The sequence below is a fragment of the Paraburkholderia nodosa genome, assembly GCF_001718195.1.
GTDB lineage: Bacteria > Pseudomonadota > Gammaproteobacteria > Burkholderiales > Burkholderiaceae > Paraburkholderia > Paraburkholderia nodosa_A.
The window spans coordinates 113,036-227,636 of the sequence record NZ_MCNV01000007.1 but is presented as its reverse complement, the minus strand read 5'-3'; the positions used below and the strand labels follow the sequence as shown (position 1 = coordinate 227,636).

Genomic DNA, 114,601 nt, shown 5'->3' with positions numbered 1-114,601 from the left:
CAATGCGCCGCCGTCCCAGCTCGAACAGATGCTGCATGGCGAGCGCGGCGCCCGCCGCATTGTCGATGTTCACCGAGCGCAGACCAGCCGCCCACAGATCGATCAGCACGAGCGGGCGTTGCAGCGCGACGAGCGCGGCGAGCATTTCCGGTTCGACGAAGCCCGCCACGGCGATGGCGTCGGGCGCGTGCAGGCGCAACTGCTGGACGGTGTCGTCGGCGGGGCCGGCGGTGAGCAGCGCGGGCACGATGCCGTGTTCGCGGCACGCGTCTTCCACGCCGTGCAGCACGTGCGAGAAGAACGGGCTCGCCGCGAAGTTGTTGTGCTGGCGGTGGAGCAGGAAGGTGAGCCGGCGAATGCGCGGACGCAGTTGCGCGCAGTCATAGCCGAGCGTGCGCGCGACCTCGACGATGCGCTCGCGCGTGGCCTCGGAGAGGCCCGGCTGATTTTTCAACGCGCGCGACACCGTGCCGATCGACACGTTGGCGGCCTGCGCGACGTCGCGAATGGTTGTCCCCATGATTCCTGGCTAGCGGTGGCGCGGTGAGCGTTCCGGGTGTGGTCAGGTGTGCGGCGATTGTATAGTAAAAATCTGTTCGAAAAACCCGAATCGACGTCTCGAATTCCAGGTAAATACCAGTAAACAATGAAATAAACGCAAACATTAGTGTTTAGTAAAATTAGCTAAACACGTGCGGGCACGACGGTTGCGGAAAGGCGGATGCCAACATTCGACTTTCGGAGGCCTCATGCTCGGCACCCTGCTTCTGGTCATTCTGATCCTGCTGCTCATTGGCGCGTTCCCGGCGTGGCCGTATAGCCGCTCGTGGGGCTATGCGCCTTCAGGCACGCTCGGCATCATCGTCGTCGTGGTGGTCGTGCTGGTCTTGATGGGGACGATCTAGCGACTGCGCAGCAGTCAAGCAACACAAGCAAAACGAGCCGCGCGGCCGGCCCGTTGATGTTGCGGGCTGCCGCAGGGGAGGCTCAGGTCGCTATGCTGTACCGGCCGTTTCGCCTGATGCCGAACTCAGCGTGGGCACGAGGTTGGCGCTCGCGTTGCCGTCGATCACGACGAGGCCGCTCGCTTCCTGTTTCGCGCGGCGCTTGGCGAGCGCCGCGAGCGAGGCGATGGCGTCGCTGCTGTGCTGCGCACCTTCGCCCGGTGCCACGTGCACGCAGCCGATCGCCATCGTCACGAAGGTGAAGAAGGTGGCGTTGCCGTGGCGATCCTCGCCGTGAATGCCGCCCGCGAGGCGGTCGCCCGGCGCGTAGAAGCGCTGCGCGCCCTCGTTGAACGTTTCGATCGCCTGGCGCGCGCGCTCGCGCCACGTCTCGCTCTGGAACAGGATCAGGAAGTCGTCGCCGCCCACGTGGCCGAGGAAGTCGCGCGTGGGGTCGCAGGCGTCGGCGAGCACCGTCGCCGCGAACTTCAGCACCTCGTCGCCCTGCCAGTAGCCGTACTGATCGTTGAAGGGCTTGAACTGGTTCAGGTCGACGTAGCACGCGTGAAAGCCCGCGTCGTGCGACAGCAGCCGCTCGATATGCGAACTGATGGGAATATTGCCCGGCAGGAAGGTGAGCGGATTGGCGTAGCGCGCCGCCTGGATGCGCACCTCCGTCACGGCTCGCACGAGGCTCTCGCCGGTGCCGAGCCCGGCGTACCGGCCGTTATCGGTGATGACGAAACCATCGGCGAGATAGCGCTGGTCGTCGCTGACGAGCAGCGTCGCCATCTGCTCGACCGTCATCGACTGCTCGATCACCACCGGCTGCGCGTTGGCGAATTGCAGGCAGGCCTTCTTGCCGAACAGCTCGCGGTGATACGGCAGCGCATAGCGGTCCATGAACGCGCGCCGGTTGATGAGCGCGACGGGCGCCTCGTCTTCCACCACGGCCACTGCGTGCAGGTCGGGTTGACCGTTGAACAGTTCGAGCACGTCGTTGTTGGTCGCCTCGCGCGGCAGCGCGGGCGCGCGCACGAGCATCTTGCTGGCCGGCGCGCCGCCACCCGCGGGCTGCGTGGCGGCGCTGCGCGTGGCCTCGGGGAACACGGCGATATGATCCGCGCGAATCGCCTCGCGCGCTTCGCGGGCGAGCACGCGCAGCGGCTCCACGTTGGGGCGGCCGAAGAAAAAGCCCTGGCCGCAGTCGATGCCCATGTCGCGCAGCACGATCAGGTCGGCCGCGTTCTCGATGCCTTCCGCCACGAGCCGCGTGCCGCTCGCCTGCGCGAAATGCTGGACGGCGCGCACGGCTTCGAACTTGAGCGCGTCGTTGGCGATGTCGTGGATGAAGAAGCGGTCGATCTTCACGACATCGGGCTGCAGCTGCACCCAGAGGTTGAGGCTCGCGTTGGCCGTGCCGTAGTCGTCGAGCGCGAACTGGGCGCCGGCCGCGCGCAGCGTCTCGACGACGGGCGAAAAGTTGCGCAGGTCGTGGATGGCGCTTTGCTCGGTGAGCTCGATCACGACGCGCGTGGGGTCGATCGGGCCGTCGAAGAGGGCGAGTGCGGCGTCGCCGTCGGCGGTCAGCTGGCGCAGCGCGTCGGCGCTGAAATTGAGGAACAGCTTGCCGGGGCAGTCGAGTTTCGCGAACGTTTCGATGCAGGTGCGGGCGGCGGCGCGTTCGAGCGAGGCGGTGCACTGTTCGTCGCCGGCGCGCGCGAAGAGGGCGGCGGGCGTTTCGAGCGGCGAGCCGGCCGGCCCGCGAATGAGGCCTTCGTAGCCGAGGATCGCGCCACCCTCGAAATCGACGATGGGCTGGAAGACGGCGCGCAGCTGGCGCTGGGCGATCAGCGCCCCGACGCCGGGCGCCGCGTGCAGGAGTGGCGCGGGAGCAGACATGGACAGGCCGGAACGGGCGAAGACGATGAACTTAACGGCATATGATCGGATGAATTAAATGAAATTTTGGTGACAGCGCCGCGAAGCCCAATCTTTGGGCATGTGACGCGGGGAGGGGAGGCTGGCGGGGGAGGGTGAAATGCCGGGCGCTCGCCACGGCGTTTGCTGCGGCGGGGCGGCGGCTTCTCGCCGCCCCGGGTGACGTACTTGATGCCGATTAACGGCGCGCAGCAGTAGCCGTGCGCTCGTTCGCGCCGGCGCGCGATTCGTCGCCCGCGCTGGCGGCGCGCTCGGCGCTCATGTCGCGGGCGCCCCAGCGCTGGGCGAGCGCCGCGCACACCATGAGCTGGATCTGGTGGAACAGCATGAGCGGCAGCACGACCGCGCCCACGGCGTTCGAGGCGAAGATGACCTTCGCCATCGGCACGCCGGCTGCGAGGCTCTTCTTCGAGCCGCAGAAAATGATGGTGATCTGGTCCGCGCGCGAGAAGCCGAGCTTCTTGCTCGTGAACATCGTGATGCCGAGCGCGAGCGCGAGCAGCACGGCGTTCACCACGAGCAGGCCGCCGAGCGCGGTGAGCGGAAGGTGATGCCAGAGCCCTTCGTTCACGGCCTCGGAAAACGCGCCGAACACCACGAGCAGGATCGAGCCCTGATCGACGAACTTGAGCACGCCCTTGTTGCGTTCGATCCAGCGGCCGATCACCGGGCGCAGCAGTTGGCCCGCCACGAACGGCACGAGCAGTTGCAGCACGATGTTCCACACGGTGTGCCAGGCCGAGCCGCCGCTCGCGCTCTGGTTCGTGACGATCAGGCTCACGAGCGCGGGCGTGACGAAGATGCCGATCAGGCTCGACGCCGAAGCGCTGCACACGGCGGCGGGCACGTTGCCGCGCGCGATCGAGGTGAACGCGATGGACGACTGCACCGTGGAGGGCAGCGTGCAGAGGAACAGCACGCCCGCGTAGAGCGCCGGGGTGACGAGCGGCGAAAGCACGGGCTTGAGAGCCAGGCCCAGCGCCGGAAAGAGCACGAAGGTGCTGAGCAGCACGACGATGTGCAGCCGCCAGTGCGTCGCGCCGGCGATGATCGCCTCACGTGAGAGCTTGGCGCCGTGCAGGAAGAACAACAGGCCGACCGCCACATTGGTCAGCCAGTTGAAACCGGTGGCGGCCTGGCCGTGCACGGGGAACAGGCTCGCGAGAATCACCGTGCCGACGAGGCAAAGGGTGAAGTTATCGGGCAGGAATTTCGGACGTGCCATCGGACAATCTCAAGTGCGCGCCTGGGCGCCTGGCTGCGCGCAGATCGATGTGCGTGCAACGGGTGAATCGGATCGTCTATTGTCGGCGCAAGCCGATTGAAAAAGCAAATTCATTTGAAGCATCGATTAATGACGGATGCGCATGTATCGCCGGCATCGATCTCACCTTTATGCCGGATTCCTTATCGACGTGCGAGGGGCATTCCCGGGCCGCAAAAGCCGTCAGGACTCCGCGCATTCTTCAGATCTTCAGACGTCTATCAACCATAAAACGAACCGTTCCCAGACCTGCGCGGAGAGCCGTGCCTGGCGGCCTTCCCAGGGCTTGCCCGAAGGCAGAAAACCCAGCAGTAACATGGTGTTACAACCCTTCGGGCGGCATAACATCTTTTGGCTCGACACCCATACAGCACGCCCATAAATTACCGTCAATGGGACGCCGCGACCGTTGTGGCGGCAATCGTTACGCGCCAGCGCGGCGAGCGTCCCGGGACTGGCCCGCCATGGCCCGAGCGGCGGGTGCCAGGCGCGAACGTCGGGCAGGTGAAACGTCACAATGCAGGCAGGGTTGTCAAAACTCGGACAGTGGGTCTTGGGGGCCGGATTTGCGGCCTTTGTTGCGCTCGCCCATGCTCAGCCCGGTTTTCCAGGGCACGGCGGGGGCGGCGGCTTCGCGCGCGCCCCTTCCATGCCCACGAGGCCCGCCATGCAATCGATGCCCGCGCCGCGCGGCGGCGGCATGGCGTGGGGCAGCGGCTACCACGGCGCCCCTGAACGCGGCCGTGGCCCCGCCGCTTACACCGGTGCCGCTTCGCCCATGCGCGTGGCCGACCAGGGCGGCCGGTACGAGCGCGGCGGTAACCGCTCGCCGAACCAGTGGCAAGGCCAGGTTCAGCAGCCGGCCCCGCATCGCGATTACAGCTACGGCACGCCGTTCGGCGGCTACGGTGGCTATCGCGGCAATCCCATCACGCCCGTGAGCGCGGAATCGCGCCAGGTGCCGCATCCGCCGCCCGAGTCGCCGGTGCGCGCGGGCTCGATCCGCGAAGACGTCGCGCGCTACAACGAGGAGCGCGGCGGTACCTACCGGCCCTTCACGCGCAACGGCGGCGAGGTCCCGCGTCCGCCCATGCCTTCGCCCTACCGTAATTGAGCGGTGCCACGCCGCGCGCTTTCGCTTTCTTCCCTCCGCACGCTTTATCCCGCCGTCTTTGTTTGACTCTCCTCAGGATTCGCTTCAGGCATTGACCTGTTAGCGCCGCCGAAACACGTCCAAAACAAGTTGCGTTCGTCCACGCCGCGAAAACTGACGCGCGGATACCACACTTTTTTGGAAATCTCTCGTCATGCAGAACCCTTTCGTCTCAAATCTCGCTTTCGTTTTGGCGGCGCGTCATTCGCAGCCACGCGCGTGCGGCAGCGCCCCACTGGGCGCGGCGCGGCAGCCTGCGACTAACCGTGACGCAGCGCAGCGCAAAGCAAAGTCGACAGCGGCAAACCGGGTGCTATCGGCGGCAAACTAATCCGCCCGATATACCGGCAATAACACCGTTTATTTTTGACCATAAAAATGGTCCGCAAAGATGGATCCGCCCAGAACGGCCACGTCTGCGAACGACGAAAAAACAAAGCCTTGCGCGAGCGCCTCAGCCGCCCGACACCCTTTTTTGACAAAGACTGGAGAACCCATGAATACAACGGTCAGCCGCGCGCTGCGCACTACCCTGAAGGCGAGCGCGCTCGCCGCTGTTCTTGCCGCCGCGTCGTCGTCGGCGTTTGCGCAGTCGAGCGTCCAGCTCTACGGCCAGGTCGACGAGTGGGTCGGGGCGACGAAATTTCCGGGCGGCCAGACCGCCTGGAACGTGAGCGGCGGGGGCATGTCCACGTCGTACTGGGGCATGAAGGGATCGGAAGATCTGGGCGGCGGCTTCAAGGCGATCTTCACACTGGAAAGTTTCTTCCGCGCGCAGAACGGTCAGTACGGCCGCTTCGCGGGCGACACGTTCTTCGCGCGCAATGCGTACGTCGGCCTCGAATCGCCGTACGGCACGGTCACGGCGGGGCGCCTGACGACGCAGCTGTTCGTCTCGACGATTCTCTTCAACCCGTTCATCGATTCGTACACCTTCTCGCCGATGGTGTACCACGTGTACCTCGGCCTCTCGACGTTCCCGACCTACACGACCGATCAGGGCGTGGTGGGCGACTCGGGCTGGAACAACGCCGTGCAGTACTCGACGCCTAACTTCAACGGCCTTTCGGGTTCGGCCATGTATGCGTTCGGCAACCAGGCCGGCCAGAACGGCTCGAAGAAGTGGAGCGTGCAGGGTCTGTACTTCCACGGCCCGTTCGCGGCTACGGCGGTCTACCAGTACGTGAACTTCAACAACACGCCGGGCGACATCGGCAGCATCGTGAGCGGCGACACGACCATCATCGGCCTGAAGAGCCAGGGCGTGGCGCAGGTCGGCCTCTCGTACGACCTCCAGTACGTGAAGTTCTTCGGCCAGTACATGTACACGGCGAACTGGCAGCAGGTGGGCAGCTGGCACGTCAACACCGCCCAGGGCGGCGTGACGGTCCCGGCCGGCCCGGGCACGGTGATGGCGTCGTATGCGTACTCGCGCGACGGCGGCGGCCTGAACCAGACGCGCCAGACGGCGGCGATCGGCTACGACTACCCGCTTTCCAAGCGCACCGACGTCTACGCCGCGTACATGTACGACCACTTCGACAACATGTCGAGCGGCCAGACCTACGGCGTGGGCATGCGCGCGAAGTTCTAAGCGGCGCAGCCTGTCAGTTCGAAGTTCGACGCGAAAACCCCGCGCTATTTGCAGCGCGGGGTTTTTTGCTTTCTGGGCCGCCTCACATAGGAAGCGCGCCTGCGCGTTTCAACACCCGCATTTGATAAAACGAGGAAAATATCGCCGATTGATTCCCGCTCATTTATGTTCGAGTTGAAGGCCGCGCAATGGATACCCTCGTCAGCATGAAAGTGTTCCGCCAGGTGGTGGAGGCGGGCAGCTTCGTCGCGGCGGCCGAGCGCTTGAACATGTCCGCCGCGATGGCGAGCAAGCATGTGATGCACCTGGAGCAGCAGCTCGGCGCGCGGCTGTTGAACCGCACCACGCGCCGCGTCGCGCCCACCGAGGCGGGGCGCGAATACTACGAGCGCGTGGCCCAGGCGCTAACCGAACTCGACGAGGCCGGCCAGGCCGTGGGCGCGGCGAGCGTGGTGCCGCAGGGGCGGCTGCGCGTGTCGTCGCTCACGGCATTCGGGCTGCGTCATGTGATGGGCGCGGTCGCCGACTACGCCGCCGGATTTCCTCAGGTGACGGTCGACATCACGCTGTCCGACCGCGTGGTCGAGCTGATCGACGAGGGCTTCGACGTGGCGATCCGCGCCGCGCCGTCGGGGCTCAAGTCTTCTTCGCTGATCGCGCGGCCGCTCGCCACCGCGCACATCGTGCTGTGCGCCTCGCCCGAGTATCTGCGCCGCCACGGCGCGCCGAAAAGCGTGGCCGATCTCGCGCGGCACAACTTCGTCCAGTACGCGGGGGCTTCGGCCCAGGAACTCGCGCCGTTCGCGGAGGGCGCGGGCGGCGTGAAGCCCAAGCCGGGCGGCAACCTCATCGTCAATCACCTGGAAGCGCTGCGTGTGGTGGTGCTGCAAGGCGGCGGGCTGTCGATGCTCGGCACCGAGGTGGTGGGCGACGATATCGCCGAAGGGCGCCTCGTGCCGCTGCTCGTCGACGCACTGCCGCCGCGCGAGCTGCCGATCTACGCCGTGTACGCGAGCCGCCGCCATCTGTCGGCGAAGGTGCGCTCGTTCGTCGATTTCCTGGCCGCGCGCTTTTCTGAGCGCGAGCTCTGGCCGGGCGTGGAGGCGATCCGCGCGGCGGCGCTCAATGCCGACGTCGCCCGTGTTGCGTCTACCCGGCGCTGAAACCGGGCGCGCCTCGCGCTCAGCGGCCCACGCCCAGCCGCGCCTTCGTCGCCTCGTACTCGTGCTTCAGGCGTGCCACGAGATCCGCCACCGAGGGCACGTCGTCCATCAGGCCCACCGCCTGGCCCGCACCCCACACGTCTTTCCAGGCCTTTGCCTTCGAGGTGCCCGCGCCGAAATCCATCTTCGACTTGTCCGACTCGGGCAGCGCATCCGGATCGAGCCCGGCGTTCACGATGCTCTCGCGGATGTAGTTGCCGTGCACGCCCGTGAAGAGGTTCGTGTAGACGATGTCCGCGGCCTTTGCTTCGAGAATGGCGTGCTTGTAGTCGTCCACGGCGTGCGCTTCTTTGGTCGCGATGAAGCGCGTGCCCATGTACGCGAGGTCCGCGCCCATGGCCTGGGCGGCGAGGATCGATCCGCCGTTGGCGATCGCGCCCGACAGCACGATCGGGCCGTCGAAGATGCGCCGTACTTCGCCCACGAGCGCGAACGGCGAGGTCGTACCCGCATGGCCGCCCGCGCCCGCTGCCACGAGGATCAGGCCGTCTACGCCCGCTTCGAGCGCCTTGGCGGCGTGGCGCAGGTTGATGACGTCGTGCAGCACGATGCCGCCGTAGCTGTGCACGGCGTCGAGCAGCTCGCGCGGCGGCGCGCGCAGACTCGTGATGAAGATCGGCACGTGGTGCTCGACGCAGACGCGCACGTCGTGCTCGAGCCGCGCATTCGACTGATGCACGATCTGGTTGACGGCGATCGGCCCGATGACGGCCTCGGGGTTCGCGTTCTTGTAAGCGGTGAGTTCCTCCCGGATCTGCGTGAGCCAGACACCCAGCTCTTCGGCGGGGCGCGCGTTGAGCGCCGGAAACGAGCCGACGATGCCCGCCTTGCACTGCGCGAGCACGAGCTCCGGATAGCTGACGATGAACATCGGCGAGCCCACGACGGGCAGCGAGAGGTTTTGCAGGACGGCAGGCAGTGCCATGGGGAGGTCTCCTTGCGGCGCTTCGATAGACGGCGTGGCGCGAATTCGGCCGTTCGATTATAGGCGCGGGGTCGTTCGGGCATCGCGCGTGCGGATCTCTCGTGCGGTATTCGAGGGAGTGTTCGGTTTCTACCGCAATGGGCTCAAAAGCACATTTTCGAGCCGCGCTCGCCTCATACAATGACCGCAGACCAACAAACACAAGAGACTAGCCCCATGCCTTTCGACGGATTCCAGCCTTTCACCGTTCGCACTGCGGGCGGCGTAGACATCTGCGGCGTGAAGGGCGGCGATGGACCGCCGCTATTGCTGCTGCACGGCCATCCGCAGACGCACATGATCTGGCACCGGTGCGCTTCCGCGCTCGCGCAGCACTTCACCGTCATCGCGACGGATCTGCGCGGCTATGGCGCCTCCTCGAAACCGGCCAGCGACGACACGCACGCCGCCTATTCGAAACGCGCGATGGCGGCCGATCAGGTCGAAGCCATGCGCCACTTCGGCCACGAGCGTTTTCTCGTATGCGCGCACGACCGCGGCGCGCGCGTGGCGCACCGCATGGCGCTCGACCACGCCGACGCCGTCGAGCGGCTCATGCTGCTCGACATCGCGCCCACGCTCGCCATGTACGAGCAGACCGACCGCGAGTTCGCCACGCTCTACTTCCACTGGTTCTTCCTGATCCAGCCCGCGCCGCTGCCGGAAACATTGATCGAAGCGAACCCCGACGTCTATATCGAGCGCGTCATGGGCAGCCGTCACGCGGGTCTCGCGCCCTTCGCGCCGAAGGCTCTGGGCGCCTACCGCGCTGCGCTGCGCCAGCCGGGCGCCGTGCATGCGATGTGCGAGGACTACCGCGCCTCGGCCACCATCGACCTCGAGCACGACCGCGCCGACCTCGAGCGCGGCAACAAGGTGGCGTGCCCGCTGCGCGTGCTGTGGGGCGCGGAAGGCGTGATCGAGCGTTGTTTCGACCCGCTCGCCGAATGGCGCAAGGTGGCGCGCGACGTGAGCGGGCGCTCGCTGCCGTGCGGCCATTACATTCCCGAGGAGGCGAGCGAGGCGCTGGTCGAGGAGATGCTGGCCTTCTTCGAGACCACGGAGCGCTGACGGGCTGCCGCGCCTCGGCTTCAACGCAGCGGCGGCAGGCGGCGCGGCACCGGGGTGGACTTGACGATGGCCGTGCTGGTTTCGGCGCGCTCGGTGACTTTCGCGAGAATCTCGTCGAGCTGTTCGATCGAATGCAGATACAGCCGGGCAATGAAGCAGTCGTCGCCGGTGACCTTGTCGCACTCGACGAATTCGGGAATGCGCCGCAGCACCTCTTCCACCAGATGCAATTGTCCGGGCAGCGGCTTCACGCGCACGATGGCCTGCAAGGTGTAGCCGAGCGCGCGCGGATCGATCTGCACTGTATAGCCGCCAATCACGCCTTGCGCTTCGAGCCGGCGCAGCCGCTCGGACGTGCTAGGCGCCGACAGCCCCACGTGCTTGGCCAGTTCGGCGACGCTCGCGCGGGCGTCCTCGGCCAGCGCCGCGAGCAGCATGCGGTCGATGTCGTCGAGCGGGGCGGCGGCGGGCGTTGGGTTCGGGCGTCGGTTCATGATTGCGCGGGTGCTCCGCCAGGTTGGCCTTTCAATCGAAGGCAAGGGTTGCCTATCGCCTAAGTTTAGCCATGTATTCCTCGCCCTGCAGCCGATAAACTGACTTGCAGATGCGAAGGGGCCGCGCGCCTTTCGTCCGCCACAACGAGGATGCAAGCTCATGTCTTCCACCACTCCTGAAATTCGCCGCGGCGCCGCCGAGATGGTCGTCGCGATGCTGATGTCCGGCACCATCGGCTGGCTCGTGGTCGCCTCGCGCCAGGCTCCGATCAACATCGCCTTTTTGCGCTGCGTGCTGGGCGGCGCGACGCTCACGCTCGTGTGCACCGCGCTCGGCCTGTTGCGCCGCAAGCACCTGCCGCCACGCACGCTCGCGCTTGCCGTCCTGGGAGGCGCTGCTATCGTCGCGAACTGGGTGCTGCTGTTCGCCGCCTATTCGCGTGCTTCGATCTCCATGGCCACGGCCGTCTACAACACGCAGCCGTTCATGCTCGTCGGTCTCGGCGTGGTCATTCTGCGCGAGCGCGTGAGCGCTTCGACGGTGGCGTGGCTGGCGGTGGCCTTCCTCGGCCTCGTGTGCGTGGTCGAGGTGCAGCCCGCCGTGCTCGCCGTGCCCGGCGAGTATCTGCAGGGCGTGGCCTGCGCGGCGGGCGCGGCGTTTCTCTACGCGATCTCATCGATCATCACGCGCCATCTCAAGGGCACGCCGCCGCACCTCATCGCGCTCGTGCAGCTCGCGTTCGGCGCGCTCGCGCTCGCGCCGTTCATCCACTACGGCACGCTGCCGGCTACGCCGCTGCACTGGGCGCAGCTCGTCACGCTCGGCATCGTGCACACGGGCATCATGTACGTGCTGCTCTACGGCGCGATCCAGAAGCTGCCCACGGCTGTGACGGGCGCGCTCTCGTTCATCTACCCGGTGGTCGCGATCCTCGTCGACTGGTTCGCGTTCGGCCAGCGCCTCGCATGGATCCAGGTGGTGGGCGCCGCGCTCATCCTCGTCGCGGCGGCGGGCGTGAACCTCGGCTGGCGGATCGTGCCGCAACGGCGGGACACGCGTTCCGCCTGAGGCGTCGCGAGCGCGCCGCGCTGGCGCGGCGCTTCGGCATGCGGCGGTTGGCGTGTGGGCAGCATAATGTCGCGATTCGAACCCGCGACTCCCTGCTCCTCATGACGCCTTCGCACGCCCCACGGGACGAAGCCGAACTCACGCGCGCCAAGCGCCAGGCGCTGGCCTTTCTGCTGGTTGCGGCGCTCGTGTTCGCCGGCACGGCACTCTTTTTCCCGCCAGGCGTCGTGACGGATGGCGTCAAGTCCGTGAGCGAAGCGGCCATGGTCGGCGGCCTCGCCGACTGGTTCGCGGTGGTCGCGCTGTTCCGGCGCGTCCCGATTCCGTTCGTTTCGGCGCATACGGGCGTGATTCCGCGCAACAAGGAGCGCATCGCCGACGAACTCGCCGCCTTCGTGCGCGACAAGTTTCTCGACGTGGGTTCGCTCGTCGGGCTGATCCGGCGCCACGATCCCGTGGCGCGGCTCTCCAGCTGGCTCACCGCGCCGCAGAATGCGCAGCGCCTGGGCGACTACGCGGTGCGCATGATGTCGGGCGTACTCGGCCTCACCGATGACGCGCGCATCCAGAGCTTCATCCGCGACAGCCTGCACGCGGCGCTCGCGCGCGTCGACTTCTCGAAGTCGGCGGGCGCGATTCTCGACACCCTCACCCGGGATGGCCGCCACCAGGAGCTGCTCGACCAGATGCTCGAGCAGTTCGCCACCCTGTTGCGCGACGAGGGCACGCGCGCGTTCGTCGCGTCGGCCATCGTCGACTGGCTCAAGAGCGACTATCCGACGACCGAGAAGTTTCTGCCGAGCGAGTGGATCGGCGAGAGCGGCGCGCGCGTGGTGGAAAGCGCCGTGAACCGGCTGCTGCTGCAGGTGAGCGAGGATCGCGAACATCGTCTGCGCCAGAAGTTCGACGAAGTCGTGGAAAAGCTGATCGTGAAGCTCAAGAGCGATCCGGCGTTCCTGCGCAAGGGCGAGGAGCTGAAGGCGAGCCTGAGCGAGGGCGGCGCGCTCAACGATTACACGCGCGCGCTGTGGGACAGCCTGCGTGCGTGGCTGCGCGACGATCTGGAGCGCGAAGATTCGGCGCTGCACGCGAAGGTCGCCGCCACTGGCCAGTGGCTAGGCGAGACGCTCGCCGCCGACGCCGACCTGCGCGCCTCGCTCAACGGCCATCTCGAAGACGCCGCGCGCGCCATGGCGCCCGACTTTGCTCGCTACCTTACGCACCACATTCGCGACACTGTGAAGAACTGGGACACGCGCGAGACGGCGCGGCTCATCGAGTTGAAAATCGGCAAGGATCTGCAGAAAATCCGCGTGAACGGCACGGTGATCGGCGGCGCGATCGGGCTCGGACTCTACCTGTGTTCGCATCTGTTCGAGCTGGTGCGGCTCAAGCTCGGGCAGTGAGATTGATTCGGATTCCAGATGAATGAATCCTGCGAGGACGCGCCAGGCCTGCGCTCGTAGGTGATCTGTAGGGAAATCACCGATGCTTCGGGAATTCCGGCGCGAGTATGATGACCTCGACAGTTTGATCACGTCAGAGCTAATTCCAACGCTCGTCCGGAAAACGGACGAGCGTTTTTTTTTGCGCTTTCCCAGCGTTTGTCCTTCGGCGCGGCTAGACTGCTGCCGCCGGTGCTTCGAAGCGTTCGCCGTTTATGACCAGGGCGCCGCTCTTCGCCAGCTCCCCGGCCAGCTCGCGCAGCAGCCCGGGCCACGCGCTGCGCGGGCCGAGTTGTTGCGCCGCGGCGCGCAGGGAGGCGGCGTTTTCCAGCATCGCCAGTAGCGCGTCGAAGGTCATCGCGCGCACTTCCAGCAGCTTGAAGACGATCAGCACCTTGAGCGCGTTCTTCGCGTTGCGGGCAGGGTCGGCGCGCAGCCAGGCGAGGCGCGAGAACGCGCGCTCCAGCGCCGCCTCGACGTTTGTGAACGGCTTGCCATGGCCCGGAATCACCACGCGCACGTCGAGCTTCGCGATGGCTTCGAGCACCGCGTGCTGCTCGGCGAACCCGCTTTCGCCTTCGAGCTCGGGAAAGATCACACCGAAGCCATGCTCCCAGAGCGCATCGGCGCTGATGAGCAGGCGCGGTCCGGCTGCATAGAGCATCACCGAGTCGGGGTCGTGCCCCGGCGCACCGATCACTTCCCAGTCGAAGCCGCCTAGCGTGAGCCGTTCGCCTGCCGCGAGCGTGCCTGTGAACGCGAATCGGTCGCAGGTCTGCCCGGTGGCGAGAAAGCTCAAACGCGCTTCGTCCCAGTCGCGCACAATCGTCGCGCTCGGCGCGGGGATCAGCGTCGCGCAGGGCCATTGCGCCTGTAGCCGCGCGTTGCCGCCGCAATGGTCGGAGTGCAGATGCGTGTTGACGATAAGGTCGAGCGCGCGCGGGCCGAGCGCCTGGCGCACGAGCGCGAGCGTCTGTTCGGCGTGCGTGGCGTAGCCGGTATCGACGAGTGCGGCGCGCGCCTCGTCGACGAGCAGCACGTTGTTCGACGACAGCCAGCCGCGCTCGAAGACGCGGATCGATTCAGGGAGGGCGGGCGCGGCGCTCATGCCGGTGCGTGTACCGATGCGTGCTCGGCCTTGGGCATGACGAGGATCGTCGCGCGCCCTACCACGAGCGTTTCGCCCTTCTGGTTCACGGCCTCGCCCACGAGCTTCACGAGATCGCCGTGCAGGCTCGGCTTCCACCACGCTTCATCGACGCGCCACTCGAACGTGATCGTGTCGTTCGCGTGAGCGGCACGCTTGAGCTTCATGTCGAATTCGAGCCCGAGCGGCTGCGCGTACTGCGAGTAGTGCGTGGCGAGCAGCGCCATGAAATGCGCCGTGGGTTGCGTGCCCGATGCGATCAGGCCGCCAAAGCGGCTTTGCGCCGCGTAGGCTTCGTCGTGATGCAGCGGGTTCAGGTCGTTCACGAGCAGTCCGAATGATTTCACCGATTCGGGTGTGAGCTGAAGCGTCGAGCGGAACGTCTCGCCGACCGTGACGACGCGGGCGGGCGCGTTCATTGTTGTTCTCCTTGCGACGCGAAGCGCTTCGCGACCCATTGAGCGTGCCGCGTCTCGATCGCGTCCCAGACGGCGCGCTTTGCTGCGTTGTCGAGCGTGGACCAGTTCGCAATTTCGTCGATGGTGCGCAGGCAGCCCTCGCACAAGCCGCTGCGCTCATCCATACGGCAGATGTTGATGCAAGGCGAGGGCGGCGGCGTGACGGTGTCGTGTATCGCGGACATGCTCACGCGTCGCGCAGCGCGACGTCCACCACGGGCGCGCCGGTCAGCGCTTCGAGTTCCTGTGGCGAGAGGTTGAACACCGCATGCGGATGGCCGGCAGCGGCCCAGAGGCTTTCGAGCGCGAACAGATCGGCGTCGATCAGCGTGACGGGCGTCGTGGCGTGGCCGATCGGGCACACGCCGCCAATGGCGTAGCCGGTCTTCTCGCGCACGAACTTCGCGTCGGCGCGGCCGATCTCGCCCACGTGCGCGGCCACTTTCTTTTCGTCCACGCGGTTCGCGCCGCTCGCGATCACGAGCACGGGCGCGTCGTCTTCACGGCGGCGGAACAGGATCGACTTGGCGATCTGCGCGACTTCGCAGCCCAGACCCGCGGCGGCTTCGGCGGAAGTCTTGCCGGTCTCGGGCAGCATCACGACGGGTCTGGCGTGGCCGCGCTCGCGCAGCATCAGGGCGACACGGCGCGCGGACTCGGGCAGGGCGTCGAGGTTATCGAGGGTTTCCGTCATAGATTGATTTCCTTCGTACTGCGATTCGATGGGTCGCGTGTCACGAGCATGCGGCTTCGCTGCGGGCCTTCGCGAGCAGGGCCTTACCCGCGCGCGAGACGTTCGCCCGGCCGATGGCGGTCGAAATGAAGTCGCCCGCCGCGACGACCTGGTTCAGATCGATGCCGGTATGAATGCCCAGGCCGTTCATGAGGTACAGCACGTCTTCGGTCGCGACGTTGCCCGTGGCGCCCTTCGCATACGGACAGCCGCCCAGGCCCGCCACCGAGGCGTGGAAAATGGCGATGCCTTCTTCGAGCGCCGCATAGATGTTGGCGAGCGCCTGGCCGTAGGTGTCGTGGAAGTGGCCCGACAGGCGCTCGCGCGGGAACACCTTCGTCACCGCCTCGAACACTTCGTGCACGCGCTTCGCCGTACCCACGCCAATGGTGTCGGCAATGTCGATCTCGTCGCAGCCGAGCGCGGCGAAGCGCTCCACGACATCGACGACCGAAGCGACCGGCACTTCGCCCTGATACGGGCAGCCGAGCGCGCACGACACGCTGCCGCGAATGCGCACGCCGCGCTCCTTCGCGGCTTGCGCCACCGGTGCGAAGCGCTCGATGCTTTCTGCGATCGAGCAGTTGATGTTCTTCTGCGAGAACGCCTCGCTCGCCGCGCCGAAGATCACGATCTCGTCCGCGCGCGCGGCGAGCGCGCCTTCGAAGCCGCGCAGATTCGGCGTGAGGACCGAGTAGATCGCGCCGCTGCGCCGCTCGATGCCGGCCATGACTTCGGCGCCGTCGGCCATCTGCGGCACCCATTTGGGCGAGACGAACGAGGCGGCCTCGATGTTCGGAAAGCCCGCGGCCGAGAGCCGGTTGATCAGTTCGATCTTGGTTGCGGTGGGAACGAATTCCTTCTCGTTCTGCAGGCCGTCGCGCGGGCCGACTTCGACGATCTTGACTGCGGTGGGTAGTGCCATTGCCGTGTCTCCAACAATTTTTTGAAAAGGCTTCGCGATGTGCCGCCGCGATGTTCAGTAACCGCGCCCGACATGCACCACGCCGCTCACGGTCTCGCCGCGAGCCAGCGCGCCGATCTTGTCGGCGACCTGCGAGATCGCTTCGTCGCGTAATGTGAGCGCCGAACTGTGCGGCGTGATCGTGATGCGCGGCTCGCGCCAGAAGAGATGATCGGGCGGCAGCGGCTCTTCGCGGAACACGTCGAGCGTCGCCGCCGCGAGCGTGCCGTTGGCGAGTGCGTCGAGCAGATCCTGTTCGTTCAGATGCGTGCCGCGCGCCACGTTCACGAGATACGCGCCGCGCGAGAGCTTGCCGAAGGTGCGCGCGTTGAGCACGCTTTCGGTGTCGGGCGTGGCGGGCAGCAGGTTCACCAGCAGTTTGACGCCGTCGAGGAAGGCGTCGAACTGCTCGCCGTGCAACTCGCCCGAATACGTTTCGATGCCTTCTATCGTCTTCATGCCGCGCGAAAAACCGCGCACCGGCACGCCGAGCGAGGCGACCGCGTGCGCGACCTGCGCGCCCAGTACGCCGAGGCCGAGCACGCCCACCGTGAAGGTCTCGTGCGGATGCGGCGCGAGCACGTGCCATTCGCGGCGCGTCTGCGCGAGCGCGTATTCGTCGAAACGGCGCAGGTAGCGCAGTACAGCGTGCTGCACGTACTCGCTCATTTGCCGGCCCATGCCCGAGTCTTCGAGCCGCACGAGCATGGCGGTGCCGGGCAGCGTGCCCGGTCGCTCGCGTTCGTGGGCGAGGATCGCGTCGACGCCCGCGCCCAGGTTGAAGATAGCGCGAAGCCCCGGCACGCCGAAGAGTTCGCGCGGGGGGTGCCAGACGACAGCATAGTCGGCGGGATCGGTGTCGCCGGGCTGCCACTCGCGCAACTCGGCATCGGGCAGCGCGCGCGCGAGGCCGTGGAGCCACGTGGAGGCGTCGGTCTGCGGGAACCAGAAAATGATCTTCATGATGGGTGAACCTGTCCCTGGTAACGGCTGTGCGGCTCGAGCCTACGCGCGCTGTTGCGTTGCGTGCAGCCCGCGAGGGCCGCGAGAGCCGCGTGCACCGGCACCATTCTACTTTTTCAGGCCCGCGCCCGCCGCGCAAATCGCGGCGCGCCTGCCCGCGGCCTGTCTCGGGCAGGACCCGGCCGGGCGCGCCGAAAAGCTAAGCAAAAAAAATTGGTTCGGCGTGCGCGGCTCGCAGGCCACAATCGATTCACGCCGTGTTCCAGCGAGGAAAAAATCATGCTTTCGTGCGCGCAAATGCGTTGGCCGCCCCGCCTCGTCACCGTGCCGGGTCTGCACGGCAGCGACGGCGCTCACTGGCAGAGCTGGCTCGAACGCCAGTTCGCGCGCTCGCTGCGCGCGGAGCAGGACGACTGGGATGCGCCCGATCTGGCGGTGTGGGGCGCGGGGCTCGCGCGGCGGCTGGCGGGCGAGCGCGGGCCGTTCCTGCTGGCCGCGCACAGCTTCGGCTGCCTCGTGGCGGCGCATGCGCTGCACACGGGCATGCTGGGGGAAAGCGGCGCCGACATTGCCGGTGTGCTGTTCGTCGCGCCCGCGAGTCCCGAGAAGTTCCGCTTTGCCGGCGCGTTCGAGGCGCGGCAGCTTCCCGTGCCGTCCATCCTCATCGGCAGCGAAACCGATCCGTGGATGCCGCTCGAAGGCGCCCGCGCGCTCGCGCAGCAACTGGGCAGCACGTTTGTGAATCTCGGCGATGCGGGTCACATCAACACGGCGGCAGGCTTTGGGCCGTGGCCGCGCGCGAAGTATTTCGTCGATACGCTCGTTCACGGCGCGGCGCCGGGGCGCTTGCGCGACGCGGCATTCGACCGGGGCGGTCCGGCGTACGCCTGAAGTCAGGCGTAGCGAACCGCGGCGCCGTGCCCGCTCAGTGCCTGAGCGCCGCCCGCAACAGCCGCGCCGTATGGAGCGCGATCATCCCTTCTTCGTCGGTGCGGATCGCGAAAACGGGAACGCGGCTTTCGCGCGTGCTCACGCGCTCGTTGCCGTTGCTGCTGCCCACCTCGTTGACTTGCGCGTCGAGCACGGTGCCGAACACCGGCGCGAGCCGCTCGCACACCTGCGCGCGAATGGGCGCGGCATGCTCGCCGATGCCCGCCGTGAACACGAGCGCGTCGAGCCCACCCAGCACCACGGCGAGCTTGCCGACGTCCTGCGCGATGCGATACGTATAGAACTCGATCGCGAGCCTCGCCCGGTCGCTGCCGCTCGCGAGCAGTTCGCGCATGTCGCTGCTCAGGCCCGACAGGCCCTTCAGGCCCGACTCCTGATACAGCACCTTCTCGATGGCGTGGTAGTCCATGCCCTTCGCCATCATCCAGAGCACGGCGCCTGCGTCGAGCGCGCCGCAGCGCGTGCCCATGGGCAGGCCGTCGAGCGCGGTGAGGCCCATGGTGGTCTCGATGCTCTTGCCGTCCTTCATCGCGCACAGGCTCGCGCCGTTGCCCAGGTGCGCAACGACGACGCGCCCGCGCGCAATGTCGGGCGCGACCTGATGGAGGTGCCTGGCAATGTATTCGTACGAGAGACCGTGAAAGCCGTAGCGCCGGACGCCCTCGCCGTAGTAGCTGTACGGCAGCGCGAAGAGCTGCGCCATGATGTCGTTGCCCGCATGGAACGCGGTGTCGAAGCACGCCACCTGCGGCAGCTCCGGCGCGGCCTGACGCACCGCACGAATCGCGGCGAGATTGTGCGGCTGATGCAGGGGCGCGAGCGGCGTGAGCGCGTCGAGCTCCTGGATCACTTCGTCGTCGATGAGCACGGCGTCGGCGTAGCGCGCGCCGCCGTGCACCACGCGGTGGCCGATCGCGGCAGGCGGCGTGTCGCGCAGCCCCACGGCGAGCACGAGGCGCAGGAGGCGAAACGCGGCGTCGTGATCGGCGACCTGGGCAACCGGAAACTTCTCGTCGACGATCAGGCGCCCGTCGGCCATATTCGCGACCACGCGCGGCGCGACGCCGATGCCCTCGATCTGCCCGCCCGCGCCATGCAGCGCGCGCGCACCGCCTTCCACGTGGTCGTCTTCGATCACGCGAAACACCGAACACTTGATGCTCGACGACCCCGCATTCACGACGAGCACGACATGGCCTTCCACGGCCGGCTGGGCTTGGGCGCTGCTCACAGGATCTCCGTTGCTTTGCGCGCACGTCGCGCGTGCGCAAGCAGGACGGCGATCGCGCAACTGCCGATGCGCGAGCGCACGCTGTCGGCGCGGCTCGTGAGGATGATCGGCACGCGCGCGCCGAGGACGATGCCGGCCGCTTCCGCGCCGGCGAGGAAGGTGAGCTGTTTGGCGAGCATGTTGCCCGCTTCGAGGTCGGGCACGAGCAGGATGTCGGGGTCGCCTGCAACGGGCGACGTAATGCCTTTGATGCGCGCGGCTTCGGCGCTGATCGCGTTGTCGAAGGCGAGCGGGCCGTCGAGCAGGCCACCCGTGATCTGGCCGCGGTCGGCCATCTTGCACAGGGCGGCGGCGTCGATGGTGGAGGGCATCTTTTCGGACACCGTTTCCACGGCGCCGAGGATGGCGACCTTCGGCGTGCCCACGCCCAGCGACTGCACGAGGTCGATCGCGTTGCGCACGATGTCGGCCTTGTCGGCGAGCTTGGGGAAGATGTTGACGGCCGCATCGGTGATGAAAAGCGGCTTGTGGTACGACGGCACGTCCATCGCGAACACATGCGAGAGGCGCCGCTCGGTGCGCAGGCCATTGGCGCCGAGCGCGACTTCGTGGAGCAGCTCGTCGCTGTGCAGGCTGCCCTTCATGAGCAGTTCGGCCTGGCCCTCTCGCACGGCGCGCACGGCGAATTCGGCGGCGGCGTGGCTGTGCGGCGCGTCGATGATGGTGATGCCGTCGAGGCGCAGGTCGGCTTCCTCGGCCACCGCGCGGATCTTCGCTTCGGGGCCGACCAGAATCGGCACGATCAAGCCGAGGTTCGCGGCGTCGAGTGCCCCGGTGAGCGAGGACACGTCGCACGGGTGCGCCACGGCGGTGGGCACGGGCGCAAGGCCGCCACAACGGGCGAGCAGAACCGAATACTTGTCAGGCGATGAAGTCATGACGGTCTCCTCCAGGATGTGCATCTGGACCATGCTGCGGCGCGCAAAGCCGTAACAGTGTAGACCAGCGCGAACGAGGCGGTCGGCTGGATGCACGCCGGGCCGGCGCGGCATCGTGACGCGTCGCGGCGAGGTCCGGCAGTCGCGCCTGTCATGCTTCGTTCACAAGGCGTTGCGATCATGGAAGAGGCACTAGAGCCCGCCGCGAACCTTGACTTTCACAGGGCCGCCGCCTAAGTTTTTAGATGCCGCAGTGCAACATGATCTGGCTCTTTTCACGTCGCGGTCGCGAGGCGTACGAAACGCGCACGCGGCCGCGAATACCTTTTGCCGGCCCCGTTGCCCGCAATGCCGCCGCTCCGAGGGCGGCAGAACAGGGGCAGCGGCCAGGCCTCGCGTGTCGTTCGTCGTGACGGCACGCGTCCACGGCCCGCGCCGGCCTGGCGCTTGCTTGCCGCGAGGCGAGCCGGCGCTCCCTTAAAGGAGATTCGTCTCGTGGCAGTTCCCGCCTCCTCGCCGCTCGTTTCGTCGCCGTTTTCGTTTCTGCCCACGCTCGCATCGGGCACGTCTTTCTGGCCCTTCGCGCCTTTCTGGCCCCTCGCGGGCGCATCCGACGAGGAGTCATCGCCCCAGACGCCGCTGACCGAAGCGGCTTCGGCCGTCTCCTCGGCCGTGAACCAGGCAATCGAAACGGCGCAATCCGCGCCCACGGTTGCGCAGCCGCTCTATGACTACGTCTACGACGCCTGGCAGCGCAGCGTGCTGTTCCTCGACGTGCTGCGCGAGCGCGGCAACCAGACTTATGTGCACGAGCAGGCGGGCATGCCGCCGGTACTCGCGTTCGACTATGAAGTGATCGTCGATGGCCGCGAACTCGACGATCCGTGCAATTACGCGCTGCTGCGCATCAAGCCCGAAGAGGGCGTGCCGACCGATCCGCGCATGCGCCCCTTCGTCGTGATCGACCCGCGTGCGGGCCACGGCCCCGGCATTGCCGGCTTCAAGATGGACAGCGAAGTCGGCATCGCGTTGCGCAAGGGCCACCCGTGCTATTTCGTGACGTTCTTCCCGCTGCCCTGCGAAACGCAGACGATCCAGTCGGTCGCGCAGGCCGAAGCCGTTTTCATTCAACGTGTGCGCGAGCTGCATCCCGACGCGGACGGCCTGCCGTTCATCATCGGCAACTGCCAGGGCGGCTGGGCCGCGGCGCTGCTCGCGGCCTCCGCGCCCGCACTGGTCGGCCCGCTCATGCTCGCGGGCTCGCCGCTGTCCTACTGGGCCGGCGTGCGCGGCAAGAACCCCATGCGCTATTCGGGCGGCATGCTGGGTGGCTCGTGGATGTCCTCGCTCGCGGCGGACCTGGGCGACGGCCGCTTCGACGGCGCGTATCTCGTGCAGAACTTCGAGTACCTCAATCCGGCCAACACGTACTGGGGCAAGCTCTACAACCTCTATTCGAAGGTCGATTCCGAGCGCGAGCGCTTCCTCGAATTCGAGCGCTGGTGGGGCGGTCATTTCCAGCTGAACCGCGCCGAGATCGACTGGATCGTGCAGAACCTCTTCGTGGGCAACCACCTCACGCGCAATGAAGTGTTCGCGAAGAACGCTCGCTCGCCGGTGGACCTGCGCAACATCCGCACGCCGATCATCGTGCTCGCCTCCTGGGGCGACAACATCACGCCGCCGCAGCAGGCGCTCAACTGGATTCCCGACCTCTACGCGAGCGTCGACGAGATCGTCGCCAACGAGCAGGTGATCGTGTACTGCCTGCACGACAAGGTGGGGCACCTCGGCATCTTCGTTTCGGCGAGCGTGGCCAATAAGGAGCACACCGAACTATTCTCGGCGCTCGATCTGATCGACGTGCTGCCGCCGGGCCTCTACGAAGCGAAGATCACCGACTCGACGCCGGAAGCCGGGCGCCTCGAAGCGCTCGAAGGGCGCTACGAGATCCGCTTCGAGCTGCGCACGATCGAAGATATTCTCGCGCTCGACGACGGCCGCGACGACGAGCAGCCCTTCGAGGTGGTGCGCCGTCTCGCGGAAAACAACCAGCGCCTGTATGACCTGTTCGTCTCGCCGTTCGTGCGTGCGTCGAGCAACGCGTTCAGCGCGCATGCGCTGCGCGAGTCGCATCCGTCGCGCGTGGAGCGCAGCGTGCTGAGCGACGCGAATCCTACGCTGGGCGTGCTGCCCGCCATGGCGGAAGCGGTGCGCGCGCATCGCAAGCCGGCCGCGCCCGACAATCCGTTCACGCTGCTCGAAAGGCAGGCGTCGGCGACCATCGAGGCAACGCTGGATGCGTATCGCGACGCGCGCGACGCCTGGGTCGAGAGCACGTTCTACAACGTGTACACCGCGCCGTGGGTGCAGGCCTGTGTGGGCGTGGCGCCCAACCAGCCGCTCGAGCCCATCGCGCCGCCGCTCATGGCGCTGCGCAAGGAGCTTGCGCAGTACCGCCTGCGTGCGGCGCGCGCGCATCTCGCGAAGGGCTCGCTCGTCGACGCCTTCATGCGCATCGCCGCGTATATCGTCGATGAAATGCATGCCGTGCAGTACCGGCCGTTCCAGCGCATGCGCGAACTCGCGCGGGAGTATCTCGGCGATCGCCAGCCGAGCATCGCCGAGCTGAAGGAATCGGCGCGCCGCCAGGGCGCGATCGTGCAGCTCGATCCGCAGGCCGCGATCGACGCGTTGCCCGAGATCGTGCCCGACATGAAGACGCGCCGCGCGCTGCTCGCAGCCGTGTACCGCATCGCGACCGTATCCGGGCCGCTCGAAGGCGAGCGGCGCGAGCGCTATCGCCACGTGCAGCGCGCGCTGGGCGTCGAGCCGGGCAGCGAGAAGACGGGACTGCCGCCGCTCGATGGCGGCGGGTCGTCGTCGGAGGGCGGCGGTGTTTCGGGCGCAGGCGGCGGCACGGCTGGCGACGGCGGCGCCGAACAGGGTGTCCAGGCATCCTCCGCCGCGCAGGCTGAGGGACCTGAGCCTGCAACTGAAGCCCCGGCAGCTTCCGCAAAGTCCTCTCGCGCGAAGGCCGCTCTGGCGGGCGAACACGCCACGCCCACGAAACCCATGCGTGCGGCGCGCGCCGGCGTGAAGGTAAAGGCCGCGGAACCGGCCGAAGCGAAGAAGGCGCCGGCTGCCGCCAAGACGGCGGCGCGCCGCTCGCGCGCGGCATCGACGCCCACCGCCACGCGGGCTGCGGGCACGACGGCCACGCGCCGCCGCGCGACGCGCAACGCAGGCGAGTAACGAAGCCCGTTCTCGTTTCACCCTGCACGCGCCGCATCCCCACCGATGCGGCGCGTCGTTTTGAGCTCGACACACCGGCAGCCAGGTCGGCAACTGCATCCGCGGCCATCACCGGCCGTCTTCCACTGCGAGGTCAGCCATGCATAATCCATCCGAACGGCCGCTTGCCGGCATGCGCGCGCTCGTCACCGGCGTGGCGAACGCCGATTCGATCGCTTACGGCTGCGCCCGCGCGTTCGCCGATCTCGGTGCGCAACTCGCCGTCACCTATCTCAACGACAAGGCCAAGCCCTACGTCGAACCGCTCGCCAACGATCTGGGCGCGCAGTTGCTGCTGCCGTTGAACGTCGAGGAAGACGGCCAGCTCGACGCCGTGTTCGACGCCGTGCGCGAAACGTGGGGATCGCTCGACATCGTGCTGCACTCCATCGCCTATGCGCCGAAAGAGGATCTGCAAGGCGGCCTGCTCGATTCGTCCGCGAAGGGTTTCGCGTATGCGATGGACGTGTCGTGCCACTCGTTCATCCGCATGGCGAAGCGCGCCGTGCCGCTGATGCCGCACGGCGGCACGCTGTTCGCGATGAGCTACGACGGCGCGAACCGCGTCGTGCCCAGCTACAACCTGATGGGCCCCGTGAAGGCGGCGCTCGAAGCGTCGTGCCGTTATCTCGCGTACGAACTCGGGCCGATCGGCATCCGCGTGCACGCAATCTCGCCCGGGCCGCTCAAGACGCGCGCAGCCTCGGGGCTGCCCGACTTCGACCGCATGCTCGCCGAGGCCGTGGAGCGCGCGCCGCTCGGCGAACTCGTCGACATCATGGACGTGGGTTACGCCACCGCGTATCTCGCCACGCGCTACGCCCGGCGCATGAGCGGCAACACCGTGTATATCGACGGCGGCGCGCACATCATGGCTTAGCACGAAAGCCGCAAAGCAAAGCTCGCATTGGTATAAGCCGTGCGCCCCGGCTCGCTAGAATCGGGCGTTCGGCCTGCTTACGAAAATCATGCAGGCAGGCCGAAACGCCTTTCAACGACAGACGGGGATCACCATGGCAGGTTTGGGACGCACGGCGCGCTGGCTCGGCGCGGGCATCATCGCATTGAGTGCAGCGGCTGCTCATGCCGAAACGTCGCTGCTGAACGTCTCGTACGACGTGACGCGCGAGCTGTACAAGGACATCAACGCGAGCTTCATCGCCGACTATCAGAAGAAGACCGGCGAGACCCTGTCGATCAAGCAGTCGCACGGCGCGTCGAGCGCGCAGGCGCTCTCGGTGCTGCAGGGCCTGCAAGCCGACGTCGTGACGATGAACCAGCCCAACGACATCGACCTGCTCGCGCAGCAGGGGCATCTCGTGCCCGCCAACTGGCGCACGCGCTTGCCCGACGCGAGCGCGCCCTACACGACGACGATGGTGTTCCTCGTGCGCAAGGGCAACCCCAAGCACATCAAGGACTGGGACGATCTCGCCAAACCCGGCGTGCAGGTCGTGATCGCCAATCCGAAGACTTCAGGCAATGGACGTTACGCGTATCTGGCCGCATGGGGCTATCGCAAGCAGCAGGGCGCGAGCGACGCCCAGGCGCTCGACTTCGAGCGCGCACTGCTGAAGAACGTGCCGGTGCTGGACGCGGGCGGCCGGGGCGCGACGACGACCTTCACGCAGCGCGGCATCGGCGACGTGCTCGTGACCTTTGAAAACGAAGTGGCGCTCATCGATACGGGTGTGGGTGCGAAAGACTTCGAAGCGGTCTATCCCTCGGTGAGTCTGCTGGCGGAGCCGCCGGTGACGATCGTCGACAAGGTCGTGGACAAGCGCGGCACGCGCAAGAGCGCACAGGCGTATCTCGACTATCTGTATTCGCCCGCCGCGCAGGAGATCATCGCGCAGCATCATCTGCGTCCGCGCGATGCCGCAGTGCTCGCGAAGCACGCAAGCGAGTTCAAGCCGATCAAGACCTTCACGGTCGAGCAGGTGTTCGGCAGCTGGCAAAACGCGCAGGCGACGCATTTCGCCGATGGCGGCACGTTCGATCAGATCGTCGCGGACCGTAAGTGATCGGGGCGTCACGCAACGATAGTGCGTAAAACAAAAGCGCCTCGCAGTTTGCGAGGCGCTTTGCATTTCAGGCTGCGGCTTTAGTACCAGCCGCGACGGCCATGCCATTCGTTGCGGCCGTACCAGCGGCGGCCGTCCCAGTAGCGGTCGCCGTGCCAGCCGATCACGACAGCCGGCGCGTAGGCCACGCGCACGGGCGGCGCGACGTAGACGGGACGCGGCGCGACATAAACGGGCTGCGGCGCGACATACACCGGTGCGGGTGCAACATAAACCGGTGCGGGTGCAACATAAACCGGAGCGGGCACGCCGACGTTCAGGCCGACCACCACACCGGCCATGGCGGTTTGCGAGGCGGCCAGGACGAGCGCTCCAGCACCCAGCGCGGCAAAGAGTTTGGTTTTCATTTTGAGCCCCTTCGGTTGAAGATTCGATGGCTTCAATGTAGCCGGGCGCTCGTCGGCTTGAGTTACCAAACTGCAACAAACTGCGCGCGAATCTTACCGGCGGTAATGGGTGGAAAGGGCGCTCGCCCGCCTGTGGCGCGCTTCCCGCATGTCTGGCGCAAGCGGCCGTGTTTCAATTCGTGATCGTCAGGGCAGCTCTGTAATGGCGCGCCGGGCGCGAACGCCCGGCGCGGCGAGAGCCGTCACTGCACCGCGACGCTCGCGAAGTTCTGGCGTCCGAACGGGCTCACCTGATAGCCGCTCACGTTCGTGCGCGTGATGGCGGAGGCGGTCGGGTAGCCAAGCGGAATCCACAGCGCCTGGTCGTGGATGATTTGCTGGGCGGCTTCATACAGCTTCACGCGCTTGGCCTGGTCGGCGGTTGCCTTGCCTTCGGCGATCAGCTTGTCGAGCTGCGGATCGCAAAAGCGCGCGAAGTTGATGCCCGACTGCACCGCATTGCAGCTAAAGAGCGGCGAGAGATAGTTGTCGGGGTCGCCGTTGTCGCCGGCCCAGCCCATGAAGAGCGTGTCGTGCTGGCCTTGCTTCGCCTGCTTGATCAGCTCGCCCCACTCGATCACCTTGATCTCGGCTTTCACGCCGATCTTCGCGAAGTCGGCCTGCAACAGCTCCGCGCCCGCGCGCGGGTTCGGGTTCAGCACGCTGCCGTTCGGACGCACCCAGATCGTCGTCGCGAAGCCGTTGGGGAAGCCCGCGTCGGCGAGCAGCTGCTTCGCCTTCGCCGGGTCATACGGATACGGCTGGATCGACCGGTCGTAGCCCCAGGTGATGGGCGGCCAGGGGTTGGTCGCGGGCGTGGCGGTGTTGTCGAAAATCGCCTTCAGGTACGTCGTGCGGTCGAACGCCATGTTCAGCGCCTGGCGCACCTTCTGGTTGTCGAGCGGCTTCTTCTGCGTGTTGAGCGCGACGAACGCCGTCATGAACGCTGGCGTCTCCACCACCTTGAGCGACTTGTCGTCCTTCGCCGCGGCCACATCCTGGGGCTTGGGCGAGAGCGCGATCTGGCATTCGCCGGCTTTCACCTTCTGCGCGCGCACGGCGGCGTCGGGCGTGATCGCGTAGATCAGGCGGTCCACCTTCGGTTTCGGCCCCCAGTAGGTCGGGTTCACGTCGTAGCGGATCACCGCGTCCTTCGTGTAGCTCTTGAGCACGAACGGGCCCGTGCCCACCGGCTTCGCGTTGAGGTCGACCTGCTTGCCGCCCTTGAGCAACTGGTCGGCGTACTCGGCGGAATAGATCGACGCGAAGCCCATCGTGAGGATCGAGAGGAACGTTGCATTCGGCTCGTTGAGCTCGAACTTGACCGTGTTCGCGTCGACCTTCGTGACCGCCTTCACGAGCTTCACGAGGCCCATCGACTGCGCGTGCGGGAAGCCGCTCGCGCCGGCCACCTTGTGCCACGGGTTGTTGGCGTCGAGCATGCGGTCGAACGTGAAGAGCACGTCGTCGGCGTCGAGCGTACGCGTGGGCTTGAACCACTCGGTCGTCTGGAACGCCACGTCGGGCCGCAGATGGAACGTGTAGGTCAGGCCGTCGGCGCTCACTTCCCACTTGTCCGCGAGCGCGGGCACGACCTTCTTCTGCGCTTCGTCATAGGCCACGAGCGAATTGAAGATGACGTCGGCGGACGCGTTGGTCGTGACGAGCGAGTTGAACTGCACGACGTCGAAGCCGTCGGGGCTCGACTCGGTGCAGACCGTCAGCGGTTTGGCGAGCGCGGGCGTGGCCGCGAGTGCGGCGCCAAGCGCGGTCGCGAGCACGAGAGCAGGCGCAAGCGTGCGCGCGGAGGGCGAGGTGAAGCGCATGGGATCTCCGTGGTTCTTCGGTGGCGGGCGGCGCCCCGTTTTGTTCGATTCAGGAGAGGCGAGAAGGCTCGGAAGGGCGCCCGGACGAGCCAAGCTTATCGAAGGGAAATTGCCGAGACAACAATTTAATCGACATACCCATATGGCATGGGGGCGCCGTGCGGCAAGCCGAAGCGGCTTAGTGGCTCGCCGCGCGCGGCTTGCGCGGCGCCTTTTCGAACACGCGGTCGTAGACCCAGCGCGGCAGCGCGCGCAGCAGCGTGGCGGCCACGCGCATCGGCCAGGGGAACACCGCGAACGACGTGCCGCGCGCGATCGCTTGCGCGGCCTTCGCGGCGAACTGGTCCGCGTCCATCAGGAAGGGCATGCGGTAGGGATTCTTCGCCGTCATCGGCGTGCGGATGTAGCCGGGCGCGATGGTGACGACGGGCACGCCGAACGGACGCATTTCCACGCGCAGCGCTTCGAGATAGGCGAGCGCCGCGGCCTTCGAGGCGCTGTAGGCGCCCGAGCCCGGCAGCCCGCGCACGCCGGCCACGCTCGCGATGCCCACGAGTGTGCCGCGTTTGGCCTTCGCCATGGCCGACGCGAACGGCTCGAAGGTGGCGACCATGCCGAAGTAATTGGTGTCCATCACGTCGCGGAACGTGGCGAGATCGCCTTCGCCCGTCAGCACGCCGCGGCTCACGCCCGCATTGGCGATCACGATGTCGGGCATGCCGTGCTGGGCGATGAAGTCGCGCGCGGCGGCAGCGAGCGCATCGGCGTCGCGCACGTCGGCGGGATAGATGGAGATGGGGTGATCGGGGTGGGACTGCCGGAAGCCGGCAAGGGCCTCGCCGCGGCGCGCGACGAGCCCGAGGACGGCGCCCTGCCGCGCGTAAACGGCGGCGAGCGCGGCGCCAATGCCGCTCGACGCGCCGGTGATGAAGACCTTCAGTGGCGCGTCTTGCATGGCGCTAACCTCACATCTTCTTCGCGCGGATCTGCGAGATGATGAAGTCCATCACCTGGGCCGTGCCCGGCAGCGCCTTGTCTTCCGGACCCTGGACCATGGCCGGGCCGGTTTCGTATTTGCCCTGGATGGCGATGGTCGGCACGCCGTCGATCTTGTAGGCGTCGAGCAGGGCCTTGTCGCGCTGCAGCGCGCTCTGCGTCGAGAACGAGTTGTACGCTTCCATGTACTTCTTCGCATCCACGCCTTGCGTCGCGAGGAACTTCGCCTGCTCTTCCGGCGTGAGCAGGTAGTTCTTGTTCACGTGGATTTCGTGGAACACGACCGGCGTGAGCTTCTGGGCGAGGCCGAGCGCGTCGAGCGCGTAGTACATCTTCGAGTGCGGGATGAAGTCGTCACGGAATGCCACCGGCACGCGCTTGAACACGACGTCCGGGCCCTGCTTCTTGATCCACGCTTCGAGATACGGGTCGAACGCGTTGCAGTGCGGGCAGCCGTACCAGAAGAACTCGATCACTTCGATCTTGCCCGCGGGCACGTCGAGCGCCTGGGGTGCCTTCAGGACCGTGTAGTCCTTGCCGGCCACGGGTGCCGCGGCCGAGGCGTGGGCCACGCCGGCGATCAGCGAAAGCGAGAGAAAAAGCGTACCGAGAAGTCGTTTCATGGCGTAGGAATCCACTGTTCTTGGACCGGCGGCGGCCGGTTGTCTGCCGCAGGACGCCGTTGGCGCGAACCAGACGCGTGCGGGTGCTGCGCGGGTGTTGCTTGTTGACGGACTTCGCGCCGCGCGCCGCGGCCCGGCCTCACGCGAACGCCGCTGAACGGCTGCGGTTTCGGTGGGCGGGCGCGCGGTGCGCGGCGCGGACGGCGATTACTGCTTCGTGAAGCGGATGACGGCCGTATCGATACCGGCGTCGGACAGGCGCTGACGCGTCGAGTTCATGTCGTCGAACTTCGTGAACGGACCGATGCGCACGCGATAGTACGTCACACCGCCGGCGTCGCGCTGCGTGACCTTCGACTCGAACCCCTGGAACGCGAGGCGCGCGCGCTGCTGCTCGGCGTCGCCCGACGTCTTGTACGCGCCCACCTGCAGGAAGTAGCCGGTGTTGGCGTCGCCCGGTGCGGGCGCGGCGCTGCCGGGCTTGGCGCCCGGGGGCGTCGGCACCGCGTTGGCGGGCTTCTGCGGCGGGTTGTTCGCGAGGATCTGGGCCGGGTTGCTCGCCGAGTTGCTGGCCGACTGCGGCTTCTTCGCGATCGCCGTGCCGCTCGTGACGTTTTCACCCGTCGACGGTTGCGGCGCGACGGCCACGCCGTTGTTATTGGCGGCGTTGCTGTTCGAACCCGAGGGCGGCACTTCCACGATCTGCGGCTCCTCGAGCATGCCCGAGGACTGCGACTGGTTCGTGGTCTGGCCCGGCGCCGTGTTGGGCGGCGTGCTTTGGGCGGCCTGCGGCACCGGCTGGCCCGGCGACTTGCCCTGCAGCGCGCGGTTCGGGTCGATCTGCTCGTTGTTCTGGCCGACGTCGGAAGCGGCCGGCGGCGCGACCTTCGAGACGAACGGCGTGGGCGCGCGCGTGATGTAGAGCGCCACCACCACCGCGATCGCAAGGCCGACGATCAGGCCCAGCACGATGCCGAGAAAGGTTCCCCCGGACTGCTTCGACTGCTGTTTTGTAGTGCGGCGCGGTTTTGCCATCGTCTGAATCACCTGCAAACAAGAGAATCCTGGAATGGCCGTCCGCGCGAGGCGGCGGCCCCAAACAAGCTGCTGCGCGCGGGTCTCGCGCGTCTCGTTACATGCGCTCCGGCGCGGACACGCCGATCACGGCCAGGCCGTTCGCGAGCACCCGGCGCGTGGCCGCGAGCAGGGCGACGCGGGCGTCGCGTTCGGCGGCGTCATCGACGAGAACGCGTTCGGCATTGTAGAACGAGTGAAACTCAGCGGCGAGTTCGCGCAGGTAGAACGCCACCGCGTGCGGCGCGAGTTCGCTGGCGGCATGCGTGAGCATGTCGGGGAATTCGCCGAGTTTCGCGATGAGCGCGAGCGCGCGCTCGCTGGCAAGCGGCGCGAGATCGACCTTGGGCAGCGCGGCCGGATCGCCGCCGAACTTGCCCTGCCAGTCGCCGAGAATCGACGAGATGCGCGCATGCGCGTACTGCACGTAGTACACCGGGTTTTCGTCGTTTTCCTTCAGCGCGAGGTCGATGTCGAACACGAATTCGGTGTCGGCCTTGCGCGAGATGAGGAAAAAGCGCACTGCGTCGCGGCCGCGGCGGATGGTCGCCTCGTCGAGCAGGTCGGGCGAGACTTCGCTGCCCGGGTTCGCGCCGCCCGACCATTCGATCAGGTCGCGCACCGTCACGTAGCTGCCCGCGCGCTTGGAGATCTTCACCTCCTGGCCGTCGCGCATCACCGTGACCATCTTGTGCAGCACGTAGTCGGGATAGCCCTTCGGAATGCCGATGCCGAGCGCCTGCAGTCCCGCGCGCACGCGCGCGATGGTGCCGTGGTGATCGGAGCCCTGGATGTTGATGACCTTCGTGAAGCCGCGCTCCCACTTGGTGACGTGGTAGGCCACATCGGGCAGGAAGTAGGTGTAGGTGCCGTCGGACTTGCGCATCACGCGGTCCTTGTCGTCGCCGTAGTCGGTGGTCTTGAGCCACAGCGCGCCTTCCTGCTCGTAGGTCTGGCCCGAAGCGACCAGCGCCTCGACGGTCTTCTCGACGCGGCCTTCCGTGTACAGCGACGACTCGAGGTAGTAGCGGTCGAACTTCACGCCGAACGCCTGCAGGTCGAGATCCTGCTCGTGGCGCAGATAGGCGACGGCAAAGCGGCGGATCGCTTCGAGGTTCTCCGGGTCCTTCTCGCCCGTGACGGGCTCGCCGTCCTTGGCCGCGACCGTTTCGCCCGCGAGGTAGTCGCGCGCGATGTCGGCGATGTATTCGCCGTTGTAGGCCGCCTCGGGCCATTCGGCGTCGCCGGGCTTGAAGCCGCGCGCGCGCGCCTGGGTGGAGACGGCGAGGTTGCCGATCTGCACGCCCGCGTCGTTGTAGTAGAACTCGCGGTGCACGTCATAGCCCTGCGAGGCGAGCACGTTCGAGATGGCGTCGCCGAGCGCGGCCTGGCGGCCGTGGCCCACGTGCAGCGGGCCCGTGGGATTGGCGGAAACGAACTCGACGAGTACGCGTTTGCCGGCTTCGCGCTGCGAGCGGCCGAATGCCTCGCCCTGCTCGAACACGGCGCCGATCACGGCGCGCTTCGCGTTGGCGGTGAGACGCAGGTTGATGAAGCCGGGGCCGGCCACTTCGGCCGCCTCGACGAGGCCGGCGGCCTCGGGCTGGGCGAGCACGGCGTCGACAATCTGCTGGGCGAGCTGGCGCGGATTCGCGCGCATGGGCTTGGCGAGCTGCATCGCGACGTTGCAGGCGACATCGCCGTGGGCGGCGACCTTCGGGCGCTCGAGCGTGATCACGGGCACGACGAATGCGCCTTCGCTCGCGCCTTCGGTGGCCTTCGCCACCTGGGCTACGGCTTGCGCGAGCAGGGTCTCCAGGGTGTGTTTCTGTGCGGGCAGCATGCTGGTTGCAAGTCCTGTGCGGGTAATGGGATGCGGGGCCGGGGCGTCCAGGGGCATGCATGGCCTCTGGCTTTCCGGCGCTGACCGCCTGATACGGGTGAGGGCGCGCCAGCCTCGCGGTGGCCCGATTGCCATGCGCCAATGCGCGGCGGGCCTCGTTGCGGCAGGCGGCGTGGCGGCGTACCTGACGCCAGAACGTCCGGGCGCCGCGCCCTGCGGGTAATTCCGTCCTGACGGATTTTAGCAGGTGCTAATATGTGAAATGAGGTAGCGCGACATGGGTCGCCTTGGCCCGTCTGGCTTCGCAGGCCGGAACGTCACGCGCAGATCCAAAAAATCATAAAGGGAACAGACATGCTGGTTACTTTTAAATGTCACGCGGCGCCCGACGTCACGATGCTGGAGAACCTCGCACAGTACCTTCTCGGCATCATCGGCAAGCGGCTCGGCCCGCGCGGCGTGATCACCCACGACGAACTCGATACCGCCATCACCAAGCTCGAAGCAGCCATCGCCACTGACAAGAAAGAGCGCCACGAGCAGGAAGGCCACTTTCACGAAGGCGAGGATGACCACGTGCATCACGAACTGCCGGTCGGCCTCGCGCAACGCGCCTTTCCGTTCCTCGATATGCTGCGCGCCGCGAAGAAGGAAGACAACGACGTTTTGTGGGGCATTTGAGGTCCGTGCTTGACGTCCTTGCGTGACATGACTGGGGGCGAGCGCGCCATTGCGCCTGATTGACCCGCCCAATTCAACGTTCCAAAAGCAAAGAGCCCGCAATCTCGCGGGCTCTTTGCTTATGTTCACCTTCGGCTCACCTTACTGGCTGGCGGCCGCTGGTTCGGCAGCAGAAGCCTCCGACTTCATCATTTTCTTTTTCTTCGGCTTCTTCACGTGCTTTTCGGTGGGCGCCGAATACGACGTCGCCGGGCTCGCCTGCTCCGGCGCGGCCGGCTGGGCGAACGACGGCTGCGCAAGCGCCGCGACGCCGAAGGCAGTCAACATCAACATCAGCTTCTTCATACGATTTCTCCGTCGAGGTTGCTTCGATTTTGCGTTTTAAGGATTTGCTGATGAGCGAGCCGGCGCGGCCTTGCCGCATGTGGCCGGGTGTCATGCAGGTGATACCGGGTCTTGCCGGGCCATCTTACAAAGCCGAAAAATCGCGCGCGCGTAATCTTCACCTTGCCGGATGGCGTATGTCGGGCGGCGACAACAGGGGGTAGCGCAACGGGGGAAAAGCGCGCCGCGCGGGGCGGCGCGCCGTGCGGCCTAGAGTTGCGGCGCGAGCGCGCGGCGGGCGTCCTGGTCGGAGAGCGACATACGCTTTGCATAGTCGGCGAGCTGGTCCTGGCCGATCTTGCCCACCGAGAAATACGTGCTGTCCGGGTGCGCGAGATAGAAGCCCGAAACGCTCGCGGCCGGCAGCATGGCGAGCGATTCCGTCACGCTCATGCCAATCTCGCCCGCCTGCAGGAAGTCGAACATGTCGCGCTTCACGAGGTGATCCGGGCAGGCCGGGTAGCCGGGCGCCGGGCGAATGCCCGCGTACTTTTCGGCGATCAGGGCGTCGTTGTCGAGCGTTTCGCTCGCCGCATAGCCCCACAGGTCGCGGCGCACGCGTGCGTGCAGCGCTTCGGCGAACGCTTCCGCGAAGCGGTCCGCGAGCGCCTTGAGCATGATCGCGCTGTAGTCGTCGTGGTCCTTCTCGAACTGCGCTTCCTTCACGTCCACGCCAATGCCCGCCGTCACCGCGAACATGCCGATGTAGTCGGCCACGCCCGAGTCCTTCGGCGCGATGAAGTCGGCGAGCGACCGGTTCGGCCGCATCACGCCGTCCACCACCGGGCGCACCGACTGCTGGCGCAGGTTGCGCCACGTGAGCGCGACTTCGCTGCGCGACTCGTCGGTGTAGATCTCGATGTCGTCGTCGTTCACCGTGTTCGCGGGCAACAGCGCGATCACGCCGTTGGCCTGCAGCCAGCGGCCCTGAATCAGGCGCGAAAGCATCGACTTCGCGTCGGAAAACACACGGCGTGCCGACTCGCCCACGATCTCGTCGTTGAGGATCTGCGGATAGGGGCCGGCGAGATCCCACGTCTGGAAGAACGGACCCCAGTCGATGTAATTCGCGAGTTCGTTCAGGTCGAAATTCTTGAACACGCGGCGGCCGATGAACTTCGGCTTCACGGGCTGGAAGTTCGCCCAGTCGATCTTCGTCTTGTTCGCGCGCGCTTCTTCGAGCGTCACGAGCGGCGTCGCCTTCCGGTTGGCGTGCTGGTCGCGAATGCGCTCGTAGTCGGCCTTGAGCTCGTCGAGGTACTTCGCCGCGCCTTCGTCCGACAGCAGGCTCGACGCCACCGAAACCGAACGCGACGCGTCCGGCACGTACACAACCGGACCTTCGTAGTGCGGCGCGATCTTCACGGCCGTATGCACGCGCGAGGTGGTCGCGCCACCAATGAGCAGCGGAATCTTCTTGATGCGGAAGTAGTCGTCGCGCTGCATTTCGCTCGCAACGTAAGCCATTTCCTCGAGCGACGGCGTAATGAGCCCCGAGAGGCCGACGATATCCGCGCCTTCGACCTTGGCCTTCGCGAGGATCTCGTTGCACGGGACCATCACGCCCATGTTGACCACTTCGAAGTTATTGCACTGGAGCACCACTGACACGATGTTCTTGCCGATGTCGTGCACGTCGCCCTTCACGGTCGCGATGACGATCTTGCCCTTCGCGCGCACGTCGGCGCCCGACTCGGCGAGCAGGCGCTTTTCTTCCTCGATGAACGGAATGAGGTGGGCCACGGCCTGCTTCATCACGCGCGCCGACTTCACGACCTGCGGCAGGAACATCTTGCCCTGGCCGAACAGGTCGCCGACGATGTTCATGCCGTCCATGAGCGGGCCTTCGATCACGTTGATCGGGCGGCCGCCGCCGCCCATGATCTTCTCGCGCGCTTCTTCGGTGTCCTCGACAATGAAGTTCGTGATGCCGTGCACGAGTGCGTGCGCAAGACGCTTTTCGACCGCCTGGTTGCGCCACTCGAGGTTCTCTTCCTTCTTCGCGGCGCCGGTCTTGAACTTGTCGGCGATCTCGAGCAGACGGTCGGTGCCGTCGGCGCGGCGGTTGAGCACCACGTCTTCCACGCGCTCGCGCAGCTCGGCGTCGAGGTCGGCGTACACGCCGAGCTGGCCCGCGTTCACGATGCCCATGTCCATGCCGGCCTGAATGGCGTGGTAGAGGAACACGGTGTGGATCGCTTCGCGCACGGGGTCGTTGCCGCGGAACGAGAACGACACGTTCGACACGCCGCCGCTGATCTTCGCGTAGGGCAGGTTCTGCTTGATCCAGCGCGTGGCTTCGATGAAGTCCACCGCGTAGTTGTTGTGCTCCTCGATGCCCGTGGCCACCGCGAAGATGTTCGGGTCGAAGATGATGTCCTCGGGCGGGAAGCCCACTTCGTTCACGAGAATGTCGTAGGAGCGCTTGCAAATCTCGGTCTTGCGCGCGAATGTATCGGCCTGGCCCTGCTCGTCGAACGCCATCACCACGCTCGCCGCGCCATAGCGGCGAATCAGCTTCGCGTGATGCACGAACTGCTCCTTGCCTTCCTTGAGCGAGATCGAGTTGACGATGGCCTTGCCCTGCACGCATTGCAGGCCCGCCTCGATCACATCCCACTTCGACGAGTCGATCATGATCGGCACGCGCGCAATGTCGGGCTCGGAGGCAATGAGGTTCATGAAGCGCACCATGGCCGCCTTCGAGTCGAGCATGGCTTCGTCCATGTTGACGTCGATGACCTGTGCGCCGTTTTCGACCTGCTGGCGCGCCACGGCGAGCGCCTCGTCGAACTGGCCGTTGAGAATCATCCGCGCGAAAGCCTTCGAGCCGGTCACGTTGGTGCGCTCGCCCACGTTGATGAACAGCGTGCCTTCGGTCACGTTGAAGGGTTCGAGGCCGGAAAGGCGCAGGGTATGGTCAGTCATGGCGTGGGACCGGATCGTAGGGTGTGGGGGCGGGACTCGGAAGCAGCGGTCGAAATTGCCTTCAGGCGGCGTCGCGATACTGGCCGGGCCAGCGGCGCGGCTTGACCTCGGCGAGCGCTTTGGCAATGGCCGCGATGTGCTCGGGCGTCGTGCCGCAGCAGCCGCCCGCCACGTTCACGAGACCGGCGCTCGCGAATTCCTTGAGCAGTGCCGAGGTATCGGCGGGCGTTTCGTCGAAGCCCGTGTCGCTCATCGGGTTGGGCAGGCCCGCGTTCGGATAGCACGAGACGTAGGTGTCGCAGAGCTTCGCAAGCTCGGCGATGTACGGGCGCATGAGCGCCGCGCCCAGCGCGCAGTTCAGGCCGAACGTGAGCGGTCTCGCGTGGCGCAGCGAATTCCAGAACGCTTCGACGGTCTGGCCCGAGAGAATGCGGCCCGAGGCATCGGTGACGGTGCCCGAGATCATGATCGGCAGATTCTCGCCCGTGTCTTCGAAGAGCTGGTCGAGCGCGAACAGCGCGGCCTTGGCGTTGAGCGTGTCGAAGATCGTCTCGACGAGGAAGAGGTCGCAGCCGCCGTCCAGGAGCGCCTTCGCCTGCTCGTAGTACGCATTGCGCAGTTCTTCGAACGTCACGTTGCGCGCGCCCGGATCGTTCACGTCGGGCGAGATGCTTGCCGTTTTCGGCGTTGGCCCGATCGCGCCCGCGGCGAAGCGCGGCTTGTCCGGCGTCGAATACTTTGCGCACGCGGCGCGCGCGAGCTTCGCCGACTCGACGTTCATCTCGATGGCGAGATCGCCCATGCCGTAGTCGTCCTGGGCCACCGTGGTCGCGCCGAACGTGTTGGTCTCGATGATGTCCGCGCCCGCCGCGAGATACTGCTCGTGAATCTCGCTGATGATCTGCGGCTGCGTGAGCGAGAGCAGTTCATTGTTGCCCTTGATATCGCGCGGGTAGTCCTTGAAGCGTTCGCCGCGATAGGCGGCTTCGTCGAGCTTGTAGCGCTGGATCATCGTGCCCATCGCGCCGTCGAGGATCACGATACGCGAGGCGAGCAGCGCGGGAAGCGCTGCGCCGCGCGTGTATTTGGCGTCCCCGGCGGGGCGCGGGGCAAGGGCTGCGGGCTGGTTCATGGATCGCGGGCGGGCGTGGTGCCGGTTGAACTGGGAAACCCCACATTGTAGCCGCTGCGGCAACGCGCCGCTGCGGGCGGCGTCGCGCGCAGGCAACCGCTGTGGCTCGCGCCGGACGGCCAAAAGAAAACCCCGGCCGGGCAAGCCGGACGGGGTTTCGTGTGAAGGACGCTGCGCGTTGAGTGCCGCGGGGTGCGCTAGCGTCAGTGAAGCACGACGGGTTGCTGCATGAGGCTGTCGAACTGTCCGAGGAATTCGTCGACTTCGTCGAGCGACTGGTCTTCGTCCATCAGCTTTTGCACGTCTTCGCGAAAACGTGCCGCCATCACGCCGTCGATGAAGATCTCGCGGCGTGCGTTTTTGTCGACGATCTCGTAGCCTCCTGCGCGCATCGCGCTGTGGCCGTCCTGCGGTGGGAACTCGACGACGCAATAGTTGGGACTGTTGTAGATCATTTGCATGGCGACACTCCTTTTTCCTGTGCTCCCCTGACCTTCTCGGTCAATACATGGAGCGTTCGTTCTGGAATTCAAGGGGTGGGTCCCGCATCACCTCTTATGTGGACTGCTCTCCCTTTTTACTTCAATTCACAACTGTGTCTGCTGCCACTGCCATGATGCTTTTACTTCGAACTGCTTAGACCAACTGCTTGAGAAACGTTTCTAGCAAAGCAGTGAAACGGTGCGACTCCTCTACCGGGGCCAGATGCGCGGCATCGAGCACCACGAAATGCGACCCTTCTATCGCGCTTGCAAGGGCCTGCGTCATGGCCACTGGCGTGCCGCTGTCGTGGCGACCCGCGACTGCGAGCGTCGGCACGCGCAGTTGCGCGAGCCTCTTTTGCACGTCGAAATCGCGTAGCGCCTCGCATGCCATCGCATAACCTTCTGAAGGGGTCCGTAATAAAACGTCACAAATGCGCTCGACAGTCGGCGCATGCGCATGCCGGAAGTCGGCGGTGAACCAGCGTGCCATCGTTGCGTCGACGAGCGCCCCGAGGCCTTCGCTGCGTACTGTGGCGGCGCGCTCGTTCCATGTTTCGCGCGCTTGTGGCGGCGTATGACTCGCCGTGTCGCAAAGCGTGAGCGTCGTCACGCGTTCCGGGAAATCGAGCGCAAACTGCTGCGCGATCATGCCGCCCATCGACATGCCCACGAGATGCGCATGCTCGATGCCAGTGGCGTCGAAAAGCGCATCGAGGTCGGCGGCGAGTTCTGTGAAGCCGAAAGGCTCGCTCGCGACGGCGCTCGCGCCGTGGCCGCGCACGTCATAGCGCAGTACGCTGTGGCGGTGGCGGAAATGTCCGGCGAGCGTGTCCCACACGCCAAGGTCGCCGCCCAGTTGGTGAATGAACGCCAGCGCGGGCCCACCGCTCCTGTCGTCGAAGACATAGTGCGTATCGATGCCATTGACAGTCACTTGCATGGGTTCCTCCTTCGCCTTCCAGGCTGGGAGTCAAGCCGTTTGCGAGGTACTGCATGCACGCGATGCTGGTGGAGCAATCCGCGCGCCTGGCGCGCGCAGACGATGCGCGATGCGATGTTCGTTAGCTTGTGTGTCGCGTCCCTGTTTGCTGCGCTGTTTATTGCGTCGTGCCGATTTTGTCCGTCTTGTGCAGCGGTGTATCGGTTTGTTCGTGCTGGTCCGTTTGTCGGTCCGTTCACTGGTCCGTCGTTTGCGCGCGGCGTCGTGCTGCCGTGTTTCGTCTGCTTGTTCTTTGGCCCTTCGTGATGCGCGCGATGCCTTGCGATCCTTGACGCATGGCTCGATTCCAGTATGCGCTATTTCGCGAATTTGTGTTGTGAAGCGGGCCGTCCGGATCGAGTGGTGCGTGCGCTTGTGCGCTCAGGGATGCTCGGCCGCCGGGCCTGGCGAAGCGGATGAGGGTTGCGCATCGCCAGTAGACGGTTGAGGCGGTGATTCTGTTGGCTGTTCTGTCTGCAAATTGGCGGGTGGCGCCGGCTGCGCAGACGGTTGCGGTTGCGCTTGTGATGCAGCAGGCGCAGAAGCCGGCGCCGCCTCCGGTGTTGCCGATTGTGCCGATGTTGTGTCGGGTGCCGCGCTGGGCGCCGGGGCGGTTGCGGCCGCCGCAGAATCGGGCGCTGGCGCGGGCGCGTTCGATGCGCTCGGCACCGTGAGTGCGCCACGCCACACCAGTTCGAACTGGTTGCCATTCGGTTCGGTTTGCACGAGGCGCACGGGCAACCAGCCGAGCGACTGCGCGAGCCACACGTCGATGCGCCGCTTGTCGCCCTCGCGACGGGGCAGACGCATGAAGTGGCGCGCGGTGACGTAGCCATGATCCGTGCCCACGGTTTCGTCGCCGATCGTGGTGATGGGCCAGGTCTCGCCGCTGTCGTTGTCCGCGACATAGAACTCGCGCGTGACGCCGGGTTTGTACGCGTCGGGGTCGCCGCGCACGAGGCTCGCAAGCTGCATCACCATGCTGAAGCGGTCCTGCGCGCCATCGGGCAGCGCGAGCGAGTTCGGCGTGCGCGTGAACACGATCTGCTTGTCGGTGCGATTGAAAACCGTCACATCCGAAGGGCGATGGCCGCGCTTTTCGATGTACTGATCGGGTGCGAGGCCGAAGGCATCCACACGGCCCTTGCTCGTCCAGCTGAACTCGCCGACGAAGGGCAGGGGCACACGCACGACCATCTCGTAGCGCTGCCCGTCGCTCAACCAGTGGATCGTGCCGGGCTGATTGCGCACGCCGTTATAGAACGTGTCGTACTGCAGTTCGCCCGATGGGGGCACCGAAAACTTCAGTCCCTGCGAGGCCTGCGTGGCTTGCGCCGAAGGCTGCTTGCCGTTGCCGGGCGCCGTGCCAGCGGTCCCGCTGGTGCCGGCGGCGCTCGCGCTGGCTGGCGACGCGGCTGCGGGCGCGGACGCCGCCTGCGTATCCGGCGGCGCAGCCGGCGCTTTGGGGTGCGGTTTGGGCGGCGTCACCGCGTGCAGCGTGTGCGGCTCGGCAGGCTTCGGTGCGGGTTTGGGCGCGGCATGCGCGGGCGCTGCCGCGGGGCCCGCGGGCTTGGCCTCGCGCTCGATGCGTTCGGGTTTGAGGAGCGCCACTTGCACCGGCACGCGCACGTGCGCGACAGGCGGCGGCGCGCCGTGATGCCGCTCGAACCATTCGGCCGCGAGCCAATGCAGCGCCGTGACCGCGACGAACACACCGACCCAGCGCCACGCGCGCATGCGCTGCGGCGTGCGTGAGTCGGTGTCGAGGCGGCGGCGTGCCTCGCGCGGGGCGGCTGGCGTGGACATCGGCGGTTCGTGAGTCGGTATCGGTCGTACGTTAATGTGACACAACCCGCCGGGTGCTTGCAGAAACGCCGACGCGCGCGAACAGGGTCACATGTGTGCCGGCCCCGGGGACACAGCCCTCAGCGCGGCGTTGGACTGTACCCCAATTCGTACGACAGTTTTTCGGCGCACGCGCGCAGCGCGGTGTCCACGGCGCCGTTCCAGGCGATATCGAACGCGCCTTCGTGACCGAGCGCGATGAGCCCGAGCGCGAGTTCGCCGCTCGCGTCGAACACGGGCGTGCAGAACGCGTGGATGGTCGGCAGCAACATGCCTTCCACACGCGCTGCGCCATGCTCGCGCACTTCCGCGAGCGCCTGTTCGAGCGCATCGGCCGTGCGCGGCGTCGAGCCGTATGAGTACTGCTGCGCGCCCGCGAGTTCGCGCTCGATCATGGGGGCCGTCTTGCTGCGCGGCAGGTAGGCGGCGAACAGCAGGCCCGTGGCGGAACTGAGCATCGGCATCACATCGCCGAGCTTGAGCGACGCTTTCGCTGGGTGGCTCGACTCCAGCCAGTGCACGACGGTCGGCCCCTGGTTGCCCCACACGGCGATGCCCACGGTGATGTCGAGCGCGTCGCGCAATTCGGTGAGCGCGAGGCGCGCGAGCTTGACGCCGTCCACGCGCGCGAGACGCGCGAGTCCGAGCTGCAACGCGAAGCCGCCCAGTTCGTAGCGTCCCGTGAGCGGGTCCTGCGCGACCACGCCGAGGCGCATGAAGCTCACGAGATAGCGGTGCGCCTTCGCGGGGCTCATGCCCGCGCGCTGCGCGAGGTCGCGCAGCATCATCGCGCGCGGTTCGTTCGTGAGCACTTCGAGCAGGCGAAACCCCACTTCGATCGACTGGATGCCCGAGCGCAGTTTTTCTTCGCCGGCTTCGGCGCCTTCCGCAGCTTCGGCGGTGTCGAGGGGATCGGCGAGATCTTCGGCGCTCGCGCGCGGCGAGGCGGATCGGACGGTTGGCGGCATGGGATGCGTTGTGGTGTTCAAACGTACGGCGACTGTACGGCAACTGAGGGCGTACGGCACGCCCGCTTGGGGCCCGCCGATTCACCATCGTAGAATACATTTCCCTTATCGTCACTCACGTCTGATTCCATGAAACTTGCCACGCTGAAGGACGGCACCCGCGACGGCCAGCTGATCGTCGTTTCCCGCGACCTGCGCAGCGCCGCCATTGCCGATGCGATCGCACCCACGCTGCAGCGCGTGCTCGACGACTGGCGCTTTTACGCGCCGCAGCTCGCCGAGCTGTACGACGCGCTCAACTACGGACGCGCGCGCAACGCGTTCAGCTTCGACGCGCGCGATTGCATGGCGCCGCTGCCGCGTGCGTACCAATGGGCGGATGGCTCGTCGTACGTGAATCACGTCGAACTCGTGCGGCGCGCGCGGGGCGCCGAGATGCCCGCCGAATTCTGGACCGACCCGCTCATGTACCAGGGCGGCAGCGACGACTTCATCGGGCCGTGCGACGACATCGTGTGCGCGTCCGAGGCGTTCGGCATCGACTTCGAGGCCGAAGTCGCCGTCGTGACCGGCGACGTGCCGATGGGCGCGAGCCCCGACGAAGCGCTGCGGGCCGTGCGGCTCGTTGCGCTCGTCAACGACGTCTCGCTGCGCAATCTCATTCCCGCGGAACTCGCGAAGGGCTTCGGCTTTTTCCAGAGCAAGCCGGCCAGCGCGTTCGCGCCGGTGATGGTCACGCCCGACGAGCTCGGCGAGCACTGGCGCGAAGGGCGCGTGCACCTGCCGCTCATCGTGCACTGGAACGGCAGGAAGGTGGGTCAGCCCGATGCCGGCACGGACATGGTGTTCCACTTCGGCCAGCTGATCGCGCACGCTGCGAAAACGCGCAATCTGCGCGCGGGCGCCATCGTCGGTTCGGGCACGGTCTCGAACAAGGACACAAAGCGCGGCTACTGTTGCATTGCCGAGAAGCGCTGCCTCGAAACGATCGAAGGCGGACAGGCGAGCACCGAGTTCATGAAGTTCGGCGACAGCGTGAAGATCGAGATGCTCGACGAAGCGGGCAAGTCGATTTTCGGCGCGATCGATCAGGCCGTGGCGTCGCTCCACGGCGAGCATTGACACGCAAACGCTGAAGGGTTTCGCCGGATGCCGCGCGCCACGCGTGCGGCTACACTGGCGAACGCCCTTTTTCTTCGAGCGCATCGGGCAGAGCAGTCAAGGTACGAGCCGTAGAAGCACGCAGCATCCGAACGTAAAACGACAAGGAGACACCGTGAACGCTTCTCGCCCCAGCCGTCTTGCTGTACGCATCGCCCTGCTTTTTTCTGTCTGTGTGCCTACGTTCGCGCTCGCGCAGGTCAAGATCGGTCTCGTGCTTTCGCTCACGGGTCCGGCCGCCTCGCTCGGCATTCCCGCGCGCGAGACCGCCGCGATGTTCCCCACCGAGATCGCGGGTCAGAAAGTTCAGTACATCGTGCTCGACGACGCGTCCGACACGACCCAGGCCGTGCAGGACACGAAGAAGCTCATCGACGAGCAGCATGTCGATGCGATCATCGGCTCGTCGATCACACCCAACTCGCTCGCGATGCTCGACGTGATCGCGCAAGGCGAGACGCCCACGATCTCGCTCGCTTCGTCGGCGAAGATCATCGAGCCCGTCGACGACAAGCGCCACTGGATGTTCAAGACGCCGCAAACCGACGCGATGATGGCCGGCGCGATCATGGAGCACGCAGCCGCGCACAACGTGAAGACGCTCGCCTATATCGGCCAGGCCGACGCGCTCGGCGAGACGTTCTACGCCGAGATTGCGAAGGCCGCGCAGCAGCACGACATCAAGCTCGTCGCGAACGAGCGCTTCAATCGCACCGACCCGAGCGTGACGGGGCAAGTCCTCAAGATCGTCGCGGCGCACCCCGATGCCGTCGTGGTCGGGGCGGCCGGCACGCCCGCCGCGCTGCCGCCCAAGGCGCTCAAGGAGCGCGGCTACAAGGGCGTCATCTATCACAACCACGGCGTGGGCAACCGCGACTTCCTGCGCGTGTGCGGCGCCGACTGCAACGGCACCTTCCTGCCCGCAAGCCAGGTGCTGGTGGCGGCGCAACTGCCCGAGGACCAGCCCGGCCGGCGCCTCGCGCTCGACTATATTTCGCGTTACGAGGCCCGTAACGGCGCGGGCACCGTGTCGGCATTCGGCGCCTACACGTGGGACGCGGGGCTCCTGCTGCAGAACGCGATACCCGTCGCGCTCAAGTCGGCAGCGCCCGGCACGCCCGCGTTTCGCCGCGCGCTGCGCGACGCGCTCGAAGCGACGCACGGGCTGCATGACACCAATGGCGTCGTCAACATGAGCGCCACCGATCACCTCGGCCTCGACGCGCGAGCGCGCGTGATGGTCGAGATCCACGATGGCAAGTGGATGTATCAGCCGCATTGATGAGCGGCACTGCCATCGCTTTCACGTAATCAGCAATCCGAAGCAAAGGAGTCCGCCCATGAACGATCCTTTTTACGCCCAATATCATGCTCTGCGCGTGCGGCGGCACGAGCACGGCATCGTCGAGATCGTGATGAGCGGCGAGGGCACGAACAAGAGCGGCCTCGCGACCGCCGACGCCAACATGCACCGCGAACTCGCCGAAATCTGGCGCGACGTGGACCGCGATCCCGACGCGCGCGTCGCCGTGATTCGCGGCGAGGGCAAGGGCTTTTCGGCGGGCGGCGACTTGCAGCTCGTCGAGGACATGGCCACGCATTTCGACGTGCGCGCGCGCGTGTGGCGCGAGGCGCGCGACCTCGTCTACAACGTCATCAACTGCGGCAAGCCGATCGTCTCGGCCATGCACGGTCCGGCGGTGGGCGCGGGGCTCGTCGCGGGACTGCTGGCCGACATTTCCATCGCCACCAAAACGGCGCGCATCATCGATGGCCATACGCGCCTGGGCGTCGCGGCGGGCGACCACGCGGCGATCGTGTGGCCGCTGTTGTGCGGCATGGCGAAGGCGAAGTATTACCTGCTGCTGTGCGAGCCGGTGAGCGGCGAGGAGGCGGAGCGCATCGGCCTCGTCTCGCTCGCCGTGGACGAGAACGACTTGCTGCCGAAAGCGTTCGAAGTGGCGAAGCGCCTCGCCAACGGTTCGCAAACCGCGTTGCGCTGGACCAAGTACGCGCTCAACAACTGGCTGCGCATGGCGGGGCCGAACTTCGACACGTCGCTCGCGCTCGAATTCATGGGCTTCGCGGGACCCGATGTGCGCGAAGGCGTGAAGTCTCTGCGCGAGCGGCGCGCGCCGGAGTTTCCGGGCGGCGATCCATTCTGATTCGCGCTTTCTGCCGACTTCTGGTTTTACGCGCGCTATCATCGAAGAGATCGTTTCGTGCCGCCCACGCGCGCGCATTTGACCACCTATCTATGCGAGGGAGTACCGCATGACCGACTCAGCAGGCACCATGCCGCCGTTCCCGGGTTTTCCGGGCTTTCCGCCCGCCGAAATGCTCGACCAGATGTGGGGGATGATGCGCCTCACGCCGTTCGGCGGCGCGTTTCCGGGCGGCGAACCGGGCGTGGCGCAAGCCTTTGGCCCGCCGCTTTCGATGATGACCGACATGATGACGCCGCTCACCAACATCGAGGAACTCGACAAGCGGATCACCGATCTGCGCGCCGTCGAGCAGTGGCTGAAGCTCAATCTCGGTATGTTGCAGTCCGCCATCCAGGCGCTCGAGGTACAGCGCGCCACGCTCACCACGCTGCGTGCGTTCGGCGCGTTCGCGCAGGCGCAGATGACGCCGACGCACGCCGAATCCGAAGCGCCGAGAGCGGGCGTCGCGCGCGAGCGGGCCACCGAGCCCGAGGCCGCGAACGCAGGCGCTGCGTCCGAAGGTGCGGCAGCCGCGCCGCCGGGCTTCGACGCGGGTTCGTGGTGGAATCTCGTCCAGGCGCAGTTCAACCAACTTGCGCAATTCGCGATGGCGCAGCCCGCCGCCGCGGCGCAGGCCGCGCAAGCGGCGGCGCAAGCGGTGAGCGAGGCGCAGGCGAAGACCGAAGCCGCCACGGCCAAACGCAGCAGCACCGCCAAGCGGAGCAGCAACACCGGCAACGGCAATGGCAATGGCAACAGCGGCGGCGCAGGCCGCAGCGCGCCGCGCGGCGCGAAGAAGGCGCCGGCGCAGCCCGAATAAGGCGCGCCGCGGCGCTCGCCGTCACGGCGCAGCTATTCGTCGGGGCGGCACCTCACGTTCTACCAGGTGCAAGCCGATTGTCGTGGCGGCGTGTGCAACGCACCGCGCGCATCTGCTCGCTTCGGCGGCGATTCCATTCGTGTTCCCGGCCGTGCGTCTCGAACTCGACGGCCGCCACGAATATTTCGGCGACGGCTGAATTGATCGAGCTGGGTGACCACGACGCGCTCGCTCAATGCGACGTTCTTTTGACTTGGCTCAAAGCTCCGACAGACGGCGCGATCATGGATTTCGGGGCGCGGCGGAACTGAAACATCGGCATGCTATTATTGTGTAAGGTTTTTCCGGTCATTTGTGGGAGTTGCGGACGGCGTTGCGACGCTCCGCCGCGCAGGTTCCACGGCCTTGACGGGCGGGATGTCGGCCCATTGGAAAATCAGCCAGCAGGTGTGTCAAAAAGACGTCGACGTGGGGTGCGAGAATGCGGCATTGTGTCGCATAGCCGCGCGGCGATGGCTTGCATGCCTTGCCGGTATCGGTAGTGATCAGCGGTATCAGGCGGCCGGGTTCGAGGAACGGAGCAGCTACCCAGAATCCACGACGGCGCCTTCATTCCGGTTGGCTGGATTGTCGTGGGGCAACGCGTGTTGCGTTCGCCGGTCTGCGATTGCGTCCAGAGGGCCGGATACCGCGTAAAATTAAATGCTTTTTGCCTGCGCGGCCGCGTTGTATGCGGGCACGCGGCACGCTACGAATTCGTCATGCGCGCGTTTTGCGCAGATCAGGGGCGGGACTATGAACACGATGCTTTATCCGGAACTTTACAAATCGCTCGAATCGGTCCGATGGGACATGGAAAAGGACATTCCCTGGGACAAGTTCGATGCGTCGCTCCTTACCGATGAGCAGGCGGCGACCATCAAGATGAACGCGATCACCGAATGGTCGGCGCTGCCGGCCACGGAAATGTTCCTGCGCGACAACCATCACGACAGCGACTTTTCGGCGTTCATGAGCGTGTGGTTCTTCGAGGAGCAAAAGCATTCGCTCGTGCTCATGGAATACCTGCGCCGCTTCAAGCCGGAAATGGTGCCGACCGAAGAAGAGTTGCACGCCGTGCGCTTCGAGTTCGATCCGGCGCCGCCGCTCGAAACGCTCATGCTGCACTTCTGCGGCGAAATCCGCCTGAACCACTGGTATCGCCGTGCCGCCGAATGGCACACGGAGCCGGTCATCAAGGCCATCTACGAAACGATTTCGCGCGACGAAGCGCGCCACGGCGGCGCCTATCTGCGCTACATGAAGAAGGCGCTCAACAATTTCGGCGACGTCGCGCGCGCGGCGTTCGCGAAGATCGGCGTGCTGATGGCTTCGGCGCGCCGCACCGAAAAGCCGCTGCACCCGACGAATCTGCACGTGAACCAGGCGCTGTTCCCGCGCGACACCGTGCAGTCGCGCCTGCCCGACCCGGAATGGCTCGAGCGCTGGCTCGACGAGCAGATCCGTTTCGACGACGGCTGGGAAAAGAAGGTGATCGAGCGCATTCTGCACAACCTCTCGATCCTGTTCGAGCGCACGTTCACCACGGCGCAGGAACTGAACCGCTATCGCAAGGAAGTGGTGCAGCGCCTGCAGGCCGAGCAAGGCACGCAACAGCCGGCCTGACGCGCCGGGACATCTCGCGTGCGTGCTTTCGTGGCGCGCCGCGACCGGGACGGCCCGAAGCGCTTTTCGCGTGACGGGCCGTTTTCATTGGCGCGCGTCTCAATGGCTTGCTCAATGCGGCACGCCCAAATCGATCCGCGCCTATTTTTTATCCGAGCCTCATTCCATGCCCGCTACCTTCGAACGCAAGATCACGACCCGCGAGGCGCTCGCGCAACTGCGCGCCTCGCTGCCCGGCCCTGTGGTGTTCACCAATGGCGTCTTCGACATCCTGCACCGCGGACACGTCACCTATCTCGCCGATGCGAAGGCGCTGGGCGCCACGCTGATCGTCGGCGTGAACAGCGACGCTTCGGTGAAGATGCTCGGCAAGGGCGATGACCGCCCCATCAACAACGAGAACGACCGCATGGCGCTGCTGGCGGCGCTGGAGAGCGTGGACTGGGTCGTGCAGTTCGGTGAGCAAACGCCCGTCGAGCTGATCGGAGCCTTGCGCCCGGACATTCTCGTGAAGGGCGGCGACTACGACATGGACGCGCTGCCCGAGTCGGCGCTGGTGCGCGGCTGGGGCGGTCGGGCGCTCGCGATCGCCTTCGAGCACGACCGCTCCACGACGAAGCTGCTGCAGAAAGTGCGCGCGCAGGAAGGATCGAAGTAAGTCGCGACGTACGTCCGCACGATGTGGCGGACGATGCAAAACCGGCCGGAGGCCGGGCCGCCCAACGCCTGGGCGCGCCCGACTCCGGCCGGTTGCGTTTGAGCTGTCGCTTACTGCGTGAGGGTCGACGCCTGCACCGACGGTTCTGTCACCGGGCCGCCGACGGTCGGCACGTCGGCCGATTCGGACGGCCGGATCGGCTTCACCACGAGCCGCTCGGGGTGGATCTGCCGGTTCAGGTGCTGGGTTTCGCGCGAACCCGACGAGGGCGTCGGGCCGAACACGCCGCCTATGGCCGCAAAGGCCAGGCCGTTGGCGAGAATCAGAATGGCGATCAGCCAGCGCAGCATCGTGTGAAGCTCCTTCGAAAACGTTCGTTCAGTTTCAGGGCCGGATGTAAGCGGCGCGCGGGTGACGCGCGTCTCAGGACTGCGCCGCGATGAGCGCCAGGCCCGACAGCACCAGTGCATCGTGGCGAGTATGCGGCACCTTGAGCGCCGCTGTCACTTCGGCCGCTGCGCCGCCGCTCACCACGAGCCGCACTGGCATTCTCCACGCATCCTGTAGATCCGCCCAGGCGCGCTCGATGAGCGCGGCCTGCGCGAGCGCACAGCCCGCCGAAATCGAGCTTCGCGTGTCGGTGGCGAAAGCGATGCCTGGCTGGGCAGCATTCGCCATGCCGCCGGCGACCACGGGCAGCTGCGCGGTGTGCTCGCCGAGCGAGCGCATCATGAGCGTGAAGCCCGGCGCGATCATGCCGCCCACGAAGGTGCCGTCGGCGCGCAGCGCTTCGAGCGTGGTGGCCGTGCCGAATGTTGCGATCAGGAGCGGCTCGTCCGGATAGGCGGCGTGCGCGCCGATCATGCCGGCCCAGCGGTCGCTGCCGAGCGCGTCGGGCGTGGCATAGCTGTTCGTCACGCCGCACTGCTGCGCGCAGGCCCGCACGACAGTGCGCGGGAGACCGGGCCAGTGCGCCTCGACCAGCGCGCCGAGGCGTTCGCCCACCGCCGCGCCCGCGACGTTCGATATCCACGCGCCGGCGGGCCGGGGCAGCGTCGCCCATTCTTCGCTGCTACCAGCTTCATGAGCGATGGGCGCGGATCGCGCGCCGTCGTCGCGCACATGATTCATCGTTCCCGCGTGCAGGCGCGACCCATCCTGCGCGACGAGCGCCCATTTGATCCGGCTGTTGCCTGCATCGATCAGGAGGAAGGGGCCGCGGCTCATGCGCCGCTGTCCGCGAGCCGCAGCGACACGTCGCCGGCCGTGACGGTCTCGCGCCCGTTCGGCGTATCGAGGAGCAACTGGCCGCGCTCGTCCACGCCGGCCGCGGTGCCGCGCAGCAGTTCCTTGCCCTGCTCGTAGACGGCGACCTCGCGGCCCGCGTACGCGTGGCACGCGTTCCAGCGCGCCTGGAAGGGCGCAAAGCCCGCCGCGCCGAAGCGTTGCAGCGCGGCTTCGAGTGCGTTGAGTTCGGCGGCGAGCGTGTCGGTGAGATTGGCGTTCGGCCACGCGCGCGAAAGCGCCGTGGGCGTCGTGCCGGGCACGACTGCCGCGCTGCCGCCCGCGGCGTTGAGCGCCTCGACGCTGGCGGCGAGCGCATCTTCGCCGCGCACGTTCGTGCCGATGCCGATCACGACCGCTGTGGCATCGGCGGTGGTCCAGGCGGTTTCCACGAGGATGCCCACCAGCTTGTCGCCTTCGAGCAGCACGTCATTGGGCCACTTGAGCGCGATTTGTCCGGGCGCCGTGACGGGCAGCGTGCGCAGGCCGTCCACCAACGCCGAGCCGACGGCGAGGCTCAAACCCGCAAGCCCTTCGATGGGGCGCGGCAGCACGCAGCCGATCGAGAACAGCAGTGCGTCGCCGGGCTGCGCGACCCAGGTGCGGCCGCGCCGGCCCCGGCCGGCCGTCTGCAGATAGGCCACGCGCACGATCGGGCGTGCGAGGGCGTCGCGCTTTTGCGGCAGCGCCTTCAGGCGCGCCATGAGGTCGGCGTTGGTCGAGCCGGTTTCCTCGACGATCTCGATGGGCCAGTCGTGTGCGGCCGGGCCGAACAGCGTGATCGCGCGGTCGCGGTCGATGCGCCAGTCGCCGGCGCTCGGAGTCTCGGGGGTGGGGGGCGTCGCATTCATGTCTCATATTGTAGTGGCTGAGGCGCGGGTAGCAGCCCGCAACGCTGTTTCGACCCGAAATGTGGGCAATTCACATGCCACCCACAGGCAGCCCACAGGTTATCCACGGAATCGTCCACAGGCGCGAAGGTGGCAATCGCCCGTCGATTCCCCGCAATTTGCCCAATCTTTAGGCAATTCACAGGCCGCCCACAGGCAGTCCACAGGTTATCCAGAGAGTTGCCCACAGTTCGCCTCGTGTCTGAAAGTCAACCGTGCGCTTTCGGACCGACGAAACGGGGCGCGTTCGCTACAATGTTTGCTCACCCCGTCCGTCGAGTGCTTACCCTTGAATCAAGACACGCCGCCCGGCCTTGAAGTCTCGGCCGGCACCCACGGAAAGACCGTGCGCCTGTCTGGCCAGTGGACGGCGCTCGCGCTCGCGCGCGACCGCGATCAGGGCGGCGCCGCGCGCCGTCTGCGTGCGCTCGCCGAAGAGCGCGTGGGCGCTTGGGACCTCTCGGGCGTCGAGCGCATGGATCACGTCGGCGGCCAGGCGCTCTGGCGCGTCTGGGGCCACAAGCTGCCGGCCGACCTCGTCGACCTCACGCAAACGCAGCGCGATATCTTCGAGCGCATCGCCCTGCTCGACTCCGTGCGCGAGCCGGCGGAGCGCATCGTGCGCATCGATCCGGTCACGCAGCTCGGCCTCGCGATCTTCTCGTTCTTCGACCACCTGTACGGCGGCATCGCCATGTTCGGGCGCGTGATCCTCGATCTGCTGCTCGTGGTGCGCAAGCCCAAGGTCACGCCATGGATCGAGATTTCGGCAAACATCTACAACGCCGGTGCGCGCGCGCTGCCGATTACGGCGCTCGTCGCGTTTCTGATCGGCATCGTGCTGTCGTACCTCTCGGCGCAGCAATTGCGCCTGTTCGGCGCGAACCAGTTCATCGTCAATATCCTCGGCCTTGCGGTGATCCGCGAACTCGGGCCCGTGCTCTCGGCGATTCTCGTGGCGGGGCGCTCGGGCTCTGCCATCACGGCACAGATCGGCGTGATGCGCGTGACCGAAGAACTCGACGCCATGCGCGTGATGGGCATCTCGCACGGCCTGCGTCTGATCCTGCCTCGGGTGATCGCGCTCGGCATCGCAATGCCGCTGCTCGTGATCTGGACCGACATCATTGCGTTGCTAGGCGGCGCGATCGCGGCGAAGATCGTGCTGGGCATCGACATTTCGTGGTTCATGCGCTCGATGCCCAGCGTCGTGCCGATCGCCAATCTCTGGATCGGCCTCGGCAAAGGAGTGGCGTTCGGCATGCTGGTGGCGATCGTGGGCTGTCACTTCGGCTTTCGCATCAAGGCGAATTCGCAGAGCCTGGGCGAGGGCACGACCACGTCGGTCGTCACGTCGATCACGATCGTGATCCTCGCCGACGCCGTGTTCGCGATCCTGTTCCAGAACGTGGGGCTTTCATGAGCACGACTGGCACGACGGTTACGACGATCGAGACGAAAACGACCGGCACGATCACCACGCCGCTCAAGGAGGTCGCGCAGGATCTGCCGCTGCCGACCATCGGCGAGCCGGTGATCGAGGTCCACAACCTCTCGAAGCGCTATGGGCGCAACGTCGTCCATCAGCATCTGAACCTGGAAATTCGCCGTGGCGAGATCGTCACGCTGGTAGGCGGCTCGGGCTCGGGCAAGACCACGCTCGTGCGCCAGATCCTCGGGCTCGAGAAGCCGACCTCGGGCACCATCAAGATGTTCGGCGAGAACATTTCGACCATCGACGCCGAGCGTGCGCGCCTCATGCGCACGCGCACCGGCATGCTGTTCCAGCAGGGCGCGCTGTTCTCGTCGCTCACGGTGTTCGACAACATCGCGCAGCCCGTGCGCGAACTCGGCAAGGTGCCGGCCGGCCTGCTGCGCGACATCGTGATGCTCAAGCTCGAAATGGTCGGGCTGCCGTGCAAGCACGCGTCAAAAATGCCGGCCGCGCTCTCGGGCGGCATGATCAAGCGCGTGGGCCTCGCGCGCGCGATCGTGCTGGAGCCGGAGCTGCTCTTTCTCGACGAACCCACGGCCGGGCTCGACCCGCGCTCCTCCGACGAAGTGGTGGAGCTCATCAGCACGCTCCACCGGGCGTTGGGGCTCACGGTGGTGCTCGTCACGCACGACCTCGACGCCATGGTCGCGCTCTCCACGCGCGTGGCCGTGCTCGCCGAGCGCAGGGTGCTCGTGGCGGCGCCCGTGGAAGAGGCGGCGAGCGTCGATCATCCATTCATCCGCGAGTACTTTCTGGGCATGCGCGGTCGCCGCGCGCTCCAGGCGCTGCCGCCCGAGCGGCGCGCAAAGCTGCCGCCGGCGGCGCTCGCTCCCGCAGCCGTGGGGTACAAGCCGTGGTAGGGCCCGCGCGCGCCGCTATCCGGCTCGATCGGCCTGACCGGCTCAACCGGCGCGCCGCGGCCGCCAAAGAAGGAATCTGACGATGGAAAACAAACCGCATGCGTTCTGGGCGGGCATGTTCACGATAGGGCTGCTCATCGTGATCGCGCTTGTCGTCGTCTTCTTCAGCGCCGATCGGGCCGTGCGCGTGCCGTACGACCTCATTTCGCGCTCGAGCGTGACGGGCCTTTATCCGGACGCGGCGGTGCGGTTTCGCGGGATCGACGTGGGCAAGGTGCAGTCGATCAAGTTCGATACCCAGCATCCGGGCCAGATCCGCATTCGCATTCTCGTCGACCAGAAGGCGCCGATGACGCGCTCCACCTTCGGCTCGCTCGCGCTGCAGGGCGTGACGGGCATCGCGTTCGTGCAGCTCGACGACAACGGCGTGGACCTCTCGCCGTTGCATTCTTCGCCAGCGCGCGTGGCCGAGCTGCCGCTGCGCCCGGGCTTGCTCGACCAGCTCCAGCGCCGCGGCGACGCGCTCCTGCGCAAGCTCGACAACATCGCCGGTGACATCGACGAAATGCTCTCCGAGGACAACCGCAAGCAGGTGATGCAGGCCGTGAACAGCCTGCAGCAGGCCGCGAGCAGCGTGAACGTGCTCGCCGAGCAGCTCCAGCCCGCCACGAAGCAGCTACCGGGCGCGGTGACGCAGCTGCAGCACACGCTGCAGTCGACCAACACGCTGATCACGAGCATGAACCGCCCGGACGGCCCGTTCCAGACCAACCTCAACAAGGCCGGCACGGCGGCGGCCCAGGCCGGCGCGGCGCTCACCTCGATCGACACCTCGATCCAGGACCTGTCGGCGCGCGTGGGCTACGACACGCTGCCGCGCGTCGACTCGCTCACCGACGATGTGCGCTCGGCCATGCGCGCCGTGGACCGCGCGGCGGGCACCTTCAGCACGAGCCCGCGCAGCGTGCTGTTCGGCGGCGCGCCGCAGCCGGCGCCCGGGCCCGGCGAGGCGGGCTTTGCGTGGCCGGCTACTGCGGGGACGAGGTAGGCCGCGCCGCTGCCTGACGGTCCTACGCGACACCATTCGATGCACTTCGCGCGGCGCATGCGCCGCGCGCCAAAGAAGGAAACGCAATGTCACGCACATCACGCCTGCCACCATCGATGCAACGCGCTGCAGCGGCCGGCTCAGCCTGGCTGGCGGCGCTCGCGCTCGGTGCGCTCCTCGCCGCCTGTGCGAGCAATCCGGCGATCAACGAGGCTCGCTACGACCTCGGCCTGCAGTCGTCGCAGGAAGCGCCTGGCGCCCAGGCCGCCCCGGCGGCGCCCGGCGCGCCGGGTGCCAGGCCGCTCTTGAAGGTGCTGGCCGTGAGCGCGCCGCCGCCGCTCGATAACGACGGCATCCTCTACCGGATGAATTTCGACTCGCAGCGCACGGCGCGCTACGCGAACAGCCGCTGGACGATGTCGCCCGCGCGGCTGCTCACGGAACGTCTGCGCACGTCGCTCGGCGCGCACGCTACGGTGCTCGCGGGCGGTGACGCCGTGCAGGCGCCGATGCTCAAGGTCGAGCTGTACGAGTTCGAGCAGGTGTTCGAGAGCCCGACGCAAAGCGCGGGCGTGCTGGCTGCGCGCGCAACGCTCATGCAGGGCGGCAGGGTGCTGGCGCAGCGCTCGTTCGCCACGCGCGCGCCGGCGCCCACGCCCGACGCCGCGGGCGGCGTGCGTGCGCTGCAGGCGGCCAGTGACGATTTCGCCAATCAAGTGGGCGCGTGGCTGAGCACGCAGTCGTTCGCGGGCACGCCTTGAGGGATATAGAGAGGCGTCGCGCGATTGCGATGTGCGGCGTGACATCGGGGGCAAGGGCGGGATAGCGGATGATCGAAGCGGGACGGCTCCGGCTGCGCGCCCCGCACGGCGGGCGGCGCGGGATGGACGGCGACGAGGGTGGTCAAAGCGGTGGCCAAAGCAACGGCCAGGGCGCTGGCGACGAACGCGGTGCGATCGCCAGCGGCGACACGCCCGCGTCGTCAGCGTCAGCGCCAGCGCCATCGCCTGCCGCCGCACGCGAGCCGCTGCCGCGCCAGGCCTCGACGCTCTCGCGCCAGGCACTCGCGCTCTACACCGCGCTGATCGTCTACGGCTCGTGGTATCCGTTCACTGGCTGGCGCTCGCTCGGCCTCAGTCCCTTCGCCTATCTGGGCGATCCGTGGCCACGCTACTGGACGGTGTTCGACATCGTCACCAACGTGCTCGGCTACATGCCGTTCGGCGCGCTCGTCGTGCTCGCCGCGTGGCCCCGCTGGCGCGGTTGGCTCGCCGTGTTGCTCGCCGCCATTGCGGGCACGCTGCTCTCGGGCGTCATGGAGGCCGTGCAGACCTGGCTGCCCACGCGCGTGGCGTCCAATCTCGATCTCGCCTCGAACGCGCTCGGCGCATTGCTCGGCGCGCTCGTGGCGGCGCCCGCCACCGGCGCGCTGCTTGAGCGCGGCTTCCTGCGCCGCCTGCGCTTTCGCTGGTTCGAGCGCGACGCGGCCGTGCTGATGGTGCTCGCGGGGCTTTGGCCGTTCGCGACGATGTATCCCACGCCGCGCCTCTTCGGCTTGGGCGAGTGGGCGCGTGCGCTCTGGCAGCGCCTCGACGTCTCGATGCAGGACGCTGTGCTCGCCTGGACGCCTGCCGCCTGGCATCTGCGCTCGCTGCCCGACATGCTCGCCGCGCGCCTGCCCGATAGCGGCTGGGAAGCGATCGTTACGACGCTGAACCTGTTCGGCGCGGCGGCGTTCGCGACGCTCCCCATGCGCTCGCGGGCGCCGCGCGCGCGGCTCGTCATTGCGCTGATTGCGGTGACACTCGTCGTCAAGGTAGGCGCGACCTTTCTGCAGTCGCAAAGCGGCCTGATTTTCGACTGGGCGACGCCGGGGGCGCTCGCGGGCCTCGTGTGGGGCACGCTGCTCGCGTTTCTCGCCTTGCGTCTGCCGCGCGTCGTGCGCGCCGCGGCGGCGACGCTCGCACTCGCGGCGGCCCTCGTGTTCGTGAATGTGCTGCCCGTGAATCCGTATTTCGACGTCGTGCTCGCGGACTGGCGCCAGGGCCGCTACCTGCACTTCAACGGCCTCGCGCGCTGGCTCGCGTGGACGTGGCCCTGGGCCGCGCTCGCATGGACGGCGTTCTCGCTCGAACGCGCGTGGCTCGTGCGGCGAGCGCGCCGGGCCGCGAAGCGCGCTCGCCACGACCGGTGAGGGCGCGCGGCGCTCGCAAGAGCGTTCACGCCGCGCTCGCTATAATCGACCGGATCGCCGCGCAGCCACGCTCGCGCGCCACGCAATGTATTGCCGCCAAGGCGGGCCACACGCTTTCAGCAAGCCCGCGCTCACTGCGCGACACTCACCGGTGCCCCACGCCATGACCGATTCGTTCTACAAGTACCACGTCTTTTTCTGCCTGAACCAGCGCGACCCCGGCGCGGACCGCCCGAGCTGCGCGAATTGCAACGCACAGGCCATGCAGGAGTACGCGAAGAAGCGCGTGAAGCAGCTGGGCCTCGCCGGTCCCGGCCAGGTGCGCATCAACAAGGCGGGCTGTCTCGATCGCTGCGAGGAGGGCCCGGCCGTCGTCGTGTATCCGGAAGGCACGTGGTACACGTATATCGACGAGAGCGACATCGACGAAATCGTCGTCTCGCATCTGCAGAACGGCCAGGTGGTCGAGCGCCTGAAAATCGATCGCTGATTGCTCCAATGCACGGCCAAACAGTACCCGTAAGGACTGCCGCACGATGAACGCCCAGACACAAAAATTTCAGATCGACGGTCCCGTCGGCAAGATCGAGTGCGCGCTCGACGTGCCCGACGCCGGCACGACGCCGCGCGGCATTGCACTCGTCGCGCATCCGCATCCGCTCTTTGGCGGCACGATGGACAACAAGGTTGCGCAAACGCTCGCGCGCACGCTCGTGCAACTCGGCTACACGACCTATCGCTCGAACTTTCGCGGCGTGGGCGAAACGGCGGGCACGCACGACAACGGCATCGGCGAACAGGACGATCTGCTCGCACTCATCGCCTACATGCGCGCGCAACCGGGCCACGCCGACGTGCCGCTCGTGCTCGCGGGCTTTTCGTTCGGCACCTTCGTGCTCTCGCACGTCGCGAAGCGCTACCTCGAAGCGGGCGGTGCGATCGAGCGCATGGTGTTCGTCGGCACGGCTGCGAGCCGCTGGGAAGTCGCGCCCGTGCGCGACGACACGCTGGTGATCCACGGCGAGCTCGACGACACCGTGCCGATTCTCTCGGTGTATGAATGGGCGCGTCCGCAGGAATTGCCGGTCGTCGTGATTCCGGGGGCAGAACATTTCCTGCACCGCAAGCTGCATATCCTCAAGCGCATCATCGTCGAAGCGTGGCGCTGAAGCGTCGGCCCCACAGTTTCGGGGCCCGATGCTAGCCCTTCGTCACCTCGCGTATGTCGGCAGAAATGCGTGAAAAATGCACGACAGGTACGCGCAAACGTGTGACTTAGCGAAAATTCGCCACGACGTGACGCGTATAATGTTCGCCAATTTTGTGCTTGCTGCGCCGCGACCGGCGCATGCACGGCACCCGCATTCCGGCTTTCACCGACCGTGCGCCGCATGGCGCGCTACGTTCATCCCGTCCCAATTCAGCCCGACCTGAACCTATGCGTTTTCTCTCCTCCGGCCAACCGTCTTCTTTCGTTCCTTCCTCCGTCGTCCGCAATGTCACGCTCGCAACGCTGCTGCCCGCCACACTTCTCGTGAGCGCGAGCGCGTTTGCCCGCACGCCCGCACCCGCCGGCGCGAAAGTGCAGGCACAGCCGCAGGCGCAGGTGTCTGCCGGCGCGGCCGCAGACCAGGTGCTTGGCGGCCTGCCGCCGCCCGGCGTGAACGCGCGCTCGTGGGTGCTCGTCGACGCCACCGCGAACCAGGTGCTCGCCTCCGGCAACGCCGATGAGCGCGTCGAGCCCGCATCGCTCACGAAGCTCATGACCGCGTACCTCGTGTTCGAGGCGCTGCAGAGCAAGAAGATCTCGATGGACCAGATCATCGAGCCGAGCGAAGCCGTGCGCCGCGTGAAGAACGACGAGTCGCGCATGTTCATCGAAGCCAACAAGCCGGTCTCGGTGCATGACCTCGTGTACGGCATGATCGTGCAGTCGGGCAACGACGCGGCCATCGCGCTCGCCGAACTCGTGGGCGGCAGCGAGGCGAACTTCACCAACATGATGAATGCCGAGGCGCAAAAGCTCGGCATGACGCACACGCATTTCGCCGACGTGAACGGCATGCCCGACCCGAATCACTACACGACGGCCGGCGACCTCGCCAGGCTCTCCGCGCGCCTGATCCGCGACTATCCCGAGTACTACGAAATCTTCTCGGTCAAGGAATTCAAGTACAACAACATCAAGCAGCCGAACCGCAATCGCCTGCTGTGGATCGACCCGACCGTCGACGGTCTGAAGACCGGCCACACCGAAGCTGCGGGTTACTGCCTGATCGCATCGGCCAAGCGTCCGATCGCGGGCGGCGCCTCCCGCCGTCTCGTTTCGGTGATGATGGGCGAGCCGAAGGAACACGACCGCGTGCAGGACAGCCTGAAAATGCTGAACTACGGCTATAGCGCATACGACACCACGCGCATCTATCAGGCGAACCAGGCCGTGGCGACGCCGCGCATCTACAAGGGCACGCTCGACGCCGTGAAGGTCGGCGTGCAGAAGGATCAGTTCGTCACGCTGCCCAAGGGCGCCGCCGAGAAGGCCAAGCCGCAGGTCGAACTCAGCAGCCCGCTGATCGCGCCGCTCGCCGTTGGCCAGCAGGTCGGTTCGGCGAAGTTCGTGGGTGCGGACGGCAAGGTGCTGGCGCAGGTTCCGCTCGTCGCGCTCGAAGCCGTGCCGCAGGCCGGTGTCGTCGGCCGCGTGTGGGATTCGCTCATGCTCATGGTCAACAAGAAGAAGTCATGACGTCCGCTTCAGCGACGCAGGCGGCCGAGCCGCTCGTCTGGCTCAACGGCGAGATCACGCCGCTTTCCGAAGCACGCATTCCCGTGCTCGATCGCGGCTTCATCTTCGGCGACGGCATTTACGAAGTCGTGCCCGTCTATGCGCTCGCCGATGATGAAGGCACGGTGCGCGTGCCGTTTCGCATCGCGCAGCATCTCGCGCGGCTCAAGCGCTCGCTCGAGAAGGTCGGCATCGCGAATCCGTTCGACGAAGCAGGCTGGCGCGCGCTCCTCGCGCGTCTCGTCGAGGCGAACGAAGCGGCGGGTGCGCTCGCGCGCGATGCCCACGCCAACTTCTACGTGCAGGTGACGCGCGGCGTGGCGCCGCGCGGCCACGCCTTCCCGGCGGCGGCCACACCCACCGTGTTCGCGATGGTCAATCCGCTCAAGCTGCCGGGCGTTGCACAGCGCGAACAAGGCGTGCGCTGTGTGACGGCTGAAGACAAGCGCTGGCTCAATTGCGACATCAAGTCGACCTCGCTGCTCGGCAACGTGCTGATGGCGCAGCACGCGGCGGAAAACGACGCGTTCGAAACGATCCAGCTGCGCGACGGCTGGCTCACCGAAGCGTCCTCGTCGAACGTGTGGGTCGTGAAGGGCGGCGCGCTCTTTGCGCCGCCGCGCAGCAACCGCATTCTCGAAGGCATTCGCTACGGCCTGGTCGAGGAGCTGGCCGGGGAGTGCGGCGTGCGCTTCGAAGCGCGAGAGATCGCCGAAGCCGAACTGCGCGAGGCGGACGAGATTCTCGTGACCTCGGCAACGAAGGAAGTGCTGGCGGTCGTCGCGCTCGACGGCAAGCCGGTAGGCGGCGGCAAGCCGGGGCCGGTCTATGCGGCGCTTCACGCGGCGTACCAGCGCGCGAAGCAACGCGAGGCGCAGGCATTGCGTGCAGCAGTTGCCGAGCTACAGGAAGTGGAGAAATGAACGTGACACAACAGGCAACCCCCCCCGCTGCGAAAGAATCGCTGATCGAATTCCCCTGCGACTTCCCGATCAAGGTGATGGGCAAGACGCATCCGGAATTCCAGGACACCATCGTGACGGTGCTGCGCGAATTCGACGCCGGCTTCGACGCCACGACCATCGAGACGCGTCCGTCGAGCGGCGGCAACTACACGGGCCTCACCGTGACGGTGCGCGCCACGAGCCAGGCGCATCTCGACGACATCTATCGCGCCCTCACCGGGCATCCGATGGTGAAGATCGTGCTGTAAGCGAGCAGAAGGCGTTCGAACGAAAAGGGCCGCAATGTGCGGCCCTTTTTGCATCGTGCGCCGCTTCTGGCGTCCAGGTGGACGTCAGGGCATGTCGCCGATGCGCGCGCGCTGCGCCGCGGCGGCGGCCGTCATCAGCGGACCGGCTTCGCAAGCGTCCTCGTAAAGCCGTCGAAAGCGCGCGACCTCGTCGAACACCCAGTCGCGGAACGCCTGCACGCGCTCGGTCTGCATGCGTTGCGGCGGGCAGATGAAGTAGTAGCGCCACGGGCTCGGTCCGTCGATGTCCTTGAAAAGGCGCACGAGGCGCCCGCGTGTGATCTCGTGCATGGCGAGCGAGCGGCGCACGAGCGCGATGCCCTGGCCGTCCATCGCCGCCTGCAAAAGGTTCGACGAATCCTGGTAAAGCACGCCGCGCTTCGGCTCGGGCAGGTCCTGGAGGCCAGCGGCGTCGAACCACGGCCGCCACAGTTCGTCGTCCGAGCGCAGTAGCGGCAGCTTCGCGAGTTCGTGTGGATCGGTGGGCAGATTGCCGCCGTTGAATTCGGGCGAGCAGGCGGGAAAGAAGATTTCGTCGAGCAGCAGTTCGGCGTGCAGCCCCGGATAGTGCCCGTAGCCGAAGCGGATGGCGACATCGACGTCGTCGCGCGCGAAGTCGGTGAGCGAATTCGTCGATTGCAACTCGACGTCCCACTGCGGATGCGCCTCGATGAAGCGGCCGATGCGCGGCGTGACCCAGCGCGCCGCGAACGACGACAGCATCGAAACGACGAGCCGCCGGTCGCGGTCGCCGGCGCGGATTTCCTGGGTGGCGTGCGCGAGCTGGCTGAGCGCGTCGCGCACCTGGCCGGCGTAGCGGCGGCCGGTGTCGGTCACGCGCACGCGTTTGCCGTCGCGGGCGAAGAGCGCCACGCCCAGTTCCGCTTCGAGCGCGCGAATCTGGTGGCTCACGGCGCCGTGCGTGACGAAGAGTTCGTCGGCGGCGCGCGAGAAGCTTTCGTGGCGGGCGGCGGCTTCGAAGGCCTTGAGCGCATTCAGCGCGGGTAGCTGGCGCAGATCCATATCGTATTTTTTCTCACATAGGCGTGAAAATTGATCGTTTTGCTCGACCCCTTATGGTGTCTACGATTGTAGCTATCGAAGCAGGTCATTCGGAGTGGAAAATGAGAGAAATTTCTTCGGATATCACGTTTGAGGTGGCGGCCGGCCAAACGGCTTCAGTGCGCGTCGCACGCAGCACGCGGCTGAGCGTGAAGTGCGGCACCGTCTGGGTCACGCGCAGCGACGACACGGCCGACTACTGGCTCGAACCCGGCCACACGATGCGGCTGCGGCGCGGCGAGCGCCTGTGGATCGGCGCGGAAGGCGGCGCGCCCGCGTGGGTGGGGTTCGCCGCGCCGGCGCGCCTGAGTGAGCGCGTGGTCGACCTGGCCGCGCGCGCCGCACAGCGCGCAGGCGTTCACATCGGCGACGGCTGGCGCACGGTTTGACCTGACGGCTCGTCACTCGAAAGCGGCGACGATGGGAAAGCCACCCATCGCCGCCGTTGTCCGCAGCATGCCCGGCGCGCTCGCCCCGAATTCGGTAAACTCCCGAAATCATGTGCGCCACCCCGGTTTCACCCTCGCAAATTCATTCCGACCCCGGCGCGGCCGCGGTCGCGTCTCGAACGGCAAGTTCGTCCATCGTCGTGCGCTGGCGCGGCAACGAGGCTTATCAAGCAAGCTTTGACGCCATGCGCGAGTTCACGGCCGCCCGTGACGCCAATACGCCCGATGAAATCTGGCTCGTCGAGCATCCGCCCGTGTTCACGCTCGGCCAGGCCGGTAAGCCTGAGCATCTGCTGGTGGCGAACAGCGGCATCCCGCTCGTACAGATCGATCGCGGCGGGCAGATCACGTATCACGGGCCGGGCCAGGTGGTGGCCTACCTGCTGCTCGACCTGCGGCGCCGCAAGCTGATGGTGCGCGAGCTCGTCACGCTCATCGAGGACGCCGTGATCGAAACACTGGCGGCGTATAATCTCGCGGGCGAGCGCAAGGCCGGCGCGCCCGGCATTTACGTGCCAGAAGGCGCCAGCGGCGCGAGCGCCGCGCACCCGGGCGCGAAAGTCGCCGCCCTCGGCCTGAAGATCCGCAACGGCTGCAGCTATCACGGCGTGAGCCTGAACGTGTCGATGGATCTGAACCCATTTCTGGCGATCAATCCGTGTGGATACGCCGGTCTCGAAACCGTCGATATGGCCACGCTTGGCGTCCGGGCGGACTGGCGCGAAGTCGCCGCCACGCTGGCGGCGCGGCTCGAGGCGAATCTCGCGGCGCACGCAGCAACACTTCTCGCGGTAGCCGAAGCGGCTGCCACAGACCCTTCAGCCGAAGCGGCCGGAACGCACCCGGTCGCAGAGGCGGCTGAAAAGGAAGCGGCCGCTTACGCGGCCGCGATGGACCCGGCCGAAGCGGCCGTATCAGGCGGGCAACCGCCGCAACCGCAGGCTGGCGTTGCACCGGCGGCCTGACTGGATCGAAAGCATGACTGACGTAACCGCGAACCCCGCCGCAAACCCCGCTGGCACGAGCGCCGACGCCGTTGCCTACGACGCCACCGCAAAACAGAAGGCGCAGGCCAAGACCTCGCGCATTCCGATCAAGGTCATTCCCATCGAGAAGCTGAAGAAGCCCGAGTGGATCCGCGTGAAGGCGGCCACGGGCAACTCGCGCTTCTACGAAATCAAGAACATCCTGCGGGAGCACAACCTGCACACGGTGTGCGAGGAAGCGAGCTGCCCGAACATCGGCGAATGCTTCGGCAAGGGCACCGCGACCTTCATGATCATGGGCGACAAGTGCACGCGCCGCTGCCCGTTCTGCGATGTGGGCCACGGCCGCCCCGATCCGCTCGATCCGGATGAGCCGGCGAACCTCGCGCGCACGATCGGCGCGCTCAAGCTCAAGTACGTCGTGATCACGAGTGTGGACCGCGACGACCTCCGTGACGGCGGCGCCGGCCACTTCGTGGAGTGCATCCGTCAGGTGCGCGAGCAATCGCCCGAAACGCGTATCGAGATTCTCACGCCGGACTTCCGCGGCCGTCTGGATCGCGCGCTGCAGATCCTCAATGCCGCGCCGCCCGATGTGATGAACCACAATCTCGAAACGGTGCCGCGCCTCTACAAGGAAGCGCGCCCGGGTTCGGATTACGCGCACTCGCTCAAGCTGCTCAAGGACTTCAAGGCGCTGCATCCCGAAGTCGCGACGAAGTCGGGCCTGATGGTGGGCCTCGGCGAAACCGAAGAAGAAATTCTTCAGGTGATGCGCGACCTGCGCGCGCACGATGTCGACATGCTGACGATCGGCCAGTACCTGCAGCCTTCGGAGCACCATCTGCCAGTGCGTTCGTATGTGCATCCCGACACCTTCAAGATGTACGGGGAAGAGGCGTCCAAGATGGGCTTCACGCACGCGGCCGTTGGCGCGATGGTGCGTTCGAGCTATCACGCCGATCTGCAGGCGCATGGGGCAGGGGTGGTTTAAACAATTCCGCCCTTCTCGCAAGCACGCAATCGAAAAGCCCGCTGAAAAGCGGGCTTTTTGCTTTTTTGCGTCGCGCCGCGCTCGAACAGCGCGATGCATGCATCGATTCCCGCACCATCCACCTCAACGCGAAAAGCAATGCTCCAGCAGCGTCATTAGCTAACGCGGATAAGTTAGAACCGGCCGCCGCCAGACTCCCTATAGTCGGAACCTTCATTCACTCGAACGTCGTTTCGCCGGAGTCTCCCGATGAACCCTCGCGCTATCCCTGCATTCGCACGCCGCCCGCACATCGCCGCCGTCGCATTCGCCGCCGCCTGCCTCGCTAGCGCGTTCGGCGCGCCGCGCGCGCACGCCGAAACGCGCGAGGTCGTGATCGCGTATCAGGACATGGTGGTGCCGTGGCGCTACGCGCAGGCAACCGGCGAAGTCGAGAAGGAAACGGGCTACAAGGTCACCTACCGCAAGCTCGCGAGCGGCGCCGATGTGATCCGCGCGCTCGCCTCGGGCTCGGTGCAGCTCGGCGAAGCCGGTTCGAGCCCGATTGCGGCGGGCCTCTCGCAGGGCGTGGATCTCTCGCTCTTCTGGATTCTCGACAACATCAACGACGCCGAAGCGCTCGTCGCGCGCGACGGTTCGGGCGTGACGAGCATCGCGGGTCTGAAGGGCAAGACGATCGGCGTGCCGTATGTCTCGACCTCGCACTTTCACGCGCTCGTCGCGCTGCAGAACGCGGGCGTGAATCCCGCCGACGTGAAGATCGTCAACCTGCGTCCGCCCGAGGTCGCGGCCGCCTGGCAGCGCGGCAACATCGACGCGACCTACATCTGGGACCCCGTGCTCGCGCAGGTGAAGAAGAACGGCAAAGTGCTGGTGACTTCGGGCCAGGTGGCGAAGGCCACGGGCAAGGCGACCTTCGACGGCTTCGTGGTCGATCGCAAGTTCGCGAAGGACAACGGCGATTTCGTCGCCAGGTTCGTGAAGGTGCTGGCCGCCGCCGACGCCGATTACGGCGCGCATCGCACGGCATGGAACGCGGCTTCGCCGCAGGTGCTGGCGGTGGCGAAAGAGTCGGGTGCGAATGCCGCCGAAGTGCCCGCGAGCCTCGCGCTCTACGCGTTCCCCACGCCCGCCGAGCAGGCCTCGAAGACCTGGCTGGGCGGTGGCGCGCAGTCGGGGGCGGCGCAGTCGCTGCTCGCCACGGCGGCCTTCCTCAAGGAGCAAGGCACGATCCAGAACGTGCTGCCCGACTATTCGGTAGGCGTCGATCCGCAGTACGTGCAGCGCGCCGCTGCGCATTGAACGCAAGGAGCAACCCATGAGCGCGCTCGAGATCCGCGATCTCACCGTCATCTACGAAGGCGCTCGACGTGACGCTGCGCCGAACGTCGCGCTCGCGAACGTGAACCTCGACGTGGCGAGCGGCGAGTTCGTCGTGGCGCTCGGCGCTTCGGGCTGTGGCAAGACCACGTTGCTCAACTGCATCGCGGGCTTCATCGAGCCGGCGCTTGGCGAGGTGCGCGTGAACGGCGCGCGCGTGGAGGGGCCGGGCGCCGAGCGCGGCGTGGTGTTCCAGAAGCACGCGCTCCTGCCGTGGCTCGACGTGCTGGATAACGTCGCGCTCGGCTTGCGCTTTCGGCGCGTGCCGAAGGCGCAGCGCGAGCGCATCGCGCGCGAGCAGCTTGCGCTCGTGGGCCTGGAAGCCCAGGCGCGCGAACGCGTGTATGCGCTCTCGGGCGGCATGCAGCAGCGCGTGGGCATTGCGCGCGCGCTCGCGAGCGATCCGCAGATCCTGCTGATGGACGAGCCGATGGGCGCCCTCGACGCCATGACGCGCGAGCAGGTCCAGACGCTCGTGCTCGACGTCTGGGCGCGCACGCAGAAGACGGTGTTCTTCATCACGCACAGCGTGGAGGAGGCGCTCTTTCTGGCGACGCGCATCGTCGTCATGACGCCGGGCCCGGGCCGCATCGAGCGCGAGTACGAGGTGCCGTTCGCGCGCCAGTATCTCGCCACGCGTGACGCGCGCGCCGTGAAGTCGTCGCCGGAGTTCATCGCGTGGCGCGAGCGGCTGGTGGAATTGCTGCATGCAGACGCGGGCGCTCACGTACACGAGGAGCCGGTATGAGCGTGTCGCACGAATCGTTGAGAGAAGTCGCGCTTAAAGCGGCCCGCGCGCTGCCCCGCACTGACGAGGCGCACGCGGCGCAAGCGGCGCGCTCCAAAGTCTGGCGCATGCCCGGCGAAGGCCCTACGGCGGCGCTGAGCGCGGCGTCGGTGGCGGCGCTCGCGCTGCTCTGGTGGCTCGCGACGCACCTGCACTGGCTGCCGCCGCTTTTCCTGCCGACGCCGGAAGCCGTCTGGCAAGCCTTCACGGACGCGCTGCACGGCCGCATCCAGGGGGGCCTGCCGCTCTCCGAGCATCTGTTCTGGAGCGCGCTGCGCGTGTTCGGTGCGTTCTTGCTGGCGGTGGTGACGGCCGTGCCCGTCGGCATTCTGATGGGCGTCTCGCGCATCGCGCGCGGCCTGCTCGATCCGCCGCTCGAGTTCTACCGGCCGCTGCCGCCGCTTGCCTACCTGCCGCTCGTGGTGATCTGGTTCGGCATCGACGAAACGGCCAAGATCGTCGTGATCTGGCTCGCCTGTTTCGCGCCCATCGCCATGGCCGCGCGCGCCGGCGCGAAGAGCGCGAGCGTCGAGCAGATCCGCGCGGCGGCGTCGCTGGGCGGCAGCCTCGCGCAGATCGTGCGCTTCGTCGTGCTGCCCGCCGCGCTGCCGGAGATCCTCACGGGCCTGCGCATCGCCATCGGCTTCGGCTGGACTACGCTCGTGGCCGCCGAGATGGTCGCCGCGACGGCGGGCCTCGGCCAGATGGTGCTCAACGCGTCGAGCTTCCTGCGCACCGACGTCGTGGTGATGGGCATCGTGCTGATCGGGCTCATTGCCTGGGGCTTTGACCTCGCCATGCGCGCGCTCGAACGGCGCCTCGTGCCGTGGAAGGGACGCGGCTAGGGCGGCTCCTGTCTTTCTGGAAATCCGAACGCTCATAGGGCGCGATTCTGGAAAACCAGATTCGCGCCTTGGTTCGTTGGATAAAAATCCTTATAAATCAATGGCGTGAGCGGTTGCGCTAGCTGGCATTCTCCTTGCAAATAAGAACGCGCGGCCACCCCGGCCGCGACAAAAAAAACAGCAAGGAGACAGCCGATGTCCGATCCCCTCTTCCGGTTTCGCTGATCCCCAGTTTCGACCTGTCGCGGCCCGAACTCGATTCGTTCGGCCATTGGCTTAACTCATTTGCAGGAACCATCGTGAAGAAACCTCTCCACAAAGTCCTCTATTTCCAGGTGATCGTGGCGATCGTCATCGGCGTGATCCTCGGCCATTACTGGCCCGCCATCGGCATCGACATGAAGCCGCTCGGCGACGCCTTCATCAAGCTCATCAAGATGGTGATCGGGCCGATCATCTTCTGTACCGTCGTGACCGGCATCGCCGGCATGGAGGATATGAAGAAGGTGGGCCGCGTGGGCGGCAAGGCGCTGCTCTACTTCGAGATCGTCTCGACCTTCGCGCTCGTGCTCGGCCTGATCGCCACGCACGTGCTGAAGCCGGGCGCGGGCTTCAACGTCGACGTCCATTCGCTCGACGCCAAGGCCGTGGCCAGCTACGCCGAAAAGGCGCATGGCCAGAGCAGCGTCGACTTCCTGATGCGCATCATTCCGGACACGATCACCTCGGCGTTCGCGCAGGGCGAAATCCTGCAGATTCTGCTGATCGCGCTGCTGTTCGGCGCCGTGCTCACGCAACTGGGCGAGCGTGGCCGCGTGGTGACCGAGTTCATCGACAGCATCTCGGGCGTGCTGTTCGGCGTCGTGAAGATCGTCACGAAGCTCGCACCGATCGGCGCGTTCGGCGCGATGGCGTTCACCATCGGCAAGTACGGCGTGGGCTCGCTGATCCCGATGCTCAAGCTCATCGGCACGTTCTACCTCACGTCGATCGTGTTCGTGCTCGTCGTGCTCGGCGCGATCGCGCGCTTCACGGGCTTCTCGATCATCCGCTTCGTTTCCTATATCAAGGAAGAGCTGCTGATCGTGCTCGGCACCAGCTCGTCGGAATCGGCCCTGCCGCAACTGATGCAGAAGCTCGAGCGCCTTGGCTGCTCGCGCTCGGTCGTGGGCCTCGTCGTGCCGACCGGCTACTCGTTCAACCTCGACGGCACCAACATCTACATGACGATGGCGGTGCTCTTCATCGCCCAGGCGACCAACACCGATCTCACGTGGACGCAGCAGCTCACGCTGCTCGCGGTGACGATGCTCACCTCGAAGGGCGCGAGCGGCGTGACCGGCGCAGGCTTCATCACGCTGGCGGCCACGCTCGCCGTGGTGCCGACCATTCCGCTCTCGGGCATGGTGCTGATCCTCGGCATCGACCGCTTCATGAGCGAATGCCGTGCGCTGACCAACATCGTCGGCAACGGCGTGGCGACGGTCGTGGTCTCGGCATGGGAGAAGGAGCTCGACCGCAACAAGCTGCGCGCCGTGCTCTCCGGCGAGGTCGAAGAAATGAAGGAAAGCGCAGGCGCGTAAGCCGCGCTGGGCGGGCGTGTGCAGGCCGTGAGGCGCGCCGCCCGCCGATGTCTGTTCTCTCGATGTTTCGCGGCCGTAGCCGCAGGGCGGCGCGAGCGTTTCCCCTGCGCGAGCGCCGCCCGTTTTTGTTTCTCGTCTGACTTCGCCGCAGTTTGGCTGAGTGGGTCCGAAGCGCATAGTCCGACCCGGACGCCCCGGAGCGGCGCGGCCGTGTGCCACAATCTCCCTCATCCCCCTCGACCGTCTGGAAGCCGCTCACGTGACGCGCCGCCTCATCATCCTCTTCGCGCTCGCAGCCGGCCTCGTCGCGGTCTGTGCGCTGACGTGGGCGCTCACGTGGCAGACCGGGATCGACGCGCTGCGCCGCAACGCCGCCGTGCGCGGCGACCGCACCGCGGCTTCGCTCAAGAGCACGCTCGAGCGCTACGACTCGCTGCCCTATATCGTCGGCGAGCATCCGCTCGTGCAGGACGTGCTGGTCGATCCGAGACCCGAGTGGGTGGCCGCCGCGAACCGCTATCTCGAAGACGTGAACCGTCACGCGCGCGCCACGACGACCTACATCATCCGCGCCGACGGCATGAGCATCGCGGCGAGCAACTGGCGCGACCCCGATAGTTTCGTGGGCGCGGATTACCGCTTCCGGCCGTATTTCATCGACGCGATGAACGGCCGCGTGGGGCGCTTCTTCGGCATCGGCACGATCTCGCACGATCCGGGCTACTACGTGTCGCAACCCGTGCGGCGCGACGGCAAGATCGTCGGCGTGGCCGTGGTGAAGCTCAATCTCGAATGGTTTCCGGGCACCGATGCCTCGGAGCCGCTGCTCGTCACCGACGATCACGGCGTGATCTTTCTCTCTTCGGTGCCCGCGTGGAAGTACCGCACGGTACGCCCGCTGCCGCCGGCCGTGGTGGCCTCGATCGACGCCACGCGCCAGTACGCGAGCGAGCCGATCGCGCCGCTGCCGACGCGCGTCGAACGCGTGTTGCAGGGCGGCGCCGACATCGTGCGCATGGGCGCCGGCATCCGCGCACCGCGTTACCTGGAAACGCGCCGCTCGCTCGTCGAGCCCGACTGGCATCTCGTCACCATGTCGTCGATCGATCCCGTGCTCGAAGCCTCGCGCAACGCGACCATCATGACCGGTTTCGGCTACGTTTCGCTGTGCCTGTTCGGCTTCTACTGGCGCATGCGGCGCGCACGCGTGAGGGAAGTGATGCGCAGCCGCGCGATGCTGCAAAAGGCCTATGCGATGCTCAACGAGCGCGTGGCTGAGCGCACCGCCGATCTCTCGCAGGCCAACGAGCGCCTGCAGCGCGAGGTGGCGGAGCGCACGCGCGCCGAGGCGGAACTGCGCGCGACCCAGGACGAGCTGATCCAGGCGAGCAAGCTCGCCGCGCTCGGCCAGATGGCGGCGGGCATCACGCACGAACTGAACCAGCCCCTCGCGGCGTTGCGCAGCTTCTCGGACAACACGCGCGTGTTTCTGGAGCGCGGCCAGTACGCGGCGGCCACCGAAAACCTCGAGGCGATCGGCTCGCTCACCGAGCGCATGGGCAAGATCGTCAATCAGCTCAAGCTGTTCGTCGGGCGCGCGCGGCCGAGAGGCGCGCGCGCACCGGTTGCCCGGGCGCTGCGCAACTCGCTCGCGCTGCTCGGCAAGCGGCTCGATGGCGTGCGCGTGGATCTCACGTTGACGGAAGACGGCGCGCCGAGCGTGCCGCTAGATGTGGACGCCGAATACCCGGACCTCAGCGCGCAGAGCGACGACCTGCGGCTCGAACAGGTGCTCATCAACGTGCTCGGCAATGCGCTCGACGCCGTGGGAGGCCTGCCGTCGCCGCGCATTGCGATCGACGTGCAGGCGAGCGCCGCGACGCTCGCCATCGCGGTGAGCGACAATGGACCGGGCATTCCCGACGATGTGCTGCCGCGCCTCTTCGAGCCGTTTTTCACGACGAAGGAAATGGGGCAGGGGCTCGGCCTCGGACTCGCGATCTCCTCGTCGATCGCACGCGACTGCGGCGGCTCGCTCACGGCGAGCAACGTACCCGAAGGCGGCGCGCGCTTCGTGCTGACGTTGCGCCGCGCGCGTGCCGATGCCGAGAGCGCGGCGCGTGCCGCGGGGTTGTGACGCTGGGTTGCGTGGCTGGCTTTTGAATCAGGATGACGAACGAACATGGTGAACGCATGGTCAATACCGCGCCCGGCCGGGTGCTCTACGTAGAGGATGACGAACTGGTGCGCCGCGCGGGCGTGCAAAGCCTGCAGCTCGCCGGCTTCGACGCCGCCGGTTTCGCCAATGCGGAAAGCGCGCTGCCGCTCGTCGATGCCGACTTCGCGGGCGTCGTGGTGAGCGATATCCGCCTGCCCGGCATGAGCGGGCTCGATCTGCTCGCGCAATGCCACGAGCGAGCGCCCGAGGTGCCCATCATCCTCGTGACGGGCCACGGCGATATCTCGATGGCCGTGCAGGCCATGCGCGACGGCGCTTACGACTTCATCGAAAAGCCGTTCGCCTCCGAACGCCTCATCGAAACGGTGCGGCGCGCGCTGGAGCGGCGCCTGCTCGTGCTCGAAAACCTCGCGCTGCGCCGCGAGCTGGCGGGGCACGACGCGCTCGCGCCGCGCATCATCGGCAAAAGTCCGGCGATCGAACAGGTGCGCAAGCTCATCGCGAACGTCGCGCCGACGGACGCCTCGGTGCTCATCAACGGCGACACCGGCGCGGGCAAGGAACTGATTGCGCGCAGCCTGCATGAGCTTTCGCCGCGCCATGACAAGCCGTTCGTCGCCGTGAACTGCGGCGCGCTGCCCGAACCGATGTTCGAGTCGGAGATGTTCGGCTACGAGGCGGGTGCTTTCACGGGCGCGGCCAAGCGCCGGATCGGCAAGCTCGAGCACGCGAGCGGCGGCACGCTCTTTCTCGACGAGATCGAAAGCATGCCGCTCTCGCTGCAGGTGAAGCTGCTGCGCGTGCTGCAGGATGGCGTGCTGGAGCGCCTCGGTTCGAACCAGCCGGTGCGCGCCGACTTGCGCGTGGTCGCGGCGGCGAAGGGCGACATGAGCGAGCACGTCGCGGCGGGGACTTTCCGGCGCGACCTGCTGTACCGGCTGAACGTCGTGACGATCGCGTTGCCGCCGCTGGCCGAGCGCCGCGAGGACATCGTGCCGCTCTTCGAGCACTTCCTGCTCGACGCGGCGGTGCGCTACCAGCGTCCTGCGCCGCTCCTCACCGAGCGCGATCGCATGCGGCTCGCGCAACGCGACTGGCCGGGCAACGTGCGCGAACTGCGCAATGCGGCGGACCGCAGGGTCCTCGGGATTCCCGACGATCTGTCGGCAGTCGCGGCGGCCGGCGAGGACGACGCGTTGCCGCTCAAGGAGCGCGTGGAGCAGTACGAGCGCGCACTGATTGCCGACGCGCTGCAGCAGAGCAACGGCGCGGTCGCCCAGGCCGCCGAGCGGCTACAAATGGCGAAAGCCACGTTGTACGAGAAAATTCGCCGCTATGGGCTGGTGGCGCGCGGCGAGGCGTGAAGCGGCACAAAGAGGCATAAAAAAAGCAGCGGTTTTTCCGCTGCTTTTTTATTGGCTACGCGAATCGCGTATCAGGTCGCCAGCGCCTTCTGCAGCAACTGGTCGAGTTCGGCGAACTGCGGCTCGCCCACGTAGCGCTTGAGGATCTTGCCGTCGCGGCCGATCACGAAGGTAGTGGGCGTGAGCTGGACGTTGCCGAACTGCCTGGCCGCCGAGCCGTCGTCCATCGCCACCTTGAACGGCAGCTGGCGCGTTTGCGCGTAGTTGGCGACGTACATCGGCGCGTCGTAGTTCATCGCCACTGCAACGAACTCGAGGCCTTCGCCCTTGAAGCGGTTATAGGTCTGGACCATCTTCGGCATTTCCGCCATGCAGGTCGTGCAACTCGTCGCCCAGAAGTTGACGAGGTAGACCTTGCCCTTGAGGTCGTTCGTGGAGACCTTCTGGCCGGACAGGAGCGTGAAGGTGGCGTCGGGCACGCGCTGCTGGCTGCCGAAGAACGCGAAGTAGCCGGCCACAGCGATCGCGACGACGACCACCGCCGCGCCAATGCGCGTGAGCGCGCCGGAACGCTTGTTCGAAGAATTCGGGGATGCAGCGGTCATGAGCCTTGCCTCGTGCGCCGAAGGGCGCGGGTGTCGAGCGCAAATATTGTAGCGCCGAATTTCCCGGCATAGCGGTTGCGAGACAACATCCGGGTATGCGTCGACGGATAATGTCGCGCACCTTTCACCTCCGTAACGAACCGCGCCCCATGGTCCTGGACATCCTTCGCCGTGCCCGACTCACGTTGAATCTACCGATGCGCGCCTCCGTTCCTGCTCGCGTGGCGGCGCTGGGCATACTCGCCGCCGCGTTCGCGCTGGCCGCCTGCTCGCCCACTTACGATTGGCGCACGATTTCGAACGATGCGAGCGGCTACGCGATCGATCTGCCGGCCAAGCCCGACAAGGACGAGCGCCGCATCGACGTGAACGGCACGCCGATGCGCATGCGCGTGCAGACGGCCGAAGTCGCCGGCGACGTGTTCGTGGTCGGCACGCTCGATCTGCCCGACGCGCAGCCCGCAACGCAGCAAAAGGCACTCGACTTCCTGCGCGCGGGCCTCGCGCGCAACGTGGGCGCGGCTGCCGAGACACACGCGGTGGGGGTGCCGCTTGCAATGGGCGGCTCGGTCGAGGGCGTCGAAATGCGCATGGCCGGCAAGGCGGGCGCCAACGGCGAGACGCGCACGATCCACGCGCGGCTCGTGGCAAAGGGCGCACGCGCCTATCAGGTGGCGATCGTCGGCCGTACCGAGCCGCCGGTCGAGCAGGTCGATCAGTTCTTCGGATCTTTCAAGCTGTACTGAGTTTTGGGAGTCCGCAGTACGCCTTGCGTCGCGATGTTTTGGTCACACAGCGGCGGGCGCTTGCGGGCCGAAGTGAAAGTTGCGCTGCAGGTAAACACGCTAATTATCGGATTTGATTGACGGTTTACTGGTTACCCACAGGAGCTGTGGGTAACTTTGTGGAAAACAACGCCCCGTTGGCCGGAAAGGGCCGTCCTGTGGGCTTTCTGTTAGTTCTGGCCGCTTTTCTGTAAATCCAGAAGGGTAGAAGAATCAATAGGTTACGAAAGCGATCGTAGCGTAATGCGAACCATGCTCAGAACCAGGGGCATCATGACGAAATGTGCATAAGTCAAGTCTTGACTTCGACTTATTGGCGCTATTCACATTCCCTGCGGCGCAAAGCGGCAGCGCTCTCCGGCGAAACCGGCACTGCGGGTTACCGCTCGGTGAACACGCGCCGGTACTGCACGGCCTCCGCCACGTGGGCGGCTTCGGGCATCGCGGCGCCCGCGAGATCGGCGATCGTGCGCGCGACCTTGAGCACCCGGTAATGGGCGCGTGCCGACCAGCCAAAGCGCTCGCCCGCTTCGCGCAGCAGCGCTTCCCCGGCGGCGTCCGGCTCGCAGACTGCGTCGGTTTCGCGGCCGTTCAATTCGCGATTGGTTTTACTCTGGCGCGCCAGCTGGCGCTCGCGTGCCGCCTGGACGCGAGCGGCGATCGCGGCGCTCGATTCGGCGTTCGTGCTCGCGCGAGCGGCCAGTTCGGCGGGCGGCAGCGCTGGAATCTCGATCTGGATGTCGATGCGGTCCAGGAGCGGCCCCGACAGCTTGCGCAAATAGCGCGCGGCGCTTTCGGGCGTGCAGCGGCAGCGACCAGCGGGGTCGCCGCGCCAGCCGCACGGGCAGGGATTCATCGCGGCAATGAGTTGGCAGGCGGCCGGAAAGTCGGTTTGCCACGCGGCGCGGGAAATGGTGATCGCGCCCACTTCGAGCGGCTCGCGCAGGGTCTCCAGCACGTGGCGGTCGAATTCGGGCAGCTCGTCCAGAAATAGCACCCCTAAATGCGCGAGCGTGATCTCGCCCGGCTGCGGCGGATTGCGCCCGCCGATCAGCGCGGCGGCACTCGACGAGTGATGCGGCGCGCGAAACGGCCGCTTGCGCCACTGCTGCGGCGTGAAACCGACCGCGCTGGCGGAGAGCAGGGCGGCGGAGGCTAACGCCTCGTCGTCCGTCATGGGTGGCAGGAGCCCGGGCAGGCGTGCGGCGAGCATCGACTTGCCGGCGCCTGGCGGCCCGACCATCAACAGATGGTGCCCGCCGGCCGCCGCGACTTCGAGCGCCCGGCGCGCCGCGCGCTGGCCGACGACGTCGGCCATGTCAGGGGGCGTGGCGATGGGTCCAGTGTCGAGGGCGCTCGCGCGCACGGGGGCGAGGCGCGCTTCGGGATCGCCGCCCGCCAGATGGGCGCACAGGGAGCGCAGGTCTGCCGCGCCGTACACCGCGACATCTGGCACGAGCGCCGCTTCGGCAGCGTCTTGCGCAGGCAGATAAAGCTCGGGCATGCCGGAGCGCGCTGCTTCGCCGGGTTCAGTATCGGGAATCCGAAGGATGGCGCTTTCGCCTATGGGCTCGCGGCTGAACGCTGCCGCTTCGTCGAAATGCGCTGCGCGCTCTCTGTGCGCGCGTGCCGTGCCGCAAGCCATGGCAAACGCGCCGCGCATGGGCCGCACGGCGCCGGTGAGCGAAAGCTCGCCCGCGAACTCCCGGTGCGCGAGTGCCGCAGCCGGGAGCTGACCGCTCGCCGCGAGAATGCCGAGCGCGATGGGCAGATCGAAGCGGCCGGATTCCTTGGGTAGATCGGCGGGTGCCAGGTTGACGGTTTTCCAGACAGTATTGAAATTCGTCAAAAAGAGCGGTGTCGTGGCTTGGCTTTACGCATTATTCCATAATGCGAAACGCTGGCCCGGGCCGTTACAAATATTTAGCCAATCTTTAAAAAGAGAACCATCCGCCACCACCACCAATCCGCTCGCGGGCTTCGTTTTTCCGTTGATCGAACTCGGCCGCGTTGTCGTGACGCCTGCCATACTCGAACACCTCGAACGCGAAGCTGTCGATATCCAGTCGTATCTGCATCGCCATGAACACGGCGATTGGGGCGACATAACCGCGAGCGATGCCAATGCTAATCTGCTGGGAGCTATCTACGGCGGACGTACGTTTTCGGCGTATGAGGTCGCGGGCAAGCGCGTATGGATCATCACGGAAGCCGATCAGACTTCGAGGGCTGTACTCTTCCCAAACGAGTATTGAAGCAGAGCGATGACATAACAACGAAGATGGACGAACGCGCGCCCCACCGAAAACTCCACAAGATTTGCACAGTGGCGCGCCCCTTCTTTGCTGCATCGTCGCGAGCAGCGCAACTTGCTGCGTGCCGTATACTTCATGCCAGTCCATTCTGAATGTATGCACACATGCTTTTCTCAAGATCGATCGGCTTGATCGCTTTTCTGCTAACTTTACTGGCTCCTGCGGCCTACGTGCTGGGCGCGACACTGCCATTGCCTGAGAACTACAGGACGTTATCTTCACCAAACGCTATCAGCCAACATCTGAATCAGACCGACGAACGGATATCAAGTCTACAAAACGCGCTAGTCGAGCAGTCGAACACAATTGACACACTTCATTCGAATCAATCTGGTCTGACACGAGAGCTACAGGCACAACATGCCCAGCTTCAGAAGGTAGAAGCGGAGCTTTCAGCGATGATCGCAGACAGCAACACGGCATCCATTCGGAATGACATCGCAACCGCATTTAACGTCATCGGTATGATCTTCGGTATATTGGGCGGCGTATTGATGGCTGGCGCCCAACTGTCCGCGAAGCAGGAACGTATAGCGGATATTCGTGTGACCCGAAGTCTTGTGGATCTTGGCACTCGCGAGATACGCAAAGAACCGATCCTGAATTTCTTCGGCCTGCTCGGCAGTGTTGCGATAGCAATCGGCTTTGTCTTCCAGTTCATCGGAGCGCTTGTTGCCGCACCTTTGTCTATCCCGATCCTAGTCATATCGGGCGTAGCAGCGTTGGTCTTTGTCGGATACCTTATCGTCTTTTTCCTGCGTTACACCCCAGACCAGACACCGTCAGAAAAGGCTGCGGTCGTGATGTACAACTTTCGTCGTCACATCATCCAGCCTGTGTGGCGGAACGTCTCTCGCCGCAAGATCATCACCTGCAACGTATGTCAGAAGAGACTCGATTTTGCAAATACACAAGTCTGGTGGCTCTACGAAAACAATGTGGAAAATTTTCCTTATCTTCACCAACCATACAATTTTCACTATGGCCACGAAGCCTGTCTACCTCGGATACCCGCATTTGGTGTCTACTTCAATACCAACGCTCGGCATGATGGCCTCTACTCAGGAAAAGCAGTCGCGAGAGAGTTCCTCGAAAAGGACATTCCGCGGTTCCGAACGTGGTACGTCGAGTTCCACCGTCACTGGACTGAAAAGCGGAATGCTCCGAGTGAAGAAACCGCGTGGGAAGAACAACTCAATCACGTAGAGCACGATATCCGTGGCCTTGACAGTTAGACAGAATGGAACTGGCTGACACCTTGAAGACCGCTGCCGAACTGATACGAAATCCGCTGCCGAACTGATACGAAATGCGAGCGGACTTCGCGTTACGGCGGGCGCAGGTATGGGCGTCGATTCCGGGCCGCCTGATTTCCGTGACGATGACAGTTTCTGGCGTGCACATGCGGCATTCGCCCCCCATCGCGCCGAGCTTACTCAGTCTAAATCATCTCGAATACTCCACGCAAACCTCCTCGTCGCAGAAACATAGCTCCGAGTCACAACAATTGAGGTTTCGCAGACTTCCTCTTTCTTTTTGTCCCAGTAGGTCCAAATAGCCCGCGTGCTCAAACTTCCATCTTTGGCGCGACTGCCCTCAATTCGGCAGATCGCGTCAGGCGATGGCCATCCAGTTTCATGCCGTGCGACATAAGCATCCACCTGGAGCTGAACTTCCTTCGCATCATGTTCAGTCAATGAAGCCATACCAATCCTTATTTTTCAAGACATTCTTTAGTTGTCACTTCCCATGGCCTCACTGAAGCTACAGGCTTACGCACTACCTTAATCCTCTGCGGCCGTATCGGGTTCCATTGTGCGATCAGTTCTTGCTCGTAACCTTCTACATCGTCGAAATGATCTGCGCCTACCTCTGCTATGTACAGCGAAAAGCCTGATCGAAGCATTCCAGCAATGAGATGCACGTATCCGCTGTTGTATCTTGCCGTCCCCGCATAACCCGACTTCTGCTTTGTCCCAAAGAGCTTCGCCTTGCCTATATAAAACGGCCTATCACCATCCACTGGATGATGAAATACATACAAACAAAACGACTGCGACAAGGCCTCGTCCAGTGTCTGGTAGTCGAATCTATTCCATACTAGATGCATCACAACAGCGGCTCCGTGACGTAAAGCATCGGCAGCTTCGAAATTTTTTTCATTCGGAGCAATATTGAGCGGTTGCAGCGGAACTTATGGCGTTCGACTGATCCGAGACGGATGGGCCTAAAGAACCACCACAAACCTTGATTTTGTAAGCCGTTGACAGCAACAGTAACTCAAGGAATCTTCGTCGGACGCGGAGACAGCCATCTGTCAACGCGACTGAGCGCATCGTAAATAGACTGCCAACATCTGAATGCAATTTCAGACGCAAGAGCCCGCCGTTGGTCAGGTGGCATCCCTGAATGGTGTACGGCGAGCGCTCCATCTATAACGTCCGTAAGTGCCGTCATCCTCGCGACTTGCCTTCGGTGCGTGCTGACAACACTCAACAAAAATATTCCGACACCGGTAAGGACCGCGGCAATAAGAACGAAATACGGCCCATATTTGCTGGTCCAAGGTCGCTTGGCCAACTCACGATCGCTGTAGTGCGCGTACTCAAACGCTTGCCCTTCAAAACCATTTCCGCTGGCCACGACTGAAATCACCGGCGCCTGCATGCCACTGAAGTAAAGCGAAATTGCTCGACCAGGCTCAAGCGATTCCTTCCGGTTAAACCTGGAAATTTTGAATACAAGAGATAAGGTATCTCCGTTTGTGTGCTGCTCAACGCCCTCTGCTTCGAAGTCTTCAGCGACTCCGTTCGCTACGCGAAACCCCAGAAGCGAGGGCGGCTTCCCCTGCGCACCCAACGCATCCACCTGAACCCGCAAGTCAGTTGTATCCCGATCCGAAAAATTATACAAATTAATTCGCATTCCGCTGATGCTGTCAATTTTCTTTCCATTTTTGTCGGTATAGGAAAATTGAACACCTGGAACCGGCGACATAGGACTCCACGACGCCTCATGAAATGTCTGATAATCGACGTAGCGAGTCGCACCCTCCGCATTGGCAGCCGCTACCTCGGCATTACGAGTGGCGTAGTAGGTAACCACGAGCGTCGCAGCCGCGGTCAGGATGATGGTTCCCAGGTAGTTTAATGCCTTGATAAGTTGCTTGTTCATTTCAACTGAGGCGAATAGAACCTCCCACCATATCGGCAGTTCGAGAAATTACTTTAGCGACGAAACGCCCAAGGATTCAAACAGTTCTTCGACGGTTGCGTACTCGGTCCACGGGCAGCGGTCAGGGTCTATCAGTGCGCGGTAACGTCGGTTCCGTTCGGCACTTGCGCGTTTGGCTCGCTTCTCAACTCTCATGATGATCGTCTCCTACGTTACAGGACATCAACACCGATCTGCTTCGTACTGGATTGTCTTCGACGTAACGTGCGGTTATCGCAATCGACACATGGCCCATCAGCGTCGATGCGGCCTTGGTGTCCACGCCTTTCTCAATCAAGGTCGTCGCAAACGTGGGGCGATCCGAATGGCTCGAATCGCCCCAAATACGAGCCTTCGATTCGAACCAATGCAAAGGTACTGATCGACCTAGTTCATTAGTATTCGCGAATTTCGATAGGTTCGATATGGGCTGCTCTCAGCAGAACGTTCAAATTCTCAACCACCGTTCCACGTAGTTGATTCAACTTCCGAACCAAGTCGGTATCTCTGACTTCAATCACTTCCTTATGCTGCACAATCCCGCCGTCGCTCAACGCTTTGGTTGCAACCGTCCGGATCTGCTGTAACGTACTCTTGACCACCTTGATTTCTGCGGAGACGACTTTCGGCGGCCGAGACTGATCGATTAAGAGGCCAGATTGATCCTTCAAAACTCCAGACGTAACTGCGCTTTGCAGTAGTGATATCGCGCCGACAAAGTCTATTGCCCGGTTCTCGAGATGGAATGCGGTCCTAATCGCGGGGCGATCAAATGCGACCGCGAGCATCCGGAGGTAGTGCTCATCTTCGGAGTATCGTTGCCTGTATCTCAGAACGTTGTCGTAATAGCGATAGAGAAGATTCTCATCGCCATTCAAAAATTCAACGTAATCATCCCAGAACCAAAGGGAAACCTTCATCAAGCTATCGCCATCGTTAAGGCTTCTAACGTGATCTTGTAGGTCAACATCGCGTGGCCCCGTCGTTGCAATCACAAATCTTGAAAGCTTTTTTTTAAACGAATTGGCAGCTTCGATTTCAGCGTCAATTTCGCTTATCGTGAGCGTATTCGAAGGCACCAGCTGCCCCTTCAATTTTGTCCTTCGCTTTTTACATTGGACGCCGGTTTGCTCTTTCGCATGGTAGTTGTAGCCAAAGACGTCTACACCGGACTGACCTTGTCCTTCTCTACCATTCCGCTCCGCATAATCATCAGCCCACTTGCGACGACAAACGTCGAGAGTAATTAATTCGAAATCTTGCCAATAGCTTGGCGGCGGTATTTCTACGAACACGTTACCCATAAAACGCCTTTAAAAATTTTAATGTCAATATAGTGCAACTTCGATTTACAGAATACTGGCGCTAATCTGCTTCAATCGTACCGGATTGTCTTCAACGTAGCGACCCGTCACCGCAGTCGAAGCATGGCCCATCAGCGTCGATACCGCCTTGATGTCCACGCCCTTTTCGATCAAGGTCGTCGCAAACGTGCGACGACCCGAATGGCTCGATGCGCCCTGCATAGGAGCCTTCGAGTACATGCGATGGAACAACTGCTGTAGCGTATTCGGTGTGAACTGCCCGCCTTTCGACGGTCTGGACTGCCCTAGCGCCTTTGTCATGCCGGCAGTTGAATGCAGCGATCATCGCATCGGGCAACCGGTAAACAACAGTCGCGATCTGCCGAGTCGCGAAATCATCGAACAAGCAGCGGTATGCCTGCCAGGTGACCTCCGGCGTGGAACCACGCTGTGCAAGCCAAGCTCGTGCGGAAGTTGATGTTTTCCCCGATCCGTCGATGAGTTGCCGTCGTTGCCGCCTTACACTCGGCGCGCCGATTTTTTGTGATCCTGCAACAGCGATGCTGGCTCTACCCCCAGAGCGTCAGCGATACGCTCGATGTTATAGATCGTCACGTTCTTCTCACTGCGCTCCAACATCCCAACATACGTACGATGGACGCCGGCCCTCTCTGCAAGGGCTTCTTGCGAGAGGTCCAACTCGATGCGTCTTCGTCGAACGTTAGCGGCGAAGATGGCAACCAGGCGGCACTGTGTGGGGGCAACGGACATTCATCGAATATCCGTCGTTGCATACTATGATTCTACATACTAAGATTAGCATTTTCATTGTAAGCACCAGATGTGCAAGCCGTTCTGCACTCGTGCTCATGGTAGATACCCAGCACACCCATGCTTTTGACTCAGACGACTTGGGAAGAAAAGAATCCCGTACGCCGACAACTAGTCAGCCCCTACAACGCCTTCCGATGCGTGGCGGTCTCCGGCGAATCACCTTGCTTCTTGATTCAGCACACCCACGAGGACATCGAGGACGATCAACTACCCGTGGGCACTTACCTTGTGACAAAGGCCGAGGACGTTCTCGAAGTGGTTGCGCAACTCGAAGCCGGGCGCAGTCGCGTTTACGCATTTCAGACACGACCAAAGGGGGACGAGCGATGTGTCATGAATGCGATTGCTGACATCAGGAGCTATTGCGAAGACGGCGTGACCTGGTTTTCATATGTGACCACAGACGGCATCATTACTCCTTGCCTTCCATGGCAGCCTCGTGCGAGTTCCGATCACCAATTGAAAGTTGAGTGGTCGTCAAAGCGATAGCCTGGAGTCAAGGGCAGCGTGCCGTGTGGGCCATCACGTGGTCATGCGGCATGTTGGACGCCTGTCGTCAAGTGAGGCCTGAACTTTGACGTGAACTTAGCGTTCAGGTGCCCACGGTATTTTTTGTCGTGGCGAACCCGGACTCGATGGGGGAAAGGGCGTACGTTACGAGCGCAGCATAGACGTTTGGAGGGCCATGCAGTGGTAACGAAGAATGAATTGCATGGCACCCTGCCGGCGACCTCGTTCCGTGACGAACTGCTTGAGAAGCGGTGGCCTGACAATCATCGAGTTGCCGAACTGGCCGGCATGGCGCCCGGTCCGGAAGCCGCAACGTACGCGATCCAGGCGCAAGCGAGCGGTGACCTGCTGGGGGTGTGGTCTGCGCCTCGGCATTGCTTCCTTTACCCGGACTTCCAGTTCCACCGCTCAGGCGCCATACGGAAGGACGTTGCCGGACTTCTCGCCGTCCTGCCGAGCGAAGACGATGGCGCAGGCTGGAGACGGACATTCTGGCTGTACTCGCCGCATGCGTTGCTCGATGACCGGACGCCGGCGGAGGTATTTATCGACGATCCGATGCGGGTAATCGCTGTTGCGCGAGAGGAATTTCTGGGCGACCGCGAGGCGACCTGGTGAATCATCAACTGACCTCGCCAGCCCGCGCGACCGACAGGATTTCAATCTCGCGTATGGCTCGGACTCTGCGGACCAGCGTCCGCGGCACGTCGAGGTGGCAATGAACAGCAGACGGCCCGCGGGCCGCTACTAGCAGCATTTTCCGAGGGGGGACCATGACCGTGCGACTCATTCAGAATGGCCGTGAGTATCGCGAAGCCCGACAGGCACTCCTTGATCTGCTTGGACTTAACCCGGCGCCCGGTACGCCCGAGGACGAACGGCTGCTGGCACTGGCGAGCGGTGTAGAACGCTACGAGGTGCAGCATGTTCTGGATCTGCCCGCCGGCGCCCGGCGGACGCTGGTGGCGAAGCGCTGCTGGAGCAGTGACGCGTTCGGGCCCCACCGGTTTCTGCGGCCCGCATGGGAACGACGACGGCTGCGTTTTGCGTTGGGCCTGCACACCCCTCTGACCCCGGGGGACCTTGAGGTTCTGCAGCGAGTCGTGCCTGTGATCGAGGATGCAGGCAAGCCATACGCCGTGCGGATCGCGGACGTGCCCCAGCCCTTGCAGGAAGAACTGCGGGAGTGGTGGCGGATGTGGTCGTTGCCATTGTTCAACCCAGATGGCGGCGGCGACTGCATCTATGTGTGGGACTGGTCGGACTGGCTCGACGGGCGGGTTCCTGATCTCCCTTAAGTCTCCGCGGCCGCAGGACGGAACAGCGGCAGCGTTCCCCGAGGGCGCGAACCATGACCGTGCATCGCGTCGAAAATGACGAGGAAGTGCCTCGTGCCACTCAGAACCGTCTAGATCCTGGTTGACCTCGATCCGGCGCCCACAGCCTGCACGGCTACCGGTCGCGTTCCGGATTGACCAGCCGCTCGACGCGCATGCGCCCCGGCGGCTCAAAGTACGTTCCGAAGCGTAGGGCGCGTCCTCAATTCGGGCGTGCGATGCCGACGTAGATCTCGACGCGCCGTTCTCGCTGCTGTTGCTATCCCAGGTGACAAAGCAGGCTCAACCATTTGTCTGGTGGGCCGACTGTGCCCACTTCGGCGCCATTCGCGACTCAACTCGGACAACGCTTACGTCACTGCAGTTCATTGCCGATGGTTCGAGGCAATCGGAATAGCTCTTCACGTACCTGATCAACCGTGTCGCCACGCGAGATCTGGATACGCACCGGGATGACCAGTTCAACCCGCTCAGGCATGTTTGATGCGTGTGCCAGGCACCGTATTGCGCCGGTAACGTTGGCTTCCACTTCGGAGGCCGGTCGAAAACTTATCTCTGTGGCATAAGGTTCGTGCTGGTGGCGAAATTCGTCGCATTCCAGCACCCACTCCGTCGTTCTCTGTTTCGGACGATGCGGTTTCCAGTAGAAGGCATTGGGATCATGGCGCCGTTCCTTCCATAGGCCCGTCAGATCGACGGCATCACCTTCAAAGTTCCGCGCGAAGTAGTCTTTCGCAGCGTTGATGGCGATAAAGCGATCTGCAATATTCACGTACGCGCCGGCCGGCGGCGTTGGCGGCAGGGTGAATGAGGGTTTTTCTTGATCGGTGTCTTCTTCATCGCCGCGTCGCAACGGTACACCGAAAACGATTCCACCCTCGGCCTGGAAAGTGACAAGCAGGTTGTTCGCCGACTGCTGGCCGGTATTCCCGAGTTCAAGCATGAAAGTTGAAAGAAGATCACCGTTCAAACGATGGTGGATCGTCGTCAACTCAGACCGTATCTGCTGCAACCACGCTGGGTACGCCTTCTCCTGATAATGCTTAACCTCACGGGCATCCGCAGGTTGCCACTGCTCCAGAGGGTTCAGACTTCTGCTCACCAGATCGAACATGCTCCCGTTTTTTCGCACAGGGGCTTCCTGCGGGAAAACTGTCGTCATCGGAAACTGAACACTAAATTCGTGCGCCAGCAAGTCAATCTCCGCTTCTGTCAGTGCGGGAAAAAGCGTTGTCTGCGCCGAGACCCGTTTGTCTGGGTGATCGGGCAAAGTAAAAGCAAGCTCGGGATGCTGCGACGACAGGCGAGCGACGCTTTTGCGAAGCTCGTCGATCGTCTTGTCGCGGTCGTCCTTTTCGGGCGGCAGCATCCATTGCTCTGGCAGACGCTGGAAAGGAATTTTCTGCGACTTTGCGGTTGCAAGCGCAGCCGTGTCATTTGAAATGAACGTTACCCGGTCCTCGCTGCGTCGCCGTCGCAACCAGAGTACTTCCGCCACGATCTGGTCGTCGGGGTTTTGTAGATCGAGTTCGGGGAAATCCTCGGCCCTGATTCCCGGCATCAGCAGTTCAATGCTGACGGTGCGCTTTCCAACGGTGATGGTGATCAGGTTGTCGTCGGAATCAATCACCTGCGCAAACGTGCTCCACGCTTTGCGCGCTCTCGAAGCACGGCGGGCGTTACCGCCATCCTTGTGACGATCGATTTCACGCTGCACAGTGCGTGGCACCGCGACCATGATAGCGAGCTCCTCCGTCGCAAGCGACCAGTCGAGCGTCTGAAAATCAAGGCATTGCAGGAAGAAGTTGGTGTCGGGAACAAAAATATGCATGGCGCGTGCGATTGTCGGCTGGCCTTTTGGATCGACAGGATAACGCTTTCTGGCACTCCGTAAGGCAGCAAGACGGTGGACGCGACTGTATGCGCTCGACGAAGCGAGCGCTTGCGTCCTCGGTTCGCAGTGAGTCGGGTATCAGACAGGCACTTTCCCCCCTGAAGTTTCTTTGCCGGGCTGACGAGTTATCGCGGTACCGAGACAAGGCCGTTCCCAATATACGAACCGGTTTCTCGCTGTGGGTACCTGAGCGGCGGCCGTATGCGCATTTCAGCGCCGCATTGAGTGTTCTAACACCATCGTATAAGGACGAGTTTCCGAGTATCTGATGTTGCGACTGCCCCTCGCTGACTAGACTGTCCACAACATCTCATGACGCAACGACCTTGGAGAATCGCATGGACCGCACCCTGCACGCGATGTCAGTGTTTAGCCACGTCGCCAGAACTGGCAGTTTCACCGCTGCAGCAGAAACTCTCGGAATCAGTGCTGCTTCCGCCAGTACGCTCATTCGGCAGTTGGAAGGGCATCTCGGCGTGACCCTTCTCCAGCGTTCGACGCGCTGCGTCCGCACGACCACGGAAGGCGATGAGTATCAGGAACACTGTGAGCGAATTCTAGGCGAAATCGAAGAGATGGCGCAGTACCTTAACGGAGCCGGCAAGGTCGCACGGGGACGGCTCTCGGTTGACGTTGATCAGGAAGTCGCCGACAGTATCCTGCCTCTCATGCCGACATTCCGATCGGCCTATCCAGAGGTTGGGCTGCGGGTGGATGTCGGCGGTGAAGCAGAGGGGCTAATTGCGAATGGAGTTGATTGCGCGGTAGTGGTCGGGAATCTTTCCGATTCGTCGCTGCGTAGCCGGCGCGTGGGGGAGTTTCGAGCCATAACGGTCGCGAGCCCAGCGTATCTGGCAACAGTTTCGTTTCCAGCTCGCCCCGAAGATCTTGAACACCTCGAGGTAATCCACTACAGCCCTCGCCGCTTCGGCCCTGCTCGCGAGTTTCGATACTCGCTGGACGGTGCCGAAACCAAAATCCGGTTGTCCGAGAAGATATCGGTTGCAGATGCGCGCTCAGCGGTGAGGTATGCCGTCGAGGGCTTTGGCATCGCGCAAGTTTGCGAGAGGATGGTCGCAGAGGATCTCGCGGCTGGACGACTCGTCAGCATTCTCGACGACTACGCACCATCCCCGTTGCCTATTTCAGTGCTGTATGCCGATCGGCGACAAGTCCCGATGTCGATTCGCGCGTTCATTGACTGGATCCAGGGAAAGCTTCAACAGAGACCGGAAGCTGAAGTGCGTGTCGCGTCCGTAGTGGACGCACCGGGCATGGGCAAGCCCTACTGGAGCGCAGAAGGGCACCTTGTTCCACTGCGAGTGCCGTCGAGAGCACTGGACCGTGTCAGCACGTTCGTCGCGAATGCTTGAGCCTGTGGCGTATCGCCTTAACCTGACTCGCAGCATAGGTGTGCTTATACACAAGTATAGTTTTCGCAAGCACGTCGGGGGCATAGGATCGCGCTCGGACCTCGACCTTGCACGCGCTCATGTTTGATACCCAATGGACTATTGGTCAAGGACCGTGTTGTATGCCTAACTTAGGTGTTGTTTCGATTGTCGACGATGACCGGTCGTTGCGTAACGCAACGAGAAGCTTGCTCAGATCGTTGGGATGGGAGGTTCGTGTCTACGAATCCGGAGAGGCATTTCTGGACGCCGACACGGTCGTGGACGTTGCCTGCATTGTTTCAGACGTGCAAATGGGGGGCATCACGGGGCTGGAGATGTATGAAATCCTTCTCCAGCGCGGTCCCGCCCCACCCATCATCTTCATAACGGCGTTTCCATCCGAGGCGACGTTCAGACAGGCCCAAAAACTCGGCGCAATCTGCGTGTTCAGCAAGCCGATAGACCCAGCCAAGATTCAACAGCGTTTGGACGAACTCGTTTCGGACGACGACTGACGAATTGATTAGCCAATTCGCTCCATTTACCAGGTTAGCCTATGGATGATGATCGTCAGCGGAGCCGTCTGCGCACACTGCGAGCCGGTGCCAATAGAGCGCAGTCCAACTGTGCCGATGATGGTCGCGTCAAGTCCGTGAGTGAAACAGAGCGAGCAGCGATGAAACGGCGACGGCTGATCTATTCGATCGCAATCGTGCTGGGCATCACAGTGTTTTCGATCGATGTGATGATGCCGGTCAATGTCGCGGTCGCCGTACTGTATGTCGTCGTTGTATTGATGATTGCATCGGTGGCCTCACAACTGTTGACGATCGCAGCGGCTTGGACATGCGTCTCGCTCACGGTACTTGGATTTCTGCTGGCCCCAAGCGATCAGACTGCGCCGGCATCGCTCGCGCGGTGTGTGGTCAGCGTGCTTGCGATCATCACAGTGTCAGCACTCGCGCTGCGCAATCAAAGCAGCAAGGGTACGCTGCAAAAGCAGATTGATCTTTTGAATCTCACTCATGATGCAATCGTTGCCTATGACCTAGAAGGTCGCATTGCATTCTGGAGTCAAGGCGCACAGCGCCTGTATGGGTGGCATGAAGCGGAAGTGTTGGGCAAGGATATCCATGAGCTGACACAGACCGACTCTGCGCTTCCAATTGCGGAACTCATGAGGGGCGCTCTGGAAACTAGTGGCTGGAAAGGTGAGCTAACCAAGAGAGCGAGGGATGGACGCTCTGTCGTGGTATCGAGCCGCTGGAACGTATCGCGCGACAAATGGGGGCAACCTGTTGCGATACTCTCAACGGACAGCGACATTACTCAGGCAAAGTCTCTTGAAAGTGAATTGCGGCGTCAGAAGGAAGAGCTCGCTTCGATCGTCGATGCGATTCCGGCAATGGTCTGGAGTGCGTCGGACGCCGGCCTGCTTCTTTATCGTAATCAGCGATGGTCCGACTGTGGAGTAGACGTCGGTGATGATGCAACTGCATGGCGCGACATTTTGCATCCGGAAGATTTCGACGCCTTCGAGACCGAATGGCGAAATGCGCTTGCGACCGGTGAGAGTTTCGAGGTCAGCGCGAGGGTGCAGCTCATTAGTGGTGAATATCGCTATATGATTATTGGCGCGGCGCCCCTCCGAGATGCAGATGGGCGGATTCTGAGATGGTACGGCGTAAACACGGATATTGAAGAGCGTCGTCGCGCCGAACTTGCCTTGGAGAAATCTAGAGCCGAGCTGGCCCACGTTACACGCATCACAATGCTTGGCGAGTTGGCTGCTTCCATCGCCCATGAGGTTACGCAGCCGCTGGCGGCGATCGTTACCGCAGGCGAAGCGGGCCTGCGATGGCTGAATCGCGAGGTGCCCGATCTCGAAGAAGTGCGCTATGGCATAGAGCAGATGACTCACGACGCGAGGCGCGCGACGGAAATTATTCGACAGATCAGGAGCATGGCAAAACGGCGCGACCCGGACACCGTCGTACTTGATCTCAACGCAGTGGTCGAACAGTCCGTCGGTCTTGTACGTCGCGAACTTCAGAGCCACAGCATAGAGGTGTCTCAATCGTACGCGACCACGTTGCCTGTCTGTGGGGATCGCGTGCAACTGCAACAGGTCATTATCAATCTACTGATGAACGCGATTCAGGCGATGTCTAATGTGGCCAGCAGCGAGCGTCGGCTGGTTGTGTCAACACAGTTGCTGCACGACGGCCTGGCTCAGGTCAGTATTGAGGACTCGGGCCATGGAATTCCTGAGGAACATGCCGCGTCGTTGTTCGCGCCGTTCTTTACGACAAAGAAAGAAGGGATGGGAATGGGGCTTTCGATTTGTCGCTCGATTGTTGAGACTCATAGAGGTCGGATCTGGGCACTGTCACATAAAGGAAGAGGTGCATTGATGCAGTTCGTTCTACCCCTGCAAGAGGAGGCGACCAAATGATCCAGCGTACAGATCACAGTGCGGGGGGCACCATCGTATATGTGGTCGACGACGACGATTCCATTCGCGCCGCACTTGCAATGCTGTTCCGATCGGTCGGTCAGAGGGTAGAACTCTTTGCGTCGACGCAAGAATTTCTGGACTTCGAACGCCCTGATGTGCCGAGCTGCCTGATTCTTGATGTTCGACTCAAAGGGCAAAGCGGGCTTGCTCTACAGGAGCAGATAATCGCTGCTGACGTCGAACTGCCAATCATTTTTATAACGGCTCACGGCGATATAGCGATGTCAGTGAAGGCGATGAAAAACGGCGCTTTTGATTTCCTTGCAAAACCATTCAGAGACCAGGATATGCTGGACGCGATACAAAGCGCGTTGTTGAGAAACGAGGCAATGCGCAAATCTCATAGCAGAACGGCGGATATTCGACGTCGCTACGAAACGCTTACACCCCGTGAGCAAGAGGTCATGAAATACGTGGTCTGTGGACTATTGAACAAGCAGATTGCAGCTGAGATGGGACTAAGCGAGATCACGGTAAAAATTCATCGTGGTCAAGCCATGCGCAAAATGGAAGCGCGTTCCCTTCCTGAACTCGTGCTTAGTGCAAATGCGCTTGGACTACATCGCCGGGAGGAATAGTCGGGCATTTTCGTTGTGGCGTCATGGCAGGGAGCTAGCGCCAAAATCGCAGCGCCTGACTGCTGGCGCCGCAACTGACCTTGTTACCGATTGACGAGGTGCTTGGGCAACAGCAACGTCAGGCAGAGGCCGGAGAGCAGGCAGGCGATCATGCACGAGACAGGAAGCGCAAAGCCGCCCGACGATTGCTTGAGAATCCCGACGACGTACGGCCCGAAAAAACCTCCAATGTTTCCGATGGCACTAATCCATGCAATCCCACTCGCGGCCGTACCCGGTCCAAGTACGGCGGTTGGCATTCCCCAGAAAACTGGGGGCATGGAAAGCAGCCCTGCATTCGCGATGCATAGTGCCATAACCGTCAGCCAGAGGTTGTCACGCCAAGCCAGTGACAGTGCGAGGCCAGCGGCGGCGATCAGGAGCAGAGCAGCCGTATGCAGTCGTCTTTCCCGACGGCGATCTGCATTGCGTCCCACTGCAATCATCACGACGACCGCCACCGCGTTGGGCAGTGCGGCGATCAGGCCAATCATGAAAACGCCCTCCACACCAAGCGATTTGATGATGGTCGGTGCCCAGAGCGTGTAGCCGTAGATCCCAAACACGTCAAGAAAATAAATCAGCCCAAAGATCCAAAAGACCCAGCTTGCGAACATCTCATTGTGATTCGCGGTGGCAGCGATCGCGCGATCCTCGGCAAGCATTTTGGCGAGATATGCCCTGTCTGCGTCCGTCTGGTGGCGACTTGCAGTTACGTCATCCTCCAGATATGTCCAGCAAAGCCACGCGGCACCGAATGCCGGCAACGCTTCGACGACGAGCATCCACTTCCAGCCAGGGAGTGCCGCTACCCCGTCCAGATACTCCATGATGAACCCGCTTAGCGGGGATCCGATCAACCCGGCTAGAGGTAGCGCAGCGTAAAAGGCGGATAGCGTTCTCGCACGATGGAATCGGGGAAACGACTGAGAAATATAGTAAACAATTCCGGGGACGAGGCCGGCCTCTGCGACGCCCAGCAGATACCGCATTACATAGAATTGCTTCGGTGTCTGAATGAATGTGGTCAAGACTGACACGATTGCCCACGAGAAGATAATGCGCGTCAGCCACCGCTTGGCGCCGACCCGCTGCAGGATCATGTTGCTAGGAACTTCAAACACCACGTAGCCCAGCGCAAAAGTGCCCGCCCCGAAGCCAAACACTGCATCTGTGAAACCCAGATCGAGGCTCATCTGGAGCTTCGCGAAGCTCACGTTTATGCGATCGACGTACGCTGCCACATACGCAAACATGAAGATGGGGAGGACCCGAAGTGCGAGATGCCTGGCGATGCGCTCTTCCCGAATCCCGTCCCCCATTCTCTCCGTCTCCACGGAGGCGGTTGATCTCGTGGCGTTCAAATCCAAAGCGTTTCCCCGATCATTGAAACAAAGAAAAGTGTTCCCGTTTGTGCAAATATGTTGAAACAGTCTTTGTGATAATTTTATTGCTGTCGACGTACCTGGAAACGTCGCCATCGTGCCGACCGCGCTGCTGACTATCCGGCGATCAGCTCTCTGGCATGACGGGCAACTGGATGCCAAGGGCCCCAGTTTTTCTCACGAGATCGGCAAGGGAAGACGCATTCATCTTTTTCATGACAGCTGCGCGGTGCAACTTCACTGTAATTACGCTGACGCCCAGCCATGCCGCAATTTGCTTGTTCAGTGCTCCACTTACAACGTACGCGAGTACCTCCCGCTCACGGCGGGTCAATTGCTCATACGCGCGTTTGAGCACGGTTTGAGTCTGCATCCGCTCACGCCGTCTCTGATCAATGACGAGCGCGCCATTGACCGCATCGATGACATCCTGGTCAGAGAATGGCTTCACCAGAAAATCGAACGCGCCGCCTTTCATTGCCCGTTTGCAGATATCAACATCAGCAAATCCGGTAATGAAAATAATAGGAATATCCGGTCGATCGGTGACTTGTTGTTGAAATGCCAGGCCGCTTTCTCCCCGTAGCCGGATGTCCAGCAGTAGACAACAGGGAGCATCGGCCAATGCGGCCGCCCGAAACTCCGCGGTGCTCGCGAATGACTGCGCATTGAGGCCGACAGAGAGAAGAAGATGTGAAAGCGAGCGTCGAATACCTTCGTCATCGTCAACGATATAAACGGTCGAGACGAATTCCAACCTTCCTGGACCGGATGACATTGCACAAACTCCACAGACGCATTCTTTGAAGATCGCGGAACGCGGGCGAGAGACATTACGCAAGCACGTTGTGGTCCTGCAAAAGCGATTGAAACGTGCCAGCTCCACGGCCAGCTGATGGTACACGAATCAACATGTAGCCGTACTGTAATCCAGGCACGATTGCACGACGAAAAGCGTCATGTTTTCGGACAGGGATACACAGAGATGCCGTGAGCGGCACGATAGTGCGATGGCACTTGTATCAATCGATCTTCGGAAAATCGAGAGCTGTGTCGTTGACGCGGTTTACCAGATTGGTAAAGGTGATCGAAGTAATGACCAGGAGAATCTCGATCACCTGGCGTTCGCTGTAGCCGGCTGCAAGTAGGGCTTCCAGAACGTTCGCAGGGACGGTATCGCGACTCGCGACTACCATTCGTACGAATGCAAGCAGTGCATCGCGACGAGTGTCTCCTACCGCCTTGCCAGCGCGGATATTCTTCATGATATCGGGCGTGAGGCCAGCCATTTTGCCAAGCATCGTGTGCGCAGCAAGGCAATAGTCGCATCCGGACAGGGCGCTCACGGCAAGACGGATCGCTTCGACGTCCGCAGCCTCAAGTGAGCTTGCTGAGATCACCGCGTCGACGTTCAGCATCGCCGAAAGTCCTTGCGGGCTGTGCGTGCCGATGGTGGCATATGCGTTGGGGACCTTGCCGAGCGCGGCCTTGATCTGGCCGAATATCGCCGCGGCTTCACCGGTAGCCTCGCCAGGCTTAAGCGTTGTCAATCGTGTCATGAAAATCTCTCCTTGGTGTTGGATGCTGGCAGGGATGGCCAGTTGAGGAGCGAGCGGCGACGAAGTTGACGTCGCCGCTGGGACGCTGGCGCGTTACTTGTGAAGTTCTTGGCGCAGCATCGCGTTGGCCTGGCCAATCGCTGCCCGCGCGGCCGGTGTATTTGACAGCGCGTTGAGCATCACGAAGTCGTGAATGCTGCCGAGGTAACGCACCGCAGTAACGTCCACGCCGGCCTGCATGAGCTTATGAGCGTAGGCCTCGCCTTCATCTCTCAGGACGTCGTTTTCGTCAGTAATCACGAGTGCGGGCGGCAGACCCTGAAGATCTGCAATCGTTGCCTGCAGCGGAGACGCCGTGATTTCGTTGCGCTTGGATGCATCGGGCAGATATGCGTCCCAGAACCACTTCATCGCGTTCTTGGTGAGCCAGGGACCCTGGGCAAACTCCTTGTACGAGCCGTCCTCGAAGTTCGCATCGGTGACCGGATAGAACAAAACCTGGAACCGGAACTTCGGGCCATGGCGTTGCTTGGCAAGAATGCTCACTGCAGCCACCATGTTGCCGCCGACGCTGTCGCCCGCGAGTGCCATGCGCTGAGGATCGACACCCAGCTCTTTTCCGTGTTGCGCAACGTAAGCAGTTGCTGCGTACGCTTGCTCGATGGCGGTGGGATAGCGGGCTTCTGGCGAGCGCTCATAATCGACGAAGACCACTGCCGCGTCTGAGCCGTTAGCGATTTCGCGCACCAGCCTGTCATGCGTTGCTGCATCACCCAGCACCCAGCCGCCGCCATGAAAATACATCACAATGGGCAACGTACCAGCGGATTTTTTTGCCGGCTTGATGATGCGGACCTTCACGTCACCGGTAGGTCCTGCAGGAAAGGTGCGATCTTCGACACGGGCCGGGAGCTTGGAAACGGGGGCGCTTTGCGCGCCCAGTAGCACGTTGCGCGCATCACCTGGCGACAACGTATAAATCGGCGGACCCCCTTTCGCCGTCAACGCATCGACGAATTCGCGAGTTCCCTGTTCCAGGACCGGATCGGCCCATGCCATGGTGGCGGGGATTGAGCTGGCGAGCGCCACGGCAAGTGGTAATGCAGACATGATTCGCTTCATGAATTATCCATTGGTTATACTAATTGAGGTAAGTCGATGTTATGGCTTTTTGATAGGAAGATAAATTGACCTTCCTTAAAAACTGATTTTGCTCGCGAGTATCATTCGATCCCAGTTCGCAGGCAAAGAGTTCCGTTTCACCCGAGGGCGAAACACCTCGTCGCCCTTATAAATAGGGGTGCCTGTCAAAACACAGAGAGCATCCCGCTTGGCGTAAGCAAGCCGCCATGTTTGCTCGCCGTAATGCCCAGAGCATGCGTCACTCCAAAGCACCGTCAGTGCGCGAGAAGAGGGTCTATCGAGTACAGTCACACAGCGCGGAGGCGTCTGGGTCGGCGTGACGGCGACTTGTCGTGACGAAACCCCGCGCCGACGCACATGTATCCTTAGTTCACGGTCATAGGCATCGTTGGATGCTGTGATGGCGGTCGGCAACAGCAGGCTCACTAGTGCCCGCTGGACAATGTGTTCTTGTGTTTCCAGCACCGTGTGCTCCTAAAAAGAGGCGACAACCTGGCGGTTTTATGTCAGGCTGCAATTTCAGTTGCTGACCCGACGAAAGAGGATAGGCTGGCCTGATCAGCTGATGCAATGTGACACGTCGGCCGTTGAGGTTTGTCACGGCTAAACTCGGGCGCCGCTGTATTGCGCCGATGCGCATGAGACTTGAGGCTAGCGGCCGTCCAGTCCATGAACGCGTGTAGCGCCATCGACACATGTCGCTGATTAGCATAGACACAGGAAATCGGCGATGCCATTGGACGATGATGAACGAGCACTTCTTCTAGTCGCCCCGAGCGCAGGTGCGGTAGCGCAATCGGCTCGGAGATCTGCGCGAGTCCCGCGCCGCCAAGCACGCATTGCAGGACAGCCGCGGCATCATTCAGGCAGAGTCGTTCAGACGCCTTGACCGTCACATCGCTTCTATCTCCCGCGAACCGGAGAGGTCTGGGGTTGCCAAAACGGCGCGGCGAGTAATGCACGACATCGTGATCTCCAAGCGCCTCTGGACTGTTTGGCGTAGCGCGTCGTGCGAGGTAAGCGGGGCTGGCAACGGTCACTGTCCGCACGACGCCCAAGTGGCGACATTTGAACGATGAATCAGAAAGGTTGCCCACGACGATTGCACAGTCGACTCCGTTGCTAATCAAACCATCGGGCTCGCCGCCCACAGCGATCTTCAACTCAACATTGGGATAGGCTGCGCTGAATTCGGATATTTCGGGGAGCAGCACACAAGCTACCTCTTGATCAATGTCGACGCAAAGACGCCCTTGCGCGACATGGCGGGTGCTTCTCAGTGCTTGGGTCATGTCGTCAATCTCAGCGAGGAGTCGTACGCAATGTTCGTAGTAGTGTGCGCCCTCGGCCGTAACACGCATCGCGCGAGTTGAGCGGTGCAGCAAAGCGACGTCGAGATACGATTCGAGCTGACGGACTACTGTGCTTACAGACCCGGTGGCGACACCAAGCGCTTCCGCAGCAGAAGTGAAGCTACCTAAGCGAGCGACATGCACAAAAACCGACATCGCGTGTAGGAAACGATCCATTTTTTCACTCCGCCGAAGGTCAATCTGAATTTGGTTAACTCATTCTATTTGGCGGATTTTTGAAACACCATTGGACCGGTGGCAATGTCTGCCTATACCTTTGTATAAATACATCGACCGTAAAAAGCGGGGAACGAAACTGGTATGAGAATTGAAAATAAAATGTGAGATCGGCGATGTGATATGGTTTGTGTGCCTATCTCAATATGTCGACAACAAGGGCGACGAGGTCTTCGGGATCTATCGGCTTTTCGAGAAGCGCCACGCCGTATCGGGCTGTAATCAAACGGTCATGGGCCGTTACATTGCCAGATACGAAAATGAAGGGCGTGCGAGTCCCTGCCATGCGTAACTGCGTGAGCAGGGCTGTACCGGACATTCCGCGCATTTGGACGTCGCACACGATGCAGTCTGCCGTGTGCTGGATCTCGGAGGCCAGGAAGGCTTCGGCGGAGTCAAAGGCATGCGCATCGTGACCAAGCGAGCGTACTAGCGCCGTGGTCGACAACCGGATCGAGCATTCGTCATCAATCACGCAAACGTTTTTTGGCGGCACGAATTTTCTCGCAGACGCCCACCTCAGAATCGAGGGTTTGATTAGGCGTGGCTTCATATAGCGCAGACTAACTTGTGGCCGAGCGGGAAGGCACTATCCTAAGGTATAGTGGCGGCTGTGCTTTGGTGCGGAGTATCCGTTTTCCCGAGTGGGAAACTGCGTGCGCCGATGTTAATTCATTCCATCGCCTGATATCTCCTTTCCCGGATGCCGAAGATGAATTTCTCCTTCTCCCACGATGATGGACGATTTGAGGAAGAGAGATCGTTGCAATTCGATCTGTCCAACTATCAGCTCTTCCTTTCGGCGCCCATTCCGATTATGGTTGAAGACTGGTCGCGCGTTTATCAGGCGATCATGGATTTACGCCACAGTGGCATAACGAATCTCGATGTGTGGTTCGATTCACATCCACAGGCCGTGGCTGACTTGAGGGCATTGCACTCTTTTGTCGAGGCCAATGATGCCGTTGTGGAGCTTTTCGAAGCGGGAACGAGAGCTGCCTTTTTCGAACGCGCAAAGCAACTGCTTCCTGCTGACCGCACTAGCAACATCGCCGTTTATCGGGCAATGTTCGAGGGGCGCGATGCGTGTCAAGGCGAGCGCACACTGGTGACGTTTTCGGGCAAGCGGGTGCCGATCGTATGGCGATGTTCCCTTCCGAGGCATGAGGACGGTTATCGTCGGCTCTGTTTCTATGGATTTGACGTGACCGCACAAAAGGAGAGCAACGATCGCATGCAAGCAATGCGAGCGGAAATGGCGCGATCAGCGCGCGTCTCGCTGTTCGGCGAAGTAGCGGCCTCAATCCTGCATGAAATCAGCCAACCGCTTTCGGCCACACGCACCTCTGCAGACGCCGCGTTGCGATGGCTTCAAAACGACTCACCAAATATCGGACAGGCTACCGAAGCTATCCGGGATTCAGCACGTTGGGCGCGAGATGCGACCGAAATCTGCAAAAAGATTCGTGGCTTCCTCGGCAAGGTTCCAGTTCATTCCGTCTCGTCATCAGCAAGTGGCGTCGTCGAAGCAGCGTCTTTTTTGATTTCGCCGGAGGCAAATTCAAAAGCAGTCGTTATCGACAGGCGCCTGGACGCAGATCTCTCGATCTTCGCTGATCCTCTCCAGATTCAGCAGGTTCTTGCGAATCTGCTGCTGAACGGCGTTCATGCGATCGACTCCGCCGAAGGCGGCGAGCGGCGACTTACTGTTGCCGCGAGCAGGAGCAGTTCGGATGAGGCGCTGTTTGAAGTAAGAGATTCGGGCGCTGGCATGACTGAGGAAACGCTTTCGTCGCTCTTCCAGCCATTCTTTACAACCAAGGCCTCCGGCATGGGAATGGGGCTTGTCGTTGCGCGTTCTATCGTCGAAGCCCATGGAGGCCGCATCTGGGTGGAGAGCAAGCCCGGTTTCGGGACCAGCTTCTTCTTTACACTGCCCATATCCGAATCGCCTGGCGCGACCCTTTAGCCGCCGGGTTAGCCGCGCGCATGCGATGGGGCTGGGACGTCCCCTTTTGCTATCGCATCCCGTGATCGGGTGCCCGTCGAAGGTATTGTTGCGCGGTCAGCGCGACAACCGATGCAAAGATCACATACCAAGCTGTCTTTGCACCAGATCCTGTTGCGTGCACGATGGCGGACGCAATCAGCGGAGTTGTGCCTCCGAATACTGCGACGCCCGTCGCGTACGAGAAGGCGAGACCTGTGGCCCTGTTCCGAGCGGGAAATTTCCGAAGGATAAATGCGAGGGTCGGGCCGCCGCCGAGTGCAGACAAAGCCGCGACAGTTGAAATGGCGATCACGCCGATGATCGGGGAGTGATGTCCTGAAAGCAGTGCGAAGACAGGATAGACGGCGATCGCCGTGGCTGTCCGGGCGATGACAATCATCATCCCCGTGCCAATCTTGTCTGCCAGTGCGGCACCGATCAGCGACGCCAGCAAGGTCGCCGCACCGATGGCAGATGCCATCGCGAACGAGGATGACGGTGAAGGCGACGTTCCTGAAAGCCCAAAAGCCGCGACGTAAATCACAACATAGGTCGGGACTGTGCCGCCAAAGACCATTCCAACGGAGCATAGCGAGTGCTTGATCCAGCTTCTCGTTTCGCTTGTAGCTAATCGTGTATCTGATTCATGCGAAGGGATGACTTCCTCTATCGACCGTCGCAGATAAAACTGTACTGGGAGAAGAACTGCTGCGAACGCAAACGGCAATCGCCAGCCCCACGCATGGAGGTCGGCTGCGGGAAGACACTCCACAAGTGCCAGGCCTGAAATTCCGGCGAGGAGCTGTGCCGCCCCTTGGGCCGCCACCTGGTATCCGGCCCCCATCGCGGGGCGACCTGCTGGTCCGCGCTCGACCAGGAGCGCAGTGACCGCACCAAGTTCCCCACCAATTGCGAAGCCCTGGATCATCCGGCAAAGCAGGACGACCAACGACGCTGGCAGACCCACCGCGTCGAAGGATGGCATTACCGCAATCGCGAGACTACCAAGGGTAATAAGGCTCCCAGTAATTAACGCCGTTTTTTTGCGTCCGCGACGATCAGCGTAGCGGCCTAACGTGAACGCGCCAAGAGGGCGTGATAGATAGCCAGCGGCAAATGTGGCGAGTGAAAACTGCAAGCCGTCGAAGAACGTCCCTTGGGGGAAAAACGCCCGGCCGATATATCCTGCGAACATCGCATAGACAAAAAAATCGAAAAACTCAACGGTGTTTGCCAGGACGAGACCGACGATGTTCGCCGAGGTGAGACGTGCTTCGGGCCGCTTGATGGCGCTGTGAGACTTGCCTTCGGTTGTCAGGTCGGTCTGAGGAAGGAAAGTATTCATGCTTTGCGCTTCGGGAGCGCTTGGTCAGTTGGGGAGTGGTGACGCTTCTAGGTGCTGGACACGGTACCGGAATGATAAAGGCCAATTCCACGATAAGCGCGATCGGATTTTCAAAAAACTACGAAAACAGTTTCTTTGAGATCTGCATTCTCAACCAAGTGGATGGCATGCGAAGTGCTGGGGGCGTGCGCACATTCTCACACGCGACGCCCCCGACATCAACTGCGTTTAGTGTCCCGCTTCTCCCGGCACGAGATTGTTTGTCACCGACGTCACGCCTTCGATCTGCGTCGCGGTATTGCCAGCAAGTTGGACCTGTTCGGTGTCCGGTACATATCCGGACAAACTGATGACGCCATGCCGTGCCAGAACAGTGATGTTGATGGTTTGCAGCCCCTTCGTTTTCGTCAGTGCAGTGCGAACCTGTTTGGCAAGAGCGCGATCGGCGGCACGCTGAGCCTTCTTTTGGCTCTTCGCGCTGTCTTGTTGCGCGACATGCGTTGCAATCGGCGGCGAGTAATTTTCTTCGGCAGCATGAGCGGGGATGCCGAACGCGAGATAGGTCACATACAGGATGGAAGCAAGCGACTTCTTCATTTGAGACTCCGATGTTTGAGGGGGAGATCTTGAAAGGCGGAGGGTGTTGATGCCCGAGGAAATGGTACGCATGTCGACAACCACGCTCAATGGCTCAGAGCCGAATACAGCATTCACAGATTTCGAGGGAGTGAATATAACTGCGTCTTTTTCAACCTATCGACAGTTCTGCGGCGCCTCACGGGATCTCACGCACAGGCTTTAGATTTCTCATAAACGCGGTTCCTCTTTGTGTTTGACGTCTCACCAGTTTTTTCCGATGCCGCTTGAGTCTTCAGGGAGACTGAATTCTCTTTATGCTCGCGACCCGTTGATCCGCGCAGCCGTGGGCCAATAGACTTCGACGCATCAGATAAAACAGATCCGGCCACTGTGTCTTCTATGTCCAGTGTTCCCCGTTGCTGTCTAACACACCTAAACGTCTTGGAGAGAAAAATCATGGTACATGCACAACCAGGTACCGCGCTGATCACGGGCGCATCGTCAGGTATCGGCGCTGTTTACGCAGAGCGTCTCGCCCAACGCGGCTACGACCTGATTCTCGTCGCACGCAATCGCGACAGGCTTGACCAGCTTGCACAGCGCATTGGCAATGAAACTGGGCGAACGATCGAGACAATCGTGGCAGACCTCGGTGATCGAAACGCACTCGCGGTTGTCGAGACGAAGCTCAAAGAAGACGCGAACATCAACCTGCTCGTGAACAATGCTGGCGTTGGCACACATAAGACGCTACTCGACAGCGACGCCGATGCCATGACGAAGATGATTGAGCTCAACGTGACGGCGTTGACGCGTCTGACTTACGCGGCCGCCCCGCAGTTTGCGGCGCGTGGCACCGGCGCAATCATCAACATTGCATCGATTGCTGCCATTACCCCCGAACTGCTTAATGGCGTCTACGGCGGTAGCAAGGCGTTTGTTCTGGCGCTGAGCCAATCGTTGCATCACGAGCTGGCCGACAAAGGGGTGCGGGTTCAGGCCGTGTTGCCTGGCGCAACGGCAACCGAATTTTGGGAGATCGGCGGTCTTCCGCTGGAAAACCTTCCCAAGGAAATTGTTATGTCCGCTTCCGACATGGTGGATGCCGCATTGGCGGGTTTCGATCTCGGCGAACTTGTGACGATTCCGTCCTTGCATGCGATCGCGGCATGGGACCAGCTCGAGACATCTCGCGGCGCATTGGCAGCCCAGCTTTCCAACAACACCCCGGCTCCGCGATACGTCGTCGGGCACTAACGCCTGTTGACCTTCATCTCCCGACCAGGTTGTCTCCCGTGAACCGCATGATCGGCTCGGAGCGGATGGCTGGGCGGCATGCTCGTGGATGACGAACGCTGGCAAGGCGCGCTCACACAGCGGGTGCACAGAGCGCGCATGAGCATCGTGAGTTGCGACCATTTCAAGCCGGGCCGTTCGGGAATCTCACGGAATGGCCTGGTGCGGTATCTCATTTGCGCAGAGGAGATTGGGCGACGTGAGTCAAAATGAGTTCATTGGAAGCAGCATATCGCAAGCACTGCTCGAAGAGTTGGCGCGCCTCTTCATGGCCGTGAAGCGCAAGGCACCCGGGAGAGTTGCTCCGGACGTCGACACTTTCACACTTAAAGTTCGCGCGCCCCTGGATTGGCTGGACGGACCTGAGGTTGAGGTTCGGGTCCATCGCCGCGGCAAGGGCAAGCCGGCGTTGCTTGTACATGGCTGGCAAAGTCAGGCAGCAGAATTGGACGCTCTGTCAGGCGCTCTTGTAAGCGCGGGTTTCGAAGTCTGGATGCCGGACTTGCCAGGACACGGATATTCGAGCGGCGCTCATCTGAGCCTGCCTCTTGCCGCGTCGACGCTCACCGCGGTTCAGGCGCTTGTCGGCCCGTTTTCTTACGCGGTTGGGCATTCATATGGTGGCGCCAGTGTCGTGCATGCACTGGGACAGCAACTTAAGGTCGACCGCGTCGCCGCACTGGCGCCACCGATGCATTACGGCCATTTTGCGAGGCGCTTCGCAGTCAAGGCAGGACTTCCGGCGTCATCGGTTGCTCAATGGCTCGACCAGCTCTTCACGATGACTGGAACCCATCCTGACGAAATCAGCTTTGAGGGGCAAGTCGCGGAACTGTCGCAGCCAGCGCTTCTCCTGCATGGTACCGACGATCAAATTATTCCATACGCCCAATCCGAGGCCGTGGCCTCTATCTGGCCGACGGTGGTCTGGATGCCGCTCCCTGGTGTTGGGCACTTCGATTTACCCAGCGATCCGAAAGCACTCGAATATGTGACCGGCTTCGGACTTGGGAGGCCTCTCAATTTCACGGAATAGCGCGCGCAGTTGCGCACACCAGCGGAATTCTGGTTCGCTGGCCCCACAAATGCAAAGTTGGAAACAAATGACGGATAAGACACTCACCAATGGTGCCGGCGCTCCGGTAGTCGACAACCAGAACTCGCAGACGGCGGGGCCGCGGGGTCCTGTGATGCTCCAAGACGTGTGGCTGCTTGAAAAGCTTGCTCACTTCGACCGTGAAGTGATTCCCGAGCGCCGCGTGCACGCGAAGGGCTCGGGCGCGTTCGGCACGCTCAAGGTCACGCACGACATCTCGCGCTACACGAAGGCGAAAGTGTTCGGCGAAGTCGGCAAGGAAACGCCGCTCTTCATCCGCTTTTCGACCGTGGCGGGCGAGCGCGGCGCGGCCGACGCCGAGCGCGACGTGCGCGGCTTCTCGATCAAGTTCTACACGGAAGAGGGCAACTGGGACATCGTCGGCAACAACACGCCGGTGTTCTTCATTCGCGATCCGCTGAAGTTCCCGGACTTCATCCACACGCAAAAGCGCGATCCGCGCACCAACATGCGCAACAACGTGGCCGCGTGGGACTTCTGGTCGCGTCATCCGGAGTCGCTCCATCAGGTGACGATCCTCATGAGCGATCGCGGCATTCCGAAGAACTATCGCCAGCAGCACGGTTTCGGCTCGCACACGTTCTCGTTCATCAACGCGAACAACGAGCGCTTCTATGTGAAGTTCCACTTCAAGTCGGCGCAGGGCGTGGAGAACTACAGCGACGCCGAAGCCGCTCAGGTGGTGGCGCAGGACCGCGAATCGGCGCAGCGGGATCTTTATAACGAGATCGAGAAGGGCAATTTTCCGAAGTGGCATTTCCGCATTCAGGTGATGCCGGAAGCCGATGCCGCGAAGGTACCGTACAACCCGTTCGACATCACGAAGGTGTGGCCGCACAAGGACTATCCGCTGATCGACGTCGGCACGATCGAGTTGAACCGCAATCCGGAGAACTATTTCGCCGAGGTCGAGCAGGCCGCTTTCACGCCGGCGAACGTGGTGCCGGGCATCGGCTTCTCGCCGGATCGCTTGCTGCAGGGGCGTTTGTTCTCGTATGGCGACACGCAGCGCTATCGCCTCGGTGTGAACCATCACCAGATTCCGGTGAATGCGCCGCGCTGCCCGTTCCACTCGTTCCATCGCGACGGCGCGATGCGTACCGACGGCAATCTCGGCGCCAACGTGAACTACGAGCCGAGCCGTTTCGGCGATTTCGTTCAACGTCCCGATGCCGGCGAGCCGCCGCTCGCAGTGGGCGCCATTGATCACTACGATCATCGCGAGGACGACGATTACTACAGTCAGCCTCGCGCGTTGTTCCGGTTGTTCGACACAGGTCAGCGCTCGCGCCTCTTCAGCAATATCGCGCGAGCGATGAGCGGCGTTCCACAAGACATCGTTGATCGAGTTGTGACGCAGTTCGAGCAGATTGATCCAGCTTACGGCGCCGGTGTATGGAGCGCGTTGACGGGCGACTGACGCCCGGTCCATTCGAGGTAGATAGCGCGAGCGTCCTGTCAACGGTGAGTAGCTCGCGCTGTTCATTGAGGAGTTGTACATGCCTGATATCAAACATTTCGACTACTTATTTCTCGGCGGTGGCAAGGGTGGCAAGTCGCTGGCGATGGATCTGGCTCGTAAAGGCAAGCGCGTCGCGCTCATTGAGCGGGGAATGATCGGAGGGTCATGCATCAACGTCGCGTGCATTCCTAGTAAGACGCTGATACAGAACGCACGGAACATGCAGGTCTGGCGCTCAATGGCGGCGGAGCCTGACCTGCGTGCGGATATGACGCACGTGCATGCGAACGTCCACGCTGTTGTGGACGGCATGGTTGGTATCAATCGTCGCGCGTTTGAGCAGTCCGGGCTCCAACTCGTGCTCGGAACAGGCCGGTTCGTCGCACCGCGACGAATTCTCGTTCGCCTGAATGACGGCACCGAACAACTGTTCTCTGGCGACGAGGTATACATCAACACGGGAACCGTCGCGGTGATTCCGGACATTCCAGGATTGCGCGACTCCCGGCCAATGACCCATATCGAGGCACTGAACCTGGAAAGTCTGCCGGAGCATCTCATCGTGCTCGGGGGCGGCTATATCGGGCTGGAAATGGCTCAGGCATTTCGTCGTCTCGGCAGTCAGGTTACGCTGGTCCACAATATGCCGCGCGTCGCAATGCGGGAGGACGAGGACGTCAGCCTCGAGATCCAGAGCGCATTTGAGGAGGCGGGAATCCGCCTGTCGCTGGCCACGACAGTCACCCGCATCGATGGAGTTTCAGGCAAGAAGGTCACTGTTGAATTCGATGATGGCGGTTCAATCGAGGGCAGCCATCTCCTGGTCGCAGCCGGACGACAACCGGTGACCAACGACCTCGGGCTGGATCTCGCTGGAGTAGATCTTGACGAGCGTGGCTACATTAAGGTCGACGATAAGCTTGCGACGACCGCAGCAAATACGTGGGCTATTGGCGAGGTAGCTGGATCGCCCATGTTCACGCACGCTTCATTTGATGACTATCGCGTGCTCAAGGCCCGAATCGAAGGGCGCTCGTCTAGCACGGCGTCTCGCATCGTGCCTTACGCCCTTTTCACGGAACCGGAACTCGGCCGCGTGGGCATCAACGAATCGGACGCCAAAGCGCTCGGAATCACTGTGCGGGTCGCGCGTTTGCCGATGATGGCGGTTCCCCGCGCCCGCACCAATGGCACCACGCGTGGATTCATGAAGGCGCTCGTGGCCCCCGATTCTGGGCGCATCCTTGGCTTTACGATGGTTGGCTCCGGGGCAGGTGAAGTCACGTCGGTGGTCCAGATGGCCATGCTCGGAGATCTGCCGTACACCGCAATACGTGACGCAATTATCGCTCACCCTCTGCTTGCGGAGGGGCTGAATCTACTCTTCGCCACGCTTGACTGAGTTCGCTGGAGCGGACATCCCCGGGGCTGACGTGCACGATCTGTTGAGCTGTGCATCTCAGCCCCGGTTGCGTTGAGACTGTTGTCGTGCGTCTTCTTCCCAGACACAACGGTATCGAGCGCTCTCTGGAGTACGTTGACATCGAAGCGAAAATCGATGGCGCACCGGCATTTAACCACGGAAAGTCCACAATGAAGGTGCCCATCGAGCTTTATCGCCTTCGTCTGCCCCATGCCTGAAGTCGAGGGGATCGCGGCATGTTCCCGTACTGGAGCCTGTCCGCGATGGCGCGATTGCCGCGCGCCCTTTGTTGAAGGACCGCGGATCGGCTACGCTACGAGCCCGATTAGGCAGGAGGTTCGCCTCATCGGGCCGTTCAACGGTTTCATGGCCCTCGCGATGCCAACGGGTCGAGAACGCGCTGGCAGTCGCGAATAAGTCCGGCAACAAATAATCGACGTCTCGACGTTTCAACGCTGCAGATAGCGGCAGTGTGATTGTCAGAGAGATGGGATTTGACGTTCGAGATATTGATGAATTTGCGCAACCACTGAGGCTCCATCGCCAACGGCCGCTGCTACGCGTTTCGCGGAACCACGACGCACGTCGCCTGCGCAAAATATGCCACTGACGTTGGTTTCGTGCTCAGAGGAACCGGTGGAGGCCGCTGTCCCAGTCAAAACGAAACCGCCGGGGTCAACCGCTACGCCGCATCCACTGAGCCATTCGGTGTTTGGGTGGGCGCCGATAAAAAGGAACACATGTCCTATCTCACGCGTCGTCCGACTGGATTCCTCGAGAATGTCAACAGTTTCGAGATTTGCGGACCCGTGAAGGGCGGTGATGGTGGTGTTGTAATGAACCTCAATGTTCTTGAGCGTAGCGATGCGTTCAATCAGATACTGCGACATGCTGGCGTTCAGGTTTCGCCCGCGAACAAGCATGACAACGCGCCGAGCATGTGAGGCAAGATAGACAGCTGCTTGACCGGCCGAATTACCTCCGCCGACGAGGATGACGTCCTGTCCAGTACATATCTTTGCCTCAACTGGAGACGCCCAATAATATGCGCCTCGCCCTTCAAAGCGTGCGAGCCCGTCGATATCCGGTCTACGGTATGCCGCGCCAGATGCGATGACCACACTGCGCGCTCTGATGGCTGTCTTGTTTGCGAGCTGCAACTGAAACGGCGACGAAGCGCAGTCGAGCGATGTAACCGCTAAAGGAATCGCGAAGCGGGCACCGAATTTTTGGGCCTGAACGAAAGCTCGTGCCGTAAGTGCGTGCCCAGAAATGCCTGTCGGAAATCCGAAGAAGTTTTCGATGCGCGCGCTTGCGCCGGCCTGTCCGCCGGGAGCTTGTGGGTCAAGTACAACTACGCGAAGTCCTTCGGAGGCGGCATAAACGGCGGTTGCCAGGCCAGCGGGCCCGGCGCCGACTATAGCGACGTCGAAAACTTCATCCGTTCCGAACTCGGGCAGCCACCCCAGGGCTTCCGCAAGTTGTGCTTCTGTGGGAGCGTGGAGAATGACGCCATCCGGGCTAAGAACGATTGGGTATTCGGCGCGACGATGAGACCGCTTCTGAAGGAACTGCGATACCTCCCCATCCACGTCGGCATTGACTACCGTGTGGGGAATATTATTGCGAGAGAGAAAGCCTTGCAGCGCGTTTAGTTTCTGCGTCGGCTCATCAGTCACGAGAACGATTCCACTACCACTTTCGATGAGGCCTACGCGTCTGAGGATCAGAGCACGCATGATACGTTCGCCGAGTTCTGCCTCGGCAATGAGTAGCGAGCGTAGCTCCGCGGGCTGCAGATGTATGGCGCGAACCTCGCCGATTGCATGACCATCCACGAGACACCGGCTCCCGGAAAGCTGTCCGGCTTCACCGACGAAATTGCCAGGCCCCTGTTCGTTGATGACAATCGCGCGATCGAAGGCATCCCGTCGCGTCACCCGAATCTCGCCAGTGAGTACGACGTACATTCCGAATCCCGGATCGCCAATCTTGAACATGAGCGAACCGTCTGGCCATACCCGGACTTCTCCGAACCGCGCGATGCGGGACACTTCGTCGTCGGAGAGCGTCGGATACATCTGCTCTTGACGTGACGAACTGACGGAGCGTTGTGTCGCTGGAGCGGGTGGTTCGCCGGAACGACCATCGAAATCGCTCGGAGGTTGCATTGATAATCCTGAGTCGTAGAGGAAATCGTTGGTTAGTCGACACGGGAACCGCGGCTGGCATGTGGTGATGGTTAGGCACCGTTCGCGAGCCGCGATCCGCATTTAGAACTGGTGGGGCACAGTGACGCGATCAGAACTGGATTTGACGAGGGAACTCATCCCGTCTGTCAAAAGCCTTCCAGGACGATCTTGCCGACGGCCTTGTTGCTCTCTATCTGCGCGTGCGCCTTTCGCAGATTGGACGCATTGACGATTCCGATGTGTTCCCCTAGCGTCGACTTAAGCGTTCCCTCGTCGATGAGAGCGGCGACCCGATCAAGCAAGAGATGCTGCTTGTCCATGTCAGCAGTCCGGTACATCGAGCGGGTGAACATGAACTCCCAGTGAAGCGAGATCGACTTGCGCTTGAGCGGCATCGCATCAAGCGCAGAGGGATCATCGATCAGCGCGAGTTGGCCTTGCGGCTTGAGAAGATCCACGATCTGCTCGTAATATGAATCTGTATGCGTCAGGCTGATGACGTGATCGACTTGCTTGATCCCGAACTCTTCCAGCTGCGGACGCAATGGCTTTGCGTGATCAATGACATGATTGGCTCCGAGCTCACGTACCCAGGCCTGTGATGCTGTTCTCGATGCGGTGCCAATCACAGTGAGTCCGGTCAACTTGCTCGCCAACTGCACGAGGATCGAACCCACGCCGCCACCTGCGCCGATAACGAGCAGGCTTTCGCCTTGTCCGCCCTGCTCCGCAACCTTGAGGCGCTCAAACAACAATTCCCATGCCGTAATGGCGGTCAGGGGCAACGCGGCGGCTTGCGCAGCAGAAATGCTGGTGGGTCGATGCCCAGCGATGCGTTCATCCACAAGCCCAAATTCTGCATAGCTTCCCGGGCGTGTGATGTCGCCGGCATACCAGACAGCATCGCCAGGCTTGAAACCCTTGACCTCCGCTCCAACCGATTCAACAGTTCCTGCTGCATCCCATCCGAGAATGCGCGCGCCAGGTGGCTGCATGCCTTGGCGCAGTTTGCTGTCAACCGGGTTTACGGAGATGGCTTCGATTTTTACAAGAAGGTCACGGGGGCCCGGTTCAGGCTTTGGCAAATCCACTTCGTACAGCGCCTGCGGATCATCGATAGGCAGGCCTGCCTGCGCGTAGACGACGGCTTTCATATAGCATTCCCTGATGATTGAGATGGGATGAGCAAGCTTTATTCGCCACGCAGGAATTCACGTACGTGCGCCGTATAGGTCGATGCGTATTGGAACAGGGCACCGTGGCCTGCGTTCGGATACACTATAAGCGTTGCATTCGGCAGATCTCTTCCGAGAACAAAGCTGTTTTGCGTTGGGATCATGATGTCGTTGTCGCCATTGGTAACAAGTACCGGATGGCCGATCTTCGCCAGCTTCCCACGCACATCGCCCTTCCAGTTTGCCCACGCGATCATGGCCTGTAGTTGTGCCCCCGCTACTTCTGGGCCTGCCGGTAGGTCGCGCTCTGCGCTGCGGGTGTCAAGGCGACTGACAAAGGCGGACGCCGCCGCCTCGCCATCTGCCGTAGAGGGGAAAAACAGGCGCTTGAGTTTCTCACTCATCGGCATGTCGTTATCGGTGTAGATCGCAACGAGTTCGGGCCGATCCATGCCTGCCCCCTCGCCGCCCTCGGGTGCGGTACCCGACAGAATGATGCGTGACACGCGATCCGGCATCTCGATTGCGATTTCCTGCGCCAGGAAGCCACCTAGTGAGAAGCCGAGGATGTGGAGCTTGGGCACCCCGATCGCATCAATGAATTTCATTGCGTGCGCGGCCATTTCGGCAATCGTTGCTGGGACAGTTCCCGTCGAACGGCCAACCCCAGCGTTTTCGAAGAGGATGATTTCTCGGTCCTCGGCAAGCGCATCGACGATTTCTGGATCCCAGTTATCAAGCGTGCCGGTGAAGTGTTGCAGACAGAGTAGCGGCAGGCCGCCGTTGCTGTTGCCGAAACGGCGCATGGCGTAACGGACACCAGACACTTCGACGAATTGAGTTTCGACGCCGGATGAGCGATTGGTATTCACGGGTATTCCTCCGGGGCGTAGGCTACGCCCCTTCAAGTTTTTAGGTGAGACTGATATTGCTCAGGTCGATCGATACGACGAGTGGCTCCGGGAGCGAGGAGCCGTCCGGCAGCCGAGGGAAGATGCGCCGCTTGGTCGGGATGCGGATTCCAGAAACCGTGGTGTAGTCGCTTACGTAGTGCGCGCCGGGTGTGTTCCCTGCAATTTCCACGTCATAGTCGAGACGTCGGACAAGATGGTCCGCGTCGACATAGATTGCCTGGACTTTACTGAATACCTCTAGCGAATCGGGGTAACGCACGACCACCTTGCGCCAGATTTCATCCTGCTCCTTCCACTCGCCCGCGTCTTCACATTCGACGCCGGGCCATGCAAGGACGAACGGCGTGTTCAGATACGTCCACATTGCGCATCCCGCAAAAAATGCGAGCTGCAGTGAGTTCCAGGGCGTTTCGAGCGCGTGGCCGGCGAAGGACGAGCGCGGCTTGTCGGTTGTTTCGACGATGTTCTGCGATTCGTCGAGCAGCGAAATCGTATCGCCGGTGAATTCCGTGCGTGCCGCGAGCGTGCCGAACGGTGCGTGCGATGCCCATTGGCGATCGGTTGCTACGGTGACTGTCGTCTGATCGAGTATTCCACCTTTACCTTTTAGTCCCCACAATGCACCGCCTTGCGTGAGGTCAGCACGAATTTTCGTGAACTTGCGCCATTGCGTGAGTCCGCCATGGGCATCGATGATTGTTTGCGCGAGAGAATTCATGCGAGGCTCCTCAGTGTGTGTGTTTCATTACAAGGACCGCCCGGAAGCGAACGGCACCGCGCATCATGCGGTCATAGGCTGATTGCGCCTGGTGCAGCGGAAATGTCTCGATCATCGGACGGATGTTCCGCTGTTGCGCGAACGCAAGCGTTTGCTCGTTGTCTGCGACGGTGCCGGTCAGTGCGCCAACTACCGAGCGGCCACCGAACACGAGATCTATGGCGTTCACCGTAATGGGTTCGCTGGCGATCGCAACGACGACGAGCTTCCCGCGCGGGGAAAGCCCAGGTACCGTCTCCGACATGCCAGGACCGGTCGGTGCGGTAGCGAGGATGACCTTTGCGCCGCCGAGGCTACGTAGAACCTCAGCGACGCTTTCGGCCTTGGCATCGATGTACCGATGTGCGCCAAGGTCGCGCGCCAGCGGTGCCTTGTCGGCACCACGCGCAATCGCGACGGTATAAAAGCCCATGTTGTTGGCAAACTGAACCGCAAGGTGGCCGAGGCCACCAAGTCCATGGACGGCAACGACGTCTCCAGGCCGAGCCCCAGCGTTACGAAGTGCGTTGAAGGTAGTCAGACCTGCGCAGAGCAGCGGTGCGGCTTCTGCGGCGTCCAGGTCGTCAGGCACGCGAACGAGCCCGCGCGCCTCGGCGATCATGATTTCAGCGTAGCCGCCGTCGACGTTCATGCCGGTGATGACCGGCTTTTCGCAATTTACGATGTCGCCTTGTCGGCACGATGGACACGTCCGATCTTCGCCTGCAAGGAAGCCCACTCCGACTCGTTGGCCGAGCGACCAACCCTCAACACCTTCGCCGAGTGCTTCGATGCGTCCTACAACCTCATGGCCGGGCACGAGTGCGCCGGCGCTTTCGGCTCTTTCAGGCTCAATGGTGGCGCTGTCGGAGTGACATACCCCGCAGGCCTCGATACGAATTCGGACTTGTCCGTAGCAGGGTTCTCGAACGGGGCGCTCTACAAATTCGAGTTTTCCCGAGCCCACTGCGACGGCCGCACGGTACGTGGCTGGTTGGATCATTTGGGTTCTCATTCAAAACGGAAGTCAGAAAGATCAACACCGACGATCAACGGCTCCGGCAGGGCGATGTTGTCCGGGGTGCGAGGGTAGATACGCAGACGCGTCGGCATCCGGATGCCCTGGACCGTGACGTAATCGCTCAGATAACGCGCGGCGGCATTGCGTCCCTGGATATCGACTTCGTAGTCGTGGCGGCGGAGAAGTCCATCTGCATCGAAGTAAAGCGTCTGCACGGCGCTGTGAGTTGCGATGCTCGGTGCGAATTCGACCCGGAGACGTCGCCACGGCAGGCCATCGACAACCCAGGGATCAATCTCCTGCGCCGCCACGCCTGGATGTCGCAACAGGAATGGAGACGTCAGATAGGTCCACATGGTGTAGCCCGCGAAATACGCGAGCTGCGCGTTAGACCAAGGCGTTTCCATCTCGTATCCGTCGAACGACGCCCGCGGATGATTGAGGGTCTCCACGATCGAGTCGTCAGCTCGTCGAATCTCAACGAGCGAGGGGGTATAGATCGAATGATCTGACGATGGCGCGAACGGCTCGTGTGACACTCGTTGTTCGTGAAGATCGACGGTGACACGCGAGTGCGTCAGCACGTTTTCGCACTGTTTGAGGTTCCAGAGCGCACCGGTGTGATGAAGCTGCGCAGACACGCGGCGAAAGCTGCGAAATCGGTCAAGACCGCCGGCAGCCGCGATGGCCTTGTCGATGAGATTTTCCATTAGTAATCCATATTTAATGTCCGAATGGCCCGATCTTCCACTATTTAAAAAGATCGTTCCTCGGGGTCTGTCTAAACTGTGCGCCGCGTCAGCAGGAGAGCTTTCGCGACTAAGCTAGAAATGCCGCGATGTGGGCTGCGGATGCCTGCGGAAATTGGAGTTGAGGTCCATGTCCCGACTGTGGAAATGTGACCAGGTGGAGACTGGGGAGCTGGGCGTTCAAGGCATACCAGTTCTCAACCGGGAATACGATGTCGTGATCGCCACCAATGTGCAAAATCGGAATCGAAGCGGCGCGCAGCGCTTGCAGGACCGGCGGTGCAGGGAAAGCGGGATTTCTAGGGCCTTCACCGAGTTGATCAGCGGCCCAGCTATAGGGCACGTCAGGACTGACGTCGGACGTGCGGGCGGTGAGACGTCGTGAAGCCTCTTCTGCAGCCGCGCGGCTTTGCGCTGAAGTGGGTTCAAAGAAAAGTCTGACGAAGTCTTCGAAGTCGTTCTCGCGTTTTGCCAGCGTGTAGAACAAGGGCTCACCTGTTTTCACCAGCGGCCCGGGTGGTGTGGTCGCGATAAGCACCGCGTGACTCACAATTTGCGGGGTCTGCGCCAATATAATTTGTGCAGCTATGCCACCGATAGACCAGCCACCGATGACTACGCGACCAAGCTCGAGTGCACCGATCAATTCGATGGCGTCTCGCGCCAGTGCGGCGGGGTTGTAGGTGCGCTCGCCGGTGGACTGTCCGAGACCACTGTAGTCAAAGATGACGACTTCGAATCCCTTTGCGGCGAGACTGTCAAGGAACAGAGGATCCCACGAATCCATCGTGCCCCTAAAACGTACGCAAAGTACGATGGGCTTACCGCTACCAAAACGTCGATACGCGAGGCGTCGGTTCGGTAGGTCGGCGAATCGTGTTACCGCGTTGAGAGACGGGGAATCAACATTGGGAGTTGTGCTCATCCGTATTCACCTGGTTGGTCAATCGATTCTGCGGAGCTAAAACGGAAAGGGACTGCCATTCATTCGACCGGCGCTGGTCACAACGACGTTTGAACGGTAGAGGTTGGCCGCGCCACCATTCGACGCGAATTTCCTGACTGCTGCGCAGGACACTTCACACTCAAGTCCTGCGGACTTGATCAACGAATCTGCCTGCGCAGCAGAGAATGCGTTGTCTACGCCGTCGTCAGTAACACTGACAACCAGAACGACGCTCGCGTCCTGATCGATCTTTTCGGCGATCAATGCGACATCGGAGGGAGATCGTCGATCTGCGGCTACGACCTCAACTGCGCGTCGTGTCTGGGTGGTCAACTCCTCTGCGAGTGCGTTTAGACTCGCGCGATCCCGATCGATCAGAATGAGATCGTGACCGTTGGCTGCAAGGTAATCCGCATAGGCCGCACCAATAACAGACAATGCGCCGCTTACCACTGCAGTTCCGCGTGAAGCCGTCATTCTTGTTTCCTCGTTGGAGAACCTATCGACGATAGGAGCCTATGATCCAGGGAAATCACGCGTTTCTCCAACGACATTTATAATCAGGTTTTCGGTCATGGCCCGCGGTGACAGTGATGCATCGAATTGGTTACTTTTTGACTGATGGCTTCCAGGTTATGGCCATCGGAACACAAACTGTTTTCGAGATTGCCAACGTAGTGGCGCGAGAACAGCTTTATAGCGTCACAAATTATTCACTTGCAGGTGGGGAAACCAAGGCATCACTTGGCGTATCCGTGAATACGCAGCCAGCCGACTCTACCGCGGTGGCGGACACGTGGATGGTCAGTGGAATCGTCAATCCGATCGGACGAACCACCGCTCCTGAAGAACTCCGATTCGTCATCGAAGCGTCTCAACGCTCGCGACGCACGGCGGGCCTTTGCACAGGTGGATTTGTCCTCGGAGAAGCGGGTCTTCTCGACGGGCGTCGCGCGACGACCCATTGGGCGTTTGCGGCGGCGATGCAGGAGCGCTGGCCTAAGGCGGAAGTGGAGGCAGACCGGATCTTCATCGTCGATGGTCCGATATGGACTTCAGCTGGACTTACGGCGGCGATGGATCTCGCGCTGGGTATGGTTGAGAAGGACCAGGGGCCGGATTTTGCCAATTCGGTCGCGCGTGCGCTCGTCATGCACCATCGTCGATCCGGTGGCCAATCACAGCATTCTGAAATGCTGGCACTTGCACCGAAATCGGACAGGATTCAGTTGGCGCTGGAATATGCACGAGTAAATCTGTCGAAGCCTTTGCGTGTCGACGATCTGGCAAAGGCCGCGCACTTGAGTCCTCGCCAGTTCGGCCGTATTTTCCTCGCCGAGACTGGCGAGTCGCCCGCCAAAGCCATTGAGCGCCTTCGCCTTGAGGCTGCGAGGAACATGATTGAGCGGGGACGGCATTCCTTGGAGACGATCGCTCGCGAAACGGGATTTCGCGACCGGCGTCATCTGCGAGAAGTTTTTGTCCGCGGATTTGGCGTAGCGCCTCAGTCGTTGAGACGGGAGGCTCGAGGCGATGATGCGTCTCGGTCAGTCAATCAAGACTAGTGGAGGCTGCTATTGAGCCCGTGTTCAATAGCAGCCTGCAATCAATTTGTTTTATTTAATAAGGAAAATAATCTCTTTGTAGTCGGAGCAGCTCTGATCTGGCAGTATTTACAATCGATTCAGCCTGCTTCCTATTTTCTGATGTGCGGTGCGTCGAATGAATAAGAGCGGAAATGGAGCGATAGGTCGATTCAATGAGTCGCATTAGCTCAATGGCAATATCGATAAGATCAAATGATGTCATATCTTCCCATGCCCAATCTATGTAATGGAAAAGGCTTTCAACGCTGGCATGGCCGGTAAAGCATCGTACTCGCTCAAGTGTCGACATCATTCGCCTCCAAACTGATGGCGCGTAGCGAGAGTATTGGCGAGTAAATCGCTAAATGACGAGCTAGTTTGCTAGACATTTCGTCGTCCCACTGGGCCGCCGCCCGCAAGTTGCTGAGCGTGTCGAGATAAGCCCGGTTGATATTAGCTCTTAACCGGTGGCAGGTTCGGCCTATAACCGTCGATCCGATCACTCGCGCGAACAAGATGAAGCGCCTCGACGTCAGTGGGTGGTCGGCTTGGCTGCGTATGAATATCCAACTACCCGGAAGGCTTGGACGCTGCAGTGCGTTGAAAGGCGTTCTTCAGCTCAACAAGGCGCTTCGTGATTTCGTCGACCTCAAGCAGTATCCGATGTGCCTTTATCTTGTCCCCCGTGTTCGCGATTTCGATGCAAAGCTGGTTAAGGCGATGTATCGCTGATCTGATCGCGTCATCCGACGCGATTGCGCTATCGATGCTGGTAAAAACATCCAGTTCCTTCCAGCCGAGATCTATGTATGGGCGCAAGCTGGCAAGCGTTTTTCTGCCAGTCAACTCCACTAGGCGCCCAAGAATCATCGTGTCGTCTGTGAAAGGCAGGCCACCGGTATTGGGATCACAATTTTCAAGTCGGAACGCTTTGATGTAAAAAGCCGCACGACGACTGAGAAAGCGGTGTCGGTACATCGAAAAACATGCGCGGTCAGGTTTTGTTATGCCTGCACGAGCGCGAAGT

At 63.2% G+C, this 114,601-nt stretch carries 108 protein-coding genes and 2 pseudogenes (2 of these 110 cut by a window edge); 52 read left to right on the top strand and 58 right to left on the bottom strand.

The window, feature by feature from the left end:
* Positions 1-520: the 5' portion of a LacI family DNA-binding transcriptional regulator gene (locus BFD71_RS15220; RefSeq protein ID WP_069265163.1), read on the bottom strand. 536 nt of this gene lie to the left of the window's left edge; 520 of the gene's 1,056 nt are visible here — the first part of the coding sequence; its start codon is at positions 518-520; its stop codon lies off the left edge, out of view.
* Positions 521-749: 229 nt separating this feature from the next.
* Here BFD71_RS15220 and BFD71_RS15215 point away from each other — a divergent pair, with 229 nt between their 5' ends.
* Entirely contained in the window at positions 750-905 is a 156-nt protein-coding gene (locus BFD71_RS15215) for a DUF3309 family protein (RefSeq protein WP_069265162.1), read from the top strand.
* 90 nt (positions 906-995) lie between these two features.
* On the opposite strand, the gene BFD71_RS15210 is transcribed toward BFD71_RS15215, so the two are convergent.
* The gene (locus BFD71_RS15210) at positions 996-2,846 is read right to left on the bottom strand and encodes an EAL domain-containing protein (RefSeq protein ID WP_069265161.1); all 1,851 of its coding nucleotides are present in this window, start codon (positions 2,844-2,846) and stop codon (positions 996-998) included.
* A gap of 217 nt (positions 2,847-3,063) precedes the next feature.
* Entirely contained in the window at positions 3,064-4,110 is a 1,047-nt protein-coding gene (locus tag BFD71_RS15205; RefSeq protein WP_069265160.1) for a bile acid:sodium symporter family protein, read from the bottom strand.
* A 706-nt stretch (positions 4,111-4,816) separates the two neighbouring features.
* Between BFD71_RS15205 and BFD71_RS15200 the strand changes: the two genes are divergently transcribed.
* From BFD71_RS15200 to BFD71_RS15190, 3 genes are all read left to right on the top strand, one after another.
* The gene (locus tag BFD71_RS15200) at positions 4,817-5,263 is read left to right on the top strand and encodes a hypothetical protein (protein ID WP_069265159.1); all 447 of its coding nucleotides are present in this window, start codon (positions 4,817-4,819) and stop codon (positions 5,261-5,263) included.
* A 535-nt stretch (positions 5,264-5,798) separates the two neighbouring features.
* Positions 5,799-6,896 carry a porin gene (locus BFD71_RS15195; RefSeq protein ID WP_069265158.1) on the top strand — a complete coding sequence of 366 codons (1,098 nt, stop codon included), beginning with the start codon at positions 5,799-5,801 and terminating at the stop codon, positions 6,894-6,896.
* A gap of 188 nt (positions 6,897-7,084) precedes the next feature.
* Positions 7,085-8,059, top strand: a complete 975-nt coding sequence (locus BFD71_RS15190) for a LysR family transcriptional regulator (RefSeq protein ID WP_069265157.1) — start codon at positions 7,085-7,087, stop codon at positions 8,057-8,059.
* Positions 8,060-8,078: 19 nt separating this feature from the next.
* On the opposite strand, the gene BFD71_RS15185 is transcribed toward BFD71_RS15190, so the two are convergent.
* Positions 8,079-9,044, bottom strand: coding sequence for an NAD(P)H-dependent flavin oxidoreductase (locus tag BFD71_RS15185; protein WP_069265156.1), 966 nt, complete (start codon positions 9,042-9,044; stop codon positions 8,079-8,081).
* Between the two features lie 216 nt (positions 9,045-9,260).
* Here BFD71_RS15185 and BFD71_RS15180 point away from each other — a divergent pair, with 216 nt between their 5' ends.
* On the top strand, positions 9,261-10,154 hold the full coding sequence (locus tag BFD71_RS15180) for an alpha/beta fold hydrolase (protein WP_069265155.1): 894 nt from the start codon (positions 9,261-9,263) through the stop codon (positions 10,152-10,154).
* Positions 10,155-10,174: 20 nt separating this feature from the next.
* Here BFD71_RS15180 and BFD71_RS15175 read toward each other — a convergent pair whose 3' ends face one another.
* Positions 10,175-10,648 carry an Lrp/AsnC family transcriptional regulator gene (locus tag BFD71_RS15175; protein ID WP_069265154.1) on the bottom strand — a complete coding sequence of 158 codons (474 nt, stop codon included), beginning with the start codon at positions 10,646-10,648 and terminating at the stop codon, positions 10,175-10,177.
* A 160-nt stretch (positions 10,649-10,808) separates the two neighbouring features.
* Between BFD71_RS15175 and BFD71_RS15170 the strand changes: the two genes are divergently transcribed.
* Positions 10,809-11,717, top strand: a complete 909-nt coding sequence (locus tag BFD71_RS15170; RefSeq protein ID WP_069265153.1) for a DMT family transporter — start codon at positions 10,809-10,811, stop codon at positions 11,715-11,717.
* A gap of 101 nt (positions 11,718-11,818) precedes the next feature.
* Entirely contained in the window at positions 11,819-13,123 is a 1,305-nt protein-coding gene (locus tag BFD71_RS15165) for a DUF445 domain-containing protein (protein WP_069265152.1), read from the top strand.
* A 214-nt stretch (positions 13,124-13,337) separates the two neighbouring features.
* On the opposite strand, the gene BFD71_RS15160 is transcribed toward BFD71_RS15165, so the two are convergent.
* Genes BFD71_RS15160 through BFD71_RS15135 form a run of 6 tightly spaced genes read right to left on the bottom strand, consistent with a single transcriptional unit; the run spans position 13,338 to position 17,427 of the window.
* Complete coding sequence (locus tag BFD71_RS15160) at positions 13,338-14,270, bottom strand: MBL fold metallo-hydrolase (RefSeq protein ID WP_069265151.1); 933 nt, start codon at positions 14,268-14,270, stop codon at positions 13,338-13,340.
* Entirely contained in the window at positions 14,267-14,728 is a 462-nt protein-coding gene (locus BFD71_RS15155; RefSeq protein WP_069265150.1) for a MaoC family dehydratase, read from the bottom strand. Before BFD71_RS15155 ends, BFD71_RS15160 begins: the two co-directional genes overlap by 4 nt.
* The gene (locus BFD71_RS15150; RefSeq protein ID WP_069265149.1) at positions 14,725-14,952 is read right to left on the bottom strand and encodes a DUF1289 domain-containing protein; all 228 of its coding nucleotides are present in this window, start codon (positions 14,950-14,952) and stop codon (positions 14,725-14,727) included. The genes BFD71_RS15155 and BFD71_RS15150 overlap by 4 nt, the downstream gene beginning before the upstream one ends.
* A gap of 2 nt (positions 14,953-14,954) precedes the next feature.
* Positions 14,955-15,461 (bottom strand): YbaK/EbsC family protein, encoded by a 507-nt coding sequence (locus BFD71_RS15145; protein ID WP_069265148.1) that lies wholly within the window; start codon positions 15,459-15,461, stop codon positions 14,955-14,957.
* 40 nt (positions 15,462-15,501) lie between these two features.
* Entirely contained in the window at positions 15,502-16,425 is a 924-nt protein-coding gene (locus tag BFD71_RS15140) for a hydroxymethylglutaryl-CoA lyase (RefSeq protein WP_069265147.1), read from the bottom strand.
* Between the two features lie 54 nt (positions 16,426-16,479).
* Positions 16,480-17,427, bottom strand: a complete 948-nt coding sequence (locus BFD71_RS15135; RefSeq protein WP_069265146.1) for a 2-hydroxyacid dehydrogenase — start codon at positions 17,425-17,427, stop codon at positions 16,480-16,482.
* Positions 17,428-17,706: 279 nt separating this feature from the next.
* On the opposite strand from BFD71_RS15135, the gene BFD71_RS15130 reads away from it, so the two are divergent.
* A complete protein-coding gene (locus BFD71_RS15130) occupies positions 17,707-18,318 on the top strand; it encodes an RBBP9/YdeN family alpha/beta hydrolase (RefSeq protein ID WP_069265145.1) in 612 nt (203 codons plus the stop codon).
* Between the two features lie 34 nt (positions 18,319-18,352).
* On the opposite strand, the gene BFD71_RS15125 is transcribed toward BFD71_RS15130, so the two are convergent.
* Together BFD71_RS15125 and BFD71_RS15120 are read right to left on the bottom strand one after the other, a co-directional pair.
* On the bottom strand, positions 18,353-19,609 hold the full coding sequence (locus tag BFD71_RS15125; protein WP_083245279.1) for an acetate/propionate family kinase: 1,257 nt from the start codon (positions 19,607-19,609) through the stop codon (positions 18,353-18,355).
* Positions 19,606-20,547: a bifunctional enoyl-CoA hydratase/phosphate acetyltransferase gene (locus BFD71_RS15120; RefSeq protein ID WP_069265246.1), complete on the bottom strand. Its 942-nt coding sequence runs from the start codon at positions 20,545-20,547 to the stop codon at positions 19,606-19,608. Before BFD71_RS15120 ends, BFD71_RS15125 begins: the two co-directional genes overlap by 4 nt.
* Positions 20,548-21,042: 495 nt before the next feature.
* On the opposite strand from BFD71_RS15120, the gene BFD71_RS15115 reads away from it, so the two are divergent.
* The 3 genes from BFD71_RS15115 to BFD71_RS15105 all read left to right on the top strand — a co-directional run bounded on the left by BFD71_RS15115 (position 21,043) and on the right by BFD71_RS15105 (position 25,865).
* Complete coding sequence (locus BFD71_RS15115) at positions 21,043-23,802, top strand: DUF3141 domain-containing protein (protein WP_069265144.1); 2,760 nt, start codon at positions 21,043-21,045, stop codon at positions 23,800-23,802.
* A gap of 139 nt (positions 23,803-23,941) precedes the next feature.
* Entirely contained in the window at positions 23,942-24,721 is a 780-nt protein-coding gene (gene fabI, locus BFD71_RS15110) for an enoyl-ACP reductase FabI (RefSeq protein WP_069265143.1), read from the top strand.
* A gap of 133 nt (positions 24,722-24,854) precedes the next feature.
* The gene (locus BFD71_RS15105; RefSeq protein ID WP_069265142.1) at positions 24,855-25,865 is read left to right on the top strand and encodes a sulfate ABC transporter substrate-binding protein; all 1,011 of its coding nucleotides are present in this window, start codon (positions 24,855-24,857) and stop codon (positions 25,863-25,865) included.
* A gap of 80 nt (positions 25,866-25,945) precedes the next feature.
* Here BFD71_RS15105 and BFD71_RS15100 read toward each other — a convergent pair whose 3' ends face one another.
* The 6 genes from BFD71_RS15100 to argS all read right to left on the bottom strand — a co-directional run bounded on the left by BFD71_RS15100 (position 25,946) and on the right by argS (position 32,673).
* Complete coding sequence (locus BFD71_RS15100; protein WP_069265141.1) at positions 25,946-26,272, bottom strand: hypothetical protein; 327 nt, start codon at positions 26,270-26,272, stop codon at positions 25,946-25,948.
* A gap of 242 nt (positions 26,273-26,514) precedes the next feature.
* Positions 26,515-28,137: an ABC transporter substrate-binding protein gene (locus tag BFD71_RS15095; RefSeq protein ID WP_069265138.1), complete on the bottom strand. Its 1,623-nt coding sequence runs from the start codon at positions 28,135-28,137 to the stop codon at positions 26,515-26,517.
* Between the two features lie 178 nt (positions 28,138-28,315).
* Complete coding sequence (locus BFD71_RS15090; RefSeq protein WP_069265135.1) at positions 28,316-29,092, bottom strand: SDR family oxidoreductase; 777 nt, start codon at positions 29,090-29,092, stop codon at positions 28,316-28,318.
* A gap of 10 nt (positions 29,093-29,102) precedes the next feature.
* The gene (locus tag BFD71_RS15085) at positions 29,103-29,756 is read right to left on the bottom strand and encodes a thiol:disulfide interchange protein DsbA/DsbL (protein WP_069265132.1); all 654 of its coding nucleotides are present in this window, start codon (positions 29,754-29,756) and stop codon (positions 29,103-29,105) included.
* Positions 29,757-29,963: 207 nt separating this feature from the next.
* Positions 29,964-30,809: an SPOR domain-containing protein gene (locus BFD71_RS15080; protein ID WP_176732891.1), complete on the bottom strand. Its 846-nt coding sequence runs from the start codon at positions 30,807-30,809 to the stop codon at positions 29,964-29,966.
* Between the two features lie 79 nt (positions 30,810-30,888).
* On the bottom strand, positions 30,889-32,673 hold the full coding sequence (gene argS, locus BFD71_RS15075; RefSeq protein ID WP_069265129.1) for an arginine--tRNA ligase: 1,785 nt from the start codon (positions 32,671-32,673) through the stop codon (positions 30,889-30,891).
* Between the two features lie 354 nt (positions 32,674-33,027).
* Between argS and BFD71_RS15070 the strand changes: the two genes are divergently transcribed.
* Positions 33,028-33,354, top strand: a complete 327-nt coding sequence (locus BFD71_RS15070; RefSeq protein ID WP_069265127.1) for a DUF1840 domain-containing protein — start codon at positions 33,028-33,030, stop codon at positions 33,352-33,354.
* Positions 33,355-33,495: 141 nt separating this feature from the next.
* On the opposite strand, the gene BFD71_RS15065 is transcribed toward BFD71_RS15070, so the two are convergent.
* The 7 genes from BFD71_RS15065 to BFD71_RS15035 all read right to left on the bottom strand — a co-directional run bounded on the left by BFD71_RS15065 (position 33,496) and on the right by BFD71_RS15035 (position 42,075).
* Positions 33,496-33,699: an acid-shock protein gene (locus BFD71_RS15065; protein WP_069265125.1), complete on the bottom strand. Its 204-nt coding sequence runs from the start codon at positions 33,697-33,699 to the stop codon at positions 33,496-33,498.
* 249 nt (positions 33,700-33,948) lie between these two features.
* Positions 33,949-36,666: a methionine synthase gene (metH, locus tag BFD71_RS15060; protein WP_083245277.1), complete on the bottom strand. Its 2,718-nt coding sequence runs from the start codon at positions 36,664-36,666 to the stop codon at positions 33,949-33,951.
* A gap of 61 nt (positions 36,667-36,727) precedes the next feature.
* On the bottom strand, positions 36,728-37,798 hold the full coding sequence (locus BFD71_RS15055; RefSeq protein ID WP_069265122.1) for a homocysteine S-methyltransferase family protein: 1,071 nt from the start codon (positions 37,796-37,798) through the stop codon (positions 36,728-36,730).
* Between the two features lie 203 nt (positions 37,799-38,001).
* The gene (locus tag BFD71_RS15050) at positions 38,002-38,259 is read right to left on the bottom strand and encodes a BTH_I0359 family protein (RefSeq protein ID WP_028201771.1); all 258 of its coding nucleotides are present in this window, start codon (positions 38,257-38,259) and stop codon (positions 38,002-38,004) included.
* 175 nt (positions 38,260-38,434) lie between these two features.
* On the bottom strand, positions 38,435-39,223 hold the full coding sequence (gene pcaD / locus BFD71_RS15045; RefSeq protein ID WP_069265121.1) for a 3-oxoadipate enol-lactonase: 789 nt from the start codon (positions 39,221-39,223) through the stop codon (positions 38,435-38,437).
* Between the two features lie 420 nt (positions 39,224-39,643).
* Entirely contained in the window at positions 39,644-41,068 is a 1,425-nt protein-coding gene (locus tag BFD71_RS15040) for a DUF3108 domain-containing protein (RefSeq protein ID WP_069265120.1), read from the bottom strand.
* Between the two features lie 119 nt (positions 41,069-41,187).
* Positions 41,188-42,075 carry an IclR family transcriptional regulator gene (locus tag BFD71_RS15035; RefSeq protein ID WP_069265119.1) on the bottom strand — a complete coding sequence of 296 codons (888 nt, stop codon included), beginning with the start codon at positions 42,073-42,075 and terminating at the stop codon, positions 41,188-41,190.
* A 129-nt stretch (positions 42,076-42,204) separates the two neighbouring features.
* On the opposite strand from BFD71_RS15035, the gene BFD71_RS15030 reads away from it, so the two are divergent.
* The 6 genes from BFD71_RS15030 (at position 42,205) to rfaE2 (ending at position 48,586) form a co-directional block, all read left to right on the top strand.
* Complete coding sequence (locus BFD71_RS15030) at positions 42,205-43,197, top strand: fumarylacetoacetate hydrolase family protein (RefSeq protein ID WP_069265117.1); 993 nt, start codon at positions 42,205-42,207, stop codon at positions 43,195-43,197.
* A 190-nt stretch (positions 43,198-43,387) separates the two neighbouring features.
* Positions 43,388-44,518, top strand: a complete 1,131-nt coding sequence (locus BFD71_RS15025) for an ABC transporter substrate-binding protein (protein WP_256094738.1) — start codon at positions 43,388-43,390, stop codon at positions 44,516-44,518.
* A gap of 58 nt (positions 44,519-44,576) precedes the next feature.
* The gene (locus BFD71_RS15020) at positions 44,577-45,401 is read left to right on the top strand and encodes an enoyl-CoA hydratase/isomerase family protein (protein ID WP_069265113.1); all 825 of its coding nucleotides are present in this window, start codon (positions 44,577-44,579) and stop codon (positions 45,399-45,401) included.
* A gap of 109 nt (positions 45,402-45,510) precedes the next feature.
* A complete protein-coding gene (locus BFD71_RS15015; RefSeq protein WP_069265111.1) occupies positions 45,511-46,263 on the top strand; it encodes a PhaM family polyhydroxyalkanoate granule multifunctional regulatory protein in 753 nt (250 codons plus the stop codon).
* A 795-nt stretch (positions 46,264-47,058) separates the two neighbouring features.
* Positions 47,059-47,928 (top strand): acyl-ACP desaturase, encoded by an 870-nt coding sequence (locus BFD71_RS15010; protein WP_028201777.1) that lies wholly within the window; start codon positions 47,059-47,061, stop codon positions 47,926-47,928.
* Positions 47,929-48,094: 166 nt separating this feature from the next.
* Complete coding sequence (gene rfaE2, locus BFD71_RS15005; protein ID WP_069265110.1) at positions 48,095-48,586, top strand: D-glycero-beta-D-manno-heptose 1-phosphate adenylyltransferase; 492 nt, start codon at positions 48,095-48,097, stop codon at positions 48,584-48,586.
* A gap of 110 nt (positions 48,587-48,696) precedes the next feature.
* Here rfaE2 and BFD71_RS15000 read toward each other — a convergent pair whose 3' ends face one another.
* From BFD71_RS15000 to BFD71_RS14990, 3 genes are all read right to left on the bottom strand, one after another.
* Entirely contained in the window at positions 48,697-48,936 is a 240-nt protein-coding gene (locus BFD71_RS15000; protein ID WP_069265108.1) for a hypothetical protein, read from the bottom strand.
* Positions 48,937-49,009: 73 nt separating this feature from the next.
* Complete coding sequence (locus tag BFD71_RS14995) at positions 49,010-49,813, bottom strand: type III pantothenate kinase (RefSeq protein WP_069265107.1); 804 nt, start codon at positions 49,811-49,813, stop codon at positions 49,010-49,012.
* Positions 49,810-50,721, bottom strand: a complete 912-nt coding sequence (locus tag BFD71_RS14990) for a biotin--[acetyl-CoA-carboxylase] ligase (protein ID WP_069265105.1) — start codon at positions 50,719-50,721, stop codon at positions 49,810-49,812. Before BFD71_RS14990 ends, BFD71_RS14995 begins: the two co-directional genes overlap by 4 nt.
* A gap of 328 nt (positions 50,722-51,049) precedes the next feature.
* Between BFD71_RS14990 and BFD71_RS14985 the strand changes: the two genes are divergently transcribed.
* The 10 genes from BFD71_RS14985 to BFD71_RS14940 all read left to right on the top strand — a co-directional run bounded on the left by BFD71_RS14985 (position 51,050) and on the right by BFD71_RS14940 (position 60,352).
* Positions 51,050-52,183: an MlaE family ABC transporter permease gene (locus tag BFD71_RS14985; protein ID WP_069265102.1), complete on the top strand. Its 1,134-nt coding sequence runs from the start codon at positions 51,050-51,052 to the stop codon at positions 52,181-52,183.
* Between the two features lie 50 nt (positions 52,184-52,233).
* The gene (locus BFD71_RS14980) at positions 52,234-53,115 is read left to right on the top strand and encodes an ABC transporter ATP-binding protein (protein WP_069265243.1); all 882 of its coding nucleotides are present in this window, start codon (positions 52,234-52,236) and stop codon (positions 53,113-53,115) included.
* Between the two features lie 82 nt (positions 53,116-53,197).
* Positions 53,198-54,163, top strand: a complete 966-nt coding sequence (locus BFD71_RS14975) for an MlaD family protein (protein WP_069265099.1) — start codon at positions 53,198-53,200, stop codon at positions 54,161-54,163.
* 86 nt (positions 54,164-54,249) lie between these two features.
* Positions 54,250-54,924, top strand: a complete 675-nt coding sequence (locus tag BFD71_RS14970; RefSeq protein WP_083245275.1) for an ABC-type transport auxiliary lipoprotein family protein — start codon at positions 54,250-54,252, stop codon at positions 54,922-54,924.
* 68 nt (positions 54,925-54,992) lie between these two features.
* Positions 54,993-56,357, top strand: a complete 1,365-nt coding sequence (locus BFD71_RS14965) for a VanZ family protein (protein WP_256094728.1) — start codon at positions 54,993-54,995, stop codon at positions 56,355-56,357.
* A gap of 163 nt (positions 56,358-56,520) precedes the next feature.
* Positions 56,521-56,847, top strand: a complete 327-nt coding sequence (locus tag BFD71_RS14960) for a (2Fe-2S) ferredoxin domain-containing protein (RefSeq protein WP_069265095.1) — start codon at positions 56,521-56,523, stop codon at positions 56,845-56,847.
* 46 nt (positions 56,848-56,893) lie between these two features.
* On the top strand, positions 56,894-57,526 hold the full coding sequence (locus tag BFD71_RS14955) for an alpha/beta hydrolase (RefSeq protein ID WP_069265093.1): 633 nt from the start codon (positions 56,894-56,896) through the stop codon (positions 57,524-57,526).
* A 269-nt stretch (positions 57,527-57,795) separates the two neighbouring features.
* Positions 57,796-59,100 carry a D-alanyl-D-alanine carboxypeptidase family protein gene (locus BFD71_RS14950; RefSeq protein WP_069265091.1) on the top strand — a complete coding sequence of 435 codons (1,305 nt, stop codon included), beginning with the start codon at positions 57,796-57,798 and terminating at the stop codon, positions 59,098-59,100.
* Positions 59,097-60,062, top strand: coding sequence for a D-amino acid aminotransferase (locus BFD71_RS14945; protein WP_069265090.1), 966 nt, complete (start codon positions 59,097-59,099; stop codon positions 60,060-60,062). Before BFD71_RS14950 ends, BFD71_RS14945 begins: the two co-directional genes overlap by 4 nt.
* On the top strand, positions 60,059-60,352 hold the full coding sequence (locus tag BFD71_RS14940) for a DUF493 family protein (RefSeq protein WP_069265088.1): 294 nt from the start codon (positions 60,059-60,061) through the stop codon (positions 60,350-60,352). The genes BFD71_RS14945 and BFD71_RS14940 overlap by 4 nt, the downstream gene beginning before the upstream one ends.
* A gap of 84 nt (positions 60,353-60,436) precedes the next feature.
* On the opposite strand, the gene BFD71_RS14935 is transcribed toward BFD71_RS14940, so the two are convergent.
* A complete protein-coding gene (locus tag BFD71_RS14935; RefSeq protein WP_069265086.1) occupies positions 60,437-61,414 on the bottom strand; it encodes a transcriptional regulator GcvA in 978 nt (325 codons plus the stop codon).
* Between the two features lie 101 nt (positions 61,415-61,515).
* On the opposite strand from BFD71_RS14935, the gene BFD71_RS14930 reads away from it, so the two are divergent.
* The 6 genes and pseudogenes from BFD71_RS14930 (at position 61,516) to BFD71_RS14905 (ending at position 66,894) form a co-directional block, all read left to right on the top strand.
* Positions 61,516-61,842, top strand: coding sequence for a DUF2917 domain-containing protein (locus tag BFD71_RS14930; protein ID WP_069265084.1), 327 nt, complete (start codon positions 61,516-61,518; stop codon positions 61,840-61,842).
* Positions 61,843-61,952: 110 nt separating this feature from the next.
* Positions 61,953-62,714: pseudogene (gene lipB, locus BFD71_RS14925) on the top strand (lipoyl(octanoyl) transferase LipB); the annotation flags it as partial.
* A gap of 166 nt (positions 62,715-62,880) precedes the next feature.
* Positions 62,881-63,882, top strand: coding sequence for a lipoyl synthase (gene lipA / locus BFD71_RS14920; RefSeq protein ID WP_069265079.1), 1,002 nt, complete (start codon positions 62,881-62,883; stop codon positions 63,880-63,882).
* Between the two features lie 249 nt (positions 63,883-64,131).
* Positions 64,132-65,184 (top strand): taurine ABC transporter substrate-binding protein, encoded by a 1,053-nt coding sequence (gene tauA, locus BFD71_RS14915; protein WP_069265078.1) that lies wholly within the window; start codon positions 64,132-64,134, stop codon positions 65,182-65,184.
* Positions 65,185-65,200: 16 nt separating this feature from the next.
* Positions 65,201-66,010, top strand: coding sequence for a taurine ABC transporter ATP-binding protein (locus tag BFD71_RS14910; RefSeq protein WP_069265076.1), 810 nt, complete (start codon positions 65,201-65,203; stop codon positions 66,008-66,010).
* Positions 66,007-66,894, top strand: coding sequence for an ABC transporter permease subunit (locus BFD71_RS14905; RefSeq protein ID WP_083245272.1), 888 nt, complete (start codon positions 66,007-66,009; stop codon positions 66,892-66,894). Before BFD71_RS14910 ends, BFD71_RS14905 begins: the two co-directional genes overlap by 4 nt.
* A 32-nt stretch (positions 66,895-66,926) precedes the next feature.
* Here the strand turns inward: BFD71_RS14905 and BFD71_RS40525 are convergent, their stop codons facing one another.
* Positions 66,927-67,166 (bottom strand): hypothetical protein, encoded by a 240-nt coding sequence (locus BFD71_RS40525; RefSeq protein ID WP_141710677.1) that lies wholly within the window; start codon positions 67,164-67,166, stop codon positions 66,927-66,929.
* 24 nt (positions 67,167-67,190) lie between these two features.
* On the opposite strand from BFD71_RS40525, the gene BFD71_RS14900 reads away from it, so the two are divergent.
* The 3 genes from BFD71_RS14900 (at position 67,191) to BFD71_RS14890 (ending at position 72,020) form a co-directional block, all read left to right on the top strand.
* Complete coding sequence (locus BFD71_RS14900) at positions 67,191-68,477, top strand: dicarboxylate/amino acid:cation symporter (protein WP_069265240.1); 1,287 nt, start codon at positions 67,191-67,193, stop codon at positions 68,475-68,477.
* 160 nt (positions 68,478-68,637) lie between these two features.
* The gene (locus BFD71_RS14895) at positions 68,638-70,614 is read left to right on the top strand and encodes a sensor histidine kinase (protein WP_069265069.1); all 1,977 of its coding nucleotides are present in this window, start codon (positions 68,638-68,640) and stop codon (positions 70,612-70,614) included.
* Positions 70,615-70,646: 32 nt separating this feature from the next.
* On the top strand, positions 70,647-72,020 hold the full coding sequence (locus BFD71_RS14890; RefSeq protein WP_370684279.1) for a sigma-54-dependent transcriptional regulator: 1,374 nt from the start codon (positions 70,647-70,649) through the stop codon (positions 72,018-72,020).
* A 71-nt stretch (positions 72,021-72,091) separates the two neighbouring features.
* Here the strand turns inward: BFD71_RS14890 and BFD71_RS14885 are convergent, their stop codons facing one another.
* On the bottom strand, positions 72,092-72,625 hold the full coding sequence (locus tag BFD71_RS14885; protein ID WP_069265066.1) for a TlpA disulfide reductase family protein: 534 nt from the start codon (positions 72,623-72,625) through the stop codon (positions 72,092-72,094).
* Between the two features lie 197 nt (positions 72,626-72,822).
* Here BFD71_RS14885 and BFD71_RS14880 point away from each other — a divergent pair, with 197 nt between their 5' ends.
* Complete coding sequence (locus BFD71_RS14880; RefSeq protein WP_083245289.1) at positions 72,823-73,371, top strand: hypothetical protein; 549 nt, start codon at positions 72,823-72,825, stop codon at positions 73,369-73,371.
* A 418-nt stretch (positions 73,372-73,789) separates the two neighbouring features.
* Here the strand turns inward: BFD71_RS14880 and BFD71_RS14875 are convergent.
* Positions 73,790-75,232, bottom strand: a pseudogene (locus tag BFD71_RS14875) (YifB family Mg chelatase-like AAA ATPase); the annotation flags it as partial.
* 13 nt (positions 75,233-75,245) lie between these two features.
* Here BFD71_RS14875 and BFD71_RS42165 point away from each other — a divergent pair.
* Positions 75,246-75,665 (top strand): hypothetical protein, encoded by a 420-nt coding sequence (locus BFD71_RS42165; RefSeq protein WP_256094727.1) that lies wholly within the window; start codon positions 75,246-75,248, stop codon positions 75,663-75,665.
* 188 nt (positions 75,666-75,853) lie between these two features.
* A complete protein-coding gene (locus BFD71_RS14865; RefSeq protein WP_141710675.1) occupies positions 75,854-76,960 on the top strand; it encodes a hypothetical protein in 1,107 nt (368 codons plus the stop codon).
* 479 nt (positions 76,961-77,439) lie between these two features.
* Here the strand turns inward: BFD71_RS14865 and BFD71_RS40515 are convergent, their stop codons facing one another.
* The 6 genes from BFD71_RS40515 to BFD71_RS14850 all read right to left on the bottom strand — a co-directional run bounded on the left by BFD71_RS40515 (position 77,440) and on the right by BFD71_RS14850 (position 81,013).
* Positions 77,440-77,838 carry a hypothetical protein gene (locus BFD71_RS40515; protein WP_141710674.1) on the bottom strand — a complete coding sequence of 133 codons (399 nt, stop codon included), beginning with the start codon at positions 77,836-77,838 and terminating at the stop codon, positions 77,440-77,442.
* 167 nt (positions 77,839-78,005) lie between these two features.
* A complete protein-coding gene (locus BFD71_RS14860) occupies positions 78,006-78,899 on the bottom strand; it encodes a hypothetical protein (RefSeq protein WP_069265056.1) in 894 nt (297 codons plus the stop codon).
* Positions 78,900-79,083: 184 nt separating this feature from the next.
* A complete protein-coding gene (locus tag BFD71_RS42835; RefSeq protein WP_176732890.1) occupies positions 79,084-79,311 on the bottom strand; it encodes a tyrosine-type recombinase/integrase in 228 nt (75 codons plus the stop codon).
* 22 nt (positions 79,312-79,333) lie between these two features.
* Positions 79,334-80,242, bottom strand: coding sequence for a hypothetical protein (locus BFD71_RS40510; RefSeq protein WP_141710673.1), 909 nt, complete (start codon positions 80,240-80,242; stop codon positions 79,334-79,336).
* A gap of 45 nt (positions 80,243-80,287) precedes the next feature.
* Entirely contained in the window at positions 80,288-80,563 is a 276-nt protein-coding gene (locus BFD71_RS39120) for a site-specific integrase (protein ID WP_083245269.1), read from the bottom strand.
* A gap of 198 nt (positions 80,564-80,761) precedes the next feature.
* Positions 80,762-81,013 (bottom strand): helix-turn-helix domain-containing protein, encoded by a 252-nt coding sequence (locus BFD71_RS14850; protein WP_069265052.1) that lies wholly within the window; start codon positions 81,011-81,013, stop codon positions 80,762-80,764.
* 753 nt (positions 81,014-81,766) lie between these two features.
* Here BFD71_RS14850 and BFD71_RS14845 point away from each other — a divergent pair.
* On the top strand, positions 81,767-82,204 hold the full coding sequence (locus tag BFD71_RS14845; protein WP_069265050.1) for a hypothetical protein: 438 nt from the start codon (positions 81,767-81,769) through the stop codon (positions 82,202-82,204).
* A gap of 155 nt (positions 82,205-82,359) precedes the next feature.
* Entirely contained in the window at positions 82,360-82,884 is a 525-nt protein-coding gene (locus BFD71_RS14840; RefSeq protein ID WP_069265047.1) for a hypothetical protein, read from the top strand.
* 394 nt (positions 82,885-83,278) lie between these two features.
* On the opposite strand, the gene BFD71_RS14835 is transcribed toward BFD71_RS14840, so the two are convergent.
* Entirely contained in the window at positions 83,279-84,754 is a 1,476-nt protein-coding gene (locus BFD71_RS14835) for a PIN domain-containing protein (protein WP_069265045.1), read from the bottom strand.
* A 401-nt stretch (positions 84,755-85,155) separates the two neighbouring features.
* On the opposite strand from BFD71_RS14835, the gene BFD71_RS14830 reads away from it, so the two are divergent.
* The 4 genes from BFD71_RS14830 (at position 85,156) to BFD71_RS14815 (ending at position 89,307) form a co-directional block, all read left to right on the top strand.
* Positions 85,156-86,190, top strand: coding sequence for a LysR family transcriptional regulator (locus BFD71_RS14830; protein WP_083245268.1), 1,035 nt, complete (start codon positions 85,156-85,158; stop codon positions 86,188-86,190).
* A 161-nt stretch (positions 86,191-86,351) separates the two neighbouring features.
* Positions 86,352-86,726, top strand: a complete 375-nt coding sequence (locus BFD71_RS14825) for a response regulator transcription factor (RefSeq protein WP_069265042.1) — start codon at positions 86,352-86,354, stop codon at positions 86,724-86,726.
* Positions 86,727-86,887: 161 nt separating this feature from the next.
* Positions 86,888-88,666 (top strand): PAS domain-containing sensor histidine kinase, encoded by a 1,779-nt coding sequence (locus tag BFD71_RS14820; RefSeq protein WP_256094726.1) that lies wholly within the window; start codon positions 86,888-86,890, stop codon positions 88,664-88,666.
* Positions 88,663-89,307: a response regulator transcription factor gene (locus BFD71_RS14815; RefSeq protein ID WP_069265037.1), complete on the top strand. Its 645-nt coding sequence runs from the start codon at positions 88,663-88,665 to the stop codon at positions 89,305-89,307. Before BFD71_RS14820 ends, BFD71_RS14815 begins: the two co-directional genes overlap by 4 nt.
* Positions 89,308-89,390: 83 nt before the next feature.
* On the opposite strand, the gene BFD71_RS14810 is transcribed toward BFD71_RS14815, so the two are convergent.
* The 7 genes from BFD71_RS14810 to BFD71_RS14790 form a co-directional block, all read right to left on the bottom strand.
* Positions 89,391-90,716, bottom strand: coding sequence for an MFS transporter (locus BFD71_RS14810; RefSeq protein WP_069265034.1), 1,326 nt, complete (start codon positions 90,714-90,716; stop codon positions 89,391-89,393).
* Positions 90,717-90,858: 142 nt separating this feature from the next.
* Positions 90,859-91,509, bottom strand: coding sequence for a response regulator transcription factor (locus BFD71_RS14805; RefSeq protein WP_069265032.1), 651 nt, complete (start codon positions 91,507-91,509; stop codon positions 90,859-90,861).
* Positions 91,510-91,753: 244 nt separating this feature from the next.
* The gene (locus BFD71_RS14800) at positions 91,754-92,290 is read right to left on the bottom strand and encodes a carboxymuconolactone decarboxylase family protein (protein WP_069265029.1); all 537 of its coding nucleotides are present in this window, start codon (positions 92,288-92,290) and stop codon (positions 91,754-91,756) included.
* A 93-nt stretch (positions 92,291-92,383) separates the two neighbouring features.
* Positions 92,384-93,412 (bottom strand): alpha/beta hydrolase, encoded by a 1,029-nt coding sequence (locus BFD71_RS14795; protein WP_069265027.1) that lies wholly within the window; start codon positions 93,410-93,412, stop codon positions 92,384-92,386.
* A gap of 75 nt (positions 93,413-93,487) precedes the next feature.
* Entirely contained in the window at positions 93,488-93,790 is a 303-nt protein-coding gene (locus tag BFD71_RS42830) for a DUF3331 domain-containing protein (protein ID WP_083245288.1), read from the bottom strand.
* Between the two features lie 149 nt (positions 93,791-93,939).
* Positions 93,940-94,962 carry a LysR family transcriptional regulator gene (locus tag BFD71_RS39110; protein ID WP_083245267.1) on the bottom strand — a complete coding sequence of 341 codons (1,023 nt, stop codon included), beginning with the start codon at positions 94,960-94,962 and terminating at the stop codon, positions 93,940-93,942.
* A gap of 196 nt (positions 94,963-95,158) precedes the next feature.
* Entirely contained in the window at positions 95,159-95,497 is a 339-nt protein-coding gene (locus tag BFD71_RS14790) for a response regulator (protein WP_176732889.1), read from the bottom strand.
* 237 nt (positions 95,498-95,734) lie between these two features.
* On the opposite strand from BFD71_RS14790, the gene BFD71_RS14785 reads away from it, so the two are divergent.
* Entirely contained in the window at positions 95,735-96,991 is a 1,257-nt protein-coding gene (locus tag BFD71_RS14785) for a sensor histidine kinase (RefSeq protein WP_256094725.1), read from the top strand.
* Positions 96,992-97,040: 49 nt separating this feature from the next.
* Here BFD71_RS14785 and BFD71_RS14780 read toward each other — a convergent pair whose 3' ends face one another.
* Together BFD71_RS14780 and BFD71_RS14775 are read right to left on the bottom strand one after the other, a co-directional pair.
* Positions 97,041-98,357 carry an MFS transporter gene (locus tag BFD71_RS14780; RefSeq protein WP_069265025.1) on the bottom strand — a complete coding sequence of 439 codons (1,317 nt, stop codon included), beginning with the start codon at positions 98,355-98,357 and terminating at the stop codon, positions 97,041-97,043.
* Between the two features lie 228 nt (positions 98,358-98,585).
* A complete protein-coding gene (locus BFD71_RS14775) occupies positions 98,586-98,954 on the bottom strand; it encodes a BON domain-containing protein (protein ID WP_069265023.1) in 369 nt (122 codons plus the stop codon).
* Positions 98,955-99,392: 438 nt separating this feature from the next.
* Between BFD71_RS14775 and BFD71_RS14770 the strand changes: the two genes are divergently transcribed.
* From BFD71_RS14770 to BFD71_RS14755, 4 genes are all read left to right on the top strand, one after another.
* On the top strand, positions 99,393-100,193 hold the full coding sequence (locus BFD71_RS14770) for an SDR family NAD(P)-dependent oxidoreductase (protein WP_069265021.1): 801 nt from the start codon (positions 99,393-99,395) through the stop codon (positions 100,191-100,193).
* Between the two features lie 238 nt (positions 100,194-100,431).
* A complete protein-coding gene (locus BFD71_RS14765) occupies positions 100,432-101,268 on the top strand; it encodes an alpha/beta fold hydrolase (RefSeq protein WP_176732888.1) in 837 nt (278 codons plus the stop codon).
* A gap of 67 nt (positions 101,269-101,335) precedes the next feature.
* On the top strand, positions 101,336-102,769 hold the full coding sequence (locus tag BFD71_RS14760) for a catalase (RefSeq protein ID WP_069265017.1): 1,434 nt from the start codon (positions 101,336-101,338) through the stop codon (positions 102,767-102,769).
* 79 nt (positions 102,770-102,848) lie between these two features.
* Positions 102,849-104,213 (top strand): dihydrolipoyl dehydrogenase family protein, encoded by a 1,365-nt coding sequence (locus BFD71_RS14755; RefSeq protein ID WP_069265015.1) that lies wholly within the window; start codon positions 102,849-102,851, stop codon positions 104,211-104,213.
* Positions 104,214-104,713: 500 nt separating this feature from the next.
* On the opposite strand, the gene BFD71_RS39105 is transcribed toward BFD71_RS14755, so the two are convergent.
* From BFD71_RS39105 to BFD71_RS14705, 8 genes are all read right to left on the bottom strand, one after another.
* Entirely contained in the window at positions 104,714-106,405 is a 1,692-nt protein-coding gene (locus BFD71_RS39105; RefSeq protein ID WP_083245264.1) for an FAD-dependent oxidoreductase, read from the bottom strand.
* A gap of 167 nt (positions 106,406-106,572) precedes the next feature.
* Entirely contained in the window at positions 106,573-107,580 is a 1,008-nt protein-coding gene (locus BFD71_RS14735; protein WP_069265005.1) for a zinc-binding alcohol dehydrogenase family protein, read from the bottom strand.
* Positions 107,581-107,618: 38 nt separating this feature from the next.
* Complete coding sequence (locus BFD71_RS14730) at positions 107,619-108,473, bottom strand: alpha/beta fold hydrolase (RefSeq protein WP_069265000.1); 855 nt, start codon at positions 108,471-108,473, stop codon at positions 107,619-107,621.
* A 40-nt stretch (positions 108,474-108,513) separates the two neighbouring features.
* A complete protein-coding gene (locus BFD71_RS14725; protein ID WP_069264998.1) occupies positions 108,514-109,233 on the bottom strand; it encodes a hypothetical protein in 720 nt (239 codons plus the stop codon).
* 10 nt (positions 109,234-109,243) lie between these two features.
* A complete protein-coding gene (locus BFD71_RS14720; protein WP_069264997.1) occupies positions 109,244-110,275 on the bottom strand; it encodes an alcohol dehydrogenase catalytic domain-containing protein in 1,032 nt (343 codons plus the stop codon).
* A gap of 8 nt (positions 110,276-110,283) precedes the next feature.
* Positions 110,284-111,003 (bottom strand): hypothetical protein, encoded by a 720-nt coding sequence (locus BFD71_RS14715; RefSeq protein ID WP_069264995.1) that lies wholly within the window; start codon positions 111,001-111,003, stop codon positions 110,284-110,286.
* A 109-nt stretch (positions 111,004-111,112) separates the two neighbouring features.
* A complete protein-coding gene (locus BFD71_RS14710; protein WP_069264993.1) occupies positions 111,113-111,967 on the bottom strand; it encodes an alpha/beta fold hydrolase in 855 nt (284 codons plus the stop codon).
* 36 nt (positions 111,968-112,003) lie between these two features.
* Entirely contained in the window at positions 112,004-112,465 is a 462-nt protein-coding gene (locus BFD71_RS14705; protein WP_083245262.1) for an SDR family NAD(P)-dependent oxidoreductase, read from the bottom strand.
* A 116-nt stretch (positions 112,466-112,581) separates the two neighbouring features.
* Between BFD71_RS14705 and BFD71_RS14700 the strand changes: the two genes are divergently transcribed.
* Complete coding sequence (locus BFD71_RS14700; protein WP_069264989.1) at positions 112,582-113,553, top strand: GlxA family transcriptional regulator; 972 nt, start codon at positions 112,582-112,584, stop codon at positions 113,551-113,553.
* Between the two features lie 591 nt (positions 113,554-114,144).
* On the opposite strand, the gene BFD71_RS39100 is transcribed toward BFD71_RS14700, so the two are convergent.
* Positions 114,145-114,601: the end of a tyrosine-type recombinase/integrase gene (locus tag BFD71_RS39100; RefSeq protein ID WP_083245261.1), read on the bottom strand. 1,064 nt of this gene lie beyond the right edge of the window; only the last 457 of its 1,521 coding nucleotides appear in the window; the start codon falls outside the window, past its right edge — the gene reads right to left on this strand; its stop codon occupies positions 114,145-114,147.

Coding starts and splice junctions, on each gene's coding strand:
- BFD71_RS15215 (WP_069265162.1), top strand. CDS start 750: ATGCTCGGCACCCTGCTTCTGGTCATTCTGATCCTGCTGCTCATTGGC.
- BFD71_RS15210 (WP_069265161.1), bottom strand. CDS start 2,846: ATGTCTGCTCCCGCGCCACTCCTGCACGCGGCGCCCGGCGTCGGGGCG.
- BFD71_RS15205 (WP_069265160.1), bottom strand. CDS start 4,110: ATGGCACGTCCGAAATTCCTGCCCGATAACTTCACCCTTTGCCTCGTC.
- BFD71_RS15200 (WP_069265159.1), top strand. CDS start 4,817: ATGCAATCGATGCCCGCGCCGCGCGGCGGCGGCATGGCGTGGGGCAGC.
- BFD71_RS15195 (WP_069265158.1), top strand. CDS start 5,799: ATGAATACAACGGTCAGCCGCGCGCTGCGCACTACCCTGAAGGCGAGC.
- BFD71_RS15190 (WP_069265157.1), top strand. CDS start 7,085: ATGGATACCCTCGTCAGCATGAAAGTGTTCCGCCAGGTGGTGGAGGCG.
- BFD71_RS15185 (WP_069265156.1), bottom strand. CDS start 9,044: ATGGCACTGCCTGCCGTCCTGCAAAACCTCTCGCTGCCCGTCGTGGGC.
- BFD71_RS15180 (WP_069265155.1), top strand. CDS start 9,261: ATGCCTTTCGACGGATTCCAGCCTTTCACCGTTCGCACTGCGGGCGGC.
- BFD71_RS15175 (WP_069265154.1), bottom strand. CDS start 10,648: ATGAACCGACGCCCGAACCCAACGCCCGCCGCCGCCCCGCTCGACGAC.
- BFD71_RS15170 (WP_069265153.1), top strand. CDS start 10,809: ATGTCTTCCACCACTCCTGAAATTCGCCGCGGCGCCGCCGAGATGGTC.
- BFD71_RS15165 (WP_069265152.1), top strand. CDS start 11,819: ATGACGCCTTCGCACGCCCCACGGGACGAAGCCGAACTCACGCGCGCC.
- BFD71_RS15160 (WP_069265151.1), bottom strand. CDS start 14,270: ATGAGCGCCGCGCCCGCCCTCCCTGAATCGATCCGCGTCTTCGAGCGC.
- BFD71_RS15155 (WP_069265150.1), bottom strand. CDS start 14,728: ATGAACGCGCCCGCCCGCGTCGTCACGGTCGGCGAGACGTTCCGCTCG.
- BFD71_RS15150 (WP_069265149.1), bottom strand. CDS start 14,952: ATGTCCGCGATACACGACACCGTCACGCCGCCGCCCTCGCCTTGCATC.
- BFD71_RS15145 (WP_069265148.1), bottom strand. CDS start 15,461: ATGACGGAAACCCTCGATAACCTCGACGCCCTGCCCGAGTCCGCGCGC.
- BFD71_RS15140 (WP_069265147.1), bottom strand. CDS start 16,425: ATGGCACTACCCACCGCAGTCAAGATCGTCGAAGTCGGCCCGCGCGAC.
- BFD71_RS15135 (WP_069265146.1), bottom strand. CDS start 17,427: ATGAAGATCATTTTCTGGTTCCCGCAGACCGACGCCTCCACGTGGCTC.
- BFD71_RS15130 (WP_069265145.1), top strand. CDS start 17,707: ATGCTTTCGTGCGCGCAAATGCGTTGGCCGCCCCGCCTCGTCACCGTG.
- BFD71_RS15120 (WP_069265246.1), bottom strand. CDS start 20,547: ATGACTTCATCGCCTGACAAGTATTCGGTTCTGCTCGCCCGTTGTGGC.
- fabI (WP_069265143.1), top strand. CDS start 23,942: ATGCATAATCCATCCGAACGGCCGCTTGCCGGCATGCGCGCGCTCGTC.
- BFD71_RS15105 (WP_069265142.1), top strand. CDS start 24,855: ATGGCAGGTTTGGGACGCACGGCGCGCTGGCTCGGCGCGGGCATCATC.
- BFD71_RS15100 (WP_069265141.1), bottom strand. CDS start 26,272: ATGAAAACCAAACTCTTTGCCGCGCTGGGTGCTGGAGCGCTCGTCCTG.
- BFD71_RS15095 (WP_069265138.1), bottom strand. CDS start 28,137: ATGCGCTTCACCTCGCCCTCCGCGCGCACGCTTGCGCCTGCTCTCGTG.
- BFD71_RS15090 (WP_069265135.1), bottom strand. CDS start 29,092: ATGCAAGACGCGCCACTGAAGGTCTTCATCACCGGCGCGTCGAGCGGC.
- BFD71_RS15085 (WP_069265132.1), bottom strand. CDS start 29,756: ATGAAACGACTTCTCGGTACGCTTTTTCTCTCGCTTTCGCTGATCGCC.
- argS (WP_069265129.1), bottom strand. CDS start 32,673: ATGCTGCCCGCACAGAAACACACCCTGGAGACCCTGCTCGCGCAAGCC.
- BFD71_RS15070 (WP_069265127.1), top strand. CDS start 33,028: ATGCTGGTTACTTTTAAATGTCACGCGGCGCCCGACGTCACGATGCTG.
- BFD71_RS15065 (WP_069265125.1), bottom strand. CDS start 33,699: ATGAAGAAGCTGATGTTGATGTTGACTGCCTTCGGCGTCGCGGCGCTT.
- metH (WP_083245277.1), bottom strand. CDS start 36,666: ATGACTGACCATACCCTGCGCCTTTCCGGCCTCGAACCCTTCAACGTG.
- BFD71_RS15055 (WP_069265122.1), bottom strand. CDS start 37,798: ATGAACCAGCCCGCAGCCCTTGCCCCGCGCCCCGCCGGGGACGCCAAA.
- BFD71_RS15050 (WP_028201771.1), bottom strand. CDS start 38,259: ATGCAAATGATCTACAACAGTCCCAACTATTGCGTCGTCGAGTTCCCA.
- pcaD (WP_069265121.1), bottom strand. CDS start 39,223: ATGCAAGTGACTGTCAATGGCATCGATACGCACTATGTCTTCGACGAC.
- BFD71_RS15040 (WP_069265120.1), bottom strand. CDS start 41,068: ATGTCCACGCCAGCCGCCCCGCGCGAGGCACGCCGCCGCCTCGACACC.
- BFD71_RS15035 (WP_069265119.1), bottom strand. CDS start 42,075: ATGCCGCCAACCGTCCGATCCGCCTCGCCGCGCGCGAGCGCCGAAGAT.
- BFD71_RS15030 (WP_069265117.1), top strand. CDS start 42,205: ATGAAACTTGCCACGCTGAAGGACGGCACCCGCGACGGCCAGCTGATC.
- BFD71_RS15020 (WP_069265113.1), top strand. CDS start 44,577: ATGAACGATCCTTTTTACGCCCAATATCATGCTCTGCGCGTGCGGCGG.
- BFD71_RS15015 (WP_069265111.1), top strand. CDS start 45,511: ATGACCGACTCAGCAGGCACCATGCCGCCGTTCCCGGGTTTTCCGGGC.
- BFD71_RS15010 (WP_028201777.1), top strand. CDS start 47,059: ATGAACACGATGCTTTATCCGGAACTTTACAAATCGCTCGAATCGGTC.
- rfaE2 (WP_069265110.1), top strand. CDS start 48,095: ATGCCCGCTACCTTCGAACGCAAGATCACGACCCGCGAGGCGCTCGCG.
- BFD71_RS15000 (WP_069265108.1), bottom strand. CDS start 48,936: ATGCTGCGCTGGCTGATCGCCATTCTGATTCTCGCCAACGGCCTGGCC.
- BFD71_RS14995 (WP_069265107.1), bottom strand. CDS start 49,813: ATGAGCCGCGGCCCCTTCCTCCTGATCGATGCAGGCAACAGCCGGATC.
- BFD71_RS14990 (WP_069265105.1), bottom strand. CDS start 50,721: ATGAATGCGACGCCCCCCACCCCCGAGACTCCGAGCGCCGGCGACTGG.
- BFD71_RS14975 (WP_069265099.1), top strand. CDS start 53,198: ATGGAAAACAAACCGCATGCGTTCTGGGCGGGCATGTTCACGATAGGG.
- BFD71_RS14970 (WP_083245275.1), top strand. CDS start 54,250: ATGTCACGCACATCACGCCTGCCACCATCGATGCAACGCGCTGCAGCG.
- BFD71_RS14965 (WP_256094728.1), top strand. CDS start 54,993: ATGATCGAAGCGGGACGGCTCCGGCTGCGCGCCCCGCACGGCGGGCGG.
- BFD71_RS14960 (WP_069265095.1), top strand. CDS start 56,521: ATGACCGATTCGTTCTACAAGTACCACGTCTTTTTCTGCCTGAACCAG.
- BFD71_RS14955 (WP_069265093.1), top strand. CDS start 56,894: ATGAACGCCCAGACACAAAAATTTCAGATCGACGGTCCCGTCGGCAAG.
- BFD71_RS14950 (WP_069265091.1), top strand. CDS start 57,796: ATGCGTTTTCTCTCCTCCGGCCAACCGTCTTCTTTCGTTCCTTCCTCC.
- BFD71_RS14945 (WP_069265090.1), top strand. CDS start 59,097: ATGACGTCCGCTTCAGCGACGCAGGCGGCCGAGCCGCTCGTCTGGCTC.
- BFD71_RS14940 (WP_069265088.1), top strand. CDS start 60,059: ATGAACGTGACACAACAGGCAACCCCCCCCGCTGCGAAAGAATCGCTG.
- BFD71_RS14935 (WP_069265086.1), bottom strand. CDS start 61,414: ATGGATCTGCGCCAGCTACCCGCGCTGAATGCGCTCAAGGCCTTCGAA.
- BFD71_RS14930 (WP_069265084.1), top strand. CDS start 61,516: ATGAGAGAAATTTCTTCGGATATCACGTTTGAGGTGGCGGCCGGCCAA.
- lipA (WP_069265079.1), top strand. CDS start 62,881: ATGACTGACGTAACCGCGAACCCCGCCGCAAACCCCGCTGGCACGAGC.
- tauA (WP_069265078.1), top strand. CDS start 64,132: ATGAACCCTCGCGCTATCCCTGCATTCGCACGCCGCCCGCACATCGCC.
- BFD71_RS14910 (WP_069265076.1), top strand. CDS start 65,201: ATGAGCGCGCTCGAGATCCGCGATCTCACCGTCATCTACGAAGGCGCT.
- BFD71_RS14905 (WP_083245272.1), top strand. CDS start 66,007: ATGAGCGTGTCGCACGAATCGTTGAGAGAAGTCGCGCTTAAAGCGGCC.
- BFD71_RS40525 (WP_141710677.1), bottom strand. CDS start 67,166: ATGGCCGAACGAATCGAGTTCGGGCCGCGACAGGTCGAAACTGGGGAT.
- BFD71_RS14890 (WP_370684279.1), top strand. CDS start 70,647: ATGACGAACGAACATGGTGAACGCATGGTCAATACCGCGCCCGGCCGG.
- BFD71_RS14885 (WP_069265066.1), bottom strand. CDS start 72,625: ATGACCGCTGCATCCCCGAATTCTTCGAACAAGCGTTCCGGCGCGCTC.
- BFD71_RS14880 (WP_083245289.1), top strand. CDS start 72,823: ATGCGCGCCTCCGTTCCTGCTCGCGTGGCGGCGCTGGGCATACTCGCC.
- BFD71_RS14860 (WP_069265056.1), bottom strand. CDS start 78,899: ATGAACAAGCAACTTATCAAGGCATTAAACTACCTGGGAACCATCATC.
- BFD71_RS40510 (WP_141710673.1), bottom strand. CDS start 80,242: ATGGGTAACGTGTTCGTAGAAATACCGCCGCCAAGCTATTGGCAAGAT.
- BFD71_RS39120 (WP_083245269.1), bottom strand. CDS start 80,563: ATGACAAAGGCGCTAGGGCAGTCCAGACCGTCGAAAGGCGGGCAGTTC.
- BFD71_RS14850 (WP_069265052.1), bottom strand. CDS start 81,013: ATGTCCGTTGCCCCCACACAGTGCCGCCTGGTTGCCATCTTCGCCGCT.
- BFD71_RS14840 (WP_069265047.1), top strand. CDS start 82,360: ATGACCGTGCGACTCATTCAGAATGGCCGTGAGTATCGCGAAGCCCGA.
- BFD71_RS14835 (WP_069265045.1), bottom strand. CDS start 84,754: ATGCATATTTTTGTTCCCGACACCAACTTCTTCCTGCAATGCCTTGAT.
- BFD71_RS14830 (WP_083245268.1), top strand. CDS start 85,156: ATGGACCGCACCCTGCACGCGATGTCAGTGTTTAGCCACGTCGCCAGA.
- BFD71_RS14825 (WP_069265042.1), top strand. CDS start 86,352: ATGCCTAACTTAGGTGTTGTTTCGATTGTCGACGATGACCGGTCGTTG.
- BFD71_RS14820 (WP_256094726.1), top strand. CDS start 86,888: ATGAAACGGCGACGGCTGATCTATTCGATCGCAATCGTGCTGGGCATC.
- BFD71_RS14815 (WP_069265037.1), top strand. CDS start 88,663: ATGATCCAGCGTACAGATCACAGTGCGGGGGGCACCATCGTATATGTG.
- BFD71_RS14805 (WP_069265032.1), bottom strand. CDS start 91,509: ATGTCATCCGGTCCAGGAAGGTTGGAATTCGTCTCGACCGTTTATATC.
- BFD71_RS14800 (WP_069265029.1), bottom strand. CDS start 92,290: ATGACACGATTGACAACGCTTAAGCCTGGCGAGGCTACCGGTGAAGCC.
- BFD71_RS14795 (WP_069265027.1), bottom strand. CDS start 93,412: ATGAAGCGAATCATGTCTGCATTACCACTTGCCGTGGCGCTCGCCAGC.
- BFD71_RS39110 (WP_083245267.1), bottom strand. CDS start 94,962: ATGGATCGTTTCCTACACGCGATGTCGGTTTTTGTGCATGTCGCTCGC.
- BFD71_RS14785 (WP_256094725.1), top strand. CDS start 95,735: ATGAATTTCTCCTTCTCCCACGATGATGGACGATTTGAGGAAGAGAGA.
- BFD71_RS14780 (WP_069265025.1), bottom strand. CDS start 98,357: ATGAATACTTTCCTTCCTCAGACCGACCTGACAACCGAAGGCAAGTCT.
- BFD71_RS14775 (WP_069265023.1), bottom strand. CDS start 98,954: ATGAAGAAGTCGCTTGCTTCCATCCTGTATGTGACCTATCTCGCGTTC.
- BFD71_RS14770 (WP_069265021.1), top strand. CDS start 99,393: ATGGTACATGCACAACCAGGTACCGCGCTGATCACGGGCGCATCGTCA.
- BFD71_RS14760 (WP_069265017.1), top strand. CDS start 101,336: ATGACGGATAAGACACTCACCAATGGTGCCGGCGCTCCGGTAGTCGAC.
- BFD71_RS14755 (WP_069265015.1), top strand. CDS start 102,849: ATGCCTGATATCAAACATTTCGACTACTTATTTCTCGGCGGTGGCAAG.
- BFD71_RS39105 (WP_083245264.1), bottom strand. CDS start 106,405: ATGCAACCTCCGAGCGATTTCGATGGTCGTTCCGGCGAACCACCCGCT.
- BFD71_RS14735 (WP_069265005.1), bottom strand. CDS start 107,580: ATGAAAGCCGTCGTCTACGCGCAGGCAGGCCTGCCTATCGATGATCCG.
- BFD71_RS14725 (WP_069264998.1), bottom strand. CDS start 109,233: ATGAATTCTCTCGCGCAAACAATCATCGATGCCCATGGCGGACTCACG.
- BFD71_RS14720 (WP_069264997.1), bottom strand. CDS start 110,275: ATGATCCAACCAGCCACGTACCGTGCGGCCGTCGCAGTGGGCTCGGGA.
- BFD71_RS14715 (WP_069264995.1), bottom strand. CDS start 111,003: ATGGAAAATCTCATCGACAAGGCCATCGCGGCTGCCGGCGGTCTTGAC.
- BFD71_RS14710 (WP_069264993.1), bottom strand. CDS start 111,967: ATGAGCACAACTCCCAATGTTGATTCCCCGTCTCTCAACGCGGTAACA.
- BFD71_RS14705 (WP_083245262.1), bottom strand. CDS start 112,465: ATGACGGCTTCACGCGGAACTGCAGTGGTAAGCGGCGCATTGTCTGTT.
- BFD71_RS14700 (WP_069264989.1), top strand. CDS start 112,582: ATGCATCGAATTGGTTACTTTTTGACTGATGGCTTCCAGGTTATGGCC.